The 115,343-nt window shown below is 73.4% G+C and carries 92 protein-coding genes and 1 pseudogene (2 of these 93 running past the window's edge); 58 read left to right on the plus strand and 35 right to left on the minus strand.

Going from position 1 to position 115,343, the window contains the following annotated elements; genetic code table 11:
• Together ACIP84_RS09925 and ACIP84_RS09930 are read right to left on the minus strand one after the other, a co-directional pair.
• Positions 1–700: the 5' portion of a hypothetical protein gene (locus ACIP84_RS09925; protein WP_401796752.1), read on the minus strand. Its footprint begins 83 nt before the window's first position; 700 of the gene's 783 nt are visible here — the first part of the coding sequence; it begins with the start codon at positions 698–700; its stop codon lies off the left edge, out of view.
• Positions 701–704: 4 nt separating this feature from the next.
• Positions 705–3,293, minus strand: a complete 2,589-nt coding sequence (locus ACIP84_RS09930) for an FHA domain-containing protein (RefSeq protein ID WP_401796755.1) — start codon at positions 3,291–3,293, stop codon at positions 705–707.
• Between the two features lie 103 nt (positions 3,294–3,396).
• On the opposite strand from ACIP84_RS09930, the gene ACIP84_RS09935 reads away from it, so the two are divergent.
• Complete coding sequence (locus ACIP84_RS09935) at positions 3,397–4,065, plus strand: TetR/AcrR family transcriptional regulator (protein ID WP_401796758.1); 669 nt, start codon at positions 3,397–3,399, stop codon at positions 4,063–4,065.
• On the opposite strand, the gene ACIP84_RS09940 is transcribed toward ACIP84_RS09935, so the two are convergent.
• Together ACIP84_RS09940 and ACIP84_RS09945 are read right to left on the minus strand one after the other, a co-directional pair.
• Positions 4,029–4,835, minus strand: a complete 807-nt coding sequence (locus tag ACIP84_RS09940; protein WP_355958710.1) for a class II aldolase/adducin family protein — start codon at positions 4,833–4,835, stop codon at positions 4,029–4,031. The genes ACIP84_RS09935 and ACIP84_RS09940 overlap by 37 nt on opposite strands.
• Positions 4,836–4,982: 147 nt before the next feature.
• Positions 4,983–5,366, minus strand: a pseudogene (locus tag ACIP84_RS09945) (DUF3626 domain-containing protein); the annotation flags it as partial.
• Between the two features lie 163 nt (positions 5,367–5,529).
• Here ACIP84_RS09945 and ACIP84_RS09950 point away from each other — a divergent pair.
• Both ACIP84_RS09950 and ACIP84_RS09955 read left to right on the plus strand, forming a co-directional pair.
• Positions 5,530–6,198 carry a ThuA domain-containing protein gene (locus tag ACIP84_RS09950; RefSeq protein ID WP_401796761.1) on the plus strand — a complete coding sequence of 223 codons (669 nt, stop codon included), beginning with the start codon at positions 5,530–5,532 and terminating at the stop codon, positions 6,196–6,198.
• A 215-nt stretch (positions 6,199–6,413) separates the two neighbouring features.
• Positions 6,414–7,811 (plus strand): NADP-dependent succinic semialdehyde dehydrogenase, encoded by a 1,398-nt coding sequence (locus ACIP84_RS09955; RefSeq protein ID WP_401796764.1) that lies wholly within the window; start codon positions 6,414–6,416, stop codon positions 7,809–7,811.
• Positions 7,812–7,880: 69 nt separating this feature from the next.
• Here ACIP84_RS09955 and ACIP84_RS09960 read toward each other — a convergent pair whose 3' ends face one another.
• Entirely contained in the window at positions 7,881–8,906 is a 1,026-nt protein-coding gene (locus tag ACIP84_RS09960; RefSeq protein ID WP_401796767.1) for a PHP domain-containing protein, read from the minus strand.
• Positions 8,907–8,938: 32 nt separating this feature from the next.
• Positions 8,939–11,020 carry a SpoIIE family protein phosphatase gene (locus ACIP84_RS09965; RefSeq protein WP_401796770.1) on the minus strand — a complete coding sequence of 694 codons (2,082 nt, stop codon included), beginning with the start codon at positions 11,018–11,020 and terminating at the stop codon, positions 8,939–8,941.
• Between the two features lie 323 nt (positions 11,021–11,343).
• Between ACIP84_RS09965 and ACIP84_RS09970 the strand changes: the two genes are divergently transcribed.
• From ACIP84_RS09970 to ACIP84_RS09990, 5 genes are all read left to right on the plus strand, one after another.
• Entirely contained in the window at positions 11,344–14,736 is a 3,393-nt protein-coding gene (locus ACIP84_RS09970; RefSeq protein ID WP_401796773.1) for an ATP-binding protein, read from the plus strand.
• An 8-nt stretch (positions 14,737–14,744) separates the two neighbouring features.
• Positions 14,745–14,945 (plus strand): hypothetical protein, encoded by a 201-nt coding sequence (locus ACIP84_RS09975; protein ID WP_355958699.1) that lies wholly within the window; start codon positions 14,745–14,747, stop codon positions 14,943–14,945.
• Positions 14,946–15,162: 217 nt separating this feature from the next.
• The gene (locus tag ACIP84_RS09980) at positions 15,163–16,353 is read left to right on the plus strand and encodes an acyl-CoA dehydrogenase family protein (protein ID WP_401796777.1); all 1,191 of its coding nucleotides are present in this window, start codon (positions 15,163–15,165) and stop codon (positions 16,351–16,353) included.
• A gap of 226 nt (positions 16,354–16,579) precedes the next feature.
• Complete coding sequence (locus tag ACIP84_RS09985; protein WP_401796780.1) at positions 16,580–17,179, plus strand: DUF485 domain-containing protein; 600 nt, start codon at positions 16,580–16,582, stop codon at positions 17,177–17,179.
• Positions 17,176–18,795, plus strand: coding sequence for a cation acetate symporter (locus ACIP84_RS09990; RefSeq protein ID WP_355958694.1), 1,620 nt, complete (start codon positions 17,176–17,178; stop codon positions 18,793–18,795). The genes ACIP84_RS09985 and ACIP84_RS09990 overlap by 4 nt, the downstream gene beginning before the upstream one ends.
• Before the next feature lie 129 nt (positions 18,796–18,924).
• On the opposite strand, the gene ACIP84_RS09995 is transcribed toward ACIP84_RS09990, so the two are convergent.
• Positions 18,925–19,206, minus strand: coding sequence for a pyrimidine/purine nucleoside phosphorylase (locus ACIP84_RS09995; RefSeq protein WP_401796783.1), 282 nt, complete (start codon positions 19,204–19,206; stop codon positions 18,925–18,927).
• A gap of 221 nt (positions 19,207–19,427) precedes the next feature.
• On the opposite strand from ACIP84_RS09995, the gene ACIP84_RS10000 reads away from it, so the two are divergent.
• The 7 genes from ACIP84_RS10000 (at position 19,428) to ACIP84_RS10030 (ending at position 29,411) form a co-directional block, all read left to right on the plus strand.
• Complete coding sequence (locus ACIP84_RS10000; RefSeq protein WP_355958691.1) at positions 19,428–20,798, plus strand: FAD-binding oxidoreductase; 1,371 nt, start codon at positions 19,428–19,430, stop codon at positions 20,796–20,798.
• 103 nt (positions 20,799–20,901) lie between these two features.
• Positions 20,902–21,765, plus strand: coding sequence for an oxygenase MpaB family protein (locus ACIP84_RS10005; protein ID WP_401796786.1), 864 nt, complete (start codon positions 20,902–20,904; stop codon positions 21,763–21,765).
• Positions 21,766–21,791: 26 nt separating this feature from the next.
• A complete protein-coding gene (locus ACIP84_RS10010; protein ID WP_401796789.1) occupies positions 21,792–24,125 on the plus strand; it encodes a tetratricopeptide repeat protein in 2,334 nt (777 codons plus the stop codon).
• A gap of 242 nt (positions 24,126–24,367) precedes the next feature.
• On the plus strand, positions 24,368–25,960 hold the full coding sequence (locus ACIP84_RS10015) for a phytoene desaturase family protein (protein ID WP_401796792.1): 1,593 nt from the start codon (positions 24,368–24,370) through the stop codon (positions 25,958–25,960).
• 235 nt (positions 25,961–26,195) lie between these two features.
• Positions 26,196–27,230 (plus strand): L-threonine 3-dehydrogenase, encoded by a 1,035-nt coding sequence (gene tdh, locus ACIP84_RS10020; protein ID WP_355958775.1) that lies wholly within the window; start codon positions 26,196–26,198, stop codon positions 27,228–27,230.
• A gap of 3 nt (positions 27,231–27,233) precedes the next feature.
• Positions 27,234–28,433, plus strand: coding sequence for a glycine C-acetyltransferase (locus ACIP84_RS10025; RefSeq protein WP_401796795.1), 1,200 nt, complete (start codon positions 27,234–27,236; stop codon positions 28,431–28,433).
• Positions 28,434–28,502: 69 nt separating this feature from the next.
• Positions 28,503–29,411, plus strand: coding sequence for a LysR family transcriptional regulator (locus ACIP84_RS10030; RefSeq protein ID WP_355958685.1), 909 nt, complete (start codon positions 28,503–28,505; stop codon positions 29,409–29,411).
• Between the two features lie 272 nt (positions 29,412–29,683).
• Here ACIP84_RS10030 and ACIP84_RS10035 read toward each other — a convergent pair whose 3' ends face one another.
• On the minus strand, positions 29,684–31,672 hold the full coding sequence (locus ACIP84_RS10035) for an exo-alpha-sialidase (RefSeq protein ID WP_401796799.1): 1,989 nt from the start codon (positions 31,670–31,672) through the stop codon (positions 29,684–29,686).
• 343 nt (positions 31,673–32,015) lie between these two features.
• A complete protein-coding gene (locus tag ACIP84_RS10040) occupies positions 32,016–33,833 on the minus strand; it encodes a serine hydrolase (RefSeq protein WP_401796801.1) in 1,818 nt (605 codons plus the stop codon).
• 171 nt (positions 33,834–34,004) lie between these two features.
• Between ACIP84_RS10040 and ACIP84_RS10045 the strand changes: the two genes are divergently transcribed.
• Positions 34,005–35,114: an NAD(P)H-dependent flavin oxidoreductase gene (locus tag ACIP84_RS10045; RefSeq protein WP_401796804.1), complete on the plus strand. Its 1,110-nt coding sequence runs from the start codon at positions 34,005–34,007 to the stop codon at positions 35,112–35,114.
• Positions 35,111–36,667: an acyl-CoA synthetase gene (locus ACIP84_RS10050; protein ID WP_401796807.1), complete on the plus strand. Its 1,557-nt coding sequence runs from the start codon at positions 35,111–35,113 to the stop codon at positions 36,665–36,667. The genes ACIP84_RS10045 and ACIP84_RS10050 overlap by 4 nt, the downstream gene beginning before the upstream one ends.
• A gap of 38 nt (positions 36,668–36,705) precedes the next feature.
• On the opposite strand, the gene ACIP84_RS10055 is transcribed toward ACIP84_RS10050, so the two are convergent.
• Positions 36,706–38,199 carry an MFS transporter gene (locus ACIP84_RS10055; protein ID WP_401796810.1) on the minus strand — a complete coding sequence of 498 codons (1,494 nt, stop codon included), beginning with the start codon at positions 38,197–38,199 and terminating at the stop codon, positions 36,706–36,708.
• Positions 38,200–38,425: 226 nt separating this feature from the next.
• On the opposite strand from ACIP84_RS10055, the gene ACIP84_RS10060 reads away from it, so the two are divergent.
• Positions 38,426–39,130, plus strand: a complete 705-nt coding sequence (locus tag ACIP84_RS10060; RefSeq protein WP_401796813.1) for a GNAT family N-acetyltransferase — start codon at positions 38,426–38,428, stop codon at positions 39,128–39,130.
• A 59-nt stretch (positions 39,131–39,189) separates the two neighbouring features.
• On the opposite strand, the gene ACIP84_RS10065 is transcribed toward ACIP84_RS10060, so the two are convergent.
• On the minus strand, positions 39,190–40,104 hold the full coding sequence (locus ACIP84_RS10065; RefSeq protein ID WP_401796816.1) for a nitroreductase/quinone reductase family protein: 915 nt from the start codon (positions 40,102–40,104) through the stop codon (positions 39,190–39,192).
• 153 nt (positions 40,105–40,257) lie between these two features.
• Here ACIP84_RS10065 and ACIP84_RS10070 point away from each other — a divergent pair, with 153 nt between their 5' ends.
• Positions 40,258–40,662, plus strand: a complete 405-nt coding sequence (locus tag ACIP84_RS10070) for a MarR family winged helix-turn-helix transcriptional regulator (RefSeq protein WP_355958774.1) — start codon at positions 40,258–40,260, stop codon at positions 40,660–40,662.
• 41 nt (positions 40,663–40,703) lie between these two features.
• Complete coding sequence (locus tag ACIP84_RS10075; RefSeq protein ID WP_355958665.1) at positions 40,704–41,801, plus strand: ionic transporter y4hA; 1,098 nt, start codon at positions 40,704–40,706, stop codon at positions 41,799–41,801.
• 29 nt (positions 41,802–41,830) lie between these two features.
• Here the strand turns inward: ACIP84_RS10075 and ACIP84_RS10080 are convergent, their stop codons facing one another.
• A complete protein-coding gene (locus ACIP84_RS10080) occupies positions 41,831–44,296 on the minus strand; it encodes a penicillin acylase family protein (protein WP_401796818.1) in 2,466 nt (821 codons plus the stop codon).
• 157 nt (positions 44,297–44,453) lie between these two features.
• On the opposite strand from ACIP84_RS10080, the gene ACIP84_RS10085 reads away from it, so the two are divergent.
• Entirely contained in the window at positions 44,454–45,980 is a 1,527-nt protein-coding gene (locus ACIP84_RS10085) for a fatty acyl-CoA synthetase (RefSeq protein WP_401796821.1), read from the plus strand.
• On the opposite strand, the gene ACIP84_RS10090 is transcribed toward ACIP84_RS10085, so the two are convergent.
• Both ACIP84_RS10090 and paaK read right to left on the minus strand, forming a co-directional pair.
• Entirely contained in the window at positions 45,959–47,575 is a 1,617-nt protein-coding gene (locus ACIP84_RS10090) for a serine/threonine-protein kinase (protein WP_401796824.1), read from the minus strand. The two genes, ACIP84_RS10085 and ACIP84_RS10090, sit on opposite strands and share 22 nt — an antisense overlap.
• Positions 47,576–47,712: 137 nt before the next feature.
• Positions 47,713–49,002: a phenylacetate--CoA ligase PaaK gene (gene paaK / locus ACIP84_RS10095; protein ID WP_401796827.1), complete on the minus strand. Its 1,290-nt coding sequence runs from the start codon at positions 49,000–49,002 to the stop codon at positions 47,713–47,715.
• A 237-nt stretch (positions 49,003–49,239) separates the two neighbouring features.
• Between paaK and ACIP84_RS10100 the strand changes: the two genes are divergently transcribed.
• Complete coding sequence (locus ACIP84_RS10100; protein ID WP_355958656.1) at positions 49,240–50,019, plus strand: GNAT family N-acetyltransferase; 780 nt, start codon at positions 49,240–49,242, stop codon at positions 50,017–50,019.
• Positions 50,020–50,124: 105 nt separating this feature from the next.
• On the plus strand, positions 50,125–52,023 hold the full coding sequence (locus ACIP84_RS10105) for a serine/threonine-protein kinase (RefSeq protein ID WP_401796831.1): 1,899 nt from the start codon (positions 50,125–50,127) through the stop codon (positions 52,021–52,023).
• 1 nt (position 52,024) lies between these two features.
• Here ACIP84_RS10105 and ACIP84_RS10110 read toward each other — a convergent pair whose 3' ends face one another.
• Positions 52,025–52,840, minus strand: coding sequence for a pentapeptide repeat-containing protein (locus tag ACIP84_RS10110; protein ID WP_355958653.1), 816 nt, complete (start codon positions 52,838–52,840; stop codon positions 52,025–52,027).
• Positions 52,841–52,943: 103 nt separating this feature from the next.
• On the opposite strand from ACIP84_RS10110, the gene ACIP84_RS10115 reads away from it, so the two are divergent.
• Positions 52,944–54,464 carry an alpha/beta fold hydrolase gene (locus ACIP84_RS10115; protein WP_401796835.1) on the plus strand — a complete coding sequence of 507 codons (1,521 nt, stop codon included), beginning with the start codon at positions 52,944–52,946 and terminating at the stop codon, positions 54,462–54,464.
• 46 nt (positions 54,465–54,510) lie between these two features.
• On the opposite strand, the gene ACIP84_RS10120 is transcribed toward ACIP84_RS10115, so the two are convergent.
• Positions 54,511–54,861: a helix-turn-helix domain-containing protein gene (locus tag ACIP84_RS10120; RefSeq protein WP_355958651.1), complete on the minus strand. Its 351-nt coding sequence runs from the start codon at positions 54,859–54,861 to the stop codon at positions 54,511–54,513.
• Positions 54,862–54,937: 76 nt separating this feature from the next.
• Here ACIP84_RS10120 and ACIP84_RS10125 point away from each other — a divergent pair, with 76 nt between their 5' ends.
• Together ACIP84_RS10125 and ACIP84_RS10130 are read left to right on the plus strand one after the other, a co-directional pair.
• Positions 54,938–55,624 (plus strand): NADPH-dependent F420 reductase, encoded by a 687-nt coding sequence (locus ACIP84_RS10125; RefSeq protein ID WP_401796839.1) that lies wholly within the window; start codon positions 54,938–54,940, stop codon positions 55,622–55,624.
• A gap of 138 nt (positions 55,625–55,762) precedes the next feature.
• Positions 55,763–56,176 carry a VOC family protein gene (locus ACIP84_RS10130; RefSeq protein WP_401796842.1) on the plus strand — a complete coding sequence of 138 codons (414 nt, stop codon included), beginning with the start codon at positions 55,763–55,765 and terminating at the stop codon, positions 56,174–56,176.
• Between the two features lie 18 nt (positions 56,177–56,194).
• Here ACIP84_RS10130 and ACIP84_RS10135 read toward each other — a convergent pair whose 3' ends face one another.
• The gene (locus tag ACIP84_RS10135) at positions 56,195–57,838 is read right to left on the minus strand and encodes an acyl-CoA synthetase (RefSeq protein WP_401796845.1); all 1,644 of its coding nucleotides are present in this window, start codon (positions 57,836–57,838) and stop codon (positions 56,195–56,197) included.
• Between the two features lie 164 nt (positions 57,839–58,002).
• Here ACIP84_RS10135 and ACIP84_RS10140 point away from each other — a divergent pair, with 164 nt between their 5' ends.
• The 8 genes from ACIP84_RS10140 (at position 58,003) to ACIP84_RS10175 (ending at position 67,100) form a co-directional block, all read left to right on the plus strand.
• Complete coding sequence (locus ACIP84_RS10140) at positions 58,003–58,812, plus strand: crotonase/enoyl-CoA hydratase family protein (protein ID WP_355958646.1); 810 nt, start codon at positions 58,003–58,005, stop codon at positions 58,810–58,812.
• A 220-nt stretch (positions 58,813–59,032) separates the two neighbouring features.
• The gene (locus ACIP84_RS10145) at positions 59,033–59,992 is read left to right on the plus strand and encodes an OB-fold domain-containing protein (RefSeq protein WP_401796848.1); all 960 of its coding nucleotides are present in this window, start codon (positions 59,033–59,035) and stop codon (positions 59,990–59,992) included.
• Positions 59,989–61,059: a thiolase domain-containing protein gene (locus ACIP84_RS10150; protein ID WP_401796851.1), complete on the plus strand. Its 1,071-nt coding sequence runs from the start codon at positions 59,989–59,991 to the stop codon at positions 61,057–61,059. The genes ACIP84_RS10145 and ACIP84_RS10150 overlap by 4 nt, the downstream gene beginning before the upstream one ends.
• Positions 61,049–62,233: a thiolase domain-containing protein gene (locus ACIP84_RS10155; protein ID WP_401796854.1), complete on the plus strand. Its 1,185-nt coding sequence runs from the start codon at positions 61,049–61,051 to the stop codon at positions 62,231–62,233. The genes ACIP84_RS10150 and ACIP84_RS10155 overlap by 11 nt, the downstream gene beginning before the upstream one ends.
• Before the next feature lie 36 nt (positions 62,234–62,269).
• The gene (locus ACIP84_RS10160; protein ID WP_355958638.1) at positions 62,270–62,689 is read left to right on the plus strand and encodes an ACT domain-containing protein; all 420 of its coding nucleotides are present in this window, start codon (positions 62,270–62,272) and stop codon (positions 62,687–62,689) included.
• Between the two features lie 628 nt (positions 62,690–63,317).
• Positions 63,318–66,161 carry an AAA family ATPase gene (locus ACIP84_RS10165; RefSeq protein ID WP_355958773.1) on the plus strand — a complete coding sequence of 948 codons (2,844 nt, stop codon included), beginning with the start codon at positions 63,318–63,320 and terminating at the stop codon, positions 66,159–66,161.
• Positions 66,162–66,217: 56 nt separating this feature from the next.
• Positions 66,218–66,718 carry a hypothetical protein gene (locus tag ACIP84_RS10170; RefSeq protein WP_024757478.1) on the plus strand — a complete coding sequence of 167 codons (501 nt, stop codon included), beginning with the start codon at positions 66,218–66,220 and terminating at the stop codon, positions 66,716–66,718.
• A gap of 16 nt (positions 66,719–66,734) precedes the next feature.
• Entirely contained in the window at positions 66,735–67,100 is a 366-nt protein-coding gene (locus ACIP84_RS10175) for an RNA-binding S4 domain-containing protein (protein ID WP_401796859.1), read from the plus strand.
• A gap of 45 nt (positions 67,101–67,145) precedes the next feature.
• On the opposite strand, the gene ACIP84_RS10180 is transcribed toward ACIP84_RS10175, so the two are convergent.
• From ACIP84_RS10180 to ACIP84_RS10190, 3 genes are all read right to left on the minus strand, one after another.
• A complete protein-coding gene (locus tag ACIP84_RS10180; protein WP_401796862.1) occupies positions 67,146–69,344 on the minus strand; it encodes a germacradienol/geosmin synthase in 2,199 nt (732 codons plus the stop codon).
• 160 nt (positions 69,345–69,504) lie between these two features.
• Positions 69,505–71,436: an N-acetylmuramoyl-L-alanine amidase gene (locus ACIP84_RS10185; RefSeq protein WP_401797118.1), complete on the minus strand. Its 1,932-nt coding sequence runs from the start codon at positions 71,434–71,436 to the stop codon at positions 69,505–69,507.
• A gap of 350 nt (positions 71,437–71,786) precedes the next feature.
• Positions 71,787–72,914 (minus strand): aminoglycoside phosphotransferase family protein, encoded by a 1,128-nt coding sequence (locus ACIP84_RS10190; RefSeq protein WP_355958633.1) that lies wholly within the window; start codon positions 72,912–72,914, stop codon positions 71,787–71,789.
• Between the two features lie 233 nt (positions 72,915–73,147).
• Between ACIP84_RS10190 and ACIP84_RS10195 the strand changes: the two genes are divergently transcribed.
• A complete protein-coding gene (locus tag ACIP84_RS10195; protein ID WP_055599977.1) occupies positions 73,148–74,641 on the plus strand; it encodes a hypothetical protein in 1,494 nt (497 codons plus the stop codon).
• 284 nt (positions 74,642–74,925) lie between these two features.
• Here the strand turns inward: ACIP84_RS10195 and ACIP84_RS10200 are convergent, their stop codons facing one another.
• Positions 74,926–76,395 carry a SpoIIE family protein phosphatase gene (locus tag ACIP84_RS10200; protein ID WP_355958632.1) on the minus strand — a complete coding sequence of 490 codons (1,470 nt, stop codon included), beginning with the start codon at positions 76,393–76,395 and terminating at the stop codon, positions 74,926–74,928.
• Between the two features lie 557 nt (positions 76,396–76,952).
• Here ACIP84_RS10200 and ACIP84_RS10205 point away from each other — a divergent pair.
• Both ACIP84_RS10205 and ACIP84_RS10210 read left to right on the plus strand, forming a co-directional pair.
• On the plus strand, positions 76,953–77,960 hold the full coding sequence (locus ACIP84_RS10205; RefSeq protein ID WP_401796866.1) for a hypothetical protein: 1,008 nt from the start codon (positions 76,953–76,955) through the stop codon (positions 77,958–77,960).
• Positions 77,961–78,010: 50 nt separating this feature from the next.
• Entirely contained in the window at positions 78,011–79,213 is a 1,203-nt protein-coding gene (locus tag ACIP84_RS10210) for a pyridoxal-phosphate dependent enzyme (protein WP_401796869.1), read from the plus strand.
• Between the two features lie 21 nt (positions 79,214–79,234).
• On the opposite strand, the gene ACIP84_RS10215 is transcribed toward ACIP84_RS10210, so the two are convergent.
• Positions 79,235–79,912, minus strand: a complete 678-nt coding sequence (locus ACIP84_RS10215; protein WP_401796871.1) for an NADPH-dependent F420 reductase — start codon at positions 79,910–79,912, stop codon at positions 79,235–79,237.
• Between the two features lie 199 nt (positions 79,913–80,111).
• On the opposite strand from ACIP84_RS10215, the gene ACIP84_RS10220 reads away from it, so the two are divergent.
• Positions 80,112–80,621: a GNAT family N-acetyltransferase gene (locus ACIP84_RS10220; protein WP_355958628.1), complete on the plus strand. Its 510-nt coding sequence runs from the start codon at positions 80,112–80,114 to the stop codon at positions 80,619–80,621.
• Positions 80,622–80,657: 36 nt separating this feature from the next.
• Here ACIP84_RS10220 and ACIP84_RS10225 read toward each other — a convergent pair whose 3' ends face one another.
• The gene (locus ACIP84_RS10225) at positions 80,658–81,209 is read right to left on the minus strand and encodes a YdeI family protein (protein WP_401796874.1); all 552 of its coding nucleotides are present in this window, start codon (positions 81,207–81,209) and stop codon (positions 80,658–80,660) included.
• 138 nt (positions 81,210–81,347) lie between these two features.
• Here ACIP84_RS10225 and ACIP84_RS10230 point away from each other — a divergent pair, with 138 nt between their 5' ends.
• Complete coding sequence (locus ACIP84_RS10230; protein WP_401796877.1) at positions 81,348–82,286, plus strand: carbohydrate kinase; 939 nt, start codon at positions 81,348–81,350, stop codon at positions 82,284–82,286.
• Here ACIP84_RS10230 and ACIP84_RS10235 read toward each other — a convergent pair.
• From ACIP84_RS10235 to ACIP84_RS10245, 3 genes are all read right to left on the minus strand, one after another.
• The gene (locus ACIP84_RS10235) at positions 82,264–83,553 is read right to left on the minus strand and encodes an ATP-binding protein (protein ID WP_401796880.1); all 1,290 of its coding nucleotides are present in this window, start codon (positions 83,551–83,553) and stop codon (positions 82,264–82,266) included. The two genes, ACIP84_RS10230 and ACIP84_RS10235, sit on opposite strands and share 23 nt — an antisense overlap.
• Positions 83,554–83,852: 299 nt before the next feature.
• Positions 83,853–84,206 carry a DUF805 domain-containing protein gene (locus tag ACIP84_RS10240; RefSeq protein ID WP_355958624.1) on the minus strand — a complete coding sequence of 118 codons (354 nt, stop codon included), beginning with the start codon at positions 84,204–84,206 and terminating at the stop codon, positions 83,853–83,855.
• 192 nt (positions 84,207–84,398) lie between these two features.
• Positions 84,399–84,758 carry an SPW repeat protein gene (locus ACIP84_RS10245; protein ID WP_355958623.1) on the minus strand — a complete coding sequence of 120 codons (360 nt, stop codon included), beginning with the start codon at positions 84,756–84,758 and terminating at the stop codon, positions 84,399–84,401.
• Positions 84,759–85,141: 383 nt separating this feature from the next.
• On the opposite strand from ACIP84_RS10245, the gene ACIP84_RS10250 reads away from it, so the two are divergent.
• Positions 85,142–85,510: a cupin domain-containing protein gene (locus ACIP84_RS10250; RefSeq protein WP_355958621.1), complete on the plus strand. Its 369-nt coding sequence runs from the start codon at positions 85,142–85,144 to the stop codon at positions 85,508–85,510.
• Positions 85,511–85,579: 69 nt separating this feature from the next.
• Here the strand turns inward: ACIP84_RS10250 and ACIP84_RS10255 are convergent, their stop codons facing one another.
• Both ACIP84_RS10255 and ACIP84_RS10260 read right to left on the minus strand, forming a co-directional pair.
• Positions 85,580–86,992 (minus strand): sulfatase-like hydrolase/transferase, encoded by a 1,413-nt coding sequence (locus ACIP84_RS10255; RefSeq protein WP_401796884.1) that lies wholly within the window; start codon positions 86,990–86,992, stop codon positions 85,580–85,582.
• Positions 86,989–87,939 (minus strand): TauD/TfdA dioxygenase family protein, encoded by a 951-nt coding sequence (locus tag ACIP84_RS10260; RefSeq protein ID WP_401796886.1) that lies wholly within the window; start codon positions 87,937–87,939, stop codon positions 86,989–86,991. The genes ACIP84_RS10255 and ACIP84_RS10260 overlap by 4 nt, the downstream gene beginning before the upstream one ends.
• 597 nt (positions 87,940–88,536) lie before the next feature.
• Here ACIP84_RS10260 and ACIP84_RS10265 point away from each other — a divergent pair.
• The 10 genes from ACIP84_RS10265 (at position 88,537) to ACIP84_RS10310 (ending at position 99,917) form a co-directional block, all read left to right on the plus strand.
• Positions 88,537–89,769, plus strand: coding sequence for an ROK family protein (locus tag ACIP84_RS10265; RefSeq protein ID WP_401796889.1), 1,233 nt, complete (start codon positions 88,537–88,539; stop codon positions 89,767–89,769).
• 76 nt (positions 89,770–89,845) lie between these two features.
• Positions 89,846–89,917 (plus strand): putative leader peptide, encoded by a 72-nt coding sequence (locus tag ACIP84_RS10270; protein WP_355958768.1) that lies wholly within the window; start codon positions 89,846–89,848, stop codon positions 89,915–89,917.
• 322 nt (positions 89,918–90,239) lie between these two features.
• Positions 90,240–91,832: an ABC transporter substrate-binding protein gene (locus tag ACIP84_RS10275; RefSeq protein WP_401796892.1), complete on the plus strand. Its 1,593-nt coding sequence runs from the start codon at positions 90,240–90,242 to the stop codon at positions 91,830–91,832.
• Position 91,833: 1 nt separating this feature from the next.
• Positions 91,834–92,778 (plus strand): ABC transporter permease, encoded by a 945-nt coding sequence (locus ACIP84_RS10280; protein ID WP_355958612.1) that lies wholly within the window; start codon positions 91,834–91,836, stop codon positions 92,776–92,778.
• Positions 92,775–93,641, plus strand: a complete 867-nt coding sequence (locus ACIP84_RS10285) for an ABC transporter permease (protein ID WP_401796895.1) — start codon at positions 92,775–92,777, stop codon at positions 93,639–93,641. Before ACIP84_RS10280 ends, ACIP84_RS10285 begins: the two co-directional genes overlap by 4 nt.
• Positions 93,638–95,590, plus strand: a complete 1,953-nt coding sequence (locus ACIP84_RS10290) for a dipeptide ABC transporter ATP-binding protein (protein ID WP_401796898.1) — start codon at positions 93,638–93,640, stop codon at positions 95,588–95,590. The genes ACIP84_RS10285 and ACIP84_RS10290 overlap by 4 nt, the downstream gene beginning before the upstream one ends.
• Positions 95,587–96,522, plus strand: a complete 936-nt coding sequence (locus ACIP84_RS10295; RefSeq protein ID WP_401796901.1) for a formylglycine-generating enzyme family protein — start codon at positions 95,587–95,589, stop codon at positions 96,520–96,522. The genes ACIP84_RS10290 and ACIP84_RS10295 overlap by 4 nt, the downstream gene beginning before the upstream one ends.
• A complete protein-coding gene (locus ACIP84_RS10300; protein ID WP_401796904.1) occupies positions 96,519–98,894 on the plus strand; it encodes an arylsulfatase in 2,376 nt (791 codons plus the stop codon). The genes ACIP84_RS10295 and ACIP84_RS10300 overlap by 4 nt, the downstream gene beginning before the upstream one ends.
• 85 nt (positions 98,895–98,979) lie before the next feature.
• Positions 98,980–99,489, plus strand: coding sequence for a DinB family protein (locus ACIP84_RS10305; protein ID WP_401796907.1), 510 nt, complete (start codon positions 98,980–98,982; stop codon positions 99,487–99,489).
• Entirely contained in the window at positions 99,486–99,917 is a 432-nt protein-coding gene (locus ACIP84_RS10310) for a DUF4440 domain-containing protein (protein WP_401796910.1), read from the plus strand. Before ACIP84_RS10305 ends, ACIP84_RS10310 begins: the two co-directional genes overlap by 4 nt.
• Here the strand turns inward: ACIP84_RS10310 and ACIP84_RS10315 are convergent.
• A complete protein-coding gene (locus ACIP84_RS10315) occupies positions 99,908–100,276 on the minus strand; it encodes a hypothetical protein (RefSeq protein ID WP_401796913.1) in 369 nt (122 codons plus the stop codon). The two genes, ACIP84_RS10310 and ACIP84_RS10315, sit on opposite strands and share 10 nt — an antisense overlap.
• 45 nt (positions 100,277–100,321) lie before the next feature.
• Complete coding sequence (locus ACIP84_RS10320; RefSeq protein WP_355958599.1) at positions 100,322–101,296, minus strand: LysR family transcriptional regulator; 975 nt, start codon at positions 101,294–101,296, stop codon at positions 100,322–100,324.
• Positions 101,297–101,432: 136 nt separating this feature from the next.
• Between ACIP84_RS10320 and ACIP84_RS10325 the strand changes: the two genes are divergently transcribed.
• The 3 genes from ACIP84_RS10325 to ACIP84_RS10335 all read left to right on the plus strand — a co-directional run bounded on the left by ACIP84_RS10325 (position 101,433) and on the right by ACIP84_RS10335 (position 106,703).
• Positions 101,433–102,668 (plus strand): MFS transporter, encoded by a 1,236-nt coding sequence (locus ACIP84_RS10325; protein ID WP_401797121.1) that lies wholly within the window; start codon positions 101,433–101,435, stop codon positions 102,666–102,668.
• Between the two features lie 57 nt (positions 102,669–102,725).
• Positions 102,726–104,228 carry a carboxylesterase/lipase family protein gene (locus ACIP84_RS10330; protein WP_401796916.1) on the plus strand — a complete coding sequence of 501 codons (1,503 nt, stop codon included), beginning with the start codon at positions 102,726–102,728 and terminating at the stop codon, positions 104,226–104,228.
• A gap of 228 nt (positions 104,229–104,456) precedes the next feature.
• Positions 104,457–106,703 (plus strand): sulfatase-like hydrolase/transferase, encoded by a 2,247-nt coding sequence (locus tag ACIP84_RS10335; protein WP_401796919.1) that lies wholly within the window; start codon positions 104,457–104,459, stop codon positions 106,701–106,703.
• A gap of 33 nt (positions 106,704–106,736) precedes the next feature.
• On the opposite strand, the gene ACIP84_RS10340 is transcribed toward ACIP84_RS10335, so the two are convergent.
• Both ACIP84_RS10340 and ACIP84_RS10345 read right to left on the minus strand, forming a co-directional pair.
• Positions 106,737–107,153 carry a universal stress protein gene (locus ACIP84_RS10340; RefSeq protein WP_266974444.1) on the minus strand — a complete coding sequence of 139 codons (417 nt, stop codon included), beginning with the start codon at positions 107,151–107,153 and terminating at the stop codon, positions 106,737–106,739.
• A gap of 1 nt (position 107,154) precedes the next feature.
• A complete protein-coding gene (locus ACIP84_RS10345; RefSeq protein WP_355958591.1) occupies positions 107,155–108,654 on the minus strand; it encodes an APC family permease in 1,500 nt (499 codons plus the stop codon).
• Positions 108,655–108,841: 187 nt separating this feature from the next.
• Between ACIP84_RS10345 and ACIP84_RS10350 the strand changes: the two genes are divergently transcribed.
• On the plus strand, positions 108,842–109,543 hold the full coding sequence (locus tag ACIP84_RS10350; protein ID WP_355958589.1) for an RraA family protein: 702 nt from the start codon (positions 108,842–108,844) through the stop codon (positions 109,541–109,543).
• A gap of 115 nt (positions 109,544–109,658) precedes the next feature.
• Here the strand turns inward: ACIP84_RS10350 and ACIP84_RS10355 are convergent, their stop codons facing one another.
• On the minus strand, positions 109,659–110,096 hold the full coding sequence (locus ACIP84_RS10355) for an OsmC family protein (protein WP_355958587.1): 438 nt from the start codon (positions 110,094–110,096) through the stop codon (positions 109,659–109,661).
• 289 nt (positions 110,097–110,385) lie between these two features.
• A complete protein-coding gene (locus ACIP84_RS10360; RefSeq protein ID WP_401796924.1) occupies positions 110,386–111,201 on the minus strand; it encodes a type 1 glutamine amidotransferase in 816 nt (271 codons plus the stop codon).
• Positions 111,202–111,389: 188 nt separating this feature from the next.
• On the opposite strand from ACIP84_RS10360, the gene ACIP84_RS10365 reads away from it, so the two are divergent.
• The 3 genes from ACIP84_RS10365 to ACIP84_RS10375 all read left to right on the plus strand — a co-directional run bounded on the left by ACIP84_RS10365 (position 111,390) and on the right by ACIP84_RS10375 (position 114,898).
• Complete coding sequence (locus ACIP84_RS10365) at positions 111,390–111,854, plus strand: hypothetical protein (RefSeq protein WP_355958583.1); 465 nt, start codon at positions 111,390–111,392, stop codon at positions 111,852–111,854.
• 147 nt (positions 111,855–112,001) lie between these two features.
• The gene (locus tag ACIP84_RS10370) at positions 112,002–114,401 is read left to right on the plus strand and encodes a molybdopterin cofactor-binding domain-containing protein (RefSeq protein WP_401796927.1); all 2,400 of its coding nucleotides are present in this window, start codon (positions 112,002–112,004) and stop codon (positions 114,399–114,401) included.
• 17 nt (positions 114,402–114,418) lie between these two features.
• Positions 114,419–114,898, plus strand: a complete 480-nt coding sequence (locus ACIP84_RS10375; RefSeq protein ID WP_030314833.1) for a (2Fe-2S)-binding protein — start codon at positions 114,419–114,421, stop codon at positions 114,896–114,898.
• Between the two features lie 7 nt (positions 114,899–114,905).
• Here ACIP84_RS10375 and ACIP84_RS10380 read toward each other — a convergent pair whose 3' ends face one another.
• Positions 114,906–115,280 (minus strand): MerR family transcriptional regulator, encoded by a 375-nt coding sequence (locus ACIP84_RS10380; protein ID WP_401796930.1) that lies wholly within the window; start codon positions 115,278–115,280, stop codon positions 114,906–114,908.
• Positions 115,281–115,341: 61 nt separating this feature from the next.
• Here ACIP84_RS10380 and ACIP84_RS10385 point away from each other — a divergent pair, with 61 nt between their 5' ends.
• A protein-coding gene (locus ACIP84_RS10385; RefSeq protein WP_401796933.1) for an MFS transporter crosses the window boundary here: on the plus strand, positions 115,342–115,343 show a 2-nt sliver of it. Its footprint extends 1,225 nt past the window's final position; a 2-nt sliver of its 1,227-nt coding sequence is all that appears in the window; its start codon straddles the right edge of the window (only 2 of its three bases are visible, at positions 115,342–115,343); its stop codon lies beyond the right edge, outside the window.

The raw sequence follows: 115,343 nt of genomic DNA on the forward strand, positions 1-115,343 counted from the left end.
TCGGCTGCGGCACGGCCTGGGTCGGCGGCGGTCCGGCGGCCGGCGGCGGCTCGCCCCGCAGCACCACCTGGGTCGGCTCGTGGTCGGGGGGCGCGGCGGCAGGCTGATCGCGACCTTTCGCTCGGGCTGCCTCCGCGGGCTCGTCGCGGTGCGCCGCGTCGACGGCCGGGGAGACCGGGGACGCGGGGGAGGCGACCGAGGGCGCCGACGACGCCGCGTACGTACTCAGCCCCACCCCGTCGCAGTACACCCACCGCTCGTGCTCCGCGTCGTACAGCCACACCGACTCGCCGTCGACGACCATGCCCACCCGCAGCCCCCGCGTCCGCAGCCGGAAGTTCTCGCCGTCGAGGCGCCCCGCCCCCAGCTCCTCGGCCGCCCGCCGGTAGCGGCCGAGCGCGTCCTCGGCACGGGCGATCAGCGGGCGCGGGTCGGCGGTCCTGGTGAGCGGCTGCCCCGCCGCCGGCGGGTCGTCCGGGACGGTGACGAGGAGCCGCGCGTCGACCCAGGCCGTCCAGCCGTTGGAGCAGAGGACCCGCCCCCAGTCGCCGGCCCGCTCCTCCAGACGCACCGGCAGGAACGCGTCGAGCGGCGTCGTGGGCAGCCCCGGATCCGGCCCCTCCCAGGTGTCGAGACCGTCGCGCGGTACGACATGGGTGGGCCGGAAGTCCGGCACGTACTCGGGTACGGGGACGCTCACGGGCCTACCTCCGCATGACGACCGGCTCGTGGCGGCGCAGCAGCCGCGCCACGACCAGGCCGATGACGAGACAGAGCACCACCATCATGCCCATGTCGAACAGCCAGGCCGCCGCCGTGTGGTCCATCAGCGGATCCGCCGTCTTGTCGCTCGGCGAGACCGTCCCGATGTCGACCGTGGCGCCCATCGCCGCGAACGCCCACCGCGACGGCACCAGCCACGCCAGCTGCTCCAGGACGGGCGTCCCCCGCACGGTCAGGAGCGCCCCGCAGAACACCACCTGCACGATCGCGAGGAGGACGAGCAGCGGCATCGTCACCTCCTCCTTGCGGACCAGGGCGGAGACGAGCAGACCGAGCATCATCGCCGTGAACGAGAGCAGCGCGACGGCGAGGGTGATCTCCACGAGCGGCGGCATCAGGACACCCTTGCCGCCGGGCACGTTCAGCGGGACGCCGATCAGGGCCACCAGGGTCAGGACGACCGCCTGGACGACCGTGATCGCACCGAGGACGACCACCTTCGAGGCGAGGTACGCCGAGCGGGACAGGCCGACGGCTCTCTCGCGCCGGTAGATCGTGCGCTCCTTGACCAGTTCACGGACGGCGTTCGCCGCGCCGGTGAGGACACCGCCCACACAGAGGATGAGCAGGACGTTCAGCGTCGACTCCTGGTTGAAACCGCCCTCGGACAGGGCCCGGGCCATCGCGCCCATCACGAACGGCAACGCGATCATGATGGCCAGGAAGGTGCGGTCGGCGGAGAGCGCCGCGGTGTACCGGCGGACGAGCGTCCGCAGCTGGGAGCCCCAGCTCTGCGCCTTCGGCGGCGGGGCCGGTTCCCGCTCCACCGGGGCGGGCCCCGGCACGGGGACGTTCGGGCGGGCCGTCGCGTCGGCGACGTAGCGGCGGTGGAAGCGGGAGGACCGGTACAGGCCGGCCCAGTCGCGGTCCCGGTCGTTCTCGAAGGCCTCGAAGGCCTCCGGCCACTCGTCGAAACCGAAGAAGCCGAGGGACTCGGAGGGCGGCCCGTAGTAGGCGACCTTGCCGCCCGGCGCGAGGACGAGCAGCCGGTCGCACACGTCCAGGCTGAGCACGCTGTGCGTGACGACGACGACCGTCCGGCCGTCGTCCGCGAGCCCGCGCAGCATGTGCATCACGGACCGGTCCATGCCCGGGTCGAGGCCGGACGTCGGCTCGTCGAGGAAGAGCAGCGACGGCTTGGTGAGCAGTTCGAGCGCGACGCTCACCCGCTTGCGCTGGCCCCCGGAGAGACTGTGGATCGGCTGCTGCGCGCGCTCCACGAGCCCCAGTTCCCGGATCACCTCGTCCACCCGGGCCCGCCGCTCGTCCGGCTCGGTGTCCTCGGGGAAGCGCAGCTCGGCGGCGTACCCGAGGGCCCGGCGCACGCTCAGCTGGAGGTGCAGGATGTCGTCCTGCGGGACGAGCCCGATGCGCTGCCGCAGCTCGGCGTAGTCCCGGTACAGGTCACGTCCGTCGTAGAGCACGGTGCCCCGGTCGGCGGGGCGCTGCCCGGTGAGCGCGCCCAGGAGCGTCGACTTCCCGGCGCCGGACGGTCCCACGACCCCCAGCAGGCACTTCTCGCCCACGGGGAACGACACCTCGTCGAGGAGGGTCTTGCGCCCGTGGTCGACGGTGACGGCGAGCGACTGGACGTCCAGGGAGACCTCGCCGGTGTCGGTGAACTCGACGAGCTGCCCGCCGATGAGACAGAACGCGCAGTGGCCGACACCGACGATGTCGTCCGGCGTCACACGGGCGTCGGCGACGGGGGCGCCGTTGAGGTAGGTGCCGTTGTGACTGCCCAGGTCATGGATCCAGTAGGTGCCGTCGGGGTGGGCGCGCAGCTCGGCGTGGTGTCGGGAGACGACGAGGTCGGGGACGACGACGTCGTTGTCGGGGGAGCGGCCGATCCGGATGCTGTGGGCGGGCAGTGGCCGCACGGACGTCGGCTGCCGGAAGGTGCCGGTGGCGGCGGGGTGCGAGACCGAGGAGGGCCGGGGCGTCGGCGTGCTCCGCGGGGTGACGAGGTCGGGGGGCACGGGGGAGGGCGCTGCGGGGGAAGGCGGCGCGGGGGCGGGCTCCGGGTCCGGCCGGCCGGCCGGTGCCGGTTCGGGTGCCGGTTCGGGGCGGGGCGGCGCTTCCGGTGCCGGTTCGGGGTGGGGCGGCGCTTCCGGTGGTGCGAGCGGCTGCGCGTCCGGCTGTGCGCCCGGCTGCGCCATCGGCATCGCCTCCGGGGCGGCCGGGGTCGCTCCCGACGACAGCACCGCGCGCGGTCCGTCCTCCGGATGGCCGAACCGCACCACCGTCCCGGGACCCACCTCCCGCGGTCCGGCCACGCGCAGGCCGTCCGTGAAGGTGCCGTTCGTGCTGCCCTCGTCCGCGAGGGTCCAATGGCCCGCGGGGGCGCTGAGCACCGCGTGGTGCCAGGACGCGCGCGCGTCCGCGAGCACGATGTCGCTGGTGGGGTCGCGCCCGATGCGATAGACACGGCCCGGAATCATCCGGGTCGCGTCCCCGTCGATCTCGAGGACCAGATCGGGCGCCGCGGGCACGACGGGCCGCTCTCCCATGCGTGAATATTATCCGCCGGTGGTCATCCCCGCCCGGGATGAGGCCGCCGGTAGGGTGGTCGTCCGCCGCGGGAAGCGGCCCAGGACGAAGGAGGAGGCGCCCGTGCCGAAAGGTGTCACCAGGCGGCGGCCCCGTACCCGCGCGGCGCTGCTGAAGGCCGCCCTGGAGACCTTCGCGGAGCACGGCTTCCACGCGACGACGATCGAGCAGATCTGCGAGCGCGCCGGATACACGCGGGGCGCGTACTACTCGAACTTCGCCAGCAAGGAAGAGCTCTTCCTCGCCCTCTTCGACGAGCACAGCGACCGCACCGTACGACGGCTCGCCGAGTCGATCGACGCGTTGACCGCCGAGGAGTACACCCTGGCCCGGCTCGCGGAGCTCGCCGCCAGGGTCGAACCGGACGAGCGGGACTGGTACCTCGTCACCACCGAGTTCACCCTGCACGCCATCCGCGACCCGCAGGCCGCCTGGGTGCTCGCGCGCCACGACGCGCGGCTGCGGACCGAGATCGCCCGCGGGCTCACCCTCGTCCTGCGCCGCGCCGGGCGCGAACTGACCGTGGACGCCGACCGGTTCGCGCGCCTCCTCATCGCACTGCGCGAGGGCGGACTCGCGCAGAGCTACGTGGAGCCGGCGGAGCTGCCGCCGGGCAGCCTGGAGCGCCAGTTCCTCGCCCCGCTCCTGGAGGTGTCGACGCGGCAGATCCCCGGCGCCGGCACCGAGGACGAGGCTCAGTCGAAGAGGTCCGGGTCCGAGGCCGTGATCTGATCCCACAGCGGGCGCGCCTGGAACCAGCCGGCCAGATGCCCGCCGATCTGCCCGCGCGTGAGCAGGGCCGTCTCCCGGTCGATGTGCTGCGGCGTGCCCGCCGCCATCGCGAGGAGCTGCGCCTGACAGGACCGCTCCATGGTGACGAACCACCACACGGCCTCGGCGACGGACTGCCCGACGGTCAGCAGCCCGTGGTTCTTGAGGATGACCGCCTTGTGGTCGCCGAGGGCCTTGGCGACCCGCTCACCCTCCTCGGTCTCGTTGACCACGCCCCGGTAGTCGTCGTAGATCCCGTGGTCCTCGAAGAAGGCGCAGGCGTCCTGGGTGATCGGGTCGAGCGGGATGCCCAGGCTGGAGAAGGCCTTGCCGTGCAGGGAGTGCGAATGCGCGGCGGCGACCGCGTCGGGCCGGGCGGCGTGGACCCGCGAGTGGATGACGAACGCGGCCCGGTTCACGGGCCTGCGCCCCTCCAGTACGGTCCCCTCGTGGTCCACCAGGATCAGGTCGGAGGCCTTGATCTGGCCGAAGCTCATGCCGAAGGGGTTGACCCAGAAGGCGCTCGGGTCGCCGGGGTCGCGGACGGTGATGTGCCCGGCGACCCCCTCGGAGAAGCCGAACCTCCCGAAGATGCGGAAGCCGGCGGCGAGTTGCTCCTTGCGGTACCGGCGTTCCTCCTCGACGGAGTCGAAGGTGGGCGGCAGCGGAAGGACGACCCCTTCGGGCAACGGCCCGACGGCGGCGGCGAGCGCGGGCGGCACGGTGCTCATGACGGCTCCTCGGTGAGCGAGTGGGGCGCGGGTGGGGCGCGGCGCGCCAAAAGATACAGAGATGTATCCGATACGACAACGGATCGCGCGTGCACGGCGGGGCAGGCGCAGCGCACCGCGGAGTGCGTCGGCGTCGGCGTCGGTCGGTCAGGTCTCCGGCGCGCCGAAGCGGGCCAGGCAATGCCAGACCTTCTTCACGTCCTGCGGGTCGTACCGCCCCGAGCCCGCCGCCTCCTGCACGATCCGGGGATCGAGCCGGCCGTCGACCGCGATCCGGGCGCCGAGCTCCACGTACTCCTGCCCCCGGAACCCGGGGTGCCGCCGCAGTTCGTCGACGGACAGGCGGAATCCGCCGTGCCACTCCACCGGGCACGGCAGGCGCCGGGCCGCCGCCTCCACCTCCGTGCCCCGGTGGCTGGGGTCCAGGACCAGCGCCTCCACATCGCGCGCGATCCGGACCGGGCCGTGGATGTGCGCCTCGACGCAGTCGTCGAGCAGGTCCTGGTCGTCAGCCTCGGCGCGTGCGATCAGGGTGGTGGGTCCGGGTGTGCCCCTCGGCGTGGATCCGTCTCATCGGGGCAGTGTGACGGAGGCCGGGGGTTGCGGCCCGGGGTTTTCGATGGCTACGGTCGACCCCGTCCAGAAAGCGCTTACCCCATCGCCTGTTCGCCACCCCCGTCCCCTGGAGCCCCGCGTGCCCACCCCGGACGTCCTGATCTACACCCGCACCACGGGCTATCGCCACGACTCCATCCCCGACGGGGCAGCCGCGCTCACGGAGCTGGCGCACGGCCTCGGGTGGAAGGCCGAGTCGACCGAGGACCCGGAGGTGTTCACACCCGGGCGCCTGGCCGAGTGCGCCGTCGTCGTCCTGCTGTCCACGACCGGGAACGTCCTGACGCCGGAGGGGCGCGCCGCCCTGGAGGCGTACCTCAGGGGCGGCGGCGCGCTCCTCGCCGTCCACGCGGCGGCCAACGCCGAGCCCGACTGGCCCTTCTACGGCGAGCTGCTCGGCACCCGCTTCGACGGCCACCCCGAGATACAGCCCGGCGTCGTCCTCGTCGACGACCGCGACCACCCCGCGACGGCACCGCTGCCGGACCGCTGGGCCTGGACCGACGAGTGGTACAACTTCACGTCCGACCCGCGGGGCGACGCGGGGTCCGGGGTACGGGTCCTGGCCCGGGCCGACGAGACCTCGTACCGGGGCGGCACCCACGGCGACGACCACCCGCTGGTCTGGTGCCGGGAGATCGACGGCGGGCGGGTGTTCTTCACCGCGCTCGGTCACGCCTCGGAGACGTACCGCGACCCCGCCTTCCGCGCCCATCTCTCCGGCGCCCTGACCTGGCTCACCGCCTAGAGACCGGCCGCCGACGCTCACCGCCTAGAGACCGGCCGCCGACGCTCACCGCCTGGAGACCGGCCGCCGGCGCTCACCACCCCGAAACCGGCCGCCGGCCGCGTTTCCCGAGGTCGCCGCCCCTTTCGGGTCACCCCACCGCACCGCCCCTGTTGCGCAGAGGCCCGCTTAGCGGAAGCGTGCAGACGGGGGCCGATGTCAGGAGGAGACCCGTCATGGGCATCGCCACCGTGAACCCCGCGACCGGCGAGACGCTGCGCGTCTACGAGGCCCACGGGCCCGAGGAGGTCGAGCGGCGGATCGCCGCCGCTCACGAGGCGTACCGCCAGTACCGCACCACCTCCTTCGCCGAACGCGCCCGCCTCCTGCGCGCCGCCGCGGCGCTCCTCGACGAGGACACCGAGGACATCGCGCACACCATGACCGTCGAGATGGGCAAGCCCGTCGCGGCCTCCCGCGCGGAGGCCGCCAAGTGTGCCAAGGCCATGCGCTGGTACGCCCGCAACGCCGAGGAACTGCTCGCCGACGAGCACCCGGCGGAGAGCGACGTCCACGACTCCGGCGCCGACATCGCGCGCGTCCACTACCGGCCCCTCGGCCCGATCCTCGCCGTCATGCCGTGGAACTTCCCGCTCTGGCAGGTGATCCGCTTCGCCGCGCCCGCGCTCATGGCGGGCAACACCGGCCTCCTCAAGCACGCCTCCAACGTGCCGCAGACCGCCCTTTACCTCGGAGACCTCTTCCGCCGTGCCGGATTCCCCGAGGGCTGTTTCCAGACCCTGCTCATCGGCTCCCGCGACGTCGAGCGCGTCCTGCGCGACCCCAGGGTCGTCGCCGCCACCCTCACCGGCAGCGAACCCGCGGGCCGGGCCGTCGCCTCCGTCGCGGGCGACGAGGTCAAGAAGACCGTCCTGGAGCTCGGCGGCAGCGACCCCTTCATCGTCATGCCCTCGGCCGACGTCGTCGGGGCCGTGAAGACCGCCGTCACCGCGCGCGTGCAGAACAACGGGCAGTCCTGCATCGCCGCCAAGCGGTTCATCGTCCACCAGGACGTGTACGACGACTTCTCCGAGCGCTTCACCGCCGCCATGAACGCCCTCACCGTCGGCGACCCCCTCGACGAGTCCACCGACGTCGGCCCGCTCGCCACCGAACAGGGCCGCACCGATCTGGAGGCGCTCGTCGACGACGCCGTACGGCGGGGCGCCACCGCCCTGTGCGGCGGCCACCGGCCGGAGGAGTCGGCGCTCGCGAACGGCTGGTACTACCGTCCCACCGTCCTCGCCGGCATCACCCCGGAGATGCGGATCCATCAGGAGGAGTCCTTCGGGCCGGTCGCCACGGTGTACCCGGTCAGTGACATCGAGGAGGCCGTGACCGTCGCCAACGACTCCCCGTTCGGACTCAGTTCCAACGTCTGGACCCGCTCGGCGGAGGACGTCGCCTTCTTCGTGCGCGACCTGGAGGCCGGAGGCGTCTTCGTCAACGGCATGACGGCCTCGCACCCCGCACTCCCCTTCGGCGGGATCAAGCGCTCCGGTTACGGCCGTGAGCTCTCCGGGCACGGCATCCGCGAGTTCTGCAACGCGACGACGGTCTGGCAGCGCGCCTGACCGACCTGCCCACCGGCCACCCGCGCCCTCGCGCCCGCCGGGACGGTCGCGGGGGCCCGCCTCACCCCCTCAGGCCCGAGTCCACTCCAGCAACCGCTCCGCCGGCCAGGCGTTGATCACCCGGTCCTCCGGCACTCCGCACTCCTCCGCCCGCGCGCACCCGAGGATCTGCCACTCCAGCTGGCCCGGCGCGTGCGCGTCCGTGTCCACCGCGACGTACGCGCCCGCCGCCACCGCGAGCCGCAGCAGCCGCCGCGGCGGGTCGAGCCGCTCCGGGCGGCTGTTGATCTCGACCGCCGTCCCGGACTCGGCGCAGGCGGCGAACACCCGCTCCGCGTCGAACTCCGACTCCGGTCGCAGCCGTCCGCCCGCCACCAGGCGGCCCGTGCAGTGCCCGAGCACGTCCATCAGCGGGTTGCGCACGGCCCGTTCGAGCCGGCGGGTCATCGCCCTCCCGTCCATCCGGAGCTTCGAGTGGACCGAACCGACCACCAGGTCGAGGCGGTCGAGCAGCTCGGGCTCCTGGTCCAGCGACCCGTCGTCCAGGATGTCGCACTCGATCCCGGTGAGCAGACGGAACGGCGCCCACTCCTCGTTCAGCCGCGCCACCACGTCCAGTTGCTCCAGGAGCCGCTCGGCCGACAGGCCCCGCGCCACCGTGAGCCGGGGCGAATGGTCGGTGAGCACGGCCCACTCGTGGCCGAGCCCCGCCGCAGCACGGCCCATGTCCTCGATCGTGGCACCGCCGTCGGACCAGTCCGAGTGGAGGTGGCAGTCGCCGCGCAGGGCCGCCCGCAACGCCTCGCCGCCGCTCGCCGGCCCGGCGGTCCGCAGGGACTCCTCCAGCTCTGCCTCCAGCCCCGCCAGATACTCCGGGACCCGCCCGTCCAGCGCCTCGCGCACCACCGCCGCGGTCTTCGGCCCCAGGCCCTTCACGGACTCCAGGGTGCCCGCCGCCGCACGCTCGGCCGCCTCGCCCTCCGGCAGGGCGGAGACCGCGGCGGCGGCCGTACGGAAGGCCCGCGCCCGGTACCCCGGGGCCTGGGCGCGCTCCAGGAGGAAGGCGATCCTGTTCAGGGCGGCCACAGGGTCCATGACGTCACTCCTCGGCTTTCCGGGGCCCTTCCTCAGGCGCCGTTCACGGCGTCCGCCGGCACCTCCGCCGGACCGATCTCGCACCACACGGCCTTGCCCTCGCCGCGCGGTTCGACACCCCACCGCGACGCCAGCGCGTCGAGCAGCATCAGTCCGCGCCCCGAGGTCGCGGCCTCGCCCGGGGTACGGCGCCGGGGCCAGGCACTCGACCGGTCCTGCACCGACAGCCGGACCCGCCGCACCGGTTCGGGCAGTACCTCCAGGGTCAGCACCGCACCGCCCTCGGTGTGCAGCAGGACGTTGACGAGCAGCTCGCCCGTCAACAGCTCGGCGTCGTCGGCCAGTTCCGTCATGCCCCAGTCGCGCAGCGCCTGCCCCACGGCCGCGCGCGCGTCCGACAGGCCCTGCGGGTCGGCCTGGTGGATGTACTGATGGATGCGCGGCGCGCGGGGTGTGCCCGGGTCCGGGCTGCGCCGCAGCACCAGGAGCGCCACGTCGTCGCCCGAGCCCCAGCGCTCCCACAGCCGCTCGGAGAGGTGGTCGGCGAGCGCCTCCGCCTGCGGCGGGCCGCTGCTGATGGCCTCGGAGAGCGCGGTGAGACCGGCCTCGATGTCCGACCCGGGCTGCTCGACGAGCCCGTCCGTGCACAGCACCAGCGTCTCCCCGGGGACGAGGTCGAGCCGCGTCTCGGGGAACTCCTCGTCGCCGAACACCGTCGCGAGCCCCAGCGGCAGCCCGCCCCGCAGCTTGGGCTGCCCGACCCGGCCGTCGGTGTGCCGGATCAGCGGCCCGAGATGCCCCGCCCGTACGGCCCGCAGGGTGCCGCTGCCCAGATCCACCTGGGCGTACGTGCAGGTGGCGAAGCGGTTGGTGTCCAGCTCGGCCAGAAAGCGGGAGGCGCGGGCCAGCACCGTCGAAGGGGCGTGGCCCTCACCGGCGTACGCGCGCAGGGCGATGCGCAGCTGCCCCATGATGGCGGCGGCGTGGGTGTCGTGCCCCTGGACGTCGCCCACGACGATCCCGACCCGCCCGCGGGGCAGCGGGATCACGTCGTACCAGTCGCCGCCGACCTGCCGCCCGCTCCAGGCCGCGTGGTAGCGCACGGCGATCTCGCCGCCGGTGATCCGGGGGATCCGGCGCGGCAGCATCGTCGCCTGGAGCCCGGTCGCGAGCTCCCGCTCCTCGTCGAAGAGGATCGCCCGCTGGAGGGACTGGGCGACGATCGCCGCGAGCCCGAGGGCCAGGTTGCGCTCGTCGGCGTTGAACGAGGTGCGGCCCCGGTAGAACAGGGCCATGCCGCCCAGCGACCGCGCCTGCGCCACCAGCGGCAGATAGCAGGCCGCCCGGAAGTCCAGCTGCGCCAGGTAGGGGGCCAGCTCGGGGAAGTCCCGCCCGAGCGACGCGAACGAGGAGACGAACCGGGGCCGACCGCTGAGCACGGCCTCCGCGAGCGGCATGCCCCGGTCGAGCCGCCGGACCCGGAAGTCGTCGAGCGCGTCGAGGGTTTCGCCGCTGAGCGCGATGATGTGGAGCGAGCCGTTCTCGACGAGTCCGAGCGCCAGGCCGTCCGCGCCGAGCCTGGCCAGCCCGCCCGGGCCGGTCAGGGCGGCCGTCACGTCGTCCACGGTCACCGCGCGGGAGAGCGCGGCCGTCGTCCGCTCGACGATGTTCGTCTGGACCTCGCGGCGCTTCTCCAGCTCCTGGACGAACGCGAAGCGCGTGACCTCGGCGGTCGTGTCCCGCACGACCCCGACGATCCGCCGCGCCCGCCCGTCCGGCGAGCGCAGGATCCGCGCCTGCACATGCGTCCAGTGGGGTGGCCCGTCGGCCTGCGGGATGGGGAAGTGCGCGGCGTACGACGTCTCGCCGCTCCTGACCGCCTCCCGTACGACCGCCTCCAGCTTGGTCCGCTCCTCCGGGTCGAGGCGGGCGATCAGCGACACCGGGCGGCCGTCGAAGGCGTCCGGGGCCACGCCGAAGACCAGCAGCCCGGACGTGTCGACATCGATGGTGCCCGTGTCGAGATCCCAGTCGAAGCTGCCGGTCCGGTTCATGGCGAGCCACTCGGCGGGCCCGATCTCGCCATTGCGCGTACGCCGGTCTTCATCGGTCATCCTCCCCATTGTCGAACCCGCACCCCTCCGACGCCATGGCGATGACACGGCGTGGCGCGAGTTCGCCTCGGCGTGCGAGCGGCACGGGAGCGGCGGGAGCGGCCGGGAGACGGGTGAGCGGCACGGGAGCGGCGGGAGGCGGGGAAGTGCCCGGAGGTGAGGGAGTGGCACGAGGCGGCGGGAGGCGAGGGGAACGGCCGGGCGGTGAGGGAGTGGGCCGGAGGGCGGGCGGAGCGCCGTGCGGGGCGCTCGGAGGGCCTTCGCCGGGGCGCCGCGGCGAAAATGCCGGTGGGCCCCGGCGTGCGCCGGGGCAGAATGGGCCGGTGCAGCCGCCCTACCGTGTTCTCGGTCCGTGTCAGGCCTTCCGTACCGACGACGGGACGGAGGCCGTAGTGAGCGGTGCCAGGCTCCGCGCCCTGCTCACCGCGCTCGCGGCGGCCGGCGGGCGGCCGGTGGGCACACCCGCGCTGATCGGCCAGGTGTGGGGCGACGCCGACCGCGCCGAGGACCCGGACCAGGACCGCACGGCGGCGCTCCAGGCTCTCGTCGGCCGTCTGCGCCGGGCCGTGGGCCGGGAGGCCGTCGTCTCCGCGCCCGGAGGCGGCTACCGGCTGGCCGCAGCCCCGGACGCCGTCGACCTCCACCGCTTCGAACGGCTCGCCGCCGAAGGCTCCGCCGCGCTCGGCGCGCGGGACCCGGGCCGGGCCGCCGGCCTCCTCGACGAGGCCCTCGGTCTCTGGCGGGGTCCCGCCCTCGCGGATCTGCCCGGCCGGCACACCGACCCCCTGGTCGTCCGGGTCGAACAACGGCACACGCAGGCGCGACGCGACCGGCTCGCCGCCGACCTCGCCCTGGGACGGGCCACGGAGGTCCTCGCACCGCTCGCCGCCCTCGCCGCCGGAGAGCCGCTCGACGAACCCCTCCAGGCCCTGCGGATCCGCGCCCTGCGGGCGGCCGGGCGGCCCGCCGAGGCCCTGGCCGTGTACGAGGAGGTCCGCGCGGGCCTCGCGGACCGGCTGGGCACGGACCCGGGACCCGAACTGCGCGCCCTGCACGCCGAACTCCTGACGGACACGGCGCCCGCGCCCGCGCCTTCGCCGCCCGCGCCGGAGGGGAGGGGGCAGGCGGTCGGCCTGCCCGCCCGGCTGACCTCGTTCATCGGCCGGGACGACGACCTGGGCGCGCTCGCCGCCGAGTGGGGCGCCCGGCGGCTCGTCACCCTCACCGGGCCGGGCGGCGTCGGCAAGACACGCCTCGCCCTGGAGGCGGCCGAGACGTACCGGGACGGCCCGGTCCACCTCGCCGAACTCGCCTCCGTACGCGAGGAGTCCACGGTCGTCGCGGCCGTCCTGAGCGCGGTGGGCGCGCGGGAGACGCACGTCTGGCACCGCGCGGCGGTCGCCGCGACGGACCCGGAGGACCCCTTCGCCGAACTCGTCGAACACTGCGCCGGGCGGCGGATGCTGCTCGTCCTCGACAACTGCGAGCACCTGGTCGCCGCGGCGGCGGAGCTCGCGCACGTGCTGCTCACCCGCTGCCCCGGCGTCACCGTGCTCGCGACGAGCCGGGAGCCGTTGGGGGTGCCGGGGGAGGCGGTGCGGCCGTTGGGCCCGCTGCCGATGGGGATGGCGTTGCGGCTGCTCGGTGAGCGGGGCGCGGCGGCGCGTGCGGGGTTCGTGGTGGCGGAGGACCGGGCGGCGGCGGAGGAGGTGTGCCGGCGACTCGACGGTCTGCCGTTGGCGATCGAGCTGGCGGCGGCGCGGTTGCGGTTGCTGTCGGTGCGTCAGATCGCGGAGCGGTTGGACGACCGGTTCCGGTTGCTGACGTCGGGGGCGCGGACGGTGCTGCCGCGGCAGCAGACGTTGCGGGCGGTGGTGGACTGGTCGTGGGACCTCCTGGAGGAGCCGGAGCGGGCGGTGCTGCGGCGGCTCGCGGTGTTCTCGGGCGGCGCTGATCTGGCGGGGGCGGAGGCGGTCTGCGCGGACGGCGGTACGCCGGAGGTGCTGGATCTGCTGGGCGCGCTGGTCGACAAGTCGCTGGTGGTGGCCGGCCCTGGCCGCGACGGCGAGGGGATGCGGTTCCGGCTGCTGGAGACGGTGGCGGAGTACGCGGGGGAGCGGCTTGAGGAGTCGGGGGAGCGGGCCGCGACCGAACGGCGCCATCTCACGTACTACCGGGAACTCGCCCGTACCACCGACCCCGGACTCCGCGGCGCGGGCCAGGTCGCCGCCATCGCCCTCCTGGAGCGCGAGCACGACAACCTGCGCGGGGCCCTGCGGACGGCCGTCGCGCTCGGCGACGAGCAGGAGGTGCTGTGCCTCGTCCACTCCCTCAGCTGGTTCTGGCAACTGCGCCACCACCAGGTCGACGCCCGCACCTGGGCCACGGAGGCGGGCCGGCTCGGCCCCGACCCGTTCCAGGAGCCCGTCCGCCCGGCCCGGCCGCTCGACGGCCGGTGCACGGACGTCCCACCGCCGTGGCACGGCGAGCGACTCGCCGAGGCCCGGCGCGGCGGGCGGCTCTACGTGCTCGCGACCCAGGGAGGCCGGGGCGCCACCCCGTTCGAACACCCCGAGACCCGCGCCAGGCTCGCCGCGCTGGTCTCCGCGTACCGCCCCGGCCTTCCGCAGACCTGCCGCCAGCCGGCGATGATGTGGTACTTCGCCCGCCTCATGACCGGGGAGTTCTCCGGCCTCGACGAGACCCTGACGGCGCTCGTCGACGCCTGCCGGGCCCACGCCCCCGGCTGGGACCTGGCCTTCGCCCTGCTCGTACGGGCCAAGCTCGTCGTCCGCGGTCCCCATGACGCGGCCGAGGCGCTCGCGCTCTTCGAGACCGCCGGCGACTCCTGGGGCATCGCCGAATCGCACGCCGCCCGGGGCGAGGCCTACGAGCGCGCGGGCCGGCTCGCCGAGGCCGCCGCCGACTTCGAGCGGGCCACGGACGCCGCCGCCCACGTCGGCGCGCACTCCCAGGTTCCCCTCTACACCGCGCGCCTCGCGGCCGTACGGCTCCGGCTCCACCCGGAGGGGGACCCGGCGGCCGAACAGCTCCTGGCCGAAGCCGCCGACGCGGCCGGGGAGTGGGGCGCCGAGGTCGCCGGCTCCGCACGGATGCTGCTCACCCAGCACTACGGCCACACCGGGCGCACCGGTCTCGCCCGGGCTCAGCTCGCCCGCCTGGAGGTCGAGTTCGGAGACGTGACCCCGGGCCTCTTCTGGGGTCTCGCCGGAGGGGCGTGGGCCTGGCTCGACTGCCTCGACGGCGCCTACGACCGGGCCGTGGAGCGGCTCGCGCGCGCCGTCGCGGAGGTGGAGACCCTGGCCCACCTGGTCGCCCCGTACCTGCTCGTCACCCAGTTCGCCACGGCCGCGTGGGCGCTCGGCGGGCGGGGCGGGGCGGGCGACGCCGGGACCGGGGCGCGGCTCCTCGGCGCGTACGACGCCCATGCCGGCTCCGGCTCGGACGGCGGCTTCCGGCCCTTCACGCCCGAGACGGAGGCCCTGATCAGGGCGCGAGCCGAGGAGGCCCTCCGCGCGGCGCTCCCCTCGGAGGCGTACGCCCGCCATCACGAGGAGGGGACGCGGCTGGCGGCCCGTGCGGCCGCGGAGCTCGTCCGGAATCAGGGGGCGACTCCGGCCGCCGCGCGTCCGCCGCTCCCGGATGCGGACCCGGTGGCCGGACACGAGAATGGCGAGTGCCGGACGAACACGTAGGAGGCGGCATGAACGCTGAGCCCGACAAGACGTCCCCGGGGGACTTCCCGACGCCCGACCGGCTGTTGCATTCCGGGTCGGAGGGCGATTTCACGGCCGAGGACCTGGTTCTGGCCTCCGGCCGTGACGTGTCTCCGAAGACCCTCGCCTGGGCGGAACGCCGGATGGCGGAGAAGGGTCGTGCCTCCATGGACGAGCTGCTGCCGTAGGCCGCCCCGGCCCTGACTCGCAGTACCCCTCGACAACCCCCTCGGCCCCGGTTCGGCAGCTGCGAACCGGGGCCGAGGGCCGTCCGGGGCCGCTCCGAGGCTTCCGCATTTGTGGAACACGTTCTACCGTGGCCGCCGTCGCGCGTCGCACCGCCGGGTGACGCCGAGGACCCGCAGGACCGCCGCCGCAGGACAGCCGCCACGGGAGGCCCGCCTCATGCACCTCGCATACACGCCCGCACAGAACAGCCTGCGCGCCGAGCTGCGTGCCTACTTCGGCGAGCTGGTTCCCGAGGACGTCCACACCCGCTACGCGGACCCGGCGGCGCAGAAGCGCTTCTACCGGGAGACCGTGCGCCGGCTCGGCGCCGACGGCTGGCTCGGGGTCGGCTGGCCGACCGAGTACGGCGGGCGGGGGCTGACCCCGATGGAGCAGTTCATCTTCTTCGACGAGGCCGCGCAGGCGGGCGTCCCCCTCCCCCTCATGGCGCTGAACACCGTCGGGCCGACGATCATGAGCTTCGGCACCGACGAGCAGAAGGCGTACTTCCTGCCGCGGATCCTCTCCGGCGAGATCGACTTCGCCATCGGCTACAGCGAGCCCGACGCGGGCACCGACCTCGCCGCCCTCAAGACCCGTGCGGTCCGCGAGGGGGACGAGACCACCGGTACGTACACGGTCGACGGGCAGAAGATCTGGACCACGAACGGCGACACCGCGGACTGGGTCTGGCTCGCGGTCCGCACCGACCCGGACGCGCCGCCGCACAAGGGCATCACGATGCTTCTCGTCCCGACCGACGACCCCGGCTACTCCTGCACGCTCATCAACACCCTCGCCTCGCACGACACCACGGCCAGCTACTACGACAACATCAAGGTGCCCGCCTCGCGCCGGGTCGGCGACGAGAACAAGGGCTGGCGCCTCATCACCAACCAGCTCAACCACGAGCGCGTCACCCTGGCCGCCCACGGCACGATGGCGATCCGCGCGCTCCACGACGTCCAGCACTGGGCCGCCGGCACCCCGCTCGCCGACGGCCGGCGCGTCATCGACCTGCCCTGGGTCCGCCGCACCCTGGCCCGCACCCATGCCCGGCTCGACGCGATGAAGCTCCTGAACTGGCAGATGGTGAACGCCGTCCAGAACGGCACCCTCACCCCCCAGGACGCCTCCGCCGTGAAGGTCTACGGCTCCGAGGCCCGCCGCGACGCCTACGCGGCCCTCATGGAGGTCGTCGGCGCGGCGGGCGCCCTCAAGGAGGGCTCGGCGGGCGCGGTACTCCACGGCGAACTGGAACGCGGCTACCGCTCGGCCGTCATCTTCACCTTCGGCGGCGGCAACAACGAGATCCAGCGCGAGATCATCTCCTGGATCGGCCTCGGCATGCCCCGCGTCCGCCGGTAGCGCGCGAGGTCATCCGGCGGACCGAGCGGCCCGAGACCCACCCGTGACCTGCGGAAAGATCCACAGAGGGGTTTCCGCCGGTTTCGTCGCCACGCGCACAGGATCGTCACCGAACCGACATACCGAGCGGTCGGAATCCCCTTACGCGAGAGGTATACCCATGAGTAACGTACGCGGACCACCGGCGCCACCCGCCCGTCCCCCGGGGCGGCAAGGAGCAAGATCGATGTCGTACCACCAGCCTTTTCCCGGCCCACCGCCCGTACCCCAGCACCGGAATGCCGGGCGGCACCGCCAAGAGGCGGCGTCGCAGTCCTGGGAGGGTGCACCGCCGTCCTGGGACACCGATCCCCAGGCGGCCTGGGACTCGTCCCCGCGAGCGTGGGAGTCCTCGCCGCACGGCTGGGACTCCGCGCAGCAGCCCTGGGACGCGTCCCCACCGCCGCGGCCGCCCGCCACCGAGGATCGTGATGATCTGCACCGGCTCGGAGCCGCCTACCGCAGACTCCGCCGCGTCGCCACCTTCACCGCGCTCGGCTACTTCGTCATCTTCCTCCTCCTGTCCGGCTACGCCCCCTCCGTGATGACCGGCACCCTCACCGGCGGTCTCACCACCGGGCTGGTCCTGGGGCTCCTCCAGCTGCCCGTGGCGCTGGCTGCGATCGCGCTGTACGAGCGGATCGCGCGCCGCCGCGTCGACCCGCTCGCCGCGGCGATCCGCGAACGCGCCGAGCGGACGGCCGCGGCAGCCGCCCCCCGGCCGGAACGCCAGAGCCGCTCCGGACGCCCCGTGTGGCAGCAGCCCACCGGAGGTGCGCGCGCATGACCGGCTTCAGCTCCGAGGCCCAGACCATGTCGCTGATCGCGTTCATCGCGGTCATCACCGTCACGCTGCTGCTGTGCGTGATGACCGGCCCCGACCGTGACGACCTGGGCGATTTCTACACCGGTTACCGCTCGCTCTCCCCCGTGCAGAGCGGCCTCGCGATCGCCGGCGACTACATCTCCGCCGGCACCGTGCTCGGCACCATCGGCATCATCGCGCTCGTCGGCTACGACGGCGTCACGCTCGCCCTGAGCACCGTGCTCTCACTGGTCCTGATGATGTTCCTGCTCGCCGAACCGCTGCGCAACGCCGGCCGGTTCACGATCGGCGACGTCCTCACTCGGCGTCTCCCCGGTCCCGCCGTGCGGATCGTCACCGCCGCGGTGACCCTGACCGCGTTGCTGCCGCTGGTGATCTTCCAGCTCGCGGGCGCGGGCGATCTCCTCTCGGTCGTCCTCGGCTTCGACTCCGACGGCTTCAAGACCGGGGCGATCGTGTTCCTGGGCCTGCTGATGATCGCCTACGCGGCGATCGGCGGCATGAAGGGCACCGCGTTCATCCAGATCGTCAAGACCGTCGCCCTGCTCGGCGCGTCCCTCGCGATCGCCGCGCTCATCCTCCACCGCTTCGACTTCAGCCTGCCCTCTCTGCTGGACGCCGCCAAGCGCGGCAGCGGGGCGGGAGACGCCTATCTCGCCCCCGGTCTGCAGTTCGGCGGCAACGAACTCGACATGATCAGCACCCAGTTGACGGTGGTGCTCGGCGCCGCGGTGCTGCCGCACATCACCATGCGCATGTTCACCGCGCGCAGCGCCGCAGCCGTGCGGCGCTCGATGTCCTGGGCCGTGTCGACCGTCGTCGTGACCTGTCTGCTGATCGCCGTCATCGGCTTCGGCGCGGCGGCGATCGTCGGCCACCAGGGGATCGTCGCCGGCGACCCGCAGGGCAAGACGGCGTTCCTCATGGTCAGCCAGGCCATCATGGGGACGGACCAGACGACCGTCGAGACCCTGCTGTTCACGGCCGTGGCGACAGCCGTCTTCCTCACCCTGCTGGCCTCGGTCGCCGGGATCACCCTCGCCTGCGCCAACACCCTGGCGCACGACCTCATCACGCACGGGCTGCGCCGAAAGGCGCGACTGAAGGGCTCCGCGGAGATGGCCGTCGCCCGGATCGCCGCGGCGGGCGTCGGGCTCGTGGCGATCGCGATCGCCGCCGGTGCCCGGCATCTGAACCTTCAGGCACTGCTCACCCTGTCGTTCTGCATCGGCGCGTCCGCGGTCGCACCGGCCCTCGTCTACAGCCTCTTCTGGCGCCGCTACTCCCGTAAGGGACTGCTCTGCACCCTCATCGTGGGCAGCGCCTCCGCGTTCATCCTCATGACCGGCAGCAACCTCGTGTCCGGATCGCCCCAGGCGGTCTTCCCGGACCAGGACTTCAACTGGTTCCCGTTCACCACGTCGGGCATCCTCTCGGCCCCGCTGGGCTTCCTCGCGGGCTGGCTCGGCACGGTGCTCGGCGAACGCGACCCGGCCGACCAGCGCATGCGGTACGAAGCGGTGGAGGAGACCATCCTGGCCGGCACACCCCCGGCGAACAGCGCCTCCGCGTCCTGACGCGCCCGCCCCGGCGAGAGGGCGCCCGGCCTGAGCTTCCAGGCCGGGCGCCCTTTCGGCCGTCCCGAGGCTCCCGGAGCCTCTCGTTCGGATCGTGCCGGGGCACGGCCGACGAAAGGACGGGCAGGGTCAGCGGTACTCGCAGAGGTAGGCGGTCTCCACCGCGACCCGCAGCTGGAACCTGCTGTCGCCGGGGACCTTGAAGTGGTCCCCGGCGGAGAAGGTCTCCCACGCCTCGGCGCCGGGCAGCCGCACCGTCAGGGCACCACTGACCACGTGCATGATCTCCGCGGCGGCGGTGCCGAACTCGTACTCCCCGGGAGCCATGACCCCGATGGTCGCGGCGCCCTGCTCCTGCGTGAACGCGATCGACTTGACCGTGCCGTCGAAGTACTCGTTGACCGTAAACATGGGCGTCCTCATGCGAATCAGGTGAGTGGGAGGGGCGGCCGGGCATCGTGCGCCGGCCACGCGTAGGGGCACCTTAAGGGCGCCGCCGGGACCGACACCTCCCCGACCGGCCCGGTCTCACGTACTGGACGGAGCGGGCCGGTGCCCGCGCGTCCGGGCTCCGGTTGAGGCCCGGCGCCATCGGCGTAGCGTGGAGATGATTCGAACGAGGAGCGGTGGCCATGGGCAAGCTCTCGAACGACCAGCTGCGCGAGCGGGTACGCGGGACGGTCGTCACGGCCGACGACGACGCCTTCGACGAGGCGCGCAGGGTGCACAACGCCATGATCGACAGAAGACCCGCCGTGATCGTGCGCTGCGTCAACGCGGGCGACGTCATGGCCGCGGTGGACTTCGCCCGGGAGAACGGGCTCGATCTCGCGGTCCGCGGCGGCGCGCACAGCGTCCCCGGCTTCGGCACCTGCGACGACGGGGTCGTGGCCGATCTCTCCGGGATGCGAGGAGTCCGCGTCGACCCCGTGCGGCGGACCGCCCGCGCCGAGGGCGGGGCGACCTGGGGCGACTTCAACGCGGCCACCTATCCCTTCGGCCTCGCCACCACCGGCGGGATCATCTCCACCACCGGCGTCGGCGGACTCACCCTCGGCGGCGGCATCGGCTATCTGGCCCGAGGACTCGGCCTGAGCTGCGACAACCTCGTCTCGGCCGACGTGGTGACCGCGGACGGCCGGCTCGTCGTCGCCGACGAGGAACAGCACGCCGACCTGTTCTGGGCCCTGCGCGGAGGCGGCGGCAACTTCGGCGCCGTGACGTCGTTCGAGTACCGGCTCGCGCCCGTCAAGGACATCTACGGCGGACCGATGCTCTTCGAACTCGAGGACGCGGCCACCGTCGTGCGCGCCTTCGCCGACCACATCGCCGACGCACCGGAGCAACTGGGCGGGTTCCCCGCCTTCCAGATCGCCCCGCCGCTCCCGTTCATCCCGGAGGACCGGCACGGTGACACCTTCGCCCTGGTCGTGGCGTGCTGGGCCGGACCGCTCGACGAGGGCGAGAAGGCCCTGCGGCCCCTCCGCGACTTCGCGCCGGTCGTCGCCGAGCACGTCGGGCCCATGCCGTACCCGGCACTCAACAGCGCCTTCGACGCGCTCGTTCCGCCCGGCCTCCAGCACTACTGGAAGGCCAACTTCGTGACCGAGCTGACCGACGCCGCGATCGCGGCGCACATCGAGCACGCGCCGGGGCTGCCCGCCGTGAACTCGACGGTCCACATCTACCCGATCAACGGCGCCTGCCACCGCGTCGCCCCCGACGCCACGGCCTTCGCCTACCGGGACGCCTCCTTCGCCACCGTCATCGCCGGCATGTGGCCCGACGCCTCCGCGAACGAGGCCAACATCGCCTGGGTCCGCGACTACTACGAGGCCACCGCGCCGCACTCCGAGGAGGGCGGTTACATCAACTTCATGGCCGACGACGACCGGGGCCGGATCAGGGCCAACTACGGGGCGAACTACGACCGCCTGGTCGAGGTCAAGCGGGCGTACGACCCGGACAACCTGTTCCACCTGAACCAGAACATCGAGCCCTGAGACCGGCACCGGTCTCCCGAGGACGTCCGCTCGCCCCTCGTGCACGACCGGTTCCACGGCGCCGGTTCCGACGTAGCCTGAACGGTATGAGCGAGGACGCTTCTTGAGCGCGGACCCGGGGCTCTTCGGACCCCGTTCCGTGACCTGGCAGGTGCACAGCGACCCGGTCATGTGGATCGCGGGCGTACGGGCGCTGTGGCTGCAGGCGCTGCACCCCGTCGCCGTACGCGGCGTCATGATCAACAGCAGCTTCCGGAAGGACCCCTGGGGACGGCTCCTGCGGACCGCGGACTTCGTCGGGACCCTCAGCTACGGGACCACCGAGGCCGCCGAAGCCGCCGGGGCCCGGGTGCGCCGCATCCACCGGCGGCTCGGCGTGGACGACCCGGAGCTGCTCCTCTGGGTGCACTGCGCCGAGACCGACTCGTACCTCGCCGTCGCACGCCGCTCGGGCATCCCGCTCACCGACGCCCAGGCCGACCGGTACGTCGACGAACACCGCACCTCCGCACGGCTCGTCGGCCTCGACCCGGCCGCCGTCCCCGGATCCACATCCGCGCTCGCCGCGTACTTCGAGACCGTACGGCCCCGGCTCGAGGCCGGCGCGGACGCCCGTACCGTCGAGGACTTCCTGCGCCGGCCACCGGTGAAACCCGTCCTGGTACCGGCGCGCGAGGTGATCTGGCGGCGCGTGGCGGCGCTCGCGTACGACACCCTGCCCCCTTACGCCCACACGCTCTACGGCCGAGCCGCGCCGCCGCAGGAGACCGTCACCCGCCGCCTCGTCACCACGGCGGACCTGCTGCGCCGCGTCCCCGCCCGCCTGCGCTGGCGGCTGCCGCCCGGGCACATCCTCCGCGCCATGGACCGGCTCGGCCCGGGAGCGCGACCCGACCCTTACACGTACCCCGCCCCGTACCCACTGTCCGAACCGGCGTCCATACTGGACGAGCCGGGAAAGGCATAGGAGAACGACGGGGGCGGCAGCACACGATGGGGGACTCCAGACTGATCCAGGGCCGGTACCGCCTGCACGAGGTCATCGGTCGCGGGGGCATGGGCGAGGTGTGGCGCGCCACCGACGAGGCGCTCGGCCGCGGGGTCGCCGTGAAGTGCCTCAAGCCGATCGGACCGCAACAGGACCCGCAGGTCCTCACCGTGGTCCGCGAGCGGTTCCGGCGCGAGGCGCGGGTGGCCGCCGCGCTCCAGCACCGGGGCATCACCGTCGTGCACGACTTCGGCGAGTACGACGGCGTGCTCTTCCTCGTCATGGAACTCCTGGAGGGGCGCAACCTCAGCCAGCTCCTCGCCGCCAACGCCCGGCATCCGCTGCCCGTCCACGACGTCGTCGAGATCGCCGACCAGGTCGCCGACGCCCTCGCGTACACCCACCGGCACGGGATCGTGCACCGCGACCTGAAGCCCGCGAACATCATGCGGCTGCGGGATGGGACGGTGAAGATCTGCGACTTCGGCATAGCGCGCCTCGGCGCGGACGTCGGCTTCACGTCCAAGCTCACCGGCACGGGCATCGCCATGGGCACGCCCCACTACATGTCGCCCGAGCAGATCGGCGGCGGCGAGATCGACCACCGCAGCGACCTCTACTCGCTGGGGTGCGTGCTGTACGAACTCGCCACCGGCGCCCCGCCCTTCGACCTGGGCGACTCCTGGGCGATCCTCATCGGACACCGCGACACGGTGCCGAGTCCGCCGCGCGCGCACCGGGCCGAACTCCCGGACTACTTCGACCGGATCGTCGTCGACCTGCTCGCCAAGGTGCCGGCGGAGCGGCCGGCCGACGCCGGGGACCTGCGCCGCCGGATCGTGACGGGACGGGTCGCGCTCTCCCTGCCGGGGGCGGGCACCGCCGCCGGCGCGTCGCAGGCCGGGGCGACCGTCGTGCCGGGGCCGGGACCGGGCTCCGCGGGCGGCCCCGGTTCCGGTGCCCCTTCCGAGTCCGGGCCCGGTTCCCTTCCCGGCACCGGTGCCGATCCCGGCATGACCGTCCCCATGCCCGCCTGGGTCCAGGCGATCACCGGCGGGCACCGCCCCGCCGACGCCGCGGGCGTGCCGCGCCCGGTCGCCCACGACCCCGCCGCGGCCGTCCTCACCACGGAGTGGACGACCGCCGTCACGAGCACCGGCGGTGCCCCCGCGCCGCACGAGCCCGCGCCGGTGCGCCCCGCCGCCTCCGCGGAGCTGATCGCGGTGCTCGCCGGCCGGTACCGGGCGGGCATGGGCCTCGGACGGCTCGGCCGCTGGGACGAGGCCGAGTCCGTGCACCGGTCCGTCGCCGAGCACCGCGCCACGGCCCTCGGCGAGGACCACCCGGACACTCTGGCCAGCCACTACGAGGTCGGCTTCGCCCTCGCCCGGCTCGACCGTCCCGCCGACGCCCTGCGCGTCTTCGGCATGGTCGCCGCCGCCCGCGCGCGCGTCCTCGGCGAGGACCACCCCGACACCCTCGCGGCCCGGCAGGAGCGGGCGTACGCGCTCGGCCGCCTGGGACGGCACCCCGAGGCGTACCAGGTGTACGTCACCGTGCTCGCCGCGCGCGAGCGCACGGTGGGCCCCGACCATCCGGACACCCTGCGCTGCCGCCACAACCTCGCCTTCACACTCGGCCGCCTGGGCCGCTACGAGGAGTCGTACCGCACGGCGCACGAGGTCGCGGAGGCCCGGGCCCGGCTCCTCGGCGAGGACCATCCCGACACCCTCGTGACCCGGCGCGAAGTGGCGTACACACTCGGACGGCTGGGGCGCGGCGACGAGGCGCTCGCCCAGTACCGCGCGGTCGCCGACGCGCGCGCCGCCGCCCTCGGGCCCGACCACCCCGACACCCTCGCCGCCCGCTACGAGACCGGCGTCCTCCTCGGCCGGCTCGGGCAGGCCGCGGACGCGCTGGGCGTCTGCCGCGACCTCGTCGACGCGCGCACCCGCGCGCAGGGCGCCGACGGCCCCGAGACCCTCCGCGCCCGCCACGCCCTGGCCGTCAACCTCGGCCGCCTCGGCCGCTGGCCCGAGGCGCTCACCGAGTCCGAGAGCGTCCACGCGGACCGCGAGCGGGTCCTCGGCCCGGACCACCCGGACACGCTGCTGAGCCTCCGGGAGACCGCCGTCGCCCTCGGCCGCCTCGGCCGGTGGGAGGAGGCACTCGCCTCGCACAGCGCGGTCGCCGCCGCCCGCACCCGGCTCATCGGCCCGGCCCACCCCGACACCCTCGCTGCCCTGGACGACGAGGCCCACTGCCTGGAGCGACTGGGCCGCCACGCCGAGGCAGCCGCCCTCCACCTGAGAGCGGCGACCGCACCACCGCAGACCTGAGCGGGAACCGGGCCCGCCGCAGGCGCTGAACGGCCTGGGCCCACACTGCCGCAGGCCCTGAGTGGCCCGGGCCCACACTGCCGCAGACCTGAGGGGGCCGGGCCCGCCGCAGGCCCTGAGCCGACCGGTCCGCCGGCCGCGGGAGGCGCGCCCCGCCGCCGGCGGGTCCGGCGGGGCCGGCCGTTCGCGGGCCCGTCGTCCCGTCCTCTTCCCCGGCCGCCGCCCCCGTGTGAGCATGAGCCATGACTGCCCCCGACCTGCTCCCGGACGCCCGGCCCGCCTCCGGCTCGTACGACGCCGTCGTCGTCGGCGGAGGACACAACGGCCTCGTCGCCGCCGCCTACCTCGCCCGCGCCGGGCGCTCCGTGCTCGTCCTGGAGCGGCTCGGCTCCACCGGCGGGGCGGCCGTCTCCACCCGGCCGTTCGCCGGGGTCGACGCGCGCCTGTCCCGGTACTCGTACCTCGTCTCGCTCCTTCCGGAGAAGATCGTGCGCGACCTCGGGCTGCGCTTCGCCGTACGGAAACGGTCCATCTCCTCGTACACCCCGAAGGGCGACGGCGGCCTGCTCGTCGGCGGCGGCGCCGAACGGACCCGTGCCTCCTTCGCCGAACTCACCGGGTCCGACCGCGAGTACGAGGCCTGGCAGGCCTTCTACGAGCGCACCGGCCGCGCCGCCCGCCGGATCTTCCCCACCCTCACCGAGCCCCTCCCCACCCGCGCCGCGCTCCGCGCCCGGGTGGACGACGCCGAGACCTGGCGGATGCTCTTCGAGGAACCACTGGGCGTCACCGTCGAGCGGGAGTTCGCCGACGACCTCGTCCGCGGCATCGTCCTCACCGACGCCCTCATCGGCACCTTCTCCGACGCCCACGACCCGACGCTCCTCCAGAACCGCTGCTTCCTGTACCACGTCATCGGCGGCGGCACCGGAGACTGGGACGTACCCGTCGGCGGCATGGGCGCCCTCACCGACGCCCTCGCCGACGCGGCCCGCGCCGCCGGGGCCGACATCCGAACCGGCCACGAGGCCACCCGGATCGAGACCGACGGGCGGCGCGCCGCGATCACCTTCCGCACCGCCGACGGCGAGGGCACCGTCGAGGCGGGCCACGTCCTCGTCAACGCCTCACCCCGCGACCTCGCCGCCCTCCTCGGCGACCCGCCCCCGCCCGCCCCCGAAGGCGCCCAGCTCAAGGTCAACATGCTGCTGACCCGGCTGCCGAAGCTCCGCGACCGCTCCGTCGACCCGCAGGAGGCCTTCGCCGGCACCTTCCACATCGCCGAAGGGTACGGCCGGCTCGCCACCGCCCACGCCGAGGCCGCCGCCGGCCGGCTGCCCTCCGAACCGCCCTCCGAGATCTACTGCCACTCCCTGACCGATCCGACGATCCTCGGCCCCGAACTCGCCGCCACGGGCCACCACACCCTCACCCTGTTCGGGCTCCACACCCCGGCCCGGCTGTTCGCCGCCGACAACGACGGCACCCGCGCCGCGCTCCTCGCGGCGACCCTCGACCAGCTGGACGCCCACCTCGACGAGCCGATCGCCGACTGCCTCGCCGTCGACGCGGACGGCCGTCCCTGCATCGAGGCGAAGACCCCGCTCGACCTCGAACGCGAGTTGCGCCTCCCGGGCGGCCACATCTTCCACCGCGACCTGTCCTTCCCGTACGCGGCGGAAGACGCGGACGCCGGCACGGGCCCGAGCGCCGGCCGCTGGGGTGTCGAGACGCACCACGCCAACGTGCTGCTGTGTGGCGCGGGCGCGATCCGGGGCGGCGGAGTGAGCGGAATCCCCGGCCACAACGCGGCGATGGCGGCCCTCGGCCGCTGACCCGGGTGTCCGCCACGCGGCCCGGACGGAGGCCCCCGAGGGTGGCCTCTCCGTTCGGACGCGTTGACGTCGCCCGGCCCCCGCCTGTGGTGTGAAGCTGATCTGCGAGCGCGCTTAAGAAATCCTCGATGGACCGCGAGCGCTCCGTACGGAAGATTCTGTTCCAGGGATCTTGGGCGCGCTGCCGTGCCCGTACCCCGCACATCACAGGACACGCACGTCGGGAGCCGTGGCATTGAAGGCGTTGGTCAAGCTGAAGGCGGAGCCGGGACTCTGGCTCACGGACGTGCCCGAGCCGGAGACCGGTACCGGCGACGTACTCATCAAGGTGCTGCGGACCGGTATCTGCGGGACCGACCTGCACATCCGGTCCTGGGACGGCTGGGCGCAGAAGACGATCGCCACGCCCCTGACCCTCGGCCACGAGTTCGTCGGCGAGGTCGTCTCCGTCGGCCGTGACGTCGCCGACATCACGGTCGGCGACCTGGTCAGCGGCGAGGGCCACCTCGTCTGCGGCAAGTGCCGCAACTGCCTGGCCGGCCGGCGCCACCTCTGCCGCGCCACCATCGGTCTCGGCGTCGGCCGGGACGGCGCCTTCGCCGAGTACGTGGCGCTGCCCGCCTCCAACGTGTGGGTGCACCGCGTGCCGGTCGACCTCGACATCGCCGCGATCTTCGACCCCTTCGGCAACGCCGTGCACACGGCGCTCTCCTTCCCGCTCGTCGGCGAGGACGTCCTCGTCACCGGCGCGGGCCCGATCGGCATCATGGCCGCCGCTGTCGCCAAGCACGCCGGCGCCCGCAGCGTCATGATCACCGACGTCAGCGAGGAGCGCCTCGCCCTGGCGCGCAAGACGGGCGTCACGCTCGCCCTCAACGTCGCCGAGCAGACCATCGCCGACGGCCAGCGCACCCTCGGGCTCAAGGAGGGCTTCGACGTCGGCCTGGAGATGTCCGGCAACCCGCGCGCGATGCGCGACATGGTCGCCAACATGACCCACGGCGGCAAGATCGCCATGCTGGGCCTGCCCAGCGAGGACTTCGCCGTCGACTGGGCGAAGATCGTCACCTCCATGATCACGATCAAGGGCATCTACGGCCGCGAGATGTTCGAGACCTGGTACGCGATGTCGGTGCTCCTGGAGGGCGGACTCGACCTCTCGCCCGTCGTCACCGGACGCTACGCGTACACCGACTTCGAGGCCGCCTTCGACGACGCGGCCTCCGGCAAGAGCGGCAAGATCATCCTCGACTGGACTGCGGGAGCCTGACCCATGTTCGATTCCGTACGCGACGACATCCGTGCCACTCTCGACGAGATCCAGAAGGCCGGACTCCACAAGCCCGAGCGCGTCATCGGCACCCCCCAGTCGGCCACCGTCGCCGTGACCTCGGGAGGCCGCCCGGGCGAGGTGCTGAACTTCTGCGCCAACAACTACCTGGGCCTCGCCGACCACCCCGAGGTGGTCGCCGCCGCCCACGAGGCGCTCGACCGCTGGGGCTACGGCATGGCGTCCGTCCGCTTCATCTGCGGCACGCAGGAGGTGCACAAGGAACTGGAGGCGCGCCTCTCCTCCTTCCTCGGCCAGGAGGACACGATCCTCTACTCCTCCTGCTTCGACGCCAACGGCGGTGTCTTCGAGACGCTCCTCGGCGCCGAGGACGCCGTCATCTCCGACGCCCTCAACCACGCGTCGATCATCGACGGCATCCGCCTGTCCAAGGCCCGCCGCTTCCGCTACGCCAACCGTGACATGGCCGACCTGGAGCAGCAGCTCAAGGAGGCCACGGAGGGCGGCGCCCGCCGCAAGCTCATCGTCACCGACGGCGTCTTCTCGATGGACGGCTACGTCGCCCCGCTCGGCGAGATCTGCGACCTGGCCGAGCGCTACGACGCCATGGTCATGGTCGACGACTCGCACGCCGTCGGCTTCGTCGGCCCCGGCGGCCGCGGCACCCCCGAGCTGCACGGCGTGATGGACCGCGTCGACATCATCACCGGCACCCTCGGCAAGGCCCTCGGCGGCGCCTCCGGCGGCTACGTCGCGGCCCGCGCCGAGATCGTCGCCCTGCTGCGCCAGCGCTCCCGCCCGTACCTCTTCTCGAACACCCTCGCCCCGGTGATCGCCGCCGCCTCCCTGAAGGTCCTCGACCTGCTGGAGTCCGCCGGTGACCTGCGCGACCGGCTGCGCGCCAACACCGAGCTGTTCCGGACCCGGATGACGGCGGAGGGCTTCGACATCCTCCCCGGCGACCACGCCATCGCCCCCGTCATGATCGGCGACGCGTCCGAGGCCGGCCGCATGGCCGAGCTGCTCCTGGAGCGCGGCGTGTACGTGATCGGGTTCTCCTACCCGGTCGTGCCGCAGGGGCAGGCCCGCATCCGCGTCCAGCTGTCCGCCGCCCACTCCACGGAGGACGTGAACCGGGCCGTCGACGCGTTCGTCGACGCCCGCGCCGCCCTGCGGGGCTGAGGCGGGCGCAGGCCCCCGGCCTGCGAGGCTGAGGCGGGCGCAGGCCCCGCGGCCTGCGAGACTGGGGGAATGATCGAAGCGCGGCGGTTGCACATCCTGCGTGCGGTGGCCGACCACCGCACGGTCACGGCGGCGGCCGCCGCGCTCTATCTCACCCCCTCCGCCGTCTCCCAGCAGCTCGCCGCCCTGGAGCAGGAGACCGGCCACCGCCTGGTGGACCGCAGCGCCCGCGGCGCCCGCCTCACCCCCGCCGGCGAGATCCTGCTCAGCCACGCCAACGCCGTCCTGGCCCAGTTGGAGCGCGCCGAGTCGGAACTCGCCGCCTACGGCTCCGGTGAGGCCGGTACGGTCACGGTCGCCGCCTTCGCCACCGGCATCGGCCTCGTGGTGGCCCCGGCCATCAGGGCCCTGGCCGACTCCGCCCCCGGCATCCGGGTCCGGGTCCGGGACGCCGAGGGCGACGAGAGCCTGATGATGGTCCTCGACCGGCAGGTCGACGTGGCCGTCGCCGTGGAGTACCGGGGCGCGCCCGGCGAGGACGACGCCCGCCTCACCCGCGTCCCGCTCTACGCGGAGCCCTTCGACGCGGTCCTGCCCCCCGGCCACCCGCTGGCGGCCGGCGAGCGGGTCGCGCTCGGCGACCTCGCGAAGGACGCCTGGATCGGCCAGTCCGCCGGCAACCCCTGCCATGACGTGACCGTCCTGGCCTGCGAATACGCCGGGTTCACGCTGAACCCGGAGCACTCGTCCGACGACTTCCGCGCCGTCGTCGCCCTCGCGGCCGCGTCCGCCGGCGTGGCGCTCGTGCCGCGTTCTGCCCTGCGCGGGGTGGAGCTCGCGGGTGTGGAGGTCCGCCCGATCGAGGGCGTCGCCCCGACCCGCAGGGTCTTCGCCGCCGTCCGGCGGGGCGCGGAGGACCACCCGCTGATCAGCCCCGTGCTGACCGCCCTGGGCGCGGCGTCGGAATCCGGCGCCTGACGGACACGAAGTCGGCCGGACGACGCGGGAGGGGCCGGCGGCGGCACCCCCGAGTCCGACCCGGTCGCGGCCGCCCTCTGCCGGGCCGTGCCGCCCTCCCGGTTCAGCAACATCGGCCACCAGCTCACCGGCCCGCCGCCTCCGACCACTCCCCGACACTGCGGGAGCCGGAGCAGGTGGCCCGGCTGGTCGAGGAGCTGTACGCGGAGGCGGCCTGGGCCGCCTCCGCGCCCGGTCGGCGAGCGGTGCGTCCGCCGGCCGGGGTCCGCCCGCTACCAGATGGTCGAGAAACCGAGGCGGAGCCTCTCCTCGCTGTTCCGCACGGTGAGGGAGCCCGCCTTCACCTCGGCCGCTTCGGCTTCGGTGAGCGCGGTGGCGAAGAGCCGCACGTCGTCCAGGGTGCCGCGGAAGAGCTGCGCCACGCCGGGCGGCTGGTTGGGGAAGTCGGGCCGGGCACCGATGTGGATGTTGAACGCGCCGCCCGGAGTGACGTTCCGCTCCGCCGCCGACGCTCCCGCCGGCATGACGGCCGTGGCCGCGGACCCTCCGTCCACCGCGAGGCTGACGGTGAGGCCCTTGCGGGTGAACACGACGTGGTGCCACGCGCCGTCGTTGGAGGAGGACGGGAGTGTCACCTCGGTGGTGCCGATGCTCGTGCCGACGGTGCCGCGCAGGACGCCGCTCCCAGGTTCGGACCGGACCGAGAAGTGCGGCCCCTGCATGCCGTACGCCCAGATGACCGGCAGGGTGCCGGTGGTGGCCGAGTGCTTGAACCAGGCCGTGACGGTGAAGTCCCCGTCTTCGACCCGCAGGGTCGGCGAGCAGACGAGACGCAGGTAGTCGTCCTGGCCGTCGAACTCCATGGCGACGCCGCCGAGACGCGTTCCCAGCTGCGCGCCACCGTGGACGACGGCGTGGTTGCCGGACTCGCCGGGACCCTTGACACGTGTGTCGGCGGTGCGCGGACGGCGCAGCTCGGTCTCGGAGTCGTTCATGGCCTTCTCGGTGAAGGCGGTGAAGGCGACGTTCCCATGGGGGATGTTGCCGGCCGTCTCGTACAGGAGGCCGACGGATCCGTTCGCCAGGAGCGCCATGTCGGAGTAGCCGGTGCGGTTCGGCGTGATCAGGGAGCCGACGGTCTTCCAGGTCTTCCCCTCGTCGTACGAGGAGCGGACGGCCAGCTCCCGCCGGTCCTCCAGTACGTTCGGGCCGAGCCGGGACGGGCCCGAGTACAGCAGCCGGTCGGGCCGGCCGTCCTGGTCGTGGGCGTGCAGCCGCAGCAGCGAACCGTAGGTCGGGGAGGTGTCGAGGTTGGCCACGGGGGCGAAGGGCGCGGCGAAGGTCGCTCCGCCGTCGGTGCTCGTGGCGGCGAGCCGGTGCTCGTTGGTGGTGCAGCGGGTGTTCTCGGAGTTGCGGGCGTTGACGTACACATGGCCGTCGACGGTCTCCGCGACGGCCAGTTCGGCGGGATAGGAACCGGTGTCGCGCGTGTCGGAGACCGCGCGCATCTGCCAGGTCAGGCCGCCGTCGTCGCTGGTGTACAGCTGACCGCCGGCCTGGCCGCCGCCCCGGTGGTCGCCGGGCACGACCAGTCGGCCGAAGTGCTCGCCGCGGCTGAGCTGGATGCCGTGGCCGGGCCCGGTCGAGACCCAGAACCACTCGGGCCGGTCGAGCTGGGGCTGGGGCACGCTCGGCGACCAGGTCAGGCCGCCGTCCATGCTGTGGACGGCGTGCACCGTGCGGTCGAAGCCGTCGCGCTTCGGGTTGGCCCGGTTCCTGTTCCAGTCGCTGCTGGAGTAGAGGAGGGTGATGCGGCCGGTCACCCCGTCCACGACGGGCGCGGGGTTGCCGTGCGCGAGCTCGTCGCCGGCGCCGACGACGACCGTGGGCTTCTCGTCCCAGGTCTTCCCGCCGTCGAGGGACCGCTTCATGATCAGGTCGTTGGCGCCGACGTCACTGCAGCCGGTCGTGGTGTCCCGGTCACGGCCCTCGGCGAAGGCGAGGAGGACACCCGTCCTGGTGGTGACGAGGGCCGGGATGCGCGTGCAGTAGAAGGTCCCGCGCGCCGGGAACGGCGTGCCGGCCGTCTCGGCGGCGACCGTCGGCGTGGTCGTGACCGCGCTCGTCGAGGCGACGGCGGGCGACTGCGGAGTGACCGCCAGGACCACCGCGGCCAGGACCGCGAGGGAGAGCGCGCACAACCATGCGGACAGTGCGAAGCGGCGCGCGCCCGGTGGGCGGCGCTCGGACAGGGACAGCATGAAGGAACACCTCGGTGAGCAAGGGCGAACGACTGGGGAGCGGCTGGGTCTCGAAGCGGGTGTGCCGCTCGCCGACGGGCCGGTTGCGGCGGCCCCCGCGGACGGAAGGGCACCGCGAACGGGCGACACGACAGACGCTCGCCCTCGCGTTCGTCTCATCCCCCGGTGAGATCTTCCCGCCGGGACGGTACCTCACATGATCACTTGTGCGCAGTCGTAAGAGGAGGTTCGGCCAGGTGGGCGGGCGGGCTTGATCGACTGATCTGCTCCTGCGGTTCGCCTCGGTCGGCCGACCTGCTCCAGCGGTTCGCCTCCATCGGCCGACCTGCTCCTGCGGTTCGCCTCAATCGGCCGACCTGCTCCAGCCGTTCGCCTCGATCCGCGCCCCGTCCGCAGGCCGCGCCTCGTCGAACACCGGGCGTCCCGCTCCGTCGTAGAGCCGCAGCCCGTCCACGTACACGCCCCGTCCCACGTACCGCTGGTCCGTCGTGTACCGCCAGCGCAGGAGGGCGTCCGTCCCGGGCAGCGCGGCGGACACGGTGTGCCAGACGCGGCCGGACCAACCGCCCACCGCGCCCGTCGGATGCTCCGTGCGCCCGTCGGTGGTGAAGGGGACCGGCCGCCAGGTCGTGCCGCCGTCGGCCGAGGCCTCCAGGACGGCCGGGTCGGCGCCCGGCTCGGTGTCCCACCACAGCGCGCACTCCAGGCGCGCGGCGCGCGGCACCTGAGGGAGCGTCAGGGTGGCGGTCGTGGTGCCGGCCATGCCGGAGAACCAGGATGTACGGCCGCGGTCGGGGCGGACGGGAACGGCGCGGGCCAGGTTGTCCGCCGCGGCGACGCGGGGAGCCGACCCGGAGCGCCAGGAGCGCACCGGGTGGACGGAGTTGCCGAGGACGATCAGGAAGGCGTCGGTGGTCGGGTCGAGGACCAGGCTGGTGCCGGTGAAGCCGGTGTGCCCGGCCGTCCGTGGTGTGGCCATCGCGCCCATGTACCAGTGCTGGTAGAGCTCGAAGCCGAGCCCGTGCTCGTCGCCGGGGAACGCGGTGTTGAAGTCGGTGAACATCAGCTGCACCGAGGCGGGGGAGAGGATGCGGGCCCTGCCGTACGCCCCGCCGTTGAGCAGGGTGCGGGCGAGGATCGCGAGGTCCCAGGCACGGGAGAAGATCCCGGCGTGGCCCGCGACCCCGCCCAGGCTGTGGGCGTTCTCGTCGTGGACCTCGCCCCGTACCATGCCGCGGTCGAGACCGGACCACGGCGGGCGGGCGTCCTCGGTGGCGGCGATCCCCGGTCGCCAGGAGAGCGGTGGATTGAAACGAGTGCGGTGCATCCCGAGCGGAGCGGTGATCTCGTCGTGGAGCAGCACATCCAGACCGAGACCGGTGATCTTCTCCAGGACCAGCTGGAGCGTGATCAGGTTCAGATCCGAGTAGAGGTACGTCGACCCCGGCGGGTTCGCCGGCGCCTCGTCCCAGATCAGCCGCAGCTTCCCCTCCCGTGTCGGTGCCTTGTACAGCGGGATCCACGCCCGGAACCCGGAGGTGTGGGTGAGCAACTGACGCACGGTGACGTCCTGCTTCCCGCCCCCGCCGAACTCCGGCAGGTACGCGGTGACCCTCGCCCCGAGCTCCAGCGCCCCTCGCTCGATCTGCTGCACGGCGAGGATCGAGGTGAAGAGCTTCGAGACCGACGCGAGGTCGAAGACGGTGTCCTCGGTCATCGGGACCTGCTCGTCCGGCGGCAGCTCCACCCCGGTGTCGGTCTTCTCGTCGTACGCCGCGTACCGCACGGCCATGCCGATCGGCCGGTGCAGGGCCACCGTTCCGCCCCGCCCGGCGAGCAGCACGGCGCCCGCGTACCAGGGGTGCCTGGGGGAGGGGGCGAGGAAGGCCTCGGCGTCCGTGACCAGCCGGTCCAGGTGCTCCGGCAGGAGTCCCGCCCGCGCGGCGGACCCGCGTCGCAGGGTGGTCCCGCGCGCGCCGGGCGCCGTACCGCCCCCGGCCGATCCCGGGCTCCCCGCTCCTCGGCCGCCCGGTCCCGGCCCTGGTTCCGCCGCCGCGGCCCCCGGCATCGAACCGATCATCAGCGCACCTCCCAGGGCGAGGGCCGCGCCGCCGAACGCCCGGCGGCTCGGGCCCCGGTCCTTGCTGGACTCCTCCGTCATGCCCACCCTCTCCCACCGCCCTTTGAAAGAAAACTTCGGCCACGCCGGAGAATCTGAAACTTTCTTACCGGAGTCGAGGCGGGTCGGGGAAGCGTCCGAAGCTCCAAAGAATCTGACGATGCATCAGGAAACCTCTTCCCTCCGTCGCGCCGCTGCGGCATCCTGCCGCCCATGCAGACGGAGCTGAGTCGCACCCTGGGGATCGAGCACGCCATCTTCGGCTTCACGCCCTTCCCCGCGGTGGCCGCCGCACTGACCAGAGCCGGCGGGTTCGGCGTCCTCGGGGCGGTCCGCTACACCGCCCCCGACGACCTCGCCCGCGACCTCGACTGGATGCAGGACCACACCGACGGCCTGCCCTACGGCCTCGACGTCGTGATGCCCGCCAAGAAGGTCGAAGGCGTGACAGAGGCCGAGGTCGAGGCCATGATCCCGGAGGAGCACCGGGCGTTCGTCCGCGCCACGCTCGCCAAGCACGGCGTGCCCGAACTCGCCGAGGGCGAGGCCTCCGGCTGGCGCATCACCGGCTGGATGGAGCAGGTCGCCCGCAACCAGCTCGACGTGGCCTTCGACTACCCGATCAGACTCCTCGCCAACGCCCTCGGCTCCCCGCCCCCGGACGTCGTCGCCCGCGCCCACGACCACGGCGTCCTCGTCGCCGCCCTCGCCGGCAGCGCCCGGCATGCCCGCCACCACGCCGACGCGGGGATCGACGTCGTCGTCGCCCAGGGCTACGAGGCCGGCGGCCACACCGGCGAGATCGCCTCCATGGTCCTCACCCCCGAAGTCGTCGACGCCGTGTCCCCGCTGCCGGTGCTCGCCGCCGGCGGCATCGGCAGCGGCGAGCAGATCGCCGCCGGACTCGCCCTCGGCGCCCAGGGCGTCTGGCTCGGCTCGATCTGGCTCACCACCACCGAGGCCGACCTGCACTCCCGCGCCCTCACCGCCAAGCTCCTCGCCGCCGGTTCCGGCGACACCGTCCGCTCCCGCGCCCTGACCGGCAAGCCCGCCCGTCAGCTCCGCACCGAGTGGACCGACGCCTGGGACGACCCGGCGGGCCCCGGCCCCCTCCCCATGCCGCTCCAGGGACTCCTGGTCGCCGAGGCCGTCTCCCGTATCCAGCGGTACGAGGTCGCACCGCTGCTCGGCACCCCCGTCGGGCAGATCGTCGGCCGGATGAACTCCGAGCGCAGCGTCCAGCAGGTCGTGGACGAGCTCACCCGCGGCTTCGAGCAGGCCGTCGACCGCATCAACCGCATCGCCGGACGGAGCGAGGCATGACCCAGTCAGTCGCAGCCACCGGGTTCTGGGCCCAGGCCACCGCCGACCCCGGCCGTACGGTCCTGATCGCACCCGACGGCGAGGAATGGACCGCCGGCCGGCTGCACGCCGAGGCCAACCGACTGGTCCACGGGCTGCGGGCGGCCGGCCTCGAACGCGGCGACGCGTTCGCCGTCGTCCTGCCCAACGGGCCGGAGTTCTTCACCGCCCATCTCGCCGCCAGCCAGGCCGGGTTCTACCTCGTCCCGGTCAACCACCACTTCGTCGGGCCCGAGATCGCCTGGATCGTCGCCGACTCCGGCGCCAAGGTCCTCGTCGCCCACGAGCGGTTCGCCGAGGCCGTGACCCTCGCCGCCGACGAGGCCGGACTGCCCGCCACCCACCGGTACGCCGTCGGTACGATCCCCGGCTTCCGCGCGTACGGCGACCTGCTCGAAGGACAGGACGCGAGCCCGCCCGCCGACCGCACCCTCGGTTGGGTCATGAACTACACCTCCGGCACCACCGGTCGCCCCCGGGGCATCCGCCGCCCGCTCCCCGGGAAGCTCCCCGAGGAGACCCATCTCGGCGGCTTCCTCGGCATCTTCGGCATCCGTCCGGCCGACGGGAACGTCCACCTCGTCTGCTCCCCGCTCTACCACACGGCTGTGCTGCAGTTCGCCGCCGCCGCCCTGCACATCGGGCACCCGCTGGTCCTGATGGACCGGTGGACGCCCGAGGAGATGCTCCGTCTGATCGACCGGTACGACTGCACCCACACCCACATGGTCCCCACCCAGTTCCACCGCCTGCTCTCCCTGCCCGACGAGGTACGGAACCGGTACGACGTCTCCTCGATGCGCCACGCCATCCACGGCGCCGCGCCGTGCCCCGAGCACGTCAAGCGGGCGATGATCGACTGGTGGGGCCGGTGCGTCGAGGAGTACTACGCCGCGAGCGAGGGCGGCGGAGCCTTCGCGACCGCCGAGGAGTGGCTGAAGAAGCCGGGGACGGTCGGCCGGGCCTGGCCCATCAGCGAACTCGCCGTCTTCGACGACGACGGGGTACGGCTGCCGCCGGGTGAACTCGGCACCGTCTACCTGAAGATGAACACCGGCGGGTTCCAGTACCACAAGGACGAGGCGAAGACCGCGAAGAACCGCATCGGCGACTTCTTCACCGTCGGGGACCTCGGAGTCCTCGACGAGGACGGCTATCTCTTCCTGCGCGACCGCAAGATCGACATGATCATCTCCGGCGGGGTGAACATCTACCCGGCCGAGATCGAGGCGGCCCTCCTGGCCCACCCCTCCGTCGCCGACGCCGCCGCCTTCGGCATCCCGCACGCCGACTGGGGCGAGGAGGTCAAGGCGGTCGTCGAGGCGGCCGACGGGTACGCGCCAGGGCCGGCACTCGCCGAGGAGATCCTGGCCCACTGCGCCGACCGCCTCGCCGGCTTCAAGCGCCCGAAGTCGGTCGACTTCGTCCAGACCATGCCGCGCGACCCCAACGGCAAGCTGTACAAGCGCCGCCTGCGCGACCCGTACTGGGAGGGCCACGAGCGCCCCCTCTGAGGAACCCGACGGCGCCCCGGCCCGCGGGCGGCGCTCCTTCAGGGGGTGGTGCCGGCGGGCGGGGAGCCGTCCTCGGGCGTCGACTTCGCCGAGAGCGGTGTCGCGATGTCCTCCAGCGACCGGCCTTCCGCCGCGACGGCGAAGAACACGGCGACCAGGCCCGCGAGGACCATGAGGGCGGCGCCGACGCAGAAGGCGATGACGGCGTCGCGGACGACCCCGCTCTCCGTCAGTTCGGCGAAGATCAGCGGGCCGGAGATACCGCCGGCCGCCGTTCCGATGGCGTAGAAGAACGCGATCGCCATCGCCCGGGTCTCCATGGGGAAGATCTCACTGACGGTCAGATAGGCGGAACTGGCGCCCGCGGAGGCGAAGAAGAGGACCACGCACCAGCAGGCGGTCATGGTCGTCGCGTCGAGGCTGCCCCGGTCGAAGAGCCAGGCCGTGCCGAACAGCAGCAGCCCTGACAGGATGTAGGTTCCCGCGATCATGGTGCGTCGGCCGACGGTGTCGAAGAGGCGGCCGAGCAGCAGCGGACCGAGGAAGTTGCCGAAGGCGATCACGGCGAAGTAGTAACCGGTGTTGCCGGTGGGGACGTCGAAGAACTTCACCAGGATGGAGCCGAAGCCGAAGGTGATGGCGTTGTAGAGGAACGCCTGCCCGATGAACAGGGAGAAGCCGAGGATCGCCCGTTTCGGATACGCGCGGAAGAGCGTACGGGCGATCTCGACGAAGCCGATGGAGCGGCGCTGCTCGATGGTGATCGACCGGTCCGGCTCCGGAAGCCGGGCGTGCTTCTCCTCCTCCACCCGGTGCTCCACCGCGGTCACGAGTTCCTCCGCGCCCTCGGACCGGCCGTGGATGAGCATCCACCGGGGGCTCTCGGGCACGTGCCGCCGGACGAGCAGGATCACGAGTCCGAGCACGACACCGAGACCGAACGTCAGCCGCCAGCCGACGTTGATCGCGAAGATGTCGGTGTCGAGCGCCACGACGGACAGCAGCGCGCCGCCCACGGCCCCCAGCCAGTAGCTGCCGTTGATGACGAGGTCGACCCGGCCCCGGTACTTGCTCGGGATGAGTTCGTCGATGGCGGAGTTGATGGCCGCGTACTCGCCGCCGATGCCGAACCCGGTGAGGAAGCGGAAGAGGAAGAACCACCACACGGAGAACGACAGCGCGGTCATCGCCGTCGCCGCCAGATAGACCGCCAGGGTGATCAGGAACAGCTTCTTGCGTCCGTAGCGGTCGGTGAGCCACCCGAAGAACAGGGCGCCCGAACAGGCGCCCGCCACGTACAGCGCCGCGGCCGTGCCGGTCACCTGCGCGTCGGTGATGGGCAGTCCGCTGCCCTCCTCGGAGAGCCGGCCGGCCATGCTGCCGACGATGGTCACCTCGAGGCCGTCGAGGATCCACACCGTGCCGAGCCCGATCACGATCATCCAGTGCCACCGCGACCACGGCAGCCGGTCGAGCCGCGCAGGGACCTTGGTCGTGACGGTGCCGATCACCACGTCGTCATGGGCACTCAAGACACGCTCCTTACCGCTGGGTGTCGAGGGCGACCGTGCCAGGCTGTCTCACACGGTGCCGATGTACGTACGCGGACACGGCCACCGGCGCGCGAACCCGCCACCTGGCCGTACGCCGACCGGCCCCACGGGCCGGCCGCCCGCCCGCCTAGACTGCGTACGCGAGGAGGTCTCCCCACGGCGACCGCCTTCCCCGTTCGGCACGGAACATGAGAGGGACGACACGATGGCGGGCCGCGACCCCTTCGTACTCGACGACCCCGTGGGCGAGTCCCTCCGGGGCCGTCACGCCCCTCTCGCCCGCCGCGTGGGCAAAGCCGTCACCTATCTGCCGGACGTCTCGACCTTCGCCGCCGTGACCACCGATCCGGATCCGGTGAAGTGGGCCGACCTCACCGAACTCCTCGGCCGGGGCGCCTTCGCCGACATGTTCAGCTGCCCGGTTCTCCCGCCGCCGGACTGGAAGCCCGTCTTCGTCCTGGAGGGCCGCCAGATGATCCTGCCCGGCGACGGCGCGGCCGGGCGCCCGGCGGACGAGACGGACGACGACGTGGTCGAACTGGACGCGGACAGCGTGCCCGAGATGCTGGACCTGGTCGAACGCACCCGGCCGGGGCCGTTCTGGTCCAGGACCCCCGAACTCGGCACCTACCTCGGCATCCGGGAGAAGGGCACGCTGGTCGCCATGGCCGGCGAGCGGCTGCGCCCTCCGGGGTGGACCGAGATCAGCGCGGTCTGCACCGCGCCCGAGGCGCGCGGGCAGGGCCACGCCGCCCGCCTGGTCGGCGCGCTCGCGGCACGCATCGAGGCCCGGGGGGAAGGGGCCTTCCTCCATGTGGCCGAGGCGAACGCCGGCGCGCGTGCCCTCTACGAGAAGCTCGGTTTCGTGACCCGCCGGCACGTGACCTTCCGCGGCTTCCGCACGCCGTAAGCACGCCGTAGGGCTCCACGTCCGGCCTCAGGGCCCGGCCCCGAGGCCGGCCGCCGAGGCTAACTCTCGGGCACGGCCCGGGATCGCGTGAGGGCCGGGACCAGCTGTGCCTCCTCGTACGTGAAGTGCTCCTCCAGCCGGGTGGCCAGCCGGTCCACCTCGGCGCGGAGGGCCGCGGGTGCGGCCCCAGAGGTGAGGAGCGCCTCCAGTTCCTCTACCGTGCGGGCGACCACCTTGTGCTCCTCGCGCATCCGGTCCAGCGAGTCGGACAGCTCGGGGAACTCGCGCTCCAGGAGGTCGAAGGCGCTGTCCTCGTTGTGGTGGTGGGCGTGCAGTGCGCCGCAGAAGGTCAGGCAGTGGCGGGCGAGCCGGCCGCCGAGCGTCGGGGTGTCCCGTACCTTCGTGCCCGCCGTGGGCGTCGATCCCGTCGGACCCGTCGCCTTCGCCGCCGCGGACTCCAGTCCCTCGCGTAACGCCGTCAGTTCGGCGCGCAGTTCGGTGTGGACCTTGACCAGGTGGTCGGCGATCGCCCGGTGCCGTGCCGGGTCCCCGAGGTCCACCCGGTGCAGGGCGACGACCGGGATGATCCGGTCCGTGGCCGCCTGGTAGGCGGCGAACCCGGGGTCGCGCGCGGCCTGTTCCGCGTACAGCCGGTCGCGTTCCTCGCCCGCCGTCACCACCGCCGTCGCCCCGAAGCGCTCGACGGTCCCCTCCGGGGTGCCGAGCTCGACGGTCACGTACGGGTCGGCGCTGAGGTTGTGGAACCAGGCGGGGTGCTTCGGTCCGCCGGCGTTCGACGCGAAGACGAGCAGCCGTGCCCCGTCGCGCACGTACACGGCGGGGTTGGTGTGTGCCCGCCCGCTGCGAGCGCCCGTCGTGGTGAGCAGGAGCAGGGCGGCGCCCTCGAACATCCCGCCCACCCGGCCGCCGTTGGCGCGGAACTCCTCGATGACCTGTCGGTTGAAATCGGGCATGGCTGTGCCTTCCGGTAGCATCGATCACGACGGATCTATTTGCTTTGAAAGCAAAGCTAAAAGGGAGGGTGCACGGTGTCAACCGCACACGAGGGGGACGAGGCCGCCGCCGGGCCGGAACTCGACGAGGCCGTGCGCACGTTGCTGCTGCTCATGCCTCGGATGGTCTCGCGGGCGAAGCGGATCAGGATTCCCGAGGAGCTGCAGACGCTCACGCTCGCGCCCCGCCATCTGTCCCTGCTCGCCTATCTCCTGTTCGACGGGTCGCTGAGCGTCAACGAGCTCGCCTCCCGCCTGGAGATCGCCCCGACGACCGTGAGCCTCATGGTGGGGGACCTGGCGAAGAAGGGCGTACTGGAGCGGGTCGAGGACCCGGCGGACCGCAGGCGCAAGATCGTCTCCATCGCGCCGGCGCACGCCGCCGCCATCGACGGCTGGCTCGGCCGCAGCGCCGATGCCTGGCGTTCCGCCCTCGCCCCCCTCGACGCGGCGCAGCGGCGGATGTTCCTCGAGACCCTCACCGCGTACGAGCGCGGCCTCAGCGACCCCCTGGATTGACCGAACCGGGCGAAAGCCCCCTTTGTGGCAGGATGCGGATCATGAGTTCGAGCACGGCGTCATTGGCACGGCAGTGGACCACCTGGGGGCCGGTGGTGGCGGCGCTTGCGCTTGTCGCGGCCTGGGGGCGCGATCTGCCGGGCTTCGCCGTCGGGTTCATCGCGCTCTGCCTGATCGCGGCCGTCCTCGCCGCGGTCCACCACGCCGAGGTCATCGCCCACCGGGTTGGTGAACCCTACGGCTCGCTCGTCCTCGCCGTGGCCGTCACCGTGATCGAGGTCGGACTCATCGTCTCGCTGATGGTGGGAGGCGGCGAGAAGACCTCGACCTACGCACGCGACACCGTCTTCGCCGCCGTCATGATCACCTGCAACGGCATCGTCGGCCTCTCCCTCCTCGTCGGCGCGCTCCGCAACCGGATCGCGGTCTTCAACGCCGAGGGCTCCGGCGGCGCGCTGGCCACCGTCTGCACCCTGGCCACGATGACGCTGGTCCTGCCGACCTTCACCACCAGCCACCAGGGCCCGGAGTTCTCCGGCGTCCAGCTCGCCTTCGCCGCCGTCGCCTCCATCTGCCTGTACGGCGTGTTCGTCGGTGTCCAGACCGTCCGGCACCGGGACTACTTCCTTCCCGTACCGCGTCCCGGCCAGGAGTCGGAGGACGAGCACGCGGACCCGCCGACCCGGCGCGACGCCTGGACCAGTCTCGGACTCCTCGTGGTCGCCCTCGTCGCCGTCGTCGGCAACGCCAAGCTGATCTCCCCGACCATCGAGGACGGCGTCCAGTCGGCGGGCCTGCCCAAGGCGGTCGTCGGCGTCGTCATCGCCCTGATGGTGCTGCTGCCCGAGACCCTCGCCGCCGTCCGCGCGGCCCGCAGGGACCGCGTCCAGACCAGCCTCAACCTCGCGTACGGCTCCGCGATCGCCAGCATCGGCCTGACGATTCCGGCGATCGCGCTCGCCTCGATCTGGCTGTCCGGGCCCCTGGTCCTCGGCCTCGGCCCGCTCCACATGGTGCTGCTCGTCCTCACCGGTGTGGTGAGCGCCCTGACCGTGGTGCCCGGACGTGCCACGCTCCTCCAGGGCGGCGTCCACCTCGCGATCTTCGCCGCCTTCGTGTTCCTGTCGTTCAGCCCGTGACGAGCCGCGCCCGGGCAGTGCGGAACCGTTCAGCCCCTGGCGATCACCACCCGCAGCGCGGGCGAGCGCAGGATGTCCTTCTCGCAGAACCGGGAGGTCACCCAGCGCTCGCCCGCGTACAACCGGGTCTGGTCGCTGAAGTGCGGCGACACCGGGTTCGAGGACTGGGAGTACGAGAGCAGGGTGCGGGCCACCGGGCAGCGGCCGCCGTCCCAGCCCACCGCCTGCACATGACTGGTCCCGTGCGCGACCTCCGTGTAGCCGCCGCCCGCCGGGTTCCACACCGACTCCGTCTTGTTCCAGACCCCCAGCGCCTCGGTGCCGCCGCTCACCGGGATCCGCTCCCCGTTCCGTACGACGAACTGGTGCGCGCCGAGCGGCGCGTCCAGCGCGATCCCCGCCGCCCGCAGCTCCGCCACCGCGTCCGACAGGGCCTTCGTGAAGCCCGGCGCCGCCGTGTCGAGGGTGTTCGGAGTACGGACCGGGTCCGCCGCCGAGAACGGCACCGTCCACTGCTGGGCCGACGGCACCGCCGCCGTGAACTTCCGCCAGAAGCGGTCGAAGAGCAGCGCGCCCCTGCTGTCCGTGTTCACCGTCCGGTCCCAGGCGCCGATCACCCGGCAGGCCTCGGGATCGTCCGGCAGCGCCGTCCCGCAGGCCCGTGCCGCGTCGGCCGCCGCCAGATCACCGGCCGGAGCCCGGTTGGCGAACTGCTGCCGCTGCAGGTCGGCCACGGTCAGATCGCCGCGCGCCGCCATCGCCGACACGTCCTCGACGCCGCCCCGGGTGCGTAGCGAGCGCTGCGTGGCGATCGTGCCGAAGATCCGCTCGTAGCCGGTCAGCGGCCGCTCCGCGTTGGTCAGCCAGGCACTGTCGTTGGAGTTCTCCACGTACGGCGTGTCCCGCAGCACGGGCATCCTCGCCGGTCCGAAGACGCCCGGCTGCACCGCGTCCGGGTCGGAGCCGAGCGCGCAGTCCGACCGCGATCCGTCGAGCACCGCCACCCCCGACGCGGGGTAGGTGGCCCGGCCGAGCGGGGTGGAGCAGCGCGCGGCGAGCTCGTCGGTGATCCGGGGCAGCACCTGCGACTGGCTGAAGTAGGAGTGGCCCGCCGAGTCCGCCGCGATCGTGTTGACCCAGGGCAGCCCCTGGGTGCGCCGCAGGGCCTCTGCGACGTCCCGGGTGGAGCGCGCCTTGCCGAAGCCGAGCGCGGTGTCGGAGCCGCGCAGGTTGCTCGCGTTGGGGTCGTTCAGCGCGTACGCCGTGCCGGCCGTCCACGGCAGCGGGAGCTGTGCGCCGAGACCGCCGACGACGGGGCCGTACCGGGTCCACCACTGGGTACGGGTGACCGGGGCGCCGCCCTTGACCGGGACGGTGACCTGACGCGGGGTCATCCGCTCCGGCCGGCCGTCCACCAGGTACGAGGTCGGGTCGCCCGGGGCGAGCACCAGCTGGTGCAGGTTGAGCGGGACGCCGGTGGCGACGGTGTGGCTCCAGGCCACCTTGTCGTTGAAACCGATGTTCACGACGGTCGTGCCGAGGAGCGAGGCGCCCGAGACGTTCAGCTCCCCGGGGATGGTCTGCTGCGACTGCCAGAAGCGGCGGCCGCCCTGCCAGGGGTAGTGCGGGTTGCCCAGGAGCAGGCCGCGCCCGTTCGCCGTGGTGGCCCCCGAGAAGGCGACGGCGTTGGAGCCCATCGTGGCGTTCTCGGCGGCGAAGAGTTCCCGCGCGGCCTCTGCGGCCCGCTCGGGGTCGGGCGCCTGTCCGGGCTCGCCTGTCTGCGCGGCGGGCACCTGACCGGACCCGTCGGTCTGCGGTGCGGGCACCTGCCCGTCCGCGCCGGTCCGCGGGGCGGCGGGAGCGGCCGGCGGCCGGGCGGCGGTGATGCCGTCGACGGCACGGCCCTGGCCGCCGAGCACCGAGACGGCGAAACCGCGCCGGGCCACGTCGAGGGCGGTCACCGGGCGGACCCAGTCGGCCTTCGCGCAGGCGGGGTCCGTGACGCGGTTCTTCCGCAGCCAGGCGTTGTACCCGGCAGCCCAGCCGTGCATGAGCTCCTTCAGTTCGCGGCTCGGGCCGGCCGGCGCCGGAGTGGCGACCAGCGCCTCGACGGTTCCGGCGTCCCGGACTCCGCGGAAGTACAGGTCGCTGGAGAGGTTCGTGGCGGCGGACGACAGCGAGCCGTCCGGGGCGGCGTCCGGGCCGAGGTACCGGGAACGCTCCCCGTTCACCGTCAGGAACCCGTCCGCGAGCGTGCATATCTGGTCGGCGGCCTGGGCCCAGCCCGTTCCGAAGCCGAGGTTCGCGTAGTCCTTGGCCACGATGTGCGGGATGCCGTACTCGGTGTACCGGATGACCGCCGACAGACCCCGGTCGGACGGGTGGTGGCCCCGGTCCCCGGCGTCGGCGGCCGCCGCGCCGGGCAGCGTGGCGGTGACGACGGCGAGGGCGGATGCGGTGAGCGTCAGCTGCTTCAGACGGGTACGGAGGTGCAAGATGCCTCCCAACGGGCGGATGAGCACTACGGGTTGGACCATGCACGCAGTCGCGGGCCCCCATGTCAACATCCCGTTCGGTATCCGAGGTCCGGGCCTGTCCGGCGCGCCCGCACGGTACTTGACCTTCCGCCCGGTGCGCGCGGAGGATCACCGCATGGATCGACTCCTCAGCCGCGCCGTCGACGGTGTCCTGCGCATGAGCGCCCAGCGCGTCCCCGAGCGGATCGCCCTCCGCTACGCCGACCGGACCTGGACGTACGCCGAGCTGGACGCGGCCGTCTCCACCGCGGCCGCCGTCCTGCGGGAACCGCCCCACGGCCTCGGCCTGCCCGAGGGCGCCCGGGTCGCGACCTACGGTCACAACTCGGACGCCTACCTCATCGCGTTCCTCGCCTGCTCCCGGGCGAGCCTGATCCATGTGCCGGTCAACCACCACCTGACCGGCGAGGACCTCACGTACCTCCTCGACCAGTCCGAGACCTCCCTGGTCCTCGCCGACCCCGCCCTGGCGGAGCGCGTACCGGACGGTTTCGCGGTCAAGGCGCTGCGGGACGCGCCCGGTTCACTCCTCGACGCGCTCGCGGAGCCCGAGGCGTACGACGGCGACCGCGACGCCGGGGACGTCGTCCAGCTGCTCTACACCTCGGGCACCACCGCGCTGCCCAAGGGTGCGACGATGACCCACCGGGCCCTCGTCCACGCGTACGCGAGCGCGATCGAGGCGCTCGACCTGCACGAGGACGACCGGCCGGTGCACGCGCTGCCGCTCTACCACTCGGCCCAGACGCATGTCTTCCTGCTGCCGTACCTCGCCGTCGGCGCCGAGAACACGATCGTCGACGGACCCGATCCGGCCGTCCTCTTCGACCTGATCGAGGCGGGTCGCGCCGACAGCGTCTTCGCCCCTCCGACGGTGTGGATCGGGCTCGCCAACCACCCCGAGTTCGCGAACCGCGACCTGTCGGCCCTGCGCAAGGCCTACTACGGGGCCTCGATCATGCCCGTACCGGTCCTGGAGGGGCTGCGCGCACGCCTCCCCGCACTGCGCTTCTACAACTGCTTCGGCCAGTCGGAGATCGGCCCCCTCGCCACCGTCCTCGGCCCCGACGAGCACGAGGGCCGGATGGACTCCTGCGGCCGGCCCGTCCGCCACGTCGAGGCACGGGTCGTCGACGAGGACGGCAAGGACGTGCCCGACGGGACCCCCGGCGAGATCGTCTACCGCTCGCCGCAACTGTGCGACGGGTACTGGCGCAAGCCGGAGGAGACCGAGGCGGCCTTCCGCGGCGGCTGGTTCCGCTCGGGCGACCTCGCGGTCCGCGACGCCGAGGGCTACCTCACGATCGTCGACCGGGTGAAGGACGTCATCAACTCCGGCGGAGTGCTGGTCGCTTCGCGCCAGGTGGAGGACGCGCTCTACACCCACCCCGGCGTCGCCGAGGTGGCCGTGATCGGCCTCCCCGACGAACGCTGGATCGAGGCGGTCACGGCGGTGGTCGTCCCGCGCGGCGAGGTCACCGAGACGGAACTCCTCACCCACGCGCGGGAGAACCTGTCGCACTTCAAGGCCCCGAAGCGCATCCACTTCCTCCCGGAACTGCCCCGCAACGCGAGCGGCAAGATCCTCAAGCGTGAGCTGCGCGAGCGGTACGCGGACGGTCAGGCGGGCTTGAGGCAGTAGTCCCGGTCCCAGGTCTCCGTGTACGGGAGGCTGTCCGGCCGCGCCTTCCACTCGACGCCGCAGTCGGTGAACGCGTCCTGCGGGGCCTCGACGACCTTGACGACCTTCAGCTGCTTCCCCTCGCCGCAGGCCTGCTCCGCCCACAGCACCGTGGCGGAGAGGAATCCCTCGTCGCCCTGGGCGGCGTCGAGGCAGTCACCGGCCACGACGTGCGGTGCCACGCACAGTTTCTGCGCGGCCCAGCGGTCGCCCACGACGAACACGTCGAGGCAGCTTCCGTCCGCGCGGCCGCCGCTCACGACGGTCCGGGCGCCGGGCTTGCCGCAGTCGATCACACGGGGTCGGCTCGGAGTGAACGTCTCCTTGCCGGTGCGGGTGTTCCCGAGGCAGTCACCGACGGCGGGAGCCCGGTCGGCGAACTCGGGCTCGCCACCGCTGAACAGCCCCTGGCGGTAGCCCACATAGCCGCCCGTCGCCAGCACGACGGCCAGCACCCCGGCCACCGCACCCAGGACCCGCTGCCGCGGCCCCCGGGACACCCGCGCGGTCCGGGACGGGGGAGCGGGGGCGCGGGGCGGTGCCGTGCGCGTGGGCGCCTCAGGGGATTCCGCCGGGGCGCTGGGGGGCGGGGGCGCCCCGAGGGCGCCCTCCGCCGGCGTGCCGGAAGACCCGGACACGGGGGCTTCGGCAGCCACCGACGCCTCGTCCGTCCGCGGTGCCACGAAGTCCTGGTGCGCCCGGATCGCGGCCGTCCACGACGCGGGCAGCAGTTCGCTGCCGCCCGTCGGGTCCTTCGCGAAGCCGGCGAGCAGGGCCGCGGGTGTCGGCCGGTCCACCGGGGACAGGGCGAGCAGCGGGAGGACCAGTTCCCGCAGCCCCTCCGGCAGGAGGCGGTCGTCGACCTCGGCGCGCTGGACGCGGGCCAGGAGCCGGAACGCGTCGTTCACCGGTCCGTACGGGAACCGCGACGTCGCGAGATGGAGCAGCGTCGCTCCCATGGAGTACATGTCGGACGCCGCCGTCGACGCCTCGCCGCGTGCCTGCTCCGGCGAGGTGAAGGCCATCGTGCCCAGCGTCAGGGTGGTGCGGGTCAGGTCGAGGGCGTGGGAGATGCCGAAGTCGATGAGGCGGGGGCCGGACAGGGGCAGCAGCACGTTGCCGGGTTTGACGTCGCGGTGGACGACGCCGGCGCCATGGAGGTCCGCGAGGGCCTCGGCCATGCCGACGGCGATCCAGCGCACGGCCTGGTCGGGCAGCGGGCCCGCGTCCCTGACGAGTTCGGCCAGCGAGGGGGCGGGGATGTACTCGGTGGCCATCCACGGCTTCGGGGCCTCCGCGTCCGCGTCCATCACGGAGACGGTGAAGGCCCCGGTGACACGGCGGGCCAGCGCGACCTCACGGGCGAACCGCCGCCGGTCGGACTCCTCGGGCACGCCGTCGGCGAGCAGCGTCTTCACCGCGACCAGCCGGCCGCTGACGGTGCGCCCGAGATAGACCCGCCCCATGCCGCCGGAGCCGATCCGGCCGATCAGCCGGTACGCGCCCAGCCGGCGCGGGTCGTCCCCCTGTAACGGCTCAAGTCGTGGCCCGCCCATGCCGAGTCCCCCGCTCCCCGTGACGCCCGGGACCAGGGTGGTCCCGCCCCTGCCGCAGACCGTACGCGATCGGGTACGTGTAAGGGGCCGTTCGCACACGATCCGGCAGGTCCACCGCGGCGGTGACGGTCGGTCGGTTAGGGCGCCGCCCGCAGGTCCACGATCCGCCTGATCTTGCCCACCGAGCGCTCCAGCGTCTCCGGGTCGACCACCTCCACGTCCACCGAGACTCCGATCCCGTCCTTGACCGCCGCCGCGATCGTCCGGGCCGCCTCCGCGCGCTGCTCGCCCGTCGCGCCCGCGCGGGCCTCGGCCCGTACGGTCAGGGCGTCGAGACGGCCCTCGCGGGTGAGCCTGAGCTGGAAGTGCGGTGCCACGGCCGGGGTGCGGAGGACGATCTCCTCGATCTGGGTGGGGAAGAGGTTGACCCCGCGCAGGATGATCATGTCGTCGCTGCGCCCCGTGACCTTCTCCATCCGCCGGAACACCCGCGCGGTGCCCGGCAGCAGACGGGTCAGGTCGCGCGTGCGGTAGCGGACGATCGGCATGGCCTCCTTGGTGAGCGAGGTGAAGACGAGCTCCCCCTCCTCGCCGTCCGGCAGCACCTCGCCCGTGAACGGGTCCACAATCTCCGGGTAGAAGTGGTCCTCCCAGATGTGCAGGCCGTCCTTCGTCTCCACGCACTCCTGGGCCACGCCGGGGCCGATCACCTCCGACAGGCCGTAGATGTCGACCGCGTCGATCGCGAAGGCCTCCTCGATCTCCTTCCGCATCGCCTCCGTCCACGGCTCGGCGCCGAAGACGCCCACCTTGAGGCTGGTGGAGCGCGGGTCCACGCCCTGCCGCTCGAACTCGTCGAGCAGCGTCAGCATGTACGAGGGGGTCACCATGATGATCTCGGGACGGAAGTCCTGGATGAGCTGCACCTGCCGGGCCGTCATGCCGCCCGACGCGGGGATCACCGTGCAGCCGAGCCGCTCCGCGCCGTAGTGCGCGCCGAGTCCTCCCGTGAACAGGCCGTATCCGTACGCCACATGCACCTTGTGCCCGGGGCGGGCCCCGGCGGCCCGCAGGGAGCGGGCGACGACGTCCGCCCACATGTCGAGGTCGCCGTCGGTGTAGCCGACGACGGTCGGCCGGCCCGTGGTGCCGCTTGAGGCGTGGATGCGCCGGATCCGGGACTGGTCGACGGCGAACATGCCGAAGGGGTAGTGGTCGCGCAGGTCCGTCTTGGCGGTGAAGGGGAAGCGGGCCAGGTCCGCGAGCGTACGGCAGTCGTCCGGAGTCACCCCGGCCGCGTCGAAGGAGCGCCGGTAGAAGTCCACGTTCTCGTAGGCGTGGCGCAGGCTCGCCCGCAGCCGCTCCAGCTGGAGGGCCGCGAGCTCCTCGCGTCCGAGCCGTTCGCCACTGTCCAGCAGTTCCGTCATCGCGCCACTCCTCCACGGTCGTAAAACGGACGACCGATCATTCGGTAGATCCGTTCCCGGTCAGTAAAACCGGAGGCACCGGGGGGTTGGCAAGAGGTCGGAGCAAGGTTCCCGGGTCGTGCCTCCATCCCATCCCGGGGTGTATCGGGTGCTTCGGGCCGTGTCGGCGGTCCCTGCGGGGAGGCCTCCCCGGAAATCCCGTTGCCGGGTGCGGGGCCCGGTGCTGGAGTGGCCCGCATGGAACCCCAGCACCTCCGTGACCTGTACGACCGCCAGCTCCGCCGCGACGCCCGTCCCGACGGGCCCGGCTGCCGCGTCGAGCGGGTCGGCGACGTCGTCCGCCAGACCGGACCCGCGCACGCCTGGAACGGCGTGCTCTGGTCCGGGCTCGACGCCGGGAACGCCGACCGCGCCATCGCCGGCCAGATCGAGCACTACCGCGCCGAAGGGCTGCTGCCCTTCGAGTGGAAGCTGTACGCCCACGACACCCCGGTCGACCTCGGCGAGAGGCTCGTGGCCGCGGGCTTCACCGCAGAGGCCCCGGAGACCCTGATGGCCGCCGAGGCCGCCGCGCTGCCCCACGGCGTACCGCTGCCCGCCGGCGTCGAACTCCGGGCCGTCACCGACGAGTCGGGGGTACGCCAGGTGGCCGAGGTCCACGAACGCGCCTTCGGCACCGACAGCAGCCACCTCGAACGCCAGCTCCTGGACCGGCTCGCGGCCGACCCCGACACCGTGACCGCCGTCCTCGCCCTCGCCGACGGCGAACCCGTCAGCGCCGCACGCCTCGAACTCTGCCCCGGCACCGACTTCGCCGGCCTCTGGGGCGGCGGCACCGTCGAGGCCTGGCGCGGCCGCGGCCTCTACCGCGCACTCGTCGCCCACCGCGCGCGCATCGCCGCCGAGCGCGGACACCGCTACGTCCAGGTCGACGCGGCCGACACGAGCCGCCCCATCCTCCGACGCCTGGGATTCCTCACGCTTTCCACCACGACCCCTCACACATACGGCGATTAGACCGAGCCCTTCCCCGGCGCTCCCCGGAGACGGGGCGGGCCGCGCGTCCGGAGAACGGTAGGGTGCCGTCCGGCAACCGAGGTCTGCGTGGGGAGACACGAGTTCATGAGTGGTCAGCAGTCGGGTCGCGGGGGCGGCACGGGCGAGGTCTTCCAGCCGCTCGCGGCCGACGATCCCACCACGGTCGCGGGATACCGGCTCGCCGCACGGCTGGGCGCCGGCGGCATGGGCAAGGTGTACCTGTCGTACACCCCCGGCGGCCGGCCCGTCGCCATCAAGCTGATCCGCCCCGAGTTCGGCGAGGACGCGGAGTTCCGCCGCCGCTTCGCCCAGGAGGTGCGCTCCGCGCAGCGCGTCCAGGGGCTCTTCACCGCGCCCGTGATCGACGCCGACCCCGAGGGCGCGCAGCCGTGGCTGGCGACCGCCTACGTCCCCGGCCCCTCGCTCGCCGACGCGGTCGTCTCCCACGGCGCACTGCCCGTGGAGACGGTGCTGCTGCTCGTCGCGGGCATGGCCGAGGCCCTGCACGTCATCCACGGCGCCGGGATCGTGCACCGCGACCTCAAGCCGTCCAACGTGCTGCTCGCGGCCGACGGGCCCCGCGTCATCGACTTCGGCATCGCCCACGCGGCCGACGCGACCTCCCTCACCGGCAGCGGCGTCACCATCGGCACCCCGTCGTTCATGGCGCCCGAGCAGGCCGCCGGCCGCGGGGTGACCGCGGCCACCGACGTCTTCGCGCTCGGTCAGGTCGCGGCGTACGCGTCGACGGGGGTCCCGGCGTTCGGCGAGGGGACCTCGCACGGCGTCCTCTACCGGATCGTGCACGAGGAGCCCGACCTCGGCGCGGTGCCGGAGCGGCTGAGCGAGCTGGTCACCCGGTGCCTGGCGAAGGACCCGCAGGCGCGGCCGTCGCTCGCCGAGATCATCCAGCTCTGCCAGGCGGCGAACGCGGCGACCGTGCTCCGCAGGCCCGAGGACTGGCTGCCTGCCCCGGTCTCCGCCGACATCACGGCGCGTGCGGCCGCTCCGGCGCCCGTCCAGACACCGCCGCCCCCGACGACCGCGCCCACGGGCGGATACCCGCCCACCGCTCCGGCCGGGCCGCCCGCGTCCGCCGCGGTCTACTCGCCGACCGCGCCGTCGACCCCGGCCCCGCCGGCCGCCCCGCCCGGCGCGTACGGCCCGTCCGCGGGCCACCTGGCGACCCCGCCGCCCGGACCGTACAACACGCCCCCGCAGCACGCGGTGCCCACGCACGCCGCGCCGACGCACCCGGCACCCGGTCACACGTACCAGCCGCCGCAGGGGCCGTACCCACCGTCGTACCCGCACCCCGGAGCCCCCGGCGGGCCGACGTCCACCCCGCCCGGCCCACGGAGCGGCTCGGCCAGGAAGGGGCTGCTCGTCGCCGTCGCCGCCGTGGTGGCCTTCGGCGCCGTGGGCGGTGTCACCGCCTACACGCTCCTGAAGGACAAGGAGCGGACGAACGCCTCGGAGAACGACAAGCCGAGCGGTGGCACGGGGAGCCCGGCGACCGCGGGCGCCACCGGCACCGGCGGCAGCAGCGGAACCAGCGGCACGCCGAGCGAGAAGCCCCCGACGGCGTCCGCCGCGAAGCCCGCCGACTTCAGGAGCATCAATCTCACCGCCGGCTACCACCTGACCCTCGGGGACGAGGTCGTACGGCCCCAGGACGGCGAGGACGGCGGGTACGAACTCTCCTACGACACCGGCGGTTACCTCGACGCCGAGAGCAGCGGCGGCAACATGGTGCTCCTCGACCCGGGGCAGGCGGGCTCCCTCGACGTGTGCCGCGCGGAGACGCGGTTCACCAAGGAGGTGTACGTGAACAAGCTGTCCCAGGGCCGCCAGTTGTGCGTCACGACAGGGACCGGCCACATGGGCCTCGTCACCGTCAGGGGCATCTCCCCGGAGGACTCGCCCAGCACCTACATGACGCTCGACGTCACGGTCTGGCGCAACGCGGCCCCCGCGTCGTAGCTCAGGACGCCCAGTGCGCGGGGCGCTCGAACCCCTCCGGAAGGCGGGTCCCGGCGTCCCCGCGCGCCGCGTTCAGCTGGGGCTGCGTCAGGAAGAGGGCGCCGGTCAGGTCCGCACCCGACAGATCGGCGTCCCGCAGGTCCGCGCCGATCAGATCCGCGAGCGAGAGGTCGGCGCCCGTCAGATCGGCCGCGATCAGCAGCGCCCCGCGCAGGTCGGTGCCCCGCAGCTTCGCCCCGCGCAGCCGCTTGCCGATCAGGTCCGCCCCGCGCCGGCTCCTCGGCTTCCCGCCGGCCGTGGCGCGGACGAGTTCACTCGTCCGCAGGAGCAGCTCGTTCACCTCGGCGCGCACCTCCGGCACCCTCAGCTTCTCCAGGTCGTCCGCCGAACCCCCGGTGAGCTCCTCGACCCGGGCGAGTGCCGTCCGCAGCTCGGCGTGGACGGGACGGGCCGCCGGGCGGGCCAGCGCCTCCGTGAGATAGCGCAGCAGCTCATGGAGCTGGCGCATCACGTAGAAGACGTCGTACATCCGGCTCGCGGTCTCCGGCGCCTCGCGCCAGGACACACCGCCGAAGGTCACCTGGGAGACCTGCTGGCCGGCGCCGAAGCAGTCGTACACCGTGCAGCCCTGGAAGCCGCTCGTCCGCAGCCGGGTGTGGATGCCGCAGCGGAAGTCCTCCCGGAGGTTCCGGCAGGGCTCGCCCGGCGCCTTGTTCACGGCGAAGTCGGCCGACTTCGCGAAGGGCAGCGCCACACAGCACAGGCCGAAGCAGTTGGCGCAGTCGCCGCGCAGTGCGGATTCCCCGGTCTCGGGCACGGTGGGACGGTTCCTTCGCTGGTCGGAGACGGTCCACCCACCGTATCGCGCTCCGCGTCAAACCCGTTGCGAAGATCGTTCGCGCTCCGTGAGGATCGGTGCCATGCCACAGTTCACCTCGTACGACGGAACCGAACTCGCCTACCGGATCGTGGGGGAGGGCGAGCCCCTGGTGTGCCTCGCGGGCGGGCCGATGCGCGCCGCCGTCTACCTCGGTGACCTGGGCGGACTCGCCTCGCACCGCGCCCTGGTCCTGCTCGACGCCCGGGGGACCGGGGCGAGCGCCGAGCCCGCCGACCCCGGCACGTACCGCTGCGACCGGCAGGTCGGCGACGTCGAGGCCCTCCGCGTCCACCTCGGCCTGGAGCGGATCGACCTGCTCGGCCACTCGGCGGGCGGGAACCTGGCCACCCTGTACGCCGCCGCCCACCCCGAGCGGATCCGCTCCCTCGTCCTCGTCACCAGCGCGGGCCGCGCGCTCGGCGTCGGCACCACCGACGAGGAGTGGGACAAGGCCGTCGAGATCTTCGCCGACCGTCCCTGGTACCCGCGGGCCAGGGCCGCACTGGACACGATCGGCCCGGACACCCCGGAGTCCCGCGTCCGTGAGATCGTCGCGCCCTTCGCGTACGGCCGCTGGGACGCGGCCGCCCAGGACCACGCGGCCCGTGAGGCGGAGCAGTCGAACCGGGAGGCGGCCCCCGCGTACCACGGCGAGGGCGCGTACACCCCGGAGGCGACCCGCCGGGCGCTCACCGCGCTCACGGCACCGGTCCTCGTCCTTGCGGGGGAGTACGACGCCGGCCCCACCCCGGCCAAGGCGGCCGAGGCCGCCGCCCTCTTCCCGAACGCCGAGCTGATCGTCCTGCCGGGCGCCGGACACTTCCCGTGGGTGGACGACGCGGAGGCGTTCGTGCGACCCGTCGCCGCCTTCCTCGACCCGGAGGTCCGCGCGGTCACGGTGGACGGCGTCCGCCTCGCCTACCGGGTCCGGGGCGCCGAGGACGCCCCGGCCGTCGTCCTGGTCCACGGGCGGGGCGAGAACAGCACCACCTGGGCGCGGATCGCGGCCGAGCTCGCCGCCGACCACCGGGTGTACGCCGTCGACCTGCGCGGACACGGACTCAGCGACCGGCCGGGCACCTACGGATTCGACGTCTTCCGTGACGAACTCGGCGGTTTCCTCAAGGCTCTCGGACTGACCGGCGCCACGGTCGTCGCCCACTCGATGGGCGGCGGGGCCGCGTACCTCCTCGCCGCCCGGGAACCCGACCTGATCGGGCGGCTCGTCCTGGAGGACGTCCCCGTGTTCTTCCCGCTCGACCCGCCGCGTCCCCCGCTCGAACGCCCCGGGGGTCCGCTCGGCTTCGACTGGGAGATCGTCCCGTCCACCGACGGCCAGCTGAACGGGCCCGACCCGGCCTGGCGCGAGGAGCTCCCCGCGATCACGGCCCCGACGCTCGTCGTCGCGGGCGGCCCGACCAGCCACGTCCGCCAGGACCAGCTGTCCTGGCTGGCCGGCCGCATCCCCGGCGCGCGGTTCGTCACGATCGGGGCGGGGCACCTCGTCCACACGGACGCGCCGGACGAATTCATCGGCGCACTGCGGGAGTTCGGCGTCTAGAAGGGGCGCGCTTCCCGCCCCCGCGCCGCGTCCACGCCGCCCCCCGTCACCCGCCGTGCCGCTCCTGGGCGGCCATCACCTCGTCGCCGTGTTCGAAGGCCCACGCGCCGAACGCGTCGATCGGACCGAGCAAGGTCCGTCCCAGGGCGGTGAGTTCGTAGCTGATCCTGGCCGGAGCGCCGTCCTCGACACGTCGCTCCACCAGGCCGTTGAACTCCAGCCGCCGCAGCGTCTCGGTGAGGACCTTCGAACTGATGCCGCCGATGTGCTCACGGAGTTCGCCGTGACGGCTCGGGCCCCGGCGCAGGGACCAGAGCACCACGGCGTTCCAGGTGTTCGAGAGCAAGTCGAAGGCGAGGCGGGCCCGGCAGTCGGCGAGAAAGGCGTCGGAGGTCACGTACCAGATGGTGCCCGAACGCCGTCCTACTGTCGTTCCCGAGGCGCCGGGATCCGGCGCGGAGAGGGGACGGACGATGAGGATCGGTGTACTGGGCACGGGCCGCATGGCGGACGCCCTGGCCACCCACTGGGTACGGGCGGGACACCGCGTCCTCGTCGGGGGCCGCGACGAGGAGAGGGCACGACTCCTCGCGAACCGCCTGGGCGGCGCAACCGGGTACGGCAGCCTGCGCGCGGCGGCGGGATTCGGCGACGTGGCCCTCGCCGCACTGCCGTACGGGGCGGGGGAGACGGTCGTCGGCGAGCTGCGGGCGACCCTGGCGGGGAAGGTGCTGCTCGACTGCTCCAACCCCGTGGGACCCGGCTTCCGGCTGCTCACGGCCGACGGCCGGTCGGCGGCGCGCCGCCTCGCGGACGCCGCGCCCGCCGCCCGGGTCGTCAAGGCCTTCAACCTGTGCCACGAGGACGTGTGGCGGATGGACCCTCCCGTCTTCGACGGGCAGCGTCTCGCCGTCCCGGTGTGCGGCGACGACGACACCGCGCTCACGCTCGTCCGGCAGCTGGTGCGGGACGCGGGCTGCGCGCCGTTGACCGGGGGAGGCCTCGACAGGGCCGGGCTCCTTGAGGCGACCGCCGCGCTCTTCATCGGTCTGTGGGTCGGGGAGAACGCGGACGTCCGGGCGATGGCGCCGCCGCTGGCGTTCGCGGCGGGGCCGGGAGCAGCGCCGCCGGATGCCAAGCCCCTGTCCGACACCCCCTAGGGCTTCCGGGGCCATGGGCCGATCGGCCCAGATGCGGCGCGCCTCGGCCGATCAGGCGGACACCGGTGCAGGATCGGTGGGGCGGCGCCCTCGGGCGGTGCCCGACATCGCCATGGCGCGACATGACAGGAGCCAGGTGTGACCACGCGACTCAACCCCTACCTCAGCTTCTCCGGTGACGCGAAGCAGGCACTGGAGTTCTACAAGGAGGTCCTGGGCGGCACTCTCGACCTCAACACGTACGGCGGGTTCGGCGCCGAGGCGCCGCCCGGATACGCCGACAAGATCATGCACGGCATGCTGGAGACGCCCAGCGGCTTCACGCTCATGGCCGCCGACACTCCGCCGGGCACGGAGCAGACCCCCGGTGGCGGCTTCGCGGTGAGCCTGAGCGGCGACGACGCGGACGAGCTGCGCGGCTACTGGGACGGACTGTCCGAGGGCAGCACGGTGGCCGTACCCCTGGAGAAGCAGATGTGGGGCGATGTGTTCGGCATGTGCACGGACAGGTTCGGCGTCACGTGGATGGTCAACATCACCGAGCGGGGCTGACCGGGTTCGCGCCTCCGCCTAGGAGTTCGTGTCCGGGCCCGCGCCCGTGTCCGCCTCCACCGCCACCGTGCGGGCCCAGCGGTAGTCCGCCTTGCCGCTGGGGGAGCGCTGGATGCGGTCGGTGAGGACCAGCTGGCGCGGGACCTTGTACCCCGCCAGGCGGGGACGGCAGTGGGTCTGGAGGGTCTCCAGGTCCAGCGGCTGCGCGTCCGCGCGGAGTTGGACGACCGCGGCCACGTGGTTGCCCCAGCGGGCGTCCGGCACTCCGGCGACCAGCGCGTCGTACACGTCGGGGTGGGACTTCAGGGCCTGCTCCACCTCCTCCGGATAGACCTTCTCGCCGCCCGTGTTGATGCACTGGGAGCCGCGCCCGAGGACGGTGACCACCCCGGTCTCGTCCACGGTCGCCATGTCGCCGAGGAGCACCCACCGGACCCCGTCCCGCTCGAAGAACGTCTCGGCGGTCTTCTCCGGGTCGTTGTAGTAGCCGAGCGGCACGTGGCCGCGCTGGGCCAGCCGGCCGATCTCGCCGGGTGCGACGGGGGTACGGGACGCAGGGTCGACGACCTGGGTGCGTTCGTTGACGTGCAGCCGGAAGCCCCTGGCGGGGCCGGAGTCGTCGGTGGCGCGGCCGTTGGAACCGGACTCGGTCGAGCCGAAGTTGTTGAGGAGCAGGACGTTCGGCATCAGCTCCTGGAGCTGGGCCCGTACGGTCTCGGACATGATCGCCCCGGACGAGGACAGGCTGAACAGGGCGGAGAGGTCCGTGCCCTTCAGCGGCCCGCGCAGTGCGTCCACGAGGGGCCGCAGCATCGCGTCCCCGACCAGGGAGATGCTGGAGACCTTCTCCTTCTCCAGGGTGCGCAGGACCTCCTCCGGGACGTACTTGCGGTGCAGGACGACCCGCTGGCCGTAGTTGAAGGCGATGAACGCGGTCAGGGTGGAGGTGCCGTGCATCAGCGGCGGCGCGGGGAAGAAGGTGATGCCGGCGCCGCCGGCGGCGACCCGCTCGGCCAGCTCCTCGGGGCGCTTCACCGCCTCGCCCGAGGGGTCCCCGCCGAACAGCCCCGCGAAGAACAGGTCCTCCTGGCGCCACAGGACGCCCTTGGGCATCCCGGTCGTGCCACCGGTGTAGATGATGAAGAGGTCGTCGGCCGAGCGCGGCCCGAAGCCCCGCGCGGGTGAACCGGCGGCCTCCGCCTCGGTGTACGGGACGCAGTCCAGGGCGACCGCTCCCTCGCCCGGGGTCCCCACCCGCACGAGGTGCCGCAGCTTCTCCGTCTGCGGCAGCGCCGCCGCGACCCGGTCGGTGAACTCGGCGTCGAAGACGAGTGCGGCCAGGTCGGCGTCCCGGTAGAGGTAGACGAGCTCCTCCTCCACGTACCGGTAGTTCACGTTGACCGGCACGATCCGTGCCTTGAGGCAGGCGAGGACGGTCTGCAGGTACTCGATGCCGTTGTACAGGTGGAGGCCGAGGTGCTCGCCGGGCCGGATGCCCGCGTCGATGAGGTGGTGCGCGATCCGGTTCGCGGCCTCGTCGAGCTCGGCGTAGGTGAGCCGGCGCTCCTCGCCCGTCCCCGGGTGATCGACGTACACCAGCGCCTCGCGGTCGGGGACCGCGTCGACGACCGATTCGAACAGGTCGGCAAGGTTGTACTCCACCGTTCCTCCTGACCCCGGTTCGCACTGACTCGGCGGTCATTAGAGCGCCGACCGGCGACAGGGGGAAGGGGGTGCGCAGAAGAATCTGACTGAGTGTCAGAAAACTATTGAACTGGACCCCCGGCTACTGCAACCTGTTCCAGAACTGGAGACGGGAGACCCCCATGGGTGGCACTGGTGGCACCGAACACCTCGGCGTACGGCGCGAAGGCGCCACGCTCGTCCTCACCTTGAACCGGCCCGAGGCCAAGAACGCCCTCTCGCTGCCGATGCTCGTCGGCCTCCACGACGGCTGGCTGGAGGCCGACGCCGACGACGGCATCCGCTCCGTCGTCCTCACCGGCGCGGGCGGCTCCTTCTGCGCGGGCATGGACCTCAAGGCCCTGGCCGGCAAGGGGATGGAGGGCGAGCGGTACCGGGACCGGCTCAAGGCCGACCCCGACCTGCACTGGAAGGCGATGCTTCGCCACCACCGCCCCCGCAAACCCGTCATCGCGGCGGTGGAGGGCTACTGCGTCGCCGGCGGCACCGAGATCCTCCAGGGCACCGACATCCGGGTCGCGGCCGCCTCGGCGACCTTCGGACTCTTCGAGGTCCGGCGCGGGCTCTTCCCGATCGGCGGCTCCACGGTCCGCCTGCCCCGGCAGATCGCCCGGACCCACGCCCTCGAGATGCTCCTCACCGGCCGCCCGTACTCGGCGGAGGAGGCCGCCCGGATCGGCCTCGTCGGCCGCGTCGTCCCCGACGGCACCGCCCTCGACGCGGCCCTCGACATCGCCGAGCGGATCAACGCGTGCGGGCCGCTCGCCGTCGAGGCGGTGAAGGCGTCCGTGTACGAGACCGCCGAGATGACGGAGACGGAGGGGCTTGCCGCCGAACTCAAGCGGGGGTGGCCGATCTTCGACACGTCGGACGCGAAGGAGGGGGCGAGGGCGTTCGCGGAGAAGCGGACGCCGGAGTACCGCCGGGAGTGAGCCGAGCCTCCAGCCCCTCCCCGGGACCCCGCGGCCTTCGCCCGCGCCGTCGAACGTCGGGCGGACATCCCAGCCTCGCCGACGATCGAGGCACGGCGTCAGGGGCGGGGCCCCGGTTCGGGAAGGGGCGGGGCGGACAGCCCCGCGCAGCGGCCCCCTAACGCGGGGCGGACAGCCCCGCGCAGCGGCCCCGTAACCCAACCACGAAGGAGCCACGCCCATGAAAGCCACCCCGCCCCCCGACATCCTGCAGGCCCCCCTCGTCGTCGAATTCCCCTTCACCCGCTCCCTCGGCCCCGTCCAGTCCGCCTTCCTCACCGGCCTGCGCGAGCAGACCGTCCTCGGCGTCCGCACCGAGACCGGCGAGGTGCTCGTCCCGCCCGTCGAGTACGACCCCGCCACCGCAGCCGAGCTCCGCGATCTCGTCGAGGTGGGTACCACCGGCACCGTCACCACCTGGGCCTGGAACCCCGAGCCCCGCCCCGCACAGCCCCTCGCGACCCCCTTCGCCTGGGTCCTCGTCCGCCTCGACGGCGCCGACACCGCCCTCCTGCACGCCCTCGACGCCCCCGGCCCCGAGGCCGTCCGCACCGGCATGCGGGTCCGGATCCGCTGGGCCGCCGAGCGGTCCGGTGCCATCACCGACATCGCGTGCTTCGAGCCGTACGACAGCGATCCGGTCGCCGAACCGCGTTCCCACGACGGCCGGTTCACCGACCCCGTCACCGGCATCGTCGCCGCCGCCCGCCTCGACTACACCTACAGCCCCGGCCGCGCCCAGACCCGCTACCTGCAGGACCTCTCCGAGCGCCGGACGGTCGGCGAGCGCTGCCCCTCCTGCGCCAAGGTGTACGTGCCGCCCCGCGGCGCCTGCCCCACCTGCGGAGTCGCCACCACCGACCGGGTCGAGGTCGGACCGCGCGGCACCGTCACCACGTACTGCATCGTCAACATCAAGGCGAAGAATCTCGACATCGAGGTGCCGTACGTCTACGCCCACATCGCCCTCGACGGCGCCGGCCTCGCCCTCCACGGCCGCATCGGCGGCATCCCGTACGACCAGGTCCGCATGGGTCTGCGCGTCGAACCCGTGTGGAGCGGGGATGGCCGCTACCCCGACCACTACCGGCCCACCGGCGAGCCCGACGCCGACTACGACACCTACAAGGAGCTGCTGTGACGCCGCACCGGCCGGACCGAGAGGTGGCGATCGTCGCCTTCGCCCAGAGCGACCACCGCCGCCGCACCGACGACCTCTCCGAGGTGGAGATGGTCATGCCCGTCCTGCACGACGTCCTGCGGCAGACCGGCCTCAGGACCTCCGACATCGGCTTCACGTGCTCCGGCTCCTCCGACTACCTGGCCGGCCGCGCCTTCTCCTTCACGATGGCCCTCGACGGCGTCGGCGCCTGGCCGCCGATCTCCGAGTCCCACGTCGAGACGGACGGCGCCTGGGCGCTCTACGAGGCCTGGGTGAAGCTCCTCACCGGCGAGGCCGACACCGCCCTCGTCTACTCCTACGGGAAGTCCTCGCCCGGATCCGTCCGCGACGTCCTCACCCGCCAGCTCGACCCGTACTACCTGGCGCCGCTCTGGCCGGACTCGGTCGCCCTCGCCGCCCTGCAGGCGCAGGCGCTCGTCGACGCGGGCGCCACCGACGAACCCGCACTCGCCGCGATCGCCGGCCGCAGCCGCGAGGACGCCGCCGCGAACCCCCACGCCCAGCTGCCCGGCGCCCGCCCCCAGGGCGAGTACGTCGTCCAGCCGCTGCGCACCGGCGACTGCCCGCCCATCGGCGACGGCGCCGCCGCCGTGATCCTCGCCGTCGGCGACCGGGCCCGCGAACTCTGCGCCCGCCCCGCCTGGATCCGGGGCATGGACCATCGCATCGAGGCCCACTCCCTCGGCGTCCGCGACCTCACCGACTCGCCCTCCACGCGTCTCGCCACCGAACGCGCCGGAGCCTTCGAGGCGCCCGTCGACACCGCCGAACTCCACGCGCCCTTCACCTCCCAGGAGGTCGTCCTGCGCCGGGCCCTCGACCTCGACGAGAGCGTGAGGGTCAACCCGTCCGGCGGAGCGCTCGCCGCCAACCCCGTCATGGCCGCGGGCCTCATCCGGCTCGGTGAGGCCGCCGCCCGCATCCACCGGGGCGACTCCGACCGCGCCCTCGCCCACGCCACCTCCGGGCCCTGCCTCCAGCAGAACCTGGTCGCCGTCCTGGAAGGAGAGCCGCATGTCCGGTGAGGCCCTGACATCGAAAGAGTTCGTCGCCGTCGTCGGCATAGGCCAGACCAAGCACGTCGCCGCCCGCAGGGACGTGTCGATAGCCGGGCTCGTCCGCGAGGCCGCCGTCCGCGCCCTGGAGGACGCGGAGCTGACCTGGGCGGACATCGACGCCGTCGTCATCGGCAAGGCGCCCGACTTCTTCGAGGGCGTGATGATGCCGGAGCTGTACCTCGCCGACGCGCTCGGCGCGGTCGGCAAGCCCATGCTCCGGGTGCACACGGCGGGATCCGTCGGCGGCTCCACCGCGCTCGTCGCCGCCAACCTGGTCGCCGCCCGCGTCCACCGCACCGTCCTCACCCTGGCGTTCGAGAAGCAGTCCGAGTCCAACGCCATGTGGGGCCTCTCCCTGCCCGTGCCCTTCCAGCAGCCGCTGCTCGCCGGAGCCGGCGGCTTCTTCGCCCCGCACGTGCGCGCGTACATGCGGCGGACCGGCGCGCCCGACGCGATCGGCTCCCTCGTCGCGTACAAGGACCGGCGCAACGCGCTCAAGAACCCGTACGCCCATCTCCACGAGCACGACCTCACCCTGGAGAAGGTGCAGGCCTCCCCGATGCTCTGGGACCCGATCCGCTACTCCGAGACCTGCCCCTCGTCGGACGGCGCCTGCGCGATGATCCTCACCGACCGGGCGGGCGCGGCCCGTTCGCCCCGCCCGCCCGCCTGGGTGCATGGCGGCGCGATGCGCAGCGAACCGACCCTGTTCGCCGGCAAGGACTTCGTCTCGCCGCAGGCGGGCCGGGACTGCGCCGCCGACGTCTACCGGCAGGCCGGCATCACCGACCCCCGGCGGGAGATCGACGCCGTCGAGATGTACGTGCCGTTCTCCTGGTACGAGCCGATGTGGCTGGAGAACCTCGGCTTCGCGGAGGAGGGCGAGGGCTGGAAGCTCACCGAGGCGGGGGTGACCGAACTCGACGGCGACCTGCCCGTGAACCCCTCCGGCGGGGTGCTCTCCACCAACCCCATCGGCGCCTCCGGGATGATCCGCTTCGCCGAGGCCGCGCTGCAGGTACGGGGCGAGGCGGGCGAGCACCAGGTCGACGGCGCCCGGCGGGCCCTCGGGCACGCCTACGGAGGCGGCGCCCAGTTCTTCTCCATGTGGCTCGTGGGAGACACCCCGCCCACCGGGTGAGCCGCGCCGCCGGGCCGGGCGCCTACCCTGGCGGCCATGAACGCGGAACGTGATCTGACCCGGCTGCTCGCCGGGATGCGGCCGGAGCTCGACCCCGGCCGCTACGTCTTCACCACGGTGGACGGCCCCGCCCCGGCCGGGGTCGCACCGGTGGTCACCGTCGCCGAGGACGAGGGCCTCACCCTCGTCCTACGCCAGGAGGAGGCGGACGCCGCCGCCCTCCCGTACGACTACGTGGCGGGCCGGATCACGCTGCGCGTGCACTCCGCGCTCGACGCCGTCGGGCTGACGGCCGCCGTCGCGGGCGCCCTCGCAGCGGAGGGACTCAGCTGCAACGTGGTGGCCGGCTTCCACCACGACCACCTCTTCGTGGAACACCGGCGCGCGGAGGAGGCGTTGGCGGTGCTCGAACGGCTCGCGGAACCCGGCACCGCCGAGGCCCGGGACCGCCCCTAGGTTCTGTCGTCGAACGCCGTCGGGTATCAGCCGTTCGTCTTCACCTCCGCGGCCGGAGAGCGGCAGGTCACCCACGCCGCCGACACCGGCCCGACCATGACGGAAGCGGCCGCGGCGACCGTGGCGAAGGTGCTCCCCACCGCTCTGGGCAGAACCGAATATGCCACTCACGACACGACGGGATTTTGCTTGGCTGTTTGACCGCCGCAGCTCACTCCTTCGGGCGTACGCTGGGACTTTCGCGGGGCTTCCCGCTCGGCGCTCCTGACCGTGCGCCGGGCGCGCGCCCCCTGTGTGGGGGTGGAACGTGGCACGTCAGGACGGCGGGTCGGCCCGTCAGGGAGTCGGCCTCTTCGAGCGCGAGGCCGCGCTCGCCGCTGCCGAGGAGGCGCTCGACCTCCTGACAGGTCTGGCGGACGAGCCGTTGTGGCCGGTCGCCGTACCCTCACCCCGCGAGGCGCGGGGCCCGCACCTCGTCGCCGTCCCCGACGGGAACTCCGCCCAGGCGAACGGCCCGCTGCCCCCATCGTCCGAGGACGACCGGGTCCCCGGCGGCCGTAGCGGCCTGCGCCCCGTGCCCGGCGCCGGCCCCGTGTCGCCCCCGGAACACCGTCCCGACCCCGGTTCCGTGTTCACCTCCGCGGCCGACGACGGCGCCGCGGCCGCCGCGCGCCCCCAAGTCGTCCGCCGTGGCGGCATACTCGCCTACGCCGCCCCCGCCGGCCTCGGCAAGACCACCCTGCTCGCCGAGATCCGGCGCCGCGCCGGTGCCCGCGGCTGCACGGTGCTGTCCGCCCGCGGCGGCGACCAGGAGCAGCGGGTCGCGTTCCACGTCGCCCGGCAGCTCCTCCAGCCGCAGCTGGCCCACGCCGGCGACGCGGAACTGCGCGAACGTCTCGGCTCCTGGTACGACATCGTCGGCCCCGCCCTCGGGCTCCGCGCCTCCGCCGAAGGCTCCCCGCCCGACCCGCAGGGTCTGCGCGACGGGCTCGACTGGGTCCTCACCCATCTCGCCGTACGCCGAGCGCCCCTCGTCGTCGTCCTGGACGACGTCCACTGGGCCGACCCCGAGTCCCTCGGCTGGCTCGCCGCGTTCGCCCCGCGCGCCGAGGAACTACCCATGCTCCTCGTCGTCGCCTACCGCCCAGACGAACTCCCCGCCGAGGGCGTGGAGTTCACCGGACGCCGGTCCGGCCAGCGCCCTCTCGACCTCGCCCCGCTGACCTCGTCCGCCGTGGCCCGGCTCGTCCGCGACCGCATCGGCGCCCACGCCGACGACAGCTTCTGCCGCGACTTCTGGTCCGTCACCGCCGGCAACCCCTTCGAGGCGGTCGAACTCGCCGCCAAGGTCCGCGACCAGGGTCTCGAACCCACCGCCGACGGAGCCCACGAACTCCCTGACCTCTCCGCCGCCCTCAAGGGCAGCGGCCTCGTCACCCGGCTCGAACGGCTCGGACCCGCCACCGTCCGCCTCGCCTGGGCCTGCGCGGTCCTCGGCACCGAGATCTCACCCCAGCTCGCGGGCGCCGTCGCCGGTCTCGGCGGCGAGGCCGTCGTCGACTGCGCCGCCCGGCTCCGCGAGGCCCGCGTCCTCGCCGAGGTCGAACGGGCGGACGATCCCCTCCAGTTCGTCCACCCGCTCATCGCGACCACCGTCTACCGGTCCATCCCGGACGCCACCCGCGTCGCCCTGCACGGTCAGGCCGCCTGGTGCGTCGTCGACGCCGGACTCGGCCCCACCGCGGCCGCCCGCCACCTCCTGGAGACCCACCCCGAGGGCGACCCCTGGGTCGTCGGCCAGCTGCGCGCCGCCGCCGGCGAGAACCTCCGCGCCGGAGCCCCCGACGCGGCCCGCCGCTTCCTCGCCCGCGCCCTGCGCGAGCCGCCCGCCCCCGACGACCGGGCCGCCGTCCTCTACGAACTCGGCTGCTCCTCGCTCCTCACCGAGCCCGCCACCACCGTCAACCATCTGCGGGCCGCACTGGAGGAGCCGGTCAGCGACCCGGCGCTGCGCCACGGCATCGTCTACCGCCTCGCCCAGGTCCTCGCCCACAGCGACCGGCTCGTCGAGGCCTCCGAGCTGCTCGGCGAGGAGGCCCGGATCGCGACCGACGCCCGCAGCCGACTGCGGATGCAGGCCGAGAAGTTCATGTGGGACGCCCTGCGCGCCGACGAACCGGAATCGCCCGCCCGGTCCCGGCGCCTCGCCGCGCTCGCGGACCGGCTCACCGGCCGCGACGTCACCGAGCGGTACATCATCGGACTCCGCGCCTGGGACGCCACCCTGCGCGCCGAACCCGCCTCCCTCGCTCTCAAGGAGGCCGAACGCGCCCTCGAAGGCGGCTTCACCTGGGCCGACGAGAGCCGGGGCTTCGAGGTGCCGGTCCTCGTCGCCCTGCTGCACCTCTACGCCGACCGGCCCGGTCGCGCCGAGGAACTCTTCGCCGCCGGGACCGCGGAATTCGAGAAGCAGGGCTGGCGCGGGGCGCACCTCGCCTTCGCGTACACCCTCATCGGCTACATCCGCTTCCGGCGCGGCCGGCTGATGGAGGCCGAGGACTTCGCCCGCGCCGGACTCCGCCTCGCCGAGCGCGTCGGCGCCCGCACCCCTGCCCTCTGGTACGCCACCGGCGTCATGATCGAGGTGCTCATCGCCCGCGGCCGTACGGACGAGGCCGTGCAGGTCGCCCGCGAGCACGACTTCGGCGAGCCGTTCCCCGCCGCCGTCACCATCCCCGACTGCGAGACCGTCCACGCCGAACTGCTGCTCGCCACCGGCCGCACCCAGGAGGCCGCCGAGGAGCTGGCCGCCGTCGGCAGGCGCCTCGACCCGCGGGGCAAGCGCAACCCCTCCTGCTGCACCTGGCAGCTCCACCTCGCGCTCGCCGAGGCGGCGACCTCCCCGTCGAAGGCCCTCGCCACCGCGCACGAGGCCGTCGCCCGCGCCCGCCAGTACGGGGCGCCCTCCGCGATCGGCCAGGCACTGCGCGTGACCGCCGAGGTGTCCGAGCCCGCCGATCGTGTGAAGCTCCTGGAGGAGTCCGTCGACTGGCTCGACCAGTCGCCCGCCGCGTACGAGCTGGCCCGCTCCCTCGTCGCCCTCGGTGCGGCGCTGCGACGCACCGAGCGTGCCGCGGAGGCCGCCGAGCACCTCTACCGGGGCCTGGAGGCCGCCCAGGACTGCGGCGCCGACGCGCTCGTCGAGGTGGCCCGCGCCGAGCTCGCGGCTGCCGGACTCCGCCCCCGGGCGCTCCACCCCGCGGGCACGGACACGCTCACCGCCCGTGAGCGTGCCGCCGCCGATCTCACCGTCCGCGACCAGGACGCGGCCGCGATCCTCGGCGTCGACGCCACCACCGTGGCCCGGCTCCTCTCGGCCGTCTACCGCAAGCTCGGAACCGACCGCACGGGCCTCGCGCAGGCCCTCAGAAACACCGGACGGGAGCCCCGGGACCCGGCAGGACAGCACTGACCGCCGGGAGCCGCCCGGCGCGTCGCATCGCGCGCCAGGGCACGTACCATGGCCGTATGTCCTTCCTCCGCCGCCGCAGCGCCGCCACTCCCGCGGGCCCGGACTTCGATGTCCTGGCCATGGACCCGGGGGACTGGCCCGGTAACCTCGGCGCCGGCCTGCTGCCCGCTCCCGACGGCTCCTGCCAGGGCGTCTTCCTCCGGTACGACCTGTTCGGCGGCCGCGGCCCCGCGATGATCATCGGCAACCTGCCCGAGGGCTCCCCGGCGCGCGAGCTCGCCGACGGCCAGATCCCCTTCGAGGTGGCCCAGCTCCTCGCCGCCCTCGAGAACGACGAGCCGGTCGAGGTCCTCGACACCGAGGACGTCCCCGTCATGCAGGGCGACAACCTGCTGATCGTCCGTCGCCTCAAGCTCTCCGAGAGCCGTATCTCCTGCGTCCAGTTCGACCGCAGCGACAACGTCCTCGTCACGATCGCCAGTTGGGACCGGCCGATCACCGACGACCTGTACGCGCTGCTCAAGCCGCTGCCCGCCGAGCTGTTCCAGCAGGGCTGACGGGGAGCGGGGGCCGATGAGCGCACGCGTCGACAGCTGGATCTGGGCGGTCCGCCTCACCAAGACCCGTGCCCAGGCCGCGGCGGCCTGCCGGGCCGGACACGTCAAGGTCAACGGCGAGCGGGCCAAGCCCGCCCAGGCGGTGAAGCCCGGCGACGAGGTCCGGGTCTTCCACGGCGGCCGGGAGCGGATCGTCGAGGTCAGGGAACTCCACACCAAACGGGTCGGTCCGCCGGTCGCCGTCGAGGCGTACGTGGACAACAGCCCGCCCCCGCCGCCCCGCGAGCACGTGGCCGTCGCCGCTGTACGGGACCGGGGCGCCGGGCGCCCCACCAAGCGCGACCGCCGCGAACTCGACGAGCTGCGCGGCCGGCACAGCTGACCGCCGGAGCCTGGAGCGGCCCGCGGGGCCGCTCCGCCTCCCGCCTCAGACCCTGACCGGACCAAGGAGATCCGCCATCCGGGCCGCCGAGGTGCCGAGACCGGTCGGCCCGTGCCGCAGCAGCGCCGTACCGCTGCCCGCGTGCACGTCCTCCGCCGCGTAACGCCGCACCTTCCGGTGCCAGTTCAGAATGCCCGCGAGCCAGTCCTCCAACTCCCGCAGATACGCCTCGAAGGCCGCCCTGCCCGCCGCACCGAGCCCGAAGTCCTGGTACATCAAAGGGACTTCACGCGACTTCAAGTGCTCGTACTGGCGCAGCCGGCCCCGCATCAGGTCGTCGACCATGGCCACCGCCGTCGGGTAGTCGCAGTCGAAGAACTTCTGCAGCACGAGGACGCCGTTGTGGACCTCGCCCTCGACCTCGACCTCCTTCTGGTACGAGAACAGGTCGTTGATCAGCGCCCCGTAGTCCATGACCGCGTTCTCCAGGGCGCGTACGGTACCCGAGCGGAACAGCTCCGGCGGCAGCACCTCGTCGTGCCGCAACCGGCACATCAGCGTGGTCAGTTCGGAGCCGAAGGTGCTCCGGCGCATCTCGATGTAGTCGACGGGGTCGGGAACCCGGTGCTGCGCCTGGTTGTGCAGCTCCCACAGCCAGCTGTCCAGCATGACGTCGAGCGCGGAGCGCAGCTGGACACGAGCACCCTGCTCCATGGGGCCCGCGGTCCGCGCCCAGAGGTCGGCGAGCGAGCGCTCCATCGGGTTCACCGCGAGCGCCGCACCCGCGGCCGGATCCTCCAGCGGCAGGCAGGACTTGAACCGGTCGGTCTGCTCCTTCGCACCCCGCAGGTTGCGCGAGCGGCCGAAGACGGCGGGGTAGTAGTCGTCCCCGTACGTCCCCCAGGTCAGCCACTCGGCGCTGAGCTCCAGTTCCTCCAGGGTGGCGTCCGGGTCGAGCCCGGCCGAGCACAGCGCCAGGTCGAAGCCCTCCGCCATGGGTCGGTCCCAGATGTCGTCCAGGAGCCCGAACCGCTCGGCCCAGTCGAGCGACAGCCGGCGCGCCTCGGCGTGGTGCGGGCTGAGGGTGAGCGGGTACGGCAGGTCGAACTCGGGCAGCAGCGAGGGGCCCACCTGCTGGTGCGGCACGTGGGTGAGCGCCCGCAGGCGCGACGCCGCCGGGCGTCCGAAGAGGGTGCGGATGTCGAGAGCGGAGGTACCGAGGACCCCTTCGAGGTGCGACGGCCCGCCGACCATGCCCTCGTTCATGTACCGGCTGGAGCGCATGTGCCACTCGTGGCCACCCGACTGCCAGTCCTGCAGCCCCTTCGCGTACGCCGCGACGGCCGCGCACTCGGCGGCGTCGAGACCCTTCTCGGCGGCGAGCAGCGGCACCTCGGTGAGGGCCGTGTTCTCGAACTGCTGGAGCCGCGAGGTCAGCAGGTCGTTGACGGCGTTCGCCGCCTCCTGGGTCGTACAGCCGAGGAACTTCTCCAGGACGAGCACGCCGTTGCTGTTCTCGCCCTCGTCCTCCACCTCGCGCTGGTACGAGAAGAGGTCGTTGCGCAGATGGACGGCGTCGGAGAAGGCGTCCCTGAGCACCCGAAGCGGCCGGGAGTACGCCACCTGGGCCGGGACCTCCGCCCCCGCCGCGTACTCGACGAGCCCCGCCGACCAGGGCGCCCCGCCCACCTTGCGCCGCATCTCGATGTACTCGACGGGGTTGGCGATCCGCCCGTCGTTGATGTTGTCGAGCTCCCAGAGCGACTCGTTCAGCAGGTGCTCCGTCGCCTCCGCGAACCGCACCCGCCAGCCCGCCGACATGGCGGGAACGGTCCGCAGCCAGAGGTCGGCGAGCCCCGCCTCGACGGGGTTGGTGGGCTCGGGCATGCCCGCCGCCGGGTCCGCCGGCATGAACAGCGGCAGCCGGTCCAGGTAGGTCTTGCCGCCGGCCCGGTCCTGGGGCCGCTTGAAGATCTCCAGGAAGTGGTCGTCGAAGAAGAAGACCCAGGTGTACCAGTCGGTGACGAGGTTGAGGGCCTCCTCGCCGCAGTCGGGATGGGTGTACGAGCAGAGCAGCGCGTAGTCGTGCGAGTCGAGGTCGTGCTGCTCCCAGACCCCCGACCCCTCCAGCATCCCCATCTCCCGCGCCCAGTCACGGGTGTGCGTGCGGGCGGCCTCCAGGTGGGGATTGAGCCGCGCCGGATACGGAACATAGAAATCCGGCATAACGAAGGGCTGAGGCATCTGCTGAGGGGCCTTCCGGTGAGCAGGGGCTGTGTCCGGCCCACCTTTACCCGTAGCCCGTACGGCGCACGCGATCTCCCGAATAGTCCTATGAACGCCGAAGGGGTGGTGCCGGATCGTTCATCCGGCACCACCCCTCCAGCTTTCGGCCAGGCTGTCGTCAGGACTGGGAAACCCGCACGTCAGCAGCCTTCACGAAGGCCACTCGATGGCCGAACTGGATCTGGTAGTACTGCTCCTGTCCCCGGACGACCGTGTGACCGCTGCTGTCGAACACCGGCGCGAAGTAGTACTCGCCCGGGGTCCGGTCGCCCACCACGTACCGCTGCCCCGCGAGCAGCCGGTACGGCAGCGGCGACACCGCCTGCACCGGCACACCCGCCGGATACGCCGAGGCCTCCGGATACGCCCGCCCGTACACCGGCACCGACGCCAGCCCCTCGCGGGGCGTCAGGACGAGACCCCGAGCGTTCACGGCGGTCGGCTCCTTCGCCGGATTGTGGAACCAGGCCTTCTGCCCGAGATACCAGACCGCTGTCCAGTCGCCCCGGCGCTCCGCCACCGCGTAGCTCTGCCCGGTCGACGCGCGCGCCCCGGTGTCGTTGACCCCGGTGGTCGACTCCTGCCCGTCCGGCCGCAGACCGATGTCCCGCACCAGGGGCGCGTCGGCGCTCGGCCCGGTGTGCAGGCGCACCGCCCCGCTGCCGTGCGGCGCGCACGCCTCGCCGGCCGCGACACAGCCCGTGTAGACCGGACGGTGGGACCCGAAGTCGGGCCGGATCGTCACCACACCGGCCCGGGGGCCGGCGCTCGGCGTGATCGGCCTGCCGAGCAGCGCGAAGTAGTGCGCCCAGTCCCAGTACGGCCCCGGGTCCGTGTGCATGCCCTTGATCGTGGACGTCACCGTCCCCGGCACGTTGTCGTGGCCCAGGATGTGCTGCCGGTCGAGCGGGATGTCGTACCGGGCGGCGAGATACCGCACGAGCCGCGCCGACGACCGGTACATCGCCTCCGTGTACCAGGAGTCCGGCGCGGTGAGGAAGCCTTCGTGCTCCAGGCCCACGGACTTGGCGTTCACGAACCAGTTGCCCGCGTGCCAGCCGACGTCCTTGAGCGCCACGTGCTGGGCCACGTGCCCGTCGGAGGAACGCAGCGAGTACTGCCACGAGACGTACGTCGGGTCCTGCACCAGCTTCAGGGTGACGTCCCAGGTCGCCTCGGTGTCATGCACGACGATGTAGTCGATCGACTGGGAGGCGGGCCGGTTCGCCTTGTCGTGGTTGCCGTAGTCGCCGTCGCCGAACTCCTCGTACGGCGCCGGGATCCACTCGCAGGCCACCGTCCGCGGACACTCCACGGGGCCGCCGGCGGGCCGCCGCAGGCCGAGCCCGGCGACCTGCGCGGTGTCGGGCGCGACCGCCGGGGCTGCCGCGAGCGTCACCACCTGCCCGCTGTCCGTCGTCCGCGACTCGCCGGACCGGATCACCTCGAAGACGTCGTCCGCGTACCGGGCGGCGGTCGCCGAGTCGTCGGCGCCCGAGTACCGCGCCACCGCCCCGTACCAGTCGGCCGGGTCCGCGCTCGCCGGACGGCCGGACTCCCGCTGCGCGGCGGCGAGCAGCGCCGCCCCGCCCTCGATGTTCGCGGCCGTACGGGTCCGCAGCTCCTCGGCCGGAATCCCGGACAGCGCGGACGCCCGCTCCAGGGTGCGCAGCCGCGCGGGCAGCGAACCGGCGGCCGGGACGGCGGCGGGCTCCGGCGCCCGCGCGCCGGAGCGCACGGCGCGTGAGGAGTCGCCGCGCGGGTCCTCCGTACCGTCCGAGTGGTGCGGGGGCGCCGCGGCCAGGGCCGTCACCGCGTCCGTCAGATGCATCGGACCGTAGCCACCGGTCACACTCGGCGCACCGCCGTGGGCGTCCCAGCGCGACTGGAGGTACGCGACGGCGAGCAGCACGCTCTCCGGTACGCCGTGCCGCGCGGCCGCCCGCGCGAACTGCTCCTGGAGGACACCCGCCTCGGGCACCCCGGCACCGGCCGGCGGTGCGGCGGACAGGAGCGGGAGCAGCAGGGCGGCGGACGCGAGGGCGCCCAGGGCCTTCGGCAGACGACGCGACGGCGTACGTCCGGGGGACGCGGGACGGAGCAAGGCAGCCTCCAGAGGCGGGGGGTGACACCGGGGCGTGCGGGACCGAACCCGTACAGGGGTATCGGCTCCCGGACGATCCGTCAATCACCCGCACGCGAGGGAGACTTCCCACGTCAGGGCGGGAATGGAGGCTGTCCCGCGGAGTTTCGCGGCGACGGGTCCCGGGCCTGGGGCGCGTCAGTGGAGTGGACCATTGGCTCGCCCCGCCGAGGGCGGATGCGCCAGTGCGCCGCGTCCCGGTGTGTCGGCACCGGGCGCACGGCGCACCCCCCCGTGTCGTCGGTCGGGCCCGCCGTTCAGCGCGTCCCGACCGCCGCGCGCACGGCCCGCCGTGCCATGGCGCAGTCGTCGTGCAGCCGCCTCAGGAGCAGCCGCTGTTCCTCACCGGGCGCGAGCGCGCCCGTGGGCACCGGCACGGAACCGGCCGGCGGAGCCTCCTTCATCGTGCGCTGCACCGCCGTCTCGTAGGTCCGGATCTCCCGCGTCAGCACGATCATCAGGTTCACCAGGAAGGCGTCCCGGGAGGCCGGGCCCGCCTGCTGGGCGAGCTGACTGATCTGGCGCCGGGCGAGCGGCGCGTCACCGAGCACGGCCCAGAGGGTCGCCAGGTCGTAGCCGGGCAGGTACCAGCCGGCGTGCTCCCAGTCGACGAGGACCGGGCCCGCGGGGGAGAGGAGGATGTTGGAGAGCAGGGCGTCACCGTGACAGAACTGCCCCATCCCCTGGCGGCCGCCGGCGTGCGCCAGACCGTGCAGCAGCTTCTGCAGGTCGTCCCGGTCCCGGTCGGTGAAGAGACCGAGCTCGTGGTAGCGGGCGATCCGGGTGCCGTAGTCCAGCGGCGCGTCGAACGTCCCGGCCGGCGGCCGCCACGCGTTGAGCCGGGCGATCGCGCCGAGCGCGGCCCGCACATCGGCGCGGGGCGGAGCCTCCACGGGGTGGCGCGAGAGCGCCGCCGCCCGTCCGGGCATCCGCTCGATCACCAGCGTGCAGTTCTCCGGGTCGGCCGCGATCAGCCGGGGCGCCCGCACCGGCGGACGGTGGCGGACGAAGGAGCGGTAGGAAGCTATCTCGTGCCGGAACCGCTCGACCCACGCGGGGGAGTGGTCCAGTAAACACTTCGCGACCGCCGTGGTCCGCCCGGTCGTTCCGACGATCAGTACGGAACGCCCGCTGCGCCGCAGCACCTGGACCGGGTTGAACTCCGGGCAGATGCGGTGGACGGAGGCGATCGCGATCTTCAGCTGCGCCCCCTGAGGGCCGGAGAGATCGATTCTCCCGCTGATCGGCTGGGTACCCGTGCCGGCCACCCAGCGCCTCGGCCGTACGGCCTGCGGGGCGGGTGCGAGGTAGGGTCCGGCGCCGGCCGGGACGATGCGGTGCTGCGGCCGGGGCGGGGCGGACACGGAGGACGATGCTGTGTACATGGAGGTGACAGATCCCTTCGTGTGCCGACGAGTTGCGTGCGTCGCCCCGCCCGCCCCCGGTCCGCACCCTGGGGAATGAGGGCCGGTCGGCGGGGCGGGGTGGCGCGTTCCTACCTGACACCCGGGCGCGGGTGGCGGAACATCTCGCGCACCCTGGCGAAGCCTGGCGAATTGTCGCCAGGCCTATGACAGAGGGCTACTGTCAACTCAGCCGAGAACCTGGGGGCTTAGACGTGACCGGACAAACCAACACCCGCCTGGCAGACCTGTTCGGCCTGGCCGGATGGTCCAAGGGCGAACTCGCGAGACTCGTCAACCGGCAGGCGGCGGCCATGGGCCACCCCCAGCTGGCGACCGACACCTCGCGGGTGCGGAGGTGGATCGACCGGGGCGAGACCCCGCGCGATCCCGTCCCCCGGGTGCTGGCAGCACTGTTCACCGAGCGACTCGGCCGTGTCGTGACCATCGAGGACCTCGGGTTCGTACGACACGGGCGCAGCGGAAAGCGGCAGGACGTCAGGAAGACGGAGAACCCTGACGGGCTGCCCTGGGCACCCGATCGTACGGCGGCGGTCCTCACCGAATTCACGGGAATGGACCTCATGCTCAACCGACGCGGCCTGGTGGGCGCGGGTGCCGCGCTTGCCGCCGGCTCCGTACTCAGCAAGGCCATGCACGACTGGCTGCAGACCGACCCCGCTCGCCAGGGAGCCCCCCAACGGGCCACCGATCCCCTCCACGCCGACCCCGCTGGGTTCGACCGCTACGAGGCCGCCCCCATCGGGTCGGAGGAGATCGAGGCACTGGAGCACTCGGTGGAGGTGTTCCGTGCCTGGGACGCCTCCCGGGGTGGCGGACTCCAGCGAAAGGCCGTGGTGGGCCAGCTCAACGAGGTGGGCGGCATGCTCGCCTACCGCCACGCCGACCACCTTCAGCGGCGCCTCTGGGGCGTCGCCGCCAACCTGGCCGTCCTGGCCGGCTGGATGTCCCACGACGTGGGCCTGGAACCCACGGCACAGAAGTACTTCGTGATCGCCGCCCACGCGGCACGTGAGGGCGGCGACCGGCCGAGGGCCGGCGAGGCGCTGTCCCGTGCCGCACGCCAGATGGTGCACCTGGGCAGGCCCGACGACGCCCTCGACCTGATGAAGCTCGCCAAGGACGGCTCGGGCGAACGCGTCCTGCCCAGGACCCGGGCCATGTTCCACACGATCGAGGCCTGGGCGCAGGCCTCGATGGGCCGGGGCCAGGCCATGCGCCGCACCCTCGGCGAGGCCGAGGACCTCTTCGTGTCCGACCGGCGCGACGAGGAGAACCCCAGCTGGATGCAGAACTTCGACGAGGCCGACATGCACGGCATGCAGGCCCTCGCGTACCGCACCCTGGCCGATCACGACCCGGCCGCGGCCGTCCCCGCCCAGCGCCACGCAAAGCTGGCGCTCGAACTGCGGCGCGGCGGTCACGACCGTTCGAAGCTCTTCGACCACATCTCGCTCGCCTCGGCCTGCTTCATCGCCGACGATCCCGAGCAGGCCGACCGGTACGCCCGGCTCGCCCTGATGTCCATGGGGGAGACCTCGTCCCACCGCACGTGGGACCGGCTCCGCGAGATGTACCGGCTCACCGGGCAGTACGCCGGCTACGCCAGGATCGAGCACCTGCGCGAGGAGATCGAGCTGGCACTGCCGAGGTCCCCGGTCAACCGACCGAGGACGGGGCAGGCCTGAGCCGGCCGAACGCGGAGCGCCGAGGGCCGGGTCGGGGTGCCCCCGCGCGGTGGACATGCACGATCGTCAACGGGCCGTCGCAGAGCGGCAGTCGGCGACCTGGGTCGTCGATGCCGGGATCGCCGAGGTCGGCCTTGCCGAGGACGGGGTGGGTGCCCTGTCATCGCGCTGCCGTGCCACGGCGTCGTGGCGCGCCGGTGCGCAGGGCCGCGGCCCCGGTCGCCGGTTCGCGGTCCTACGACAGGCCGCGCGCCCGGTCGTCGCCCGGTGGTTCGTCCGGTGGTTCAGTGTCCGACCCGGACCACCATCACACAGGCGTCGTCCTCGCGCTGCTCCTCGCCGAACTCCTCGACCACCGCGCGCACCCCCTCCTGGGCGTCCCGCGCCCCGATGAGCCGCCGACCGAGCGCGAGCAGTCGTCGCGTCCCGGTGTCGTCGTCGGGACCGCTGCCACGGGTGAGTCCGTCGGTGTGCAGGACGAGCAGGTCGCCGGGGACCAGCCGGGTCTCGGCCTCGCCGTACACGGCCCCGGTGGTGGCCCCGAGGAGGACGCCCTCGGGGCGCCGGAGGACGTGCCCCGTCCCGTCGCGGAACAGCAGCGGGGCGGGGTGGCCGGCCTGCGCCCAGGTCAGTGTCTGGGCGACCGGGTCGTAGCGGCAGCACATCGCGCTGCCGAGCGCCGGTTGTACGGAGGTCTCCAGGAGCTGATTGAGATGACCCATCAGGGCGGCGGGCCGGATCCCGGCCACGGCCATGCCGCGCAGCGCGCCGAGGAGCATGGCCATCGAGGAGGTCGCGGCGACCCCGTGGCCCGTCAGGTCACCGACGGTGAGCAGCGCGTCCCCTTCGGGCAGGGCCAGTGCGTCGTACCAGTCGCCGCCGATCAGGCCGGTGCGGACGGCCGGGAGGTAGTGGGCGGCCACGTCGAGCGGGGCGGGGCCGTCGTGGGCGAAGCGGAGCGAGCCGCGCCACGGGGGGAGCACCGCTTCCTGGAGCTCGACGGCGACCCGTCGCTCGGTCTGCTCGATGTGGCGGCTGCGCTCCAGGCTGTCCCGGCTCTCCCGGACCGCCCGCTCGCTGCGCCGCAGTTCGCTGACATCGCGGAGCACGGCCCACATCGAGGCGGTGCAGCCGTCGGTGTCGAGGACGGGCTCGCCCGTCATGTGCACGGTGCGCACGCAGCCGTCGGTCCGCACGATCCGGAACTCGCCGTCGATCGGCTTTCCGTCGATCAGGCAGTCCGTCACCATCGACTGGAGGACGGACTGGTCCTCGACGAAGACCATCGTGGGCATCTCGTCGAGCGACATCGGGCCGCTTTCGCGCGTGCGTCCGAAGATCTGGAACAGCTCTTCGGACCAGCTGACCTCGTCGGTCAGGAGATTCCACTCGGCGCTGCCGACGCGGGAGAGCAGGGAGCCGGTGCGCTGCGGGCCGATCTCGCCGTACGCGGTTCCGGGGTCGGTGGGGAGCGCGGTGTCGGGGACCGGTTCCGCGGGCTCCTCGGTGACGAGCTGCTCGGGGACGCCCGCGCGGAGCTGACCCAAGTGGGCGCCGAGGTCGTCGAGTTGGTGGACGGCCAGGTCGCACAGGGCACGCTGCCAGCGCTGCTGCGGGTCTTCCTCGTTCACCGCGGCCTCCCGGCGCACGGCGACGAGCTCGCCGCGCAGGCGGCGGGTCTGTGAGATCAGCGCGTCCACCGCGCCCGGCTCCGGCTGCTGGGCGGGGTGATCCGCGAACAGTGGGGACGGCATGTCGTACTCCGATACAGGCGCGGCACGGCCAGGCCAGGTGTGAAGGTGAGGCCCGCACACGACTGTTGCACAGCGCGCGACGACCCGTAAGGGATTTGGCAACACTCGATCCGGTGGTGCTTCCGGCATATGTCAAAGGCCCAGCGATTATCGGCCAGGGCACGACGGGTTACGGTGCGGGGGTGGTGAACGACGAGGGGATCGGCCCGGTGAGCACGCGCACGGCGGTCACGGGCGGGGCGGGTACGGGGACGGGAGACGGCACGACGGGAGTCTCTGGTAGGGCAGTTACGGGTGGGACGGACGGGGCGCGTACGGGGAGGGGAACGGAAGCGTCCAGAGTGACCGGAGCGACGGGTGTGACGCTTCAGGCGGGTAGCGCCGCTCCGGGAACAGTCGCCGTCGGTAGCGCCGCTCCGGGTACCGCCGCCACCGGCACCCCTGCTCCCGGAACCGCCGCCACCGGTAGCGCCGCTCCGGGTGGCGCCGCTCCGGCGACTTCCGCCCCCGGCACCGCCTTCCTGCTCGCCGCGGCGCCCGCCGGGCGGGGGCGGGCCATGGACGCCGCGTCCGTGCTGCCGGTCCTCGCCGCAGTGCCGCCCGGGGCCCTCACCGGAACCGGCACCGCCACGCTCGTCGAACTCGCCGATCCGCTCGACCCGCAGACCGTCCTCACCCGCCTGCGTGCCGCCGCGGCCGGCCCGGGTCCGCTCGTGCTCTGCCTCGCGGGGCAGCTCCACCTCGACCGCCGGCAGCAGCTGCCCCACCTCGCGCTCGCCCGCACCACCCCGGCGACCCTCCGCTACACGGCACTGCCCTGGCACTGGCTCGCCGTCGAACTCGCCGCCCGCGCCCCGGGCACCACGACCGTCGTCGCGGACCTCGCGGCGGACCCCGCCGTATGGGCACGCCTCACCACCACGCCCGGCTTCCTGCATCTGGGCCCCGGGCCCACCCTCTACGGCAGGGTGACCCCCGCCCCGCGCAGGGGCGAGCCGCTCGCGCCCGCCTATCTGCGGTCCTGGGCGGAGCTCTGGCGTTCCGGCGCCCGCCTTCCGTACGCCACGCTCCATGCGGAGGCCGCCGCCCAGGCGGCCGGGGCCGCGCCGGAGGCGTTCCTCCTGGCACCCGCCCCCGCTCCCGTACCGGTCGTGGAGCAGGACCCGCACCCCGCGATCCTGGCCGCCGCGACCGCCGGGCGTCACGGCGAGGCGGCGGCGGTGGCGGCGGCCTGGGAGCGCGAGACCCTGCGCCGCCACGGGCCCCGGTCCGCCGAGGCCGTCCACTGGACGGAGGTACGGGCCGACCTCGCCCGGCTCGCCGGGGAGCCCGCCCGCAGCTGCGAACTGTGGCTCGCCGCGGCCGAGGCCAGGCTCGCGCTGGGGCAGCGTACGGACGACCCCGACGTCGAAGGGGCCGTGGACCGGGCCCACCACCAGTGGGAACGGATCGGCGACCGGGCGCGGGCCCGCGCCCTCGGCCCCCTGCTCATCGCCCTGCGGCAGCGCGTCCCGGGCCGGCGGCCCGGAGCCCTGGCCGCACTGACGCGACGCATGGCGGACTGAGCCCCCGAGGGAGTCCCGTCCGCGCTCGCCCCCCGACCGAAAGGCACCGTGTGACCTCGCTCGCCACCACGCAGCGCTCGCTCGCCGACCCCTCCGTGCACCATCCGCTCTGGCCCCCGCTCACGGAGGGCTGCCCGATCACCTCGACCGACCAGGTCGCCTACCCCCTCGACATCGACTACGCCTACGACGAGGTCCCCGCCGACCTGTTCACCCGCCCCGCCGCCCACGGGCTCGAACGGTGGTCCCCGCTCCTTCCACCGCTGGCGGCACCCGGGCTCGGCGAAGGCAACACCCCGCTGGTCGCACTCCCCGACGGCGTCTGGATCAAGGACGAGTCCCGCAACCCGACCTGGAGCCACAAGGACCGCCTCAACCGGGTCGCCGTCAGCGCCGCTGTCGCCTCCGGCGCCCGGGGCATCGTCGTGTCCTCCTCGGGGAACCACGGCGCGGCCGCCGCCGCGTACGCCGCCCGCGCCGGACTGCCCTGCGCCGTGTTCACCTCCCCGTACGCCCCGCCCGCCGTCGCCTCCCACCTCCGCGCCTACGGAGCGACGGTGCTGACCGTTCCGTACGAGTCGGTACGGCCGCTGATGCGGCGGATCGTCGACGAACTCGGCTTCCAGAACGTCAGCAGCGTCACGGAGACCGCCCACACCGGGCACGCCTTCGGACCCGAGGGGTACAAGACGCTCGCGTACGAGATCGCCCTCACCCTCGGCCGGGCGCCCGCGGCCGTTCATGTCCCCACCGGGTACGGAGAGTTGCTCTTCGGCGTGGCCAAGGGATTTCAGGAGCTCGTACGACTCGGGGTCACCGACTCCGTCCCCCGCCTGTACGCCACCGAGCCCGCCGCTGCCGGCGCCCTCACGGAGGCGCTCCGCATCGGCACGCCCGTCGCGCGGGTCCCCGTGGGCCCCACCACCGCGTACGCCATCGACTGCGAGGTCAACAGCTACCGCGGTGTACTCGCCGTTCGTGCGACCGCAGGCGCGGCCCGTACGGTGACGGACCTTCAGATGGCCAAGGCCCGCGCGGAGTTGGCGGGGCAGGGCCTGTGGTGCGAGACCTCGGCCGCCGCGGGCCTCGCCGGACTGCGTGCCCACGGGCCGCGCGAGGACGACGGTCCCGTGGTGTGCGTGGTCACCTCCGGCGGCTACAAGGACGTGGCCACCGCGACGCAGACGTACGCGCCGATGACCGCGGACTGGGCGACGATCGAGGCCGCCCTGAAGGACGCGCGGGGAAGGTGAGGCGGCCGGCAGGTGGATCGGCTAGTGGTCGAGGCCGCCCCCGCCCGAGGCGGGCAGGACGACCCGGACGCCGAACTCGTAGGTGCCGGTCGCCCCCGCGATCCCGATGAACAGCAGGGCGAAGTGCTCCTGGCCCCGCGCCGTCGCGATCCCACCCAGGTCCAGCAGCGCGTCGTCGGCCCAGCCGAGGTCGCCGACCAGACCGCGCACCACCTTCTTCGCCTCCGCGTCCTCGCCCGAGAGGAACACCGTGGCCGGGCCCTCCAGGGAGTCCGGGGCGATCATCACCTCTCGGTCGACGGTGCACAGTGTCTTCACCACCCGTGTCTCCGGGAAGGCCTGCTGGATCTCCTCGCCCAGGCTGGCGCCCGGATGCGAGAGCGATCCGTCATCGAGGAAGCCGACTCCCACGTCGAGGACGATCGTGTCGGCGAGCACCTCCGCGCCGATCGACCGCAGCAGCGCCACGGAGGCCGTGCCCGGGGTGGCGTTCACCAGCACCTCGGCGTGCGCCGCCGCTCCCGCCGGGCTGTCGATCCGCGATCCCGACGCGGTGAGTTCCCCGAGCCGCGCGAGCAGCTCCGGGTCGTCCGGCCGGCGTGATCCGAGGACCACGTCGTGGCCGGTCCGCGCCCACGCCGAAGCGAGTGCCTGTCCTACGTTTCCTGTACCGAGGATTCCGATGCGCATGAGCGTCATCCTGGTGCCGCCGCCCCCGCCCGCACCTCGGCCGGGGGACCGTACCCGCGTCCGCCCCTCGTCCTAGGCCGAATCGACGACCGGGCCCGGCGATCGGTCCCGGCGTCGGCCCCGGCGCCCCGGTCGGACGACGGGATCTGACCACCGATCCGCCGGCCGGGCCCGACGGCCGGGTGCCGGGGCTGAGATGATCGGACGTATGGCCGCCTCGTCGATCTCAGCCCCGTCACCGGGAACCGCCTCCCTCGCCACGGAGCGGCTCCTGCTGCGCCCCGTACGCGCCGCCGACGTGCCGGCGGTCACCCGGCTGTGGACGGACCCCGAGGTCAGGCGTCATCTGGGCGGGCCGGTCACCGAGCGGGTCGTACGCATCCGGCAGCGGCGGGTCGTCGGGGCGCCCGGCGTCTACGCGGTGGTGCGGACGGCCGACGAGGTCCTGCTCGGCCTCGTCACGGTGGAAGCCGAGGCGCGGGAGGGGGAGACGGAGGTCTCGTACCAGTTCCTGCCCGAGCACTGGGGGCACGGTTACGCGCGCGAGGCCGTCGCCGCCGTCGTCGAGGCCACGCTCCTCGGCACGCCCAGCGTGGTCGCGCTCACGCAGGAGGCGAACCACCGCTCCCGGCGGCTCCTGGAGGCTGTCGGCATGGCCCACGTCTCCTCGTTCGTCGAGCACGACGCCCACCAGGTCCTCTACCGCCGCAGCCGCTGAGCGCGGCCCGGGCCCCCGTGGTTCACAGGGTGTCCGTCACCGGACCTTCTCGCCCGCCGCCAGTCCCGCCACCATGCGCTCGAGACGCCGCGCCCGGCCCTTCTCGGTGCGGGCCTGCCACAGCCGCATGATCACCAGGTACTGATCGGTCTTCCCGAGCCCCTCGTAGAAGGCCCGCGCCGCCTCGTCGGCCGCCAGGGCCGCCGCGAGGTCGTCCGGCACGGTCGCCTCCGCCTGCGAGGGGTACGCGGACTCCCACCGGCCGTCCGCCTGCGCGGCCCGCACCTCGGCGAGACCCGGCTCGCGCATCCGGCCCGCCGACGTGAGCACCGCGACCTTGCGGACGTTCACCTGCGACCAGAGGCTCCGGGACCGGCGCGGCGTGTACTTCTGGAAGTAGTAGGCCCCGTCGCCGCCCTTGCGCTGCCCGTCGATCCAGCCGAAGCACAGCATGCAGTCGAGGATCTCCGGATTCGTCAGCGACTCGCCCCCCTTGCCCTTCTTGGCGATCCTCAGCCAGACCCCGGGCCGGTCGCCATGGTGGCTCTCCAGCCACGCCTCCAGCTCCTCGGTCCGCGTGACGGTCATGAGCTCGAGTCCCTCGTACTGCTCCACCGGATCGGTCCCCCTGTCGTCGCCCTGCGCTCGGGACCAAGGTATTCCTCCACCCCGCGCTCGTCCGGGGCCCCGTCCCGGTGCGTCACGGAGGCACGTACCATCTGCCCCATGTCCTTCCTGGTGATCGGCGAATGCGTCGCCGACATCGTCCGCGCCCCGGCCGGCTCCGACTCCGCGGACCGCGTCCACCCGGGTGGCAGCCCCGCCAACGTCGCCTACGGCCTGGGGCGGCTCGGCAGGGACGTCACCCTGCTCACCCAGCTCGCCGACGACCCCACCGGCCGGCTCATCGGGGCCCACCTCGCGGGGGCGGGCGTACGGGTGGAGGTCGGGGACGTGCCCGAACGCACCCCGTCGGCGGTCGTCGGCCTCGACGCGCGCGGTCAGGCCTCGTACGCCTTCGACATCGCCTGGACGCTGAAGGGCGGGGCACCGGCCGACCTGGCGCCCCGCCATGTGCACATCGGCTCGATCGCCGCCGTCACCGCGCCCGGCGCGGCCGCCGTCCTCGCCGAGGCCGAGCGGCTGCGGGGGCGTGCCACCGTCAGCTACGACCCCAACGTGCGGCCCGCGCTGATGGGGGAGCGCGGGTCTGCCGTGACCCGCGTCGAGCGCTGCGTCGCCCTCAGCGACCTGGTCAAGGCGAGCGACGAGGACCTCGCCTGGCTGTATCCGGGCGAGGATCCGCGTGCGGTCGCCGCCCGTTGGCTGGCTCTCGGCCCGGCCGTCGTCCTCGTCACCCTGGGGGCGGCCGGGTCGTTCGCCGTCACCCGCCGTCACACGGCCGCCGCCGAGGCGCCGCCGGTCACCGTCGTCGACACGGTCGGCGCGGGCGACTCCTTCATGTCCGCCGTCCTCGACACCCTCGCCGGGCGGGAGCGGGACGCCCTCGGCACACTCGGCGCCGAGGACCTCGCGGAGCTCCTGGGGAGGGCGGGCGCGGCAGCGGCCGTCACCGTCTCACGGGCCGGAGCCCGGCCGCCCGACCGGGCCGAACTGGAGGCCGCCCGCGCGACGTTCGCCCTCAGGTCCGGGCGTGCGTGGTGATGTCCGAGGCGAACTGCTCGACCATCTCCGGGGTCACCGTCGGCCGGCACTCGCCGATGGCCGCCAGATAGTCCGCGGTGCTCGCCCCGGGTACCGGACCCACGCCGACCCGCCCGCCGACGGCGAGCAGGTCCCGCTCGAAGGAGGCCTGGGCGGCGATCCGGGCCGCGTGCTCGATGTCGGCCGGGGTGAACAGGTCGCTCGCCAGGACCAGTTCGTCGATGTCGACGTCCGTCCTGCCGTCGGTGTAGCGGGCCCAGATCGCCGCCCGCGCGGCCTTGTCCGGCGTACCGATCGGGATGAGGTAGTCGAAGCGGCCGGGCCGCAGGAACGCCGGGTCCAGTGAGCGGATCGAGTTGGTGGCGCAGACGAGCAGCCGCTCGTCCCGTTCCCTGAACCCCGGTATCAGCTTGAGGAGTTCGTTCGTCACCCCGTGCATGCCGCCGGGCTGCGCGGGTTCCGAGCGTACGGGCGCGATCTCCTCGACCTCGTCGATGAAGACGAGGACCCGCTCCAGCTCGGCGATCCGCGCGAAGGCGGACCGCAGGGCGGCGGCGAGGTTCCCCTCGTCGGCGAGGCGGGACGGCAGGATCTCCACGAACGGCCAGCCCAGCCGGGAGGCGATGCCGCGTGCGAACGTCGTCTTGCCGGTGCCCGGCGGACCGAACAGGCAGACCGCGCGCGGCGGCCGCACCCCGTGCCGGCCGGCCCGCTCCGGCTCGGCGAGCGGCAGCACCACCCGGCGCTCGATCAGGTCCTTCTCCCGCTCCATGCCGGCGACCTTGGCCCACAGGTCGCCGGGCAGGAGACGGCCGCCCAGGTCGTCGAGGAGCCCGGCGGCGGGACCGTGCAGCGGCTCCACCTTCTCGAAGTACGCGACGGCCGGCCGGCGTGTGTACCCGGCGTTGAGGAGCCCCTCGCCGAGGAGCTCCTCCTCCGGCAGGACGTACGCGATCCGCCCGACCCGGGCCGCCACCAGCCGCCGCTCCAGCTCCACGAGGAGCGCGCTGGCGAGTCCGCGGCCCCGCCAGGCCGAGGAGATGGCGATCCGCATGACCCACGCCCGCTCGCCGGAGACGGAGGCGAGCGCGGCGCCGATGGGCACGCCCTGGTGGACGGCCACCACGGCGGGCTGGCGGGTGGTCAGGGCGCTGATGCACTCGGCCAGCGAGAACACGGACTCCTGGCCGAGCTCCGCGGTCGTGTCGATCAGATGGACGACGGCGGCGAGATCGCTCTCGCGGTAGTCGTGGATGTGCCAGTTCACCGGTGGTACCGCCCCTCGTTGGTGCCGTTGCGGCGAGGCTAGGCGGGGCCTTCGGTCCGGGTCGTGCGCCATCCTGCACAAGGCGGCGCGGGCGAACGCGCCGTCGCGGCTCTATGCGGCGGCGGCGCTGTGCCGCGCGACGACGTTTCCCGGGCGGCGGGCGGGAATGCCTTCCGGCATGCGGAAGGCCCCCGGAGGAGTCCTCCGGGGGCCGCGTGCGCGTGACGAGGCCTTCAGCAGGCCGGACCTTCAGCAGGCGGGACCATCGGCAGGTCGGGACTCGCCGAGGGTCGGGACCGTCAGTAGGCCGGGGCCAGCTTCGGGTTCGGGCCGTGCGCGTTCTGGTGCTGCTCGCCCTCGGTGGCCGTGAAGACGATGAGGACGATGAAGCCGACGATCGGCACGATGCCGATGAGGACCCACCAGCCCGACCGGCCGGTGTCGTGGAGACGGCGGATGGTCACACCGAGGGACGGCAGGAAGACGGCCAGCGAGTAGAGCGTGCTCAGGAGCGAGAAGTCGAGCGCCATACCGACGATGGCGAGGACGACCGCGACGATGAAGTTGAACAGCTGGAACATCCAGAATTCCTGGCGGCGCGCCCGGCCGTTGAAGACCGCGTACTTCTTGATGACGTCGAGGTACCAGTTCACTTTGTCCCCCCAAGGACTGGGTATGCGTGCGGGAGAGCCTGTCCCTGTGGAGCAAGCTTTACGCAGAACTTAGGTGGCTGAAACCACATGGGTCAATTCGTTACCGGGCAGTGGCCGTTCCGGAGCGGGAAAGAGTGAACGGCGGCGCCTCCGGGTATGGAGGGGCCGCCGTTCCGGGAGAGGATCAGACAGTCACGTCCTTCGCTTGGTCATGAGCAGTCCGCCGGCCGTGAGGGAGAACAGACAGACGCACGCGCCGGTGATGACATTGCTGAGGATGATGCCGGTGTCGGGGCTCGACCCGACCAGCCACGGGGCGATGATCAGCCACGCGCCCATCAGCAGGACGACGAAGTTGAGGTCCTGGGACCGCTCGGGAACCATCGACATGCACAGGCCGAGGACCGCGAGGGCGATGCCGACGACCAGGTTGCTGACGGCGAGCGCCGGCTGGGTGGCGGAGAAGTGGACCGTCCACGCGGAGATCGCGGCGTAGATACCGGCGAGGATCACGAGTTCCTCGACCGCCGCGACACCTCGGGTCTGGAGCATACGGGCATATCGGTCCCGCATTTCCGGCGCATCGGGGTGTCCTGCGATATCACCAGGACGGTGAGAGACGTCGGCCATACGACTCGCCTCCTTCTGGCGTCATGCACGTCTGACCGCACTTGCGGCACATGTTGCCGCTGCTTCATTGTGCTCTTATCTGGCCTTTATGTGTAGGTCTGCCCGATAAGGGATGCGCACAGAATTTGAGCTGCGGATATGCGTGGACCCACCAAATGGCGATCTTGTTCAACAAAAATTCAATGCACAGGTGAACTGCTTGCGGCATGGGTATGCGCGGGTTCGCAGAAGTGCCCGCCGGGACGCCCGCGCGTAGCCTGGAAGTGGACTCGGGGATTCCGCCCCTCCATCGCCGGGAGCGAATGATGACCGGCATCGTCAAGAAGAGCTTCGACGCAGCGGACGAGACCCGTCCCTTCGAGGACGGCAAGGGCAGGCTCGACCTGGTGAGCGGTAGGAGCGGCGCGGTCGGCCGCGCCGTGTTCGAGCCGGGCTGGCAGTGGTCCAAGCACGTCAAACCGATCGCCGGCACCGACAGTTGCCAGGCGGCGCACGTGGGATACATCGTGAGCGGCCGGATGAAGGTCGTCATGGACGACGGCGAGACGACCGAGTACGGCGCCGGGGACTACATGGAGGTCCAGCCGGGTCACGACGCGTGGGTCCTCGGTGACGACGCCTGCGTCGCGCTGGACTGGACGGGCTTCAGCGACTACGCGAAGCCGTCCGGCTGACCGGACAGCCGTGCGCCTCCTCGCACGACCGGCGGCGCCGCCCTCCCCGGTCCCGGGCACCGCCCCCGCTCAGCGGTGGCCGAACCGCACCCCCTCCCACGGGACCCGGTCGTCCGGGAAGGACTCGGGACACCGTTGGTCCAGGCTCCGCGGGGGCGCGGCCTCGATCACCGGGTCGGCCCCCTCGACCCGCCGCAGCCACTCGACCAGCGCGTCGCGCAACCCGTCGGCCACCTCGCGATGGGAGGAGAGGCCCACCAGGTTCTCCAGCTCGTACGGATCGGCGGCCAGGTCGTACAACTCGGTCTCCTGGTAGAGACCGGCGGCCGCCTCACGCCAGGGGTCCACCCCGGGCGGCGCCGACACCACGTACTTCCACCGCTCGGTGCGCACCGCCCGCCCGACCTGGTCCTCGCTGATCTGGACGAAGGCCGACGCCGGCCGGTCCGGGTCGGTCCCGCCGCCGACGAGCGCCAGCAGCGACCGGCCCTGCACGCCTTCGGGTACGTCGAGCCCCACGGCCTCGACCAGGGTCGGCATCAGGTCGACCGTGGACACGGGCTGCCGGACGAGACCGCCGCCCCGGAAGCCCGGACCGGTCAGGACCCACGGCACCCGCACGGAGGCGTCGTGCGCCGAGCGTTTGTACTCGGAGTTGCGGGTGCGGAAGTGGGAGCCGTGGTCGGCGGTCCAGGCGAGCACGGTGTCGTCCTCGATGTCCAGACTGCGCAGCGCGTCACGCAGCCGCCCCACCCCCTCGTCCACCCGCTTGATCTGTCCGAGGTAGCCGCCGAGATGCCGGTGGGCACCCCCTTGCGGCGCGGACGGGCTCAGCGCGGCGAGATCCGGCGGCAGCCACCGGCCCTCGTATCGCTCCCGGTACCCGGCGGGCGCGGGGTAGTCGTCCGTCGCGTTCTGGTGATGGGGTTCGAGCAGCGAGAGGAAGAGCAGGAACGGCCTGTCGTGATGGTCGGCGACGAAGCGGATCGCCGCGTCGACGAGCGCGTCCGAGCGGTAGCCCGGCAACCGGACCGGCTCGCCGTCCTCGTCGAACACCACCGTACGGTGGGCGTCCGAGGTGAACTCGAGCCGGTCCGAGGCCAGCCAGTGCGTGTAGCCGCCCCGCCGCCCGGGCGGCACCGGGCCGTCGGGCGAGGTCTCGCCCGCCAGGTGCCACTTGCCGATGTACCCCGTGACATAGCCCGCCGCGCCGAGGACCGAGGCGAGGGTGGGCGTGTCGGCGGGCAGTGGGAGGCCGTTGCGGAAGACGCCGGTGGAGGTCGGCCAGCGGCCGGTCTGCAGCGCCGAGCGGGCCGGCGCGCAGACCGGGTTGGGGGTGATGGCCCGTTCGACCAGGGTGCCCTCGCGGGCCAGTCGGTCGAACTCGGGCGTCACCCCCGCCGGATTGCCGTGGGCGCCCGCGGTGTCCCACCGCTGCTGGTCGGTGAGGACCACGATCACCCGGGGCGGGACGCCGGTCATACGGCGGCGGGCTCCTCCGCCGAGTCGCCCGAGGCGATGCCGAACGCCGGGTCCGGTACGGACTCGGGGGCGAGCAGCACCGAGGAGCGTCCGTCCACGCCGACCGGCACGTCGCCGTCGATGGTCACACGGCGCAGCTTGCGCACGTGGTCGTCGGAGTCGTCCACGCCGTAGTGCTGGGTGGCGCGGTTGTCCCAGATGGCCACGTCGCCGACCTGCCACTGCCAGCGCACGGTGTTCTCCGGGCGCTCGACGTGCGACTGGAAGAGGCCGAGCAGGGCGCGGGAGTCGGCGCCCGTCAGACCGCTGATCCGCTGGACGAAGTTGCCGAGAAGCAGGGTTCGCTCGCCGGTCTCGGGGTGGACCCGCACCACCGGGTGCTCCGTGAGGAACTTCGTGGAGGCGAAGATCTCGCGGAAGCGGGCGAGCTGCTCCGGGAGGGCGCCGGGGCGCAGGGCCGCGTAGTCGTAGTCGTTGGAGTGCACCGCGCGCAGGCTGTCGGCCAGGGCGCGCAGCGGTTCGGGGAGGTTCTCGTACGCGGTGGCGGTGTTGGCCCACAGGGTGTTGCCGCCGTACGGCGGGATGACGACCGCGCGCAGGATCGAGAAGGCGGGGTAGGCGGGCACGAAGGTCACGTCGGTGTGCCACTGGTTGGCGCGGCCGCCGTAGGCCGAGTCGATCGGGAAGGAGTAGCGGCCGTCCGCGGAGGGGACGGTGGGGTGGGCGACGGGCGTGCCGAGGAGCCGGCCGAAGGCCTCGTGGGCCTCCTCGTCGAGGTGGTCCTGGCCGCGGAAGAAGACGACCTTGTGCGTGAGGAGTGCGGAGCGGATCTCGGCCACGGTCTCGGCGGGGAGGTCGCCGCCGAGGCGGACGCCGGAGATGACGGCGCCGAGGCGGCCGCCGACCTTCTGGACGGTGACGGACTCGGTGGTGGTCGCGGTCGACATGGTGGGTCCTTTCATGGGTCCGGTGGGGTTCCGGACAGGTGTCGGACGGGTGGCGGACGGGTGGCGGACGGTGTCGGACGGGTGCCGGTCTGTCGGTACTTCGACAGCCCGGACGGAATTAATCTCGGAGCGGAAGTAATGAGGAGAGGGGAAGCCCCGGCGAGAGCCGACGAGTTCCCGCGGGGTCTCCTGCGTCCTGGGAGCGCCGCGAAGGGCTCGGGCGGCGGCCGACGGGCCTCGGGGCAGGACGCGACGTGCGAGAGCAGGAGCAGCGGACCGCTCACAGGAGGGGATCGCGAGGATCAGACGCCGGAGACGGCGGGACAGGAGGAGGTCGCGAACATGTCCCGGAGACTGGCAGCGGCCGCCGCGGCACGTCAAGCGCACGTCCGCTCCCCGGACGGCCGCCCCCGATGGTTGAATCGGCGCCTGCCCGGCGCCCCCGAACCGGTCCGGATCATCCCGTCGAACCGCCTTTGAACTGCGGTGACTTCCCGTCGCGACCGGATCGGGAAGGGTGCGGGCGGCAGGCCGCCGGTCCCCGCGGGGGCGAGCCCGGGATTTCACACCACCGCAACAGAGACCAGAGAGGCACCCATGACGAGGAACACCCCGTACGGTTCCCGGATGGCCGGCGACGGCCGGCGCGAGGCCAACGCCGCCACCGTCCTGCGGACCGTCCTCGACCACGGACCGGTGGCCCGCAGCGCCGTCGCCCGGCTCTCCGGCCTCAGCCCCGCCGCCGTCTCGCGCCAGGCCACCGACCTCACCCGGCTCGGCCTGCTGCGCGAGCTGCCCGAACCGGCCGGAGGCGGGGGAGTCGGGCGGCCCCAGATCCCCGTCGACCTGCACATCGGCGCCTCCGGCGGGCCGGTCGCCGGCGGTGTCCATCTCGGCGTCCCCGGTTCGACCTTCGCCCTCGTCGACCTGCGCGGACAGGTCCTGGCCCGGCACTCGTACCCCCACGACGGCATCCCGCCGGAGGGGCTGCCCGGTGCCGTCGCCCGCGAACTCCGTGCCTTCCTCGACGCGCACACGAGGGGGCGGCCTCTGCTCGGGGTCGGCGCGGCGGTCGGCGGCTGGGTGGATCCCGCCGAGGGCGTGGTCGTCCGCCACCAGGCCCTGGGGTGGCGCCGCCGCCCGCTCGCCGCCGAACTCGCCCGTGGCCTCGGCGGACACACCGTGCGGGTGGACAACCACGCCCGGTCCATCGCCCAGTCGGAGATCCTCTTCGGTCGGCCCGCCGCCCGGCGGAGCCTGGTCCACCTGTTCATCGGCAATGTCGTCGACGCGGCCGTCGGGCTCGCCGGGGTCGTCCACCAGGGCCCCGGGGCCGCGGCCGGTGACGTGGCGCACCTGCCCGTGCCCGACTCCACCGTCCCCTGCCCGTGCGGACGTTCCGGCTGCCTGGAGGCGACCGCCTCGAACACCGCGCTCGGCCGCACCGCCGTGCGCCGCGGGATCGTGCCCGAACCCGACACCTCCCTGGTGGTGGACGCGGCGGCGGCGGGGGACCGGCGCGCCGACCGGCTGCTGCGCGAGCGGGCCCGCGCGGTGGGCCGCGCCGTCGCCCTTCTGCTCGACGTCGTCAACCCCGATCTGGTCGTGGTGACCGAGCAGGCGAGCGTCCTCGCACCGGAGTACCTGGAGGAGATCCGGGGGGCCGCGATCGACCTCTCGCACGTCTGCGACGATCCCGAACGCATCGTCAGTCCACATGCTGGACCGGCCACGCTGCCCGTCGCGGCGGGTACGGTTCTGCTGAATCCCCTGTTCAGGAGGCCTCTTGAGACCATCGGCGAGTTGTTCCCCCGGGGTGGTGGCAACTGATGTCGTCTCAGAATGCGGTCAGGCCCGGTTGACCGGCCCGCGAAGCCACTGTCATATTGCTCCCGTGAATCCGGACATGAGCCTCATCCGCCGCAGGCACGTCGACCTCTGTCGACAGGCCGGCGCGGTCTGTGCCGTCCGCGTCTGACCCAGGCGCCGGCCACCGCACCGGCCCCACCCGTTCCGCTCCGGCCCTGCCGAAGGCGGGTCGCCCGCCGTCGCTCCGCTGACGGACCGCGCCCTCCGAGGTTCCGGACGCCGGCCGGGTCGCGTCACACCGTCACCGCGCCGCATCTCCACCGCGTCACCCCTTCACGCCCGCACCTCGTCGCCGCATCCTCGCGCGTCGCGCCGGAATCCCGTCCCTGCGGGAGCCCGGCGCCCCACCCCTCTTCGCTTCCCTCTTTTCTTCCGCAGCGGAACGAATCAGTGCGTCCGCGCGCCCCGACCTCTTCCCCAGGCAGGCATCGATGACCGAGCTGTACTCCTCCACACCCTCCGCCCCCTCCCGGCGCACCACCCTGCGCGCCGCGGGCGGCGGCACCCTGCTGCTCGGTCTCGGACTCGCCGGCTGCCGCTCGGCGGTCTCCGAGGCCGAGACGCCCGCCGGAAAGGCCGGTGCGGGGCCCCGCCGCGGCGGCACCGTCACCGTCGCCGTCAACAGCGACTTCACGCCCAGCCTGCTCTTCGCCCAGAGCGGCCAGTCGCTCCAGCAGCGGCTGATCTACAACACGCTCACCCGCTACGACGATCAGCTGAAGCCGCAGCCGGAACTCGCCACCTCCTGGGACTACGCCGAGGACGGCCGCAGCATCACCCTCAAGCTGCGTACCGGCGTCACCTACCACGACGGCCGCCCCTTCACCGCCGACGATGTGGTCTTCGCGGTGAAGAACCTTCAGAATCCGCTCCGCGCAGCCCAGTTGAGGGCCACGGCGGCCGCCGTCACCGGCTTCGAGAAGCGCGGTGACCACGAGCTCGTCCTGCGGCTGGCCCATCCCGTGAACAACCTCTTCGACCTCTTCGAATTCATGATCATCACCGACGGGAACAGCGTCGAGGACGCCGTCACCGGCAAGAAGCTCAACGGCACCGGGCCCTTCCGGCTGACCAGGTGGAGCCCCGGCACCGGCCTCAGCCTCACCCGCAACGAGACGTACTGGCAGCCCGACCGCCCCTACCTCGACGGCGTCGAACTCCGCGTCGTGCCCCAGGCCGACGCCCTGCTGTCCTCCCTGCGGACCGGCCAGTCCCAGCTCTCCTTCAGCGTCCCCGGCAAGAACCTCGCCGTCGTCGCCTCCACCCCCGAACTCGCCATCAGCGAGTACACCACCGGAGGCGGCGCCTACTACCTCGGCGTCAACACCACCGTCGCCCCGCTGAACGACAAGACCGTCCGGCAGGCCCTCGCCCGGGCCATCGACCGCGAACGGATCCTCAAGCAGGTACTCGGCGGCTACGGGCTCGCCTCCGCCGCCCCCTGGCCCAAGTCCTCACCCGCCTTCACCGAGGCCGGCCGCACCCACTACACGTACGACCCCGGAAAGGCCCGAGAGCTCCTCAGGTCGGCCGGCCACACCCGGCTCGACCTGCCGCTCCTCCACATCAACCTGCCCGGCGACACCGCGGTCGCCGAGGCGATCCAGTACGACCTCAAGCAGATCGGCGTCCAGGTCACTCTCCAGCCCACCGACCCGGCCACCGCGCAGAAGAACCTCATCTCCCAGAAGATGCCGGGTCTCTGGGCCATGAGCCACGGCTTCGCCCAGGTCCAGCCCTCCACCCTCGCCGTCAGCGCGTACCCCTTCAACGAGGCCAAGAACACCTCGAAGTTCCGCTCCGCCGCCTACACGAAGATCGTCCGCGAGGCCTGGACCACACCCGGGACCGGCGCCCGCGCCAACGCCCTCCGGCAGCAGATCACCGACACCCTCCTCGACGAGGCGTTCATCATCGACCTCGTCATCCGCGGCGCCGTCCAGGTCTCCGCGAAGAAGCTGCGCGGCGTCACCCTCAACAAGTTCTCCTATCTCAACCTCGACGACGCCTACCTGGCGGGCTGAGATGCGCGGCTACCTGCTGCGGAGGCTCCCCTCCGCCCTCCTCGTCCTCCTGGTCGCCTCCTTCGTCGCCTTCGCCCTCCTCCGGCTCGTCCCCGGAGACCCCGCCGCCGTCCTCGCGGGCCCCGACGCGAGCCCCGAGACCGAGGCGGCCATCCGGGCCCGCCTCGGACTCGACGCCCCGCTGCACACCCAGTACCTCCGGTGGATCGGAGACCTCCTCACCGGAGACCTCGGACCGTCCTACGCGATCGGCGGACAGACCGCCGACCTCATCGGCGAGGGACTCGGCGCCACCGTCGAACTCACCCTCGGAGCCCTGCTGTTCGTCGTCGTCCTCGGCGCCGCCTTCGGCATCCTCGGCGCCACATCCCGCAACCGCTGGGTCGTCGGAGCCGTACGGATCCTCACCACCACCGCGCTCGCCGTACCGCCCTTCGTCACCGGTGTCCTCCTCGTCCTCCTCTTCGCGGTCGTCCTCGGCGTCCTGCCCCCGGGCGGACGCGTCCCGCTCCTCACCGCACCCGACCTCGGCGTCCAGTACCTGCTGCTGCCCGCCCTCTGCCTCGCCCTTCCCAGCGCCGCCGTCCTCGGCCGCTACCTCAAGGACGGCATCGAGCGCGCCCTCGCCGAGGACTACGTCCGCACCGCCACCGCCGCCGGCATCGCCCCACGGCGCCTCCTCCGGCGACACGCGCTGCCGAACGCCCTCCCGCCGGTCGTCACCCTCCTCGGCATGCAGACCGGCCACCTCCTCGGCGGCGCCGTCCTCGTCGAGGCGATCTTCGCCTGGCCGGGCCTCGGCCAGCTCGCCGAACAGGCCCTGGTCCGCCGCGACTACCCCGTCGTCCAGGACCTGCTGCTGCTCCTCGTCACCGTCTTCGTCCTCGTCCAGCTGCTGACCGACCTCGTCCACGCCTGGCTCGACCCCCGGATCAGGTGGGAGTGACCGCCATGACCACCCTCCTCACGAAGGCCGCGCCGCCCGTCGCGCGCCGCCTCCATCCCTACCGGGCCGCCCTCGCCACCGCCCGCGGCCGCACCGGACTCGCCCTCGTCGGCCTGGTCGTCCTCGCCGGACTCCTCGCGCCACTCCTCGCCGGACACGGGCCCACCGACCAGAGCGGCCTCGCGCTCGCCCCGCCCGGCGCCCCCGGCCACCCGCTCGGCACCGACGACCTCGGCCGCGACCTCCTCGCCCGGCTGCTCCACGGCATCCGCGCGGACCTCGGCATCATCGTCGTCGCCGTGCCGCTCGGCGCCGCCCTCGGCTGCCTCCTCGCCCTGGCGGCAGCCGCCCACCCGATCGCGGACACCGTCGTCCAGCGCACCTTCGACCTGATCCTCGCCTTCCCCGGCCTGATCCTGGCGCTCGCCGTGACCGCCGTCCTCGGCCCCGGCCGGCTGCCCGTGATCCTGGTCATCGCGCTCGCCGAGATCCCCGTCTTCGGACGGCTCCTGCGCACCGGGATCCTCGTCCAGCGCGGCCGGGAGTACGTGACGGCCGCCCGCGTCGGCGGCACCTCGGGCGGCCGGATCCTCACCCGCCACATCCTGCCGAACGCCGCCGACCCGCTCGTCGTCCAGATCGCCGTCTCCCTCACCGTCGCCGTCTTCATCGAAGGGGCGATGAGCTTCCTCGGCGTGGGCGTCCGGCCTCCCGAACCCACCCTCGGAGCCGTCCTCAGTCAGTCGATGCCCTATCTCGCCCAGGCCCCGCACTTCGCCGCCGGACCGCTCGTGACCGTGACCGTGCTCGTCCTCGGCCTTTCCCTGACCGCCGAGGCACTGAACCGGGAGATACGCCGATGACCACCCCACCTCTCCTCGAAGTCCAGGGCCTCGACGTGGAGTTCACCACTCCCGGCGGGGGGAGGCTGCACGCCGTCCGGGACGTGTCCTTCACCCTCCGACGGGGCGAGACGCTCGCCGTCGTCGGCGAGTCCGGCTCCGGCAAGTCCACCACCGCCCTCGCCCTGCTCGGGATGCTGCCCGGCACCGGCCGGGTGAGCGGCGGCTCGGTCCGGCTCGACGGCGAGGACCTCGTCACAGCCGGGGAGGACCGGCTCCGGGCCGTACGGGGCGCCCGTATCGGCATGATCTTCCAGGACCCGATGACGGCCCTCAACCCCGTCCTCACGATCGGCCGCCACCTCGACGAGGTCCTCCGCGCCCACGCGGGACCCGCGCACCCGGAACCCGCCCACGCGGGACCCGCCCACGCGGGACACCTTCCCGCCGGACGCGCCCGGGTGGCAGACGCCCCCGGCCGACGCGGCAGGACCGCCCGGCGCGCCCGTGCCGTCGAGCTGCTCCGCCTCGTCGGCATCCCCGACCCCGAGCGGCGCCTCGACGACCACCCGCACCAGTTCTCCGGCGGCCAGCGCCAGCGGATCCTGATCGCCATGGCCCTCGCCGGCGAACCCGACGTGCTCCTCGCGGACGAACCGACGACCGCCCTCGACGCCACCGTCCAGGACCAGTTCCTCACCCTCCTCGGCGACCTCACCCGTAGCACCGGCACAGCGGTCGTCCTCATCACCCACAACATGGGCGTCGTCGCCCGCGCCTGCGAACGCGTCCTCGTGATGTACGGAGGCACGGTCGTCGAGGACGGCCCCACCGCCGAGGTCCTCACCCGCCCGCGCCACCCCTACACCGCCGGCCTCCTCGCCGCCGTGCCCCGGCTCTCCGCCCCCTCCGGCACCCGCCTGACCGGCATCCCCGGCACCCCGCCCGACCTGAGCCTCCCGCTCGCCGGCTGCGCCTTCGCCGCCCGCTGCACCCTGGCCGAGGACCGCTGCGCGACCACCGTCCCCCCGCTCGTCGCCGTCGGCGGAGCCCTCGGGAGCACCGTCCGCGCCGCCTGCCTGCCCGCCGCCGAACACGCCGAACCGCTGCCGCCGCCCCCGCCGCCCGCCCGGATCGACCGCCCCGAACCCGGAGCCGTCGTCCTGGCCGCCGAGGGAGTGCACAAGACGTACCGGAGTCGTCGGCGCCGCTTCACCGCCCTCGACGACGTCTCGATCACCCTCGCTGCGGGGGAGACGCTCGGGATCGTCGGCGAGTCCGGCTCCGGCAAGTCGACCCTCGCCCGGGTCCTCGCCCACGCCCACCCCGCCGACGCGGGCCGGATCCTCCTCGACGGCCGGGACGTCACCCGCCCCGGTCGCGCGGAGCTGCACGCCGTACGCCGCCGTGTGCAGATGGTCTTCCAGGACCCCTACGCCTCCCTCAACCCCCGCATGACCGTGGGGGAGATCGTGGCCGAGCCGCTGCGCGCCTTCGGCATCGGCACCCCCGCGGAGCGTCCCGCCCGCGTCGCGGAACTCCTCCGCCTCGTCGGCCTCGACCCGGCCACCGCCGACCGGCACCCCCGCTCGTTCTCCGGCGGCCAGCGCCAGCGGGTCGGCATCGCCCGCGCCCTCGCCCCGGAACCGGCCGTCCTCATCTGCGACGAACCCGTCTCCGCGCTCGACGTCTCCGTCCAGGCCCAGATCGTCGGCCTCCTCACCGACCTCCAGCGCGACCTGGGCCTCGCCCTCGTCTTCATCGCCCACGACCTGGCCGTCGTCCGCCAGGTCAGCCACCGCATCGCGGTGATGCACGGCGGCCGGATCGTGGAGACCGGAGGCGCCGACGAGCTGTGCGAACGACCCCGCGACCCCTACACGCGCGCGCTGCTCGCCGCCGCGCCCGAGCCCGTACCCGTCGCGGCCCGGCAGCCCGCACGACCCGCGACCGAGGCGGTGTCCGTATGACCGCCTGCTGCACCCCCGGACGCGGCTGCACCGCCGGCACCGGCCGTCAGGGCGCCCTCGCGCTCCTCCCGTCGCCCACCGTACGGACCGCGCCGCAGCTCCACCCCCTGGTGGAGCTGCCGGGCGGCACCTTCCGCATGGGCGACGCGTTCGGTGAGGGCTACCCCGCCGACCGCGAGGGACCCGTCCGGGAGGTGACCGTCGCCCCCTTCGCGATCGCCGCCACCGCCGTCACCAACGCCCGGTACGCCGCGTTCGTCGAGGCCACCGGACACCGCACCGACGCCGAACGCTTCGGCTCCTCCTTCGTCTTCCACCTGCTGCTCCGTCCCGCCGCCGAACGCCACGTCCTCGGCGCCGTCCCGCAGGCCCCCTGGTGGCTCGGCGTCAGCGGCGCCGCCTGGCACGCCCCCGAGGGCCCCGGCTCGGACCTCGAAGGCCGCGCCGATCACCCCGTCGTGCACATCAGCCACGACGACGCCCTCGCCTACTGCGCCTGGGCCGGTGTCCGGCTGCCCACCGAGGCCGAATGGGAGTACGCGGCCCGCGGCGGACTCGACGGCGCCCGCTACCCGTGGGGCGACGAGTTCACCCCCGGCGGGCGGGAGATGTGCAACACGTGGCTCGGCGCGTTCCCGAACCGCTCGGAACGGCCCGGCGGACACCTCGGCACCGTCCCCGTCACCGCGTACTCCCCCAACGGGTACGGCCTCCACAACACCTCCGGAAACGTCTGGGAGTGGTGCGCCGACGCCTGGGACCGCGACGGCCGCGAGCGCGTCATCCGCGGCGGCTCGTACCTCTGCCACGCCTCCTACTGCAACCGCTACCGGGTCGCCGCCCGCTCCCACAACACCCCCGACTCCTCGACCGGCCACGGCGGCTTCCGCGTCGCCCGCTCGCTCCCCCCGGAAGGACCCGCCCCCGCATGACCACCGGAACCCCGCGCGAAGCCGCGCAGTCCACCGGCACGCCACCCGCAGCCCCTCGGCCGGCCGCCACCCGGCGCGACCCCTACGAGGGGTTCGCCGGGCATGTCGGCCGTACCTTCGCGGAGTCCGAGCCCGCCTGGCCCGGCCGGACCACCCCGCCCGCCAAGGCCCCCAACATCGTCGTCGTCCTCGTCGACGACATGGGCTTCAGCGACATCGGACCCTTCGGCTCCGAGATCCCCACGCCCGTCCTCGACGGACTCGCCGACACCGGCGTCCGGCTCACCAACTACCACACCATGCCCCTGTGCTCACCGGCCCGGGCCGCCCTGCTCACCGGGCTCAACCCGCACCGCGTCGGCTACGCCATGGTCGCCAACTCCGACCCCGGGTTCCCCGGCTACGGCATGGAGATCGCCGACGACATCCCCACCCTCGCCGAACTCCTCCACGACGCCGGCTACGCCACCTACGCCGTCGGCAAATGGCACCTCGTCCGCGACTCCGCCTCCAACGCGGCGAACGACCGCGTCAACTGGCCCCTGCAGAAGGGCTTCGACCAGTACTACGGAGTCCTGGAAGGGCTCACCAGCCTCTTCCACCCGCACCAGCTCGTCCGGGACAACAGCCCCCTCGACATCGACGAGTTCCCCGACGACTACTACTACACCGACGACATCACCGACCAGGCGATCTCCATGGTGAAGTCGCTGCGCGCCCACGAGCCGGACAAGCCCTTCTTCCTCTACCTCGCCCACAACGCCGTCCACGGCCCCCTCCAGGCCAAGGCCGAGGACATCGCCCGCCACCGCGGCCGCTACGACGAGGGCTGGGACGTCCTGCGCGAGCGGCGCTTCGCCGCCCAGCTCGCCGCCGGCCTCTTCCCACCCGGCACCGGACTCCCCGCCCGCAACAGCGAGGCCGGACTCGACGTCCCCGCCTGGGATTCCCTGACGGACGATCAGCAGCGGCTCTACGCGCGCTACATGGAGGTGTACGCGGCACTCGTCGACAACATCGACCAGAACCTCGGCCGCCTCACCGACACCCTCGCCGCCCTCGGTGAACTCGACAACACCGTCATCGTCTTCACCTCCGACAACGGCGGCACCGGCGAGGGCGGCGCCGAGGGCACCCGCTCGTACTTCAGCCGCTTCGTCCACCACCCCCGCCTCCCCGGCGACTGGGACCCCGACGTCGACCGCGACCCCGAACTCATCGGCGGCCCCCGCAGCCTCGTCCACTACCCCCGCGGCTGGGGCATGGCCTCCAACACCCCCTTCCGCCTCTACAAGGGCCACACCTACGCGGGCGGCGTCCGCGTGCCGTTCGTCCTCTCCTGGCCCGAAGGTGTCAGGGACGGCCGGCTCGCGAGCGGACTGCGCCCCCAGTACCAGTACGTCACCGACATCGCCCCCACCCTCCTCGAACTCGCCGGTCTCGGCCGGCCCGAGAGCCGCAGGGGCGTCCCGCTCCAGGAACCGGACGGCATCAGCTTCGGGGCCGTTCTCGCCGACGCCGCCCACGAATCGACCCACCCCGAGCAGTACTGCGAGATGACCGGCAACCGCAGCCACTACCGCGACGGCCACAAGCTCGTCACCCTCCACCGGCCCGGTGCCCCCTACGACGACTCCGAATGGGCCCTGTACGACATCCGTACCGACCCCACCGAGATCCACGACCTCGCCGCAGCCCGGCCCGAGCTCGTCAAGGAGCTCTCCGCGGCCTGGGAGGACGCCGCCTGGCGCAACGGAGTCTTCCCGCTGCCCGACCACAGCGGCGCCCTCGCCCGCCGCAACCCCGCCGAGGAGCGCCTCAGCCGCCCCCTCACCCTGCTGCCCGGCACCCCGGAGCTGGAGCGCTACCGCTCCTCCCGGCTCGTCTCCCTGCGCTCCTTCGAGATCGCCGTGGCCGTCGACGAGACCGGGGACGGTGTCCTCGTCTCCCACGGCGACCAGGGCGGCGGCTACAGCCTCTACGTCGAGAACGGGCGGCTCGCCCTCGCCTACAACGAGTACGGCACCCTCCACGAGACCGACGCGGGCCCCCTCGACCCCGGCCCGCACGAGATCCTCCTCGCCGCCACGGCGGAGGAGGGACTGCGCTGGCGGTTCACGATCACCGTGGACGGCGAGCTCCGCGCCGCCCCCGACAGCGTGCACCAGCTCATCGGCATGGCCCCGTTCCAGGGGATCAGCGTCGGCGTCGACCGGAAGTCCCCCGTCTCCTGGCCGCTCTTCGAACGCCACCGGTCCTTCCGCTACACCGGCCGGCTGACGTCCGTCACCTACCGGCCCGGCGCCCCCGGCCCCGACGCGCCCGAAGCCGTCGCCGCCGCGCTCAAGGAGGCCGCCGCCGCCTTCGAGTAAACCGCCCGCGAGCAGACCGGCCCGTCCGGGGGTCGGCCCGCGAAAATCCCGGGCCGACCCCGCGGGACGGAGGCACAATGCCCGTATGACCATCCAAGATCACCGCACGTCCGTGCCGTACACCGGGGACGAGCGCACCGTCCTCACGGCCATGCTCGACTTCCAGCGCGACACCCTCGCCCTGAAGTGCGAGGGCCTCACGCCGGAGCAGCTGCGGACGCGCGCGGTCGACCCCTCCGCGCTCTCCCTCCTCGGCCTGGTCCGCCATGCCGCCGAGGTCGAGCGCGGATGGTTCCGGAACACGCTCAACGGGGAGCGGAGCCGCAGCCCCTGGACGCCGCCGGGCTCCACCGACCGGGCCGACTTCGACGTGGACCATGCCGACGTCGACGAGGCGTTCACCGTCTGGCGGGAGGAGTGCGCCCGTGCTCGCGCGATCGTGGCCGCTGCCGAGTCCCTCGACGCCACGGGAACCCACGAGGGCGAGACGTACTCCGTGCGCTACGTCCTCGCCCACATGATCGAGGAGTACGCACGGCACAACGGCCACGCCGACCTGCTGCGCGAACGCCTCGACGGCACGACGGGGGAGTGACCCGTGACGTCCCCCGAACCCCTGACGAGCCCGACGGACACCCCGACGTCGCCGAGGCCGTCGCCGGCGAACTGGCGCTCCTCGACCCCGCCGTACGCGTCTCCCGGGCGCGCGCCGCCGAACTGCTCGACCCCGAGTTCGTCGAGGTCGGCGCCTCCGGCCGGCGCTGGACGTACGAGGAGATGCTCGACGAACTCGCCGAGATGTCCGGCGCCACGGAGGACGGACCCCGCTACGAGCCCACCGCCTTCTCGGCGACCCTGCTCGCCCCCGGCGTCGTCCACCTCACCTACGAGACGGACCTCGACGGCCGCAGGGCCAGGCGCAGTTCGCTCTGGCGCCGCGACCCCGGCGCGCCGGCCGGTACGGGCCTGCGGATGTACTACCACCAGGGAACGCCCGTACCCGAGGCGGACGTTCAGCCGTAGGCGTCGGTGACGCAGTCGACCGCGCAGCGCCCGTGCTCGAACCGGCGGCGCAGCGCGGCCGCCGCGTGCCTCCGCTCCACCCCGGCGTACCCGTAGCGCTCCTGCGTCGTGCGCACCACGGCCTCGACGGTGACGATCGCCGGTTCGCCCTCACCGGCGGACCGGCGGGCCAGCGCGATCACATGGTCGGCCGCCCGCTGCAGGTCGCGGGCGTACTCCCGCTGGGTCACCGAGCGGGCACGGGACGCGGCGAACGGCCGGACCGCGCGCCCCTTCCAGAGGACGCCGACGGTGATGAGCCCCGCACCGAGCAGGAGGACGAGCACGCCCCCCACGGCGTCATGCGTCCACCGCATCATGGGCCGCCTTCCCCTGGACCTGCCCGTCCCCCGGGCGTTCCGAGTCTAGGGCTCGGGACGATGATCCCGTGGCCGCGCCCAGGCAGGTGTCCAGATGTCGGTCTCCCGCCCTGTCGCAGCCGGGGACCCGGGGGTCTCGGGTGAGGCGGCGAGATGCTCGCGAAGGGTGAGCAGCGAGGGGTGCGGGTTGTCCACGGCCCACAGAAGTGAGTGCGGATAGACCGGAGTCGGACCGTGCACGGCGACGCGCCGCAGATCGTGCCCCTGCGGCCAGACGAGGCGGGTGCCCGCGCCGACGAAGGTCGCAAGGTCCGGGGAGTCCGCGATGGTGTCGAACAGCGCCTCGGGGCCGAAGTCCGGGCCTGTCACCTCGATGGTGAGCCCGAACCGGGCGGCCAGGTCCGCGTAGTAGGCCGCCCACTCCGTCCCGCCGACGATGCCGGGGATCCAGATCCGAAGGCCGGCGAGCCGCGCGAGCGGGACGGAACGCGCGCCCGCGAGCACGTGCCCGGGGCCTGTCAGGAGCTGCAGCGGCTCGTCCAGGACCGGCACCGCCCCGATGCCCTCGGGAAGCCGTCGGCCGGGCATGGTGACCGCCCGGAAGGACGCGTCGATCGTGCCGGCCCCGAGGGCGGCGACGGCCGCGTCGGCGTCGAACAGCGTCACGACGTCCAGCTCGATCCCGGGATGCGCCCGGTGGAACCCCCGCAGCAGCCCCGCGGTCGCCAGCCGCCGGCCGATCACGTCCACCCGCAGCGCCCGCCGCTCGGGCCGTACGGAGGCCATCGCCCGCGCCTCGGCCTGCAGCAGGGTGCGGGCGTGCGGCAGGAACGCCTGCCCGTCGATCGTCACCTCCGCCCCGCGCGGGGTGCGGGCGAGCAGCCGCACACCGAGCTCCTTCTCCAGCGCGGCGACCCGCTTGGAGACGGCCTGCTGGGTGACCGCCAGCTCGGCGGCCGCCTCCCGGAACCGGCCCGAGTCCACCACGGCGAGGAACGTGCGTACGGCTTCGAGATCCACGCCCCGCAGCCTAGCCCGACAACCGGCGGTTGTGTGGTCCGTGCGCACCGGTTGTTTGATCTGCGGGTCCTCCGCTCGCTTGGATGGCGACCGTCGGTCCGTGGTTGTGCGGCCGGTCGGCGAGAGGGGTACGGGCATGGCGGGCGGGGTGTCCCTCGGACGGGACTTCGGATGGCTGTGGGCGGCGTACGCGGCCGGCACCCTGGGCACCTGGGTCGCCTTCAACGCCTTCCCCCTGCTGGCCCTCACCGTGCTCCACAAGGGCTCCGCCGAGGTGGCCGCGCTGGCCGCCGTGGGAGCCGCCGTCGGGGCGGCGGTCGCGCTGCCGCTCGGCCCCTGGGTGGAGTTCCGCCGCAAGCGGCCCGTGATGGTCGCCATGGACCTCGTGCGGTGCGCTGCGATGCTGAGCGTCGCGGCCGCGTACGCGCTCGACCGGCTCGGCTTCGTCCAGCTCCTCGTCGTCTCCGTGCTCGTCGCCGCGGCCGACATCACCTTCGGCGCCGCCTCCGGCGCCTGCCTGAAGGCGCTCGTACCGGCGGAGGGCCGCCTCGTCGCGCAGGCCAGGCTCGAATCCACGACCTGGACCGCGACCGTCGTCGGACCGCCGCTCGGCGGCGCCCTGGTCGCCTTCGCCGGCCCGGTGGCGACCGTACTGGTCGACGCACTGAGCTATCTGCTCTCGGCGGCGGGCATCCGCGCGATCAGGGGGCGCGAGCCCGGCCCCACGCGCGGGGCGGGGGCGGGGATGAGGGCCGGCGACCTTCTCGAAGGGTGGCGGCACATCCTCGCCCAGCCGGTCCTGCGCCCGCTGTTCCTCAACTCCGTCCTGGTCAACGGCCTCATCATGGCGACCGCCCCCCTGCTGGCCGTCCTGATGCTCGGGCCGCTGGGCTTCGCCCCCTGGCAGTACGGGCTCGCCTTCGCGGTGCCCTGTATCGGCGGGCTCGTGGGCTCACGGCTCGCCCGCCCGCTCGTCGCGCGCTACGGCCGGCACCGGGTCCTGCGGACCTCGGGCGTGCTCCGTGCGTGCTGGCCGGTCGGCCTCGTCCTGGTCCACCCCGGTGTCACGGGGCTCCTGCTCGTGATGGCGGTCGAGTTGGCGCTGATCACCTGCGCCGCCGTGTTCACCCCGGTGCTCGCCGCCCACCGCCTCGATCTGACGCCGACCGACCGGGTCGCCCGTACCCTCACCGCCTGGTCCGTCACCGCGAAGGCCTCCCTCGCCGCCCTGACCGCGCTCTGGGGGCTGCTCGCCGCCGCTGTCGGACCCCGTGCGGCGATCGGCCTGGCGGGCGTCCTGCTGCTTGCGACGCCGCTGCTGCTGCCCAGGGAGGAGGGGCGGGCGACAGCGGGCGTTGACACGTGTAAGTGACGGTGGCAGGCTCCTGCCCCGGGCTTCGTGTGCCCCCGCGCAGAAGGAGCAGCACCCATGAGCACCACCGGCACGAACACGGCCGCCTCCGGCAGCACAGTGACCACCGACCGCGGTCCCGTCCGCGGCGAGCGCCGCGCCGACGGCAGCCTGTGCTTCCTCGGCATCCCGTACGCCCAGCCGCCCGTCGGCGACCTGCGGTTCGCCGCGCCCGTGCCGCCGGAGCCGTGGACGGAGCCGCTGGACGCCACCGCGTACGGCCCGACGGCCCAGCGCCGCCCGTTCGCCGAGATCACCACCATCCCCGAGCCCTCCGTCCCCGGTGCCGGCATCCTCAACCTCAACGTCTTCACCCCCGACACCGACCCCGCGGCCGCTCTGCCCGTCCTCGTCTGGATCCACGGCGGCGGCTACGTCGCCGGCTCGGCGGCCAGCCCCTGGTACGACGGAGCCGCCTTCAACCGGGACGGCGTCGTCCTCGTCTCGGTCGGCTACCGCCTCGGCATCGAGGGCTTCCTGCACCTGGAGGACGCCCCCGACAACCGCGGCGTGCGCGACTGGATCGCCGCCCTGGAATGGGTACGGGACAACATCGCGGCCTTCGGCGGCGACCCCGCCAAGGTCACCGTCGCCGGACAGTCGGCGGGCGGCGGCGCCGTCCAGACCCTCCTCGCCGTCCCCGCCGCCCAGGGCCTGTTCCGTGGCGCGCTCTCCGTCTCGGGCGCCGTCCCGCGCCCCGACGGCCCCGAGGCCGCCCGCGCCGCCTCCCGGCTCCTCACCGCCCGCACCGGCGTACCGGCCACCGCCGCCGCCCTCCGCGACCTCGGCGACGACGAGATCCTCGCCCTCCAGGACCGCATGAGCGAGCCGGGCCCCGACCGCGAGGGCCTGCCGCCGCTGCTGTCCTTCGCCCCCTTCGCCGACGGCGAGCTCATCCCGCTGCCCGTGCTCGACGCGCTCACGACGGGCGAGGCGGGCGCGGACGTGCCGCTGATGCTCGGCTTCACCGAGCACGAGTTCACGATGTTCCCCGCGCCCGGCCCGGAGGGCCCGCCGCTGCCCGTCCTCCTCGGCGGCCTCGGCCTCGACCCCGCGCGGACCGACGCCCTCACGGAGGCGTACGCGGACGGCGGCCCGGAGCGGCTCTTCGGCCAGGCGCTGACCGACGCGACCTTCCGCGCCCCGAACCTGGCCGTCGCCGATGCCCGCGCCGCCCGCGAACGGCCCACCTGGTTCTACGAGTTCGCCTGGCGCTCGCCTGCCGCGGACCTCGCCTTCCACTGCGTCGACCTGCCCTTCGCCTTCGACCTCCTCGATGCGGAGGGAGTCGCGGCCGTCGCCGGGGACGCACCGCCGCGCGTGCTCGCCGACGCCATGCACCGGGCCTGGGTCGCCTTCGTGACCGACCAGGACCCGGGCGCCGACTGGCCCCGCTACACGGAGGCCGGACGAGCCACGATGATCTGGGACACCGAACCCCGGGTCGCCTCGGACCCGGTCCACCGGGTCCGCGAACTCTGGTTGGACCGAGTACCGGACGGGCCCGGGCGCCTGGGCTGAGCGGGGATGGCGGGCGCGCGGGACGGGGCTGCCACACGGGGACCGCCGGCTCAACAGGCGTGTGTCACACGCTTTTCATACGCCGTGCATGGTCCGCCGGGGCGGCTGCCGCCATGCTCGGCTGGATGCCGGGGGCGGACGACAGGCCCTTGCCCGCCCCTGGCACCCAGCCGTTCCCGGCACGCCCGCGCGCGCCGCGTCCGACTCCCCGCCCAAGGAGCCCCCGCCATGTCCAGTCGCCGCCGCTTCATCGCCGGGTCCGCCGCCACCCTCGGCCTCGGCGCCCTGCCCGCGACAGCCGTGGCCGCCGACGCCCGGACGGCACCGGCACCGGCGGGGACCGCGAGCGCGGCGGCACCGACCCGCCCGCCGAACCTCGTCGTCGTGCTCGCCGACGACCTCGGACACGGCGAACTCGGCGCGTACGGCCAGAAGCTCATCACCACCCCGCGCCTCGACGGACTCGCCGCGGAGGGGCTGCGGTTCACGGACGCGTACTCGACGGCGGCCGTCTGCGCCCCCTCCCGCTGCTCGCTCCTCACCGGTCTGCACACCGGGCACGCCACCGTCCGGGCCAACCCGGCCGGGGCGCAGGGCTCCCTCACGGCCGCCGACACCACCTTCGCCCAGCTGCTCAGGGCCCGCGGCTACCGCACCGGAGTGATCGGCAAGTGGGGCTTCGGACCGGAGAGCGCCGGCCAGGCCAGCCACCCCAACGCCCGGGGTTTCGAGGAGTTCCACGGCTACATCGACCACGGCCACGCCCACCAGTACTACCCCGCGTACCTCTGGCACAACGGCGTCAAGGAGCCGATCGCCGCCAACGCGGGCGGCGCCAAGGGTGCCTACGCCCCGGACCTGCTGCGGCAGCGGGCGCTGGACTTCCTCGACCGCCACGCGGCCGAACCGTTCCTCCTCCTGCTCACCCCGACCGTGCCCCACGCCCCCAGCGACGTCCCGGACCACGGCGCGTACGCCTCCCGGACGTGGAGCGCCGCCGACAAGGGTCACGCCGCCCAGGTGAGCCTCTTCGACGCCCTCGTCGGCGACGTCGTCGACCGGCTGCGCGCCCTGGACCTCGCGGACGACACGATCGTCCTCGTCACCAGCGACAACGGTCCCCACGAGGAGGGCGGCGTCAACCCCGACCTGTTCGACTCCAACGGACCGCTGCGCGGCTACAAGCGCAACCTGTACGAGGGCGGCGTCCGCGTCCCCCTCGTCGCCTGGGGCCCCGGCCGGGTCAGGACCGGCACGAGCGACCGCCCGACCCCGCTCACCGACCTCCTCCCCACCCTCGCCGAACTCGGCGGCGCCCCCGCGCCCTCCGACGTCGACGGACTCTCGGTCGCGCCGCTGCTCGCCGGAGGCACGGAGGCGGCGCTCCACGACCACCTGTACTGGTTCCGCGACGAGCGGGGCGTCACCTCCCGCGCGAACGCCCAGGACAAGCAGCGGGCGACCTGGCTCGCCGAGGCGCTCCGCAAGGACCGGTGGAAGGCGGTCAGGTTCGCCCCCGTCCGCGACCACGCGCTGCCCGACGACCAGTGGCAGGTGGAGCTGTACGACCTCGCCACCGACATCGGCGAGAGCTCGGACCTCGCGTCCCGCCACCCCGCCCGGGCCGCCGAACTCGTCGCGCTGATGCGCTCCTCCTGGGAGGACACCTACCCCCGTGCCGCGTTCGGCACCACCCTCACCGTGCCGTCCCTCGCCGTCCCGGGCCAGGCCTTCACCGTCACCGCCGCCCTCGCCAACGGCTCGTCCCGGCCCTGGACCTCCGCGGCCCTCGCCCTGCGCGCCCCCGCGGGCTGGACCGTACAGGCCGTCACGCCCGCCACCGCCGGACAGCTCGCTCCGGGCGCCGCGCTCACCGTCGCCTGGCAGGTCACCCCGCGCGCCGGTGTCCCCGCCTCCACACCGTGGTCCCTCACCGCCGAAGGCACCGCACTCGCCCCGGGAGGTCCCGTGCGGTACGCGGACACGGGCCTCGTCACCACTCCGCCCGCGGCGCCCACCCGGGACAGCTACCTCTCCGACCTCACCTGGATCCACGCCGTCAACGGCTGGGGCCCCGTGGAACGCGACACGTCCAACGGCAAGAACTCCGGGGGCGACGGCACCCCGATCGCCTTCGGCGGCGCCACCTACGCCAAGGGCCTCGGCGTCCACGCCCACAGCGACGTGGCCTTCCACCTGGGCGGTGTCGGGGACCGGTTCACCGCCCTGGTCGGCATCGACGACTTCTCGGCCCGCCAGAGCTCCGTCGGCGCCACGCGCGCCACGGTGTACGGCGACGACCGCGTCCTGTTCACCAGCCCCGTCCTGACCGCCGCCGGCGGCCCCGTCCCGGTGGACGTCGACGTGCGGGGCGTCCGGGTCCTGCGCCTGGAGGTGGCGGACGCCAACGCCAGGACGTCCTTCGACCACACCTCCTGGGCCCTGGCCCGCGTCACGGTCCTCCAGGGGACGTGAGCGGAGCGTGGACCGGGGCCGGATGCCGCGCGGTCATTCCTCCGGCGGCACGCACAGCACCGGCACGGTCGACATGTGCAGCAGCTTGTGGGGTGTCGAGCCGAGGAGCGCGCCGCGCATCGGGCTCTCGCCCCAGCTGCCCACCACGATGACGCGGGCCGCGTGGCGGGTCGCAGCGTCGATGAGGGCCTGCGCCGGGTTCTTGTCGAGCACCTCGACGACGGTCGGCACACCCGCCCGGTCGGCCTCCGTGACCGCGTGCTCAAGGCCCGCGCGGCCGGTCTGGCGGATGGCCTCGTAGTGGGACCGGTACTCCTCGCCCAGCGGACCGGGCGCCGCCGCGCCGTAGACCAGCACGAGCCGCTCGTCGAAGGCGGCGGCCACCTCGACCGCGATCCGCAGCGCTCGGGCGGCGCCGGGGGATTCGTCGTAACCGAGCACGACCGACATCTCAGCGCTCCTTGCCGTGCACCAGGTCGGGGTCGGCCACGCCCGGCCGCTCCTCCCAGAAGGCGGGCGACCGCAGCCGCCACACGATCATGACCACCACCCCGGTGAGGGCGATGCCGATACCGATGACGAGCGGCGGCCCGAGGCCGAACCACGAGGTGCCGCTGTACGAGTTCGCGGGATCGGACATGTCGGAGACCGACCTCACCAGGAGCCAGATCAGGAGCCCGGCACCGACGAGCGGGCCGAGCCCGATCAGCAGGAAGTTGTGGATGCTCTCGAGGAGATGACGCCGGTAGTAGACGGCGCACGCGATGCCGGTGAGCGCGTAGTAGAACGCGATCAGGAGCGACAGCGCGGTCAGCGAGTCGAAGAGGGCGTTGGCGCTGATCTGGTTCACCACCAGGTACCAGCCGATGGCGATGCCCGCCACCCACCACGTACTCACGTCGGGGGTACGGAAGCGGGGGCTGATGTGGCCGTAGTGCGCGGGCAGCGCACGCCGCCGGGCCATGGAGAGCGCGGTCCGCGAGGCCGGGATGATCGTCGTCTGGGTGGAGGCGATGGCGGACGTGGCGACGGCCAGGAGCAGGACCCAGTCCCAGCCGCCCAGCACGTCGGTGGCGAGCTGGGCGAAGATGAACTCCTCCTCGCCCGCGTTCTCCGCCAGGAACTCCGGACCGGCGTACGCGACGACCGCGAACCCGACGGACACGTAGGTGACGAGCAGGATGACGGTCGACCAGAGGCCGGCCTTGCCGGGGGCCGTCGCGGAGTCCTTGACCTCCTCGGTGAGATTGACGGCGGACTCCCAGCCCCAGTAGATGAACACGCCGAGCAGCAGCCCGCCGGTCAGCGCCGCGCCTCCGGCGCCGAAGGGGTTCAGCCAGCTGAGGGCGGGTTCGACGGAGTCGTACGCGCTCGTGCCGTCGTACACCTTGTACAGCGCCACACCCACGAAGACCAGCAGGAAGGCGACCTGCGCCAGGATGAGGACGTTCTGCACATGGGCCGACAGCTCGGTGCCGATGACGCAGACGGCCGTCATCACCAGGATCAGGAGCACGGTGAGGGACTGCCGTACGAAGGTGTTGTCCACCCAGCTGTCGAGGCCGAAGGAGAGCAGCGCGAAGCTCACGGCCACGTCCGCGAGCGAGCCGACGACCAGGACGCCGGTCATCGCGATGGCCCAGCCACCGAGCCAGCCGGCCCACGGCCCCATCGCGCGCGTGACCCAGGAGAACGTCGTACCGCAGTCCTGGTCGACCTTGTTCAGGTAGTAGAACGCGGACGCGATGAGCAGCATCGGGACGAACGACGCGAACATCACGCCGGGTGCGTAGATCCCGGCGAGCGCGACGATCGGGCCGATGACGGCGGCCAGGGAGTACGCGGGGGAGGTCGAGTTGAGTCCGATGACGAGGGCGTCGACGAACCCGATCGCATTCGCCTTCAGGCCCGCGGGGCGACCGGCGGGTGAGGCGGGTTCCTCTGCGGCCATGGTGCCTCGCTCTGGAGAGGTATGCCTTCATCGTAGGGAGGGCGGGCCGGGGCTGCACGCCAGGGGCACGGGGGCGTACTCCGGCCGGGGGAGGGGGTCGACCGGGGGACGTCTCCCGGTCGCGCACGGTCACCCGGTAGCATCGCGCAGCCCGCCGTACCGTACTCGTCACCGAACGGAACGCCTGATGCCGAAGGATCTGGACGACTTCGCGGAACTCTCCACCCCTCTCGTCGCCGACGCCTGCGTGCGACTCGGCGAGCCGCTGCGCGCCGCGCCCGCCGGGATTCTGCCCGTCGTCGCGGGGCGGAAGGTCGCCGGGCGGGCCCTTCCCGTACGCCACTACGGCAGCGTCGACGTCTTCCTGGAGGCGTTCACCCGGGCGGAGCCCGGTGACGTCCTCGTCATCGACAACGCGGGCCGCCGCGACGAGGCCTGCATCGGCGACCTCGCCGTCCTGGAGGCGGAGGCGGCGGGTGTCGCCGGGGTCGTCGTGTGGGGCCTGCACCGGGACACGCCCGACCTCGTCGAGATCGGGCTGCCCGTCTTCTCGTACGGACGGCACGCGCCCGGCCCCGTGCGTGTCGACCCCCGGGACCCCGACGCGCTGACCGCGGCCCGGTTCGGTGAGCACACGGTGACCGCCGACGACGTCGTCTTCGCCGACGACGACGGTGTGCTGTTCGTGCCGGCCGCCCGGGTGGACGCCGTCCTCGACGTGGCCCGCACGCTGTTCCGCACGGAGCGGGAGCAGGCCCGCCGCATCAGGGCGGGGGAGACACTCCGGGCCCAGACCGGGTTCGACGCCTTTCTGGCGGCCCGGGCCGAGGACCCCACGTACACCTTTCGCCGGCATCTGCGCCGGATCGGCGGCGCGATCGAGGAGTGAACCGGGGAGTGCGGCGGGGCGCGCCGGGGATCGCGCGGGGGACGGCTAGGCGCGCCGAGGAGTGCGGTGGGTCGCGCCGAGTAGTGCGGCGGGGAGCACCGGGGCGTGCGGGGGATCAGCCCTCGAAGCCGACCGTGCCGTCGGGCAGGATCGCCTCCACGCGCGCGCCGTGCTCCACGGTGCGGCTCACGGTGCAGAACTTCTCGTGCGTCAGCCGCACCCCTCGGGCGAACACCTCGGCCGCCTTCGGGTTGTTGTCCGGCAGCTCGAACTCGTAGCTGACCCGGATACGGCCCACCCGGCCGTCGTCCTCGGGCCCGGAGACCGACTCCACCACGATCTTCAGGTCCTCGTGGTCCACGGCCCGCGCGGTCCGGTCCACGACCAGCCCGCCGCAGCCGCCCATCGCCGCGAGCAGCAACTCGACCGGGGTGAACGAGGGCTGCGCGTCGGCGTCGTCGGCGGCGGCCATCCGGACCTCCGCCCCCCGGTCGTTCCGGGCGGTCCAGTTCCGGTACCCGGTGCGGACGGTCTCGATCCGGTAGTCGGCCATGGCGGTGGGTCTCCTTCGTTCGGGGTGCGTGCTCGTACGGTACGGCGCCCCGGTCAAGCAACCCCACCGCCCCCGCCCGGCCAAGCGGACGCGCCGGGCGGGCCCGCACCGGAGAGGTGAGTACCGGGACCCGCGCGGACCCGCGCGCGGACGGGCCCGGGCGACGGGAGGGGAGGCACCCCCCCCGCCGACGGCGGCCCCGCCCCCGGGCTCCGTGGTGCTGCTCCCCGTCCTCTGCCCGGGGCCCGTCGACCGGCCCCGGCTGAGCGTGCCGCCCGCGCGGCGGCGACTACCGCCGCTGGTCCGCGCGGGCGTGGACCTGCACGCCCCATGCCTCCGCGACGGCGCTCCAGACGGCGCGGAGTTCGGGCTCCGCATCCCGTACCGAGGCCACCAGGGCTGCCGGGTCGGTGCCCGACTCGCGGAGCCGCTCGCCGTCCTCGGCCGCCCACCCCGCCACCGTGGTCCCGCCCGCCTCCGGGTGGAACTGCACCGCCCAGCAGGCGCTCCCGACCCGGAAGGCCTGGTGCCGGCAGTCGTCGCCCGTCAGCAGCGGGACCGCGCCGGGTGGCAGTCGGTCCACGTCGTCCCAGTGCCACTGCGCCGCGAGGGCACCGTCCGGGACCCCTCCGAGCACCGGATCGTCCGTCGCGGCCGGCAGCCTCCTGAGCGGCACGGCGCCCAACTCCGGCCCCTGGGGACGCGTCGTGACCGAGCCGCCCAGGGCGTGGGCGACGATCTGTCCGCCCAGGCAGATCCCGAGCAGCGGTACGCCCTCGGTCACGGCCTCCCGGACGAGCGCCCGGACCCCCGGCAGCCAGGGCGCGGCCTCGTCGTCCTCACAGTTCACCGAGCCACCGAGGACCAACAGCCCCGCATGGCCGCCCAGGTCGCCCGGGAGGGCCTCCCCCACCCAGGCGCGCACCACGTCGAGCCGGAGGCCGGCCCGTACGAGGCGCTCACCGACGAGCCCCGCACCCGCCTCCTCCTCGTGCTGCACCACGAGTACGGCCGCGGGCCCGCGTGCGGTGCCGGCCGGGGCCCCGCTCCCGGCTTTCTCCGCCGCGCCCGCAGGCCCCGCAGCCCCCGTCGTCTCTGTCGTCACGGCCGGTCCGCCTCCCAAGGCCACGTCCGGGAACGCCTCGTCGCGTTCGCCGACCCCGAGGATCGCGGAAGAAACGTTCGTGGGGGACCCCTCGGAGGCTCCCGCGCGATCACGTCTGAGTAGCGGCCTGCGCCCACCTGAGTATCCGGACCGATACGGCGCCGCCCGCGCCCTGCTGGACTGTGACCATGACCTACGACGTCCGGCGCACCCGCCGTCTCCAGCACGTCACCGCCACCGGCACGGCACTCGCCGTCGCCCTCGGCCCGGTGGTCGTCGGTGCGTTGCTCGCCCGGTCGGTGGGCGGCGACCCGATGGCATCCGTCAACGCCCTGATCGCGGGCGGCGGACAGCGCGCCCGGATCTCGTCCGCCCGGCTCCGCTCGGGTGGCCTGCGCCGCTCGGGCGCACCGCTCCGCTCCCGGGCGACGCGGCGGGCCGTCCGCCCGCCCCTCGGCGCCCGTTCGGCACCGATCCGCCGCCTCGCCCGTACGGCTCCGCTGCCGCGCCGGGCCGGATCGGCCGCGCGGTTCGCACGCCAGGAGGGGGGAGCCCTCCGGCGTCTTCTCCCGAGGGTGCGGCTCTCGGAGGAGCGGACGGGCCGACCCGACGAGGCCGACCGCCGCCAGGTGCGGGGCGACGCGGTCCGCTGACCAGCGGTACACGGCGGACGTGACCTCGTGACCTGACACTCGCCGGGTCGAACGGCTCCCGGTGGGCACCCACATGAGCGATGATCGCCACATCCGAGGAGGCACCCGGGTGCGTCAGCTTCGGGGCCATGACGAAGGGCACACCGAATGGCGAGGCGGCACCCCGTGCGGGAGGACCACTCCACGAGCGGCAGCGGGGACGGAGGCACGCGTCCGGAGGGTGCGGTCGGTGACGACGCGTCACGCGGCACCAGCCGGCGCCGGTTCCTCGGGTACGTCCTCGCCGCCCCCACCCTCACGGTCGCCGCACAGCTCGGCGCCGAGGCACTCGCGCCCCGGCAGGCCGCCGCCGCGGCCCCGGCGCTCATCCCCTCGCTCCCCGGCCCCGCCGAACTCCTCGACCTCAACGAGCTGCTCACCCTCGCGGCGCTGCCCACCAGCCACCTCATCACCATCCGTCTCGACGAGGACGGCACCGCCCACTTCGCACTGCCCCGCGCCGAGGTCGGCCAGGGCATCACCACCTCCAGCGCCATGATCGTCGCCGAGGAACTCGACCTGCCCCTGGACAAGGTCGAGGTCACGCTCGCCGACGCGCGCCCCGAGCTGCTCTTCAACCAGCTGACCGGCGGCTCCAACACCACCTACTCCACCTATCACCCCCTGCGCGTCGCCGCCGCCGTCGCCCGCGGCCGGCTCCTGCGCGCCGCCTCCCTCGTCCTCGGCGAGGCCGTCGGCACCCTCACCACCAAGGCGGGCGCCGTCCTCTCCCCGACCGGCGCGCTGCTCGGCTACGGCGAGCTCGCCGTGAAGGCCGCCGCCGTGTCCGACACCGCCGTCGAGGTCACCCTCAAGGACTCCGGCCGCTTCCGGCTCATCGGCACCGCACAGCGCCGCGTCGACGCCCTCGAAGCGATCACCGGCCGCAAGAAGTTCGCCATGGACCTCCAGGTCCCGGACGCCCTGCCCACCATGGTCTGCCGTCCGCCCACCATCAACGGCACGGTCCGCTCCGTCGCCAACCTCGCCGAGGTCCGGGCCATGCCGGGCGTCACCGACGTCGTCACCGTCTCCACCGGCGTCGCCGTCCGCGGCCGCACCTTCGGCCAGTGCATCGACGCCGTGCGCGCCCTCCGGGTCGACTGGGGGCCCGGCACCGCCGAGGGCGCCTCCGACGCGACCGTCCTCGCGAAGCTCCGCCGCGCCGAACTCCCCCTGGTCGTACCGCCGCTGCCGCTGCTCACCAAGGCCGTCGACGCCCGCTTCACCTTCCACTTCGCGAGCAACGCCGCCCTGGAGACCAACTGCGCGATCGCCGACGTCCGGGAGGACTCCGCCGAGATCTGGGGCTCGCTCAAGGCCCCGATCGTCGCGCAGGAACAGATCGCCCTGAAGCTCGGTCTGCCGGTCTCCGCCGTCCGCGTCCATGTCACCGAGGGAGGCGGCTCCTTCGGTCGCAAGCTCTTCCACGACGCCGCGGACGAGGCCGCCGAGATCTCCCGCGCCATGGGCAAGCCCGTCAAGCTGATGTGGCACCGGACCGACGACTTCCGTCAGGGCCGTACGCACCCGATGTCCACCTCACGGGTCCGCGCCACGTACACGCTCGGCGAGGTCCTCACGTACGAGCAGCGGCACACCTCGGTGGCCACCGACTTCGGGCACGGCATCGGCGAGGTCCTCACGGCGGAGGCGGCCCGGCTGCCCGTCGGCGACCTCGCCTTCTCCGAGACGATGTTCCAGCTCACCCAGATCAGCCCCTACCACCTCGGGGTCACCACCCAGCTGCTCTCCGAGACCGACAAGGGCTTCAACACCGGGTCCATGCGCAACATCTACTCGCCCAACGTCCGCTGCGCACAGGAACTCGTCATGGACGAACTGGCCCGGCGCATGGGCCAGGACGGATACGCGATGCGCCGCCGGCTCCTGAAGGACCCGCGCGCCCGCGCCGTCCTCGACAAGGTCGCCGAGGTGGGGGAGTGGGGCCGCACCATGCCCGCCGGCACCGCCCAGGGCATCGCCGTCCACACCGAGTACCACTCCGTCGTCGCCATGCTCGTCGAGATCGACTGCCGCCCCGGGACCACCGGGCGGAAGATCCCCGGCGCGGTCACCGGACCCCGGGTGACCAAGGTGGTCTGCGCCGTCGACGTCGGTCTCGCCGTCAACCCGCGCGGCCTGGAGGCCCAGATGATGGGCGGCATCTCGGACGGCATCGCCATCACCCTGACGTCCGGCCTCCACCTGCGCGACGGGCACTTCCTCGAAGGCAGCTGGGACCAGTACTTCTACACCCGGCAGTGGAACACCCCGCCCGAGCTCGAGATCATCGTGATGCCCTCGACCGGCGACAAGCCGGGCGGCGCGGGCGAACTCGCGGTCGCCGGAGCCATGGCCGCCGTCGCCTGCGCCTACGGCCGGGCCACCGGGACCATGCCGACGGTCTTCCCCGTCAACCACGCCGATCCGCTCGCCTTCACCCCCCTGCCGACCGTCCCGCCCGTCCCCGCCTCGCCGACCGACGGCCGCGACCGCGCCCTCTGAGACCTGGAGCAGCACCCGTGCCGCAGCACACCTTCATCCTGAACGGCAAGGCCGTCACCGCCGACGTCGAGGGCGACGTCCGGCTCCTCTGGGTCCTCCGGGACGTCCTGGGCGTCACCGGCCCCAAGTACGGCTGCGGGGTCGGCGTCTGCCGGGCCTGTACGAGCCACCTCAACGGCAAGGCGTTCACGCCCTGCGCCGTGCCCGTCGAGGACCTCGCCCCGAACGACGAGGTCACCACCATCGAGGGGCTCCCCGACACCGTCGGAAGCGACCTCCACCCCATGCAGGAGGCCTGGCTCGACCTCGACGTCGCCCAGTGCGGCTACTGCCAGCCGGGCCAGATCATGACCGCGGTCGCGGAAGTGCGCCGGGCCCGGGAGGCCGGGCGCGAGATCACCGAGGCGGACCTGGACACGATCCGCAACATCTGCCGGTGCGGGACCTACCACCGCATCCGGCAGGCCGTGCTCGACGGCGCGCGCAGGATGACCTGACCTCCGGTCAGGCGGACGGCTCCGGCTTCTCCCGTACCGCGTCCAGATACTCCGCCACCGCGTCCCGGTTCCGGGTGAGGCAGCGGATCCGCTCGGTCATCCGGTCCCGCTCCTCCTCCAGGGTGGCCAGCATCTCCGGGGTGGCGTCCGGGAAGTGGATGATCCGCGGCTTGTTCAGGCAGGGCAGGATCTGCTTGATGATCCGGGTCGGCAGACCGGCGTCCAGAAGGCCCCGGATCTGCAGGACCCGGTCCAGGTTCGACTCGTCGTAGACCCGGTAGCCGTTCGGCAGCCGGTCCGCGACGATGAGACCCTGCTCCTCGTAGTAGCGCAGCAGCCGGCGCGGTGTTCCGGTGCGCTCCGACAGTTCCCCGATCCGCATGGACGCCCCTCCAGGGACTTGCTTGACCTTCACATCAATGTGAGGGTTCGAGCATAGATCCAT

The sequence above is a fragment of the Streptomyces sp. NPDC088707 genome, from assembly GCF_044752725.1.
Taxonomy (GTDB): domain Bacteria; phylum Actinomycetota; class Actinomycetes; order Streptomycetales; family Streptomycetaceae; genus Streptomyces.

Coding starts and splice junctions, on each gene's coding strand:
- ACIP84_RS10115 (WP_401796835.1), top strand. CDS start 52,944: ATGCCACAGTTCACCTCGTACGACGGAACCGAACTCGCCTACCGGATC.
- ACIP84_RS10025 (WP_401796795.1), top strand. CDS start 27,234: ATGTTCGATTCCGTACGCGACGACATCCGTGCCACTCTCGACGAGATC.
- paaK (WP_401796827.1), bottom strand. CDS start 49,002: ATGACGGAACTGCTGGACAGTGGCGAACGGCTCGGACGCGAGGAGCTC.
- ACIP84_RS10035 (WP_401796799.1), bottom strand. CDS start 31,672: ATGCTGTCCCTGTCCGAGCGCCGCCCACCGGGCGCGCGCCGCTTCGCA.
- ACIP84_RS10345 (WP_355958591.1), bottom strand. CDS start 108,654: ATGGCCGCAGAGGAACCCGCCTCACCCGCCGGTCGCCCCGCGGGCCTG.
- ACIP84_RS10365 (WP_355958583.1), top strand. CDS start 111,390: ATGACCTACGACGTCCGGCGCACCCGCCGTCTCCAGCACGTCACCGCC.
- ACIP84_RS10175 (WP_401796859.1), top strand. CDS start 66,735: ATGAGCGCACGCGTCGACAGCTGGATCTGGGCGGTCCGCCTCACCAAG.
- ACIP84_RS10340 (WP_266974444.1), bottom strand. CDS start 107,153: ATGTCGGTCGTGCTCGGTTACGACGAATCCCCCGGCGCCGCCCGAGCG.
- ACIP84_RS10205 (WP_401796866.1), top strand. CDS start 76,953: ATGGACGCCGCGTCCGTGCTGCCGGTCCTCGCCGCAGTGCCGCCCGGG.
- ACIP84_RS10125 (WP_401796839.1), top strand. CDS start 54,938: ATGAGGATCGGTGTACTGGGCACGGGCCGCATGGCGGACGCCCTGGCC.
- ACIP84_RS09940 (WP_355958710.1), bottom strand. CDS start 4,835: ATGAGCACCGTGCCGCCCGCGCTCGCCGCCGCCGTCGGGCCGTTGCCC.
- ACIP84_RS10180 (WP_401796862.1), bottom strand. CDS start 69,344: ATGCCTCAGCCCTTCGTTATGCCGGATTTCTATGTTCCGTATCCGGCG.
- ACIP84_RS10155 (WP_401796854.1), top strand. CDS start 61,049: ATGTCCGGTGAGGCCCTGACATCGAAAGAGTTCGTCGCCGTCGTCGGC.
- ACIP84_RS10265 (WP_401796889.1), top strand. CDS start 88,537: ATGACGAGGAACACCCCGTACGGTTCCCGGATGGCCGGCGACGGCCGG.
- ACIP84_RS09965 (WP_401796770.1), bottom strand. CDS start 11,020: ATGACCGATGAAGACCGGCGTACGCGCAATGGCGAGATCGGGCCCGCC.
- ACIP84_RS09990 (WP_355958694.1), top strand. CDS start 17,176: ATGACCGGCTTCAGCTCCGAGGCCCAGACCATGTCGCTGATCGCGTTC.
- ACIP84_RS09960 (WP_401796767.1), bottom strand. CDS start 8,906: ATGGACCCTGTGGCCGCCCTGAACAGGATCGCCTTCCTCCTGGAGCGC.
- ACIP84_RS10335 (WP_401796919.1), top strand. CDS start 104,457: ATGTCCAGTCGCCGCCGCTTCATCGCCGGGTCCGCCGCCACCCTCGGC.
- ACIP84_RS09955 (WP_401796764.1), top strand. CDS start 6,414: ATGGGCATCGCCACCGTGAACCCCGCGACCGGCGAGACGCTGCGCGTC.
- ACIP84_RS10355 (WP_355958587.1), bottom strand. CDS start 110,096: ATGGCCGACTACCGGATCGAGACCGTCCGCACCGGGTACCGGAACTGG.
- ACIP84_RS10220 (WP_355958628.1), top strand. CDS start 80,112: ATGGCCGCCTCGTCGATCTCAGCCCCGTCACCGGGAACCGCCTCCCTC.
- ACIP84_RS10045 (WP_401796804.1), top strand. CDS start 34,005: ATGCAGACGGAGCTGAGTCGCACCCTGGGGATCGAGCACGCCATCTTC.
- ACIP84_RS10225 (WP_401796874.1), bottom strand. CDS start 81,209: ATGACCGTCACGCGGACCGAGGAGCTGGAGGCGTGGCTGGAGAGCCAC.
- ACIP84_RS10010 (WP_401796789.1), top strand. CDS start 21,792: ATGGGGGACTCCAGACTGATCCAGGGCCGGTACCGCCTGCACGAGGTC.
- ACIP84_RS10060 (WP_401796813.1), top strand. CDS start 38,426: ATGGCGGGCCGCGACCCCTTCGTACTCGACGACCCCGTGGGCGAGTCC.
- ACIP84_RS10015 (WP_401796792.1), top strand. CDS start 24,368: ATGACTGCCCCCGACCTGCTCCCGGACGCCCGGCCCGCCTCCGGCTCG.
- ACIP84_RS10215 (WP_401796871.1), bottom strand. CDS start 79,912: ATGACGCTCATGCGCATCGGAATCCTCGGTACAGGAAACGTAGGACAG.
- ACIP84_RS10140 (WP_355958646.1), top strand. CDS start 58,003: ATGGGTGGCACTGGTGGCACCGAACACCTCGGCGTACGGCGCGAAGGC.
- ACIP84_RS09980 (WP_401796777.1), top strand. CDS start 15,163: ATGCACCTCGCATACACGCCCGCACAGAACAGCCTGCGCGCCGAGCTG.
- ACIP84_RS10075 (WP_355958665.1), top strand. CDS start 40,704: ATGAGTTCGAGCACGGCGTCATTGGCACGGCAGTGGACCACCTGGGGG.
- ACIP84_RS10105 (WP_401796831.1), top strand. CDS start 50,125: ATGAGTGGTCAGCAGTCGGGTCGCGGGGGCGGCACGGGCGAGGTCTTC.
- ACIP84_RS10190 (WP_355958633.1), bottom strand. CDS start 72,914: ATGTACACAGCATCGTCCTCCGTGTCCGCCCCGCCCCGGCCGCAGCAC.
- ACIP84_RS10230 (WP_401796877.1), top strand. CDS start 81,348: ATGTCCTTCCTGGTGATCGGCGAATGCGTCGCCGACATCGTCCGCGCC.
- ACIP84_RS10250 (WP_355958621.1), top strand. CDS start 85,142: ATGACCGGCATCGTCAAGAAGAGCTTCGACGCAGCGGACGAGACCCGT.
- ACIP84_RS10300 (WP_401796904.1), top strand. CDS start 96,519: ATGACCACCGGAACCCCGCGCGAAGCCGCGCAGTCCACCGGCACGCCA.
- ACIP84_RS09985 (WP_401796780.1), top strand. CDS start 16,580: ATGTCGTACCACCAGCCTTTTCCCGGCCCACCGCCCGTACCCCAGCAC.
- ACIP84_RS10380 (WP_401796930.1), bottom strand. CDS start 115,280: ATGCGGATCGGGGAACTGTCGGAGCGCACCGGAACACCGCGCCGGCTG.
- ACIP84_RS10295 (WP_401796901.1), top strand. CDS start 95,587: ATGACCGCCTGCTGCACCCCCGGACGCGGCTGCACCGCCGGCACCGGC.
- ACIP84_RS10260 (WP_401796886.1), bottom strand. CDS start 87,939: ATGTCGACCGCGACCACCACCGAGTCCGTCACCGTCCAGAAGGTCGGC.
- ACIP84_RS10330 (WP_401796916.1), top strand. CDS start 102,726: ATGAGCACCACCGGCACGAACACGGCCGCCTCCGGCAGCACAGTGACC.
- ACIP84_RS10275 (WP_401796892.1), top strand. CDS start 90,240: ATGACCGAGCTGTACTCCTCCACACCCTCCGCCCCCTCCCGGCGCACC.
- ACIP84_RS09975 (WP_355958699.1), top strand. CDS start 14,745: ATGAACGCTGAGCCCGACAAGACGTCCCCGGGGGACTTCCCGACGCCC.
- ACIP84_RS10030 (WP_355958685.1), top strand. CDS start 28,503: ATGATCGAAGCGCGGCGGTTGCACATCCTGCGTGCGGTGGCCGACCAC.
- ACIP84_RS10160 (WP_355958638.1), top strand. CDS start 62,270: ATGAACGCGGAACGTGATCTGACCCGGCTGCTCGCCGGGATGCGGCCG.
- ACIP84_RS10170 (WP_024757478.1), top strand. CDS start 66,218: ATGTCCTTCCTCCGCCGCCGCAGCGCCGCCACTCCCGCGGGCCCGGAC.
- ACIP84_RS10290 (WP_401796898.1), top strand. CDS start 93,638: ATGACCACCCCACCTCTCCTCGAAGTCCAGGGCCTCGACGTGGAGTTC.
- ACIP84_RS10145 (WP_401796848.1), top strand. CDS start 59,033: ATGAAAGCCACCCCGCCCCCCGACATCCTGCAGGCCCCCCTCGTCGTC.
- ACIP84_RS10100 (WP_355958656.1), top strand. CDS start 49,240: ATGGAACCCCAGCACCTCCGTGACCTGTACGACCGCCAGCTCCGCCGC.
- ACIP84_RS10085 (WP_401796821.1), top strand. CDS start 44,454: ATGGATCGACTCCTCAGCCGCGCCGTCGACGGTGTCCTGCGCATGAGC.
- ACIP84_RS10315 (WP_401796913.1), bottom strand. CDS start 100,276: ATGATGCGGTGGACGCATGACGCCGTGGGGGGCGTGCTCGTCCTCCTG.
- ACIP84_RS10000 (WP_355958691.1), top strand. CDS start 19,428: ATGGGCAAGCTCTCGAACGACCAGCTGCGCGAGCGGGTACGCGGGACG.
- ACIP84_RS10305 (WP_401796907.1), top strand. CDS start 98,980: ATGACCATCCAAGATCACCGCACGTCCGTGCCGTACACCGGGGACGAG.
- ACIP84_RS10200 (WP_355958632.1), bottom strand. CDS start 76,395: ATGCCGTCCCCACTGTTCGCGGATCACCCCGCCCAGCAGCCGGAGCCG.
- ACIP84_RS10065 (WP_401796816.1), bottom strand. CDS start 40,104: ATGCCCGATTTCAACCGACAGGTCATCGAGGAGTTCCGCGCCAACGGC.
- ACIP84_RS10350 (WP_355958589.1), top strand. CDS start 108,842: ATGCCGAAGGATCTGGACGACTTCGCGGAACTCTCCACCCCTCTCGTC.
- ACIP84_RS10245 (WP_355958623.1), bottom strand. CDS start 84,758: ATGCTCCAGACCCGAGGTGTCGCGGCGGTCGAGGAACTCGTGATCCTC.
- ACIP84_RS10070 (WP_355958774.1), top strand. CDS start 40,258: ATGCCTCGGATGGTCTCGCGGGCGAAGCGGATCAGGATTCCCGAGGAG.
- ACIP84_RS10325 (WP_401797121.1), top strand. CDS start 101,433: ATGGCGGGCGGGGTGTCCCTCGGACGGGACTTCGGATGGCTGTGGGCG.
- ACIP84_RS10040 (WP_401796801.1), bottom strand. CDS start 33,833: ATGACGGAGGAGTCCAGCAAGGACCGGGGCCCGAGCCGCCGGGCGTTC.
- ACIP84_RS10050 (WP_401796807.1), top strand. CDS start 35,111: ATGACCCAGTCAGTCGCAGCCACCGGGTTCTGGGCCCAGGCCACCGCC.
- ACIP84_RS10280 (WP_355958612.1), top strand. CDS start 91,834: ATGCGCGGCTACCTGCTGCGGAGGCTCCCCTCCGCCCTCCTCGTCCTC.
- ACIP84_RS09930 (WP_401796755.1), bottom strand. CDS start 3,293: ATGGGAGAGCGGCCCGTCGTGCCCGCGGCGCCCGATCTGGTCCTCGAG.
- ACIP84_RS10370 (WP_401796927.1), top strand. CDS start 112,002: ATGGCGAGGCGGCACCCCGTGCGGGAGGACCACTCCACGAGCGGCAGC.
- ACIP84_RS10090 (WP_401796824.1), bottom strand. CDS start 47,575: ATGGGCGGGCCACGACTTGAGCCGTTACAGGGGGACGACCCGCGCCGG.
- ACIP84_RS10255 (WP_401796884.1), bottom strand. CDS start 86,992: ATGACCGGCGTCCCGCCCCGGGTGATCGTGGTCCTCACCGACCAGCAG.
- ACIP84_RS09995 (WP_401796783.1), bottom strand. CDS start 19,206: ATGTTTACGGTCAACGAGTACTTCGACGGCACGGTCAAGTCGATCGCG.